Below are 112,754 nucleotides of genomic sequence, written 5' to 3'. Positions count from 1 at the left end.
ATGGTGACCAGAGGGTTGATGAAGTAGCCGAGCGAGGCCTCGACGACGTGACCGGAGTTCACCGACCAGATGTACAGGCCCCAGTTCACGGTGATGACGGCCGCGGCCACGGCGACGAGGCCGAGCTTGCGCGGCTGCCGCAGCAGCTCGCCGGCCCAGGCCCAGCGCCGGATGACGACGAGCGCGACGGCGACGACGACGAGGGACCAGACCATCCGGTGGGCGAGGATCTCGGCCGCGCCGGCGGGCTTCAGCAGCGGCCAGAAGAGAGGGACCAGGCCCCACATCCCGTACGCGGCGAAGCCGTTCAGCAGACCTATGTGCCGCTCGCCCTTCGACGTCCCGGTCACGGGCCCCTCCTTCTCACGTCGAGCTCGCCTGCAAGAAGGTAACGCCGAGCGCCCCCGCCTGTCATGCCCGTATCGACATACGGTCATGACAGGCGGGGATGGTGCGTCCGAGGCCCTGAGGGGGAGTACGGCCCCGGGCGCGGGCCCGGGTGTTCGCGCGCTTCACGCGCGGGCGTTTCAGCCCTTGAGCGCGACCGCTATGGCGTCGGCGATCGGGGTCGTCGGGCGCCCGGCCAGGCGGGACAGGTCGCCGGTGGAGACGACCAGCTCGCCCTTCTCGACGGAGGCGTCCACGCCCGCGAGGATCGCGGCCAGCGGCTCGGGCAGGCCGGCGCCGGTCAGGATGCCGGTGAAGGCCTCGACGGAGACCGGGTTGTAGGCGATCTCCTTGCCGGTCTGCTTGCTGAGCTCGGCCGCGTACTCGGCGAAGCTCCAGGCCTCGTCGCCGCCCAGCTCGTACGTCTTGTTCTCGTGCCCCTCGCCGGTCAGTACGGCGACGGCGGCCGCGGCGTAGTCGGCGCGCGAGGCGGAGGAGACCCGGCCCTCGCCGGCGGCCTGGGTGACGGCGTTGTACTGCAGCACGGGGGCGAGGTTCTCGGTGTAGTTCTCGTGGTACCAGCCGTTGCGCAGCAGCACGTACGGCAGGCCGGAGGCGAGCAGCGCCTCCTCGGTGCCCCGGTGCTCGTCGGCCAGGGCGGCGGTGAGGCTGCCGAGGGCGCTGGTGTAGGCGAGGAGCGCCACGCCGGCCGCCTTGGCGGCGTTGATGACGACCTTGTGCTGGCCGACACGGTCGTTGCCGATCTCGCTGCCGGAGATGAGCAGCACCTTGTCGCCGGCCGAGAACAGGCCGTCGAAGGAGGCGGGGGCGCTGTAGTCGGCGAGGGCGATCTTCACGCCGCGGTCCGCGAGGTCGGCGGCCTTCTCCGCGTTGCGGACGACCGCGGTGATCTGGTCGGCCGGAACCTTCTCCAGCAGCTGCTCCACGACGTGACGGCCGAGCTGGCCGGTGGCTCCGGTGACGACGATGCTCATGATCAGAACTCCTAGTGGGGTGCGTCTGACCACTAACCGTAGGGGATGCGCTAACTGTGCGAAAGTACCCACTTTGAGGTAAGGTACTGGTATGGCAGTAAGTGACTGGGGCAGTGACAGCGAAGAAATGTGCCCGCACCGCTTGGTTCTGGAGCACGTCACCAGCCGCTGGGGCGTCCTCGTGCAGATCCAGCTCCTGGAGCGTCCGCACCGTTTCAGCGAGCTGCGCCGGGCGATCGGCAGGGTCAGCGAGAAGATGCTCACACAGACGCTCCAGACCCTGGAGCGGGACGGTCTGGTTCATCGCGACGCCAAGCCCGTGATCCCGCCGCGCGTGGACTACTCCCTCACCGAGCTGGGCCGCGAGTCCGCAGAGCAGGTGCGCGCGCTGGCGATGTGGACGCACAAGCGCATGGACGACGTGGAGAGCGCGCGCCGGGCGTACGACGAGGCCCGGGCGTCGCAGGCCCGGGCCTCGTAATCACTGCCTCGTAATCACTGGGGATCACTTGGGGATCATTGGGGCTGGTCAGCCCACGACCGTCCAGGTGTCGCCGCCCGCCAGCAGCGCCGCCAGGTCACCCTTGCCGTTCTGCTCGATGGCCGTGTCGAGCTGGTCGGCCATCTGAGTGTCGTAGACGGGGCGTTCCACGGATCGCAGGACACCGATGGGGGTGTGGTGCAGGGTGTCCGGGTCGGCCAGCCGGGAGAGGGCGAAGGCGGTGGTCGGGGAGGTCGCGTGGGCGTCGTGGACCAGGATCCGGTCCTCGTTCTCGGGTGTCACCGTGACGACTGTCAGGTCGCCGGTCTGCTGGTCCCGTACGACACCGCGCGTGCCGTCTGCCCCGAAGCGGATCGGCTGTCCGTGTTCGAGGCGGATCACCGCCTCTTCGGCTTGCTGCTTGTCTTTCAGGGCCTCGAAGGCGCCGTCGTTGAAGATGTTGCAGTTCTGGTAGATCTCGATCAGGGCCGTGCCCGGGTGGGCGGCGGCCTGCCGCAGGACCTCGGTGAGGTGCTTGCGGTCGGAGTCGATGGTCCGCGCCACGAACGACGCCTCCGCGCCGATCGCCAGCGACACCGGGTTGAAGGGCGCGTCCAGCGAGCCCATCGGCGTCGACTTGGTGATCTTGCCGACCTCGGAGGTCGGGGAGTACTGGCCCTTGGTGAGGCCGTAGATCCGGTTGTTGAAGAGCAGGATCTTCAGGTTCACATTGCGGCGCAGGGCGTGGATGAGGTGGTTGCCGCCGATGGAGAGGGCATCGCCGTCGCCCGTCACCACCCACACGCTCAGGTCCCGCCTGCTGGAGGCCAGGCCGGTCGCGATCGCGGGGGCGCGGCCGTGGATGGAGTGCATGCCGTACGTGTTCATGTAGTACGGGAAGCGGGAGGAGCAGCCGATGCCGGAGACGAAGACGATGTTCTCCTTGGCCAGGCCGAGCTCGGGCATGAAGCCCTGGACCGCGGCGAGGATCGCGTAGTCACCGCAGCCGGGGCACCAGCGCACTTCCTGGTCGGACTTGAAGTCCTTCATGGACTGCCTGGCCTCGGCCTTGGGAACGAGCGAAAGCGCCTCGATCGTGCCCGTGCCTTCCGTGGACGTCTCAGCCATCGATGGCCTCCTTCAGAGCCGTGGCGAGCTGCTGGGCCTTGAACGGCATTCCGTTGACCTGGTTGTACGAGTGGGCGTCCACCAGGTACTTCGCCCTGACAAGCGTGGCGAGCTGGCCGAGGTTCATCTCGGGAATCACCACTTTGTCGTAACGCTTCAGGACCGCGCCGAGATTCCTTGGGAAGGGGTTGAGGTGGCGCAGGTGGGCCTGTGCGATGGACTCGCCGGCCGTGCGCAGCCGCCGTACTGCCGCGGTGATGGGTCCGTAGGTCGAGCCCCAGCCCAGGACCAGGGTCCGTGCATGGTCCGGGTCGTCGACCTCGACGTCGGGGACGTCGATGCCGTCGATCTTGGCCTGGCGGGTGCGGACCATGAAGTCGTGGTTGGCGGGGTCGTAGGAGATGTTGCCGGTGCCGTCCTGCTTCTCGATGCCACCGATGCGGTGCTCCAGGCCCGGCGTGCCCGGGATCGCCCAGGGACGGGCGAGGCTCTGCGGGTCGCGCTTGTACGGCCAGAAGACCTCCGTCCCGTCGTCCAGGGTGTGGTTGGGCCCCTGGGCGAACTGGACGGTGAGGTCGGGCAGCTCCTCCAGCTCCGGGATGCGCCAGGGCTCGGAGCCGTTGGCCAGGTAGCCGTCGCTCAGCAGCATCACCGGCGTGCGATAGGTCAGGGCGATGCGGGCGGCTTCCAGGGCGGCGTCGAAGCAGTCGGCCGGGGTGCGGGGGGCCACGATGGGGACCGGCGCCTCGCCGTTGCGGCCGAACATCGCCTGGAGCAGGTCCGCCTGCTCGGTCTTGGTCGGCAGGCCGGTGGACGGGCCGCCGCGCTGGATGTCGATCACCAGCAGCGGCAGTTCGAGAGAGACGGCGAGACCGATCGTCTCGCTCTTGAGTGCCAGGCCGGGGCCGCTGGTCGTGGTGACGGCGAGGGAGCCGCCGAAGGCGGCGCCCAGTGCGGCGCCGATGCCGGCGATCTCGTCCTCGGCCTGGAAGGTCCGTACGCCGAAGTTCTTGTGCTTGCTCAGCTCGTGCAGGATGTCCGAGGCCGGAGTGATCGGGTACGAACCCAGGAACAGCGGCAGGTCCGCCTGGCGGGATGCGGCGACCAGGCCGTACGACAGGGCCAGGTTCCCGGAGATGTTTCTGTACGTGCCGACCGGGAACGCCGTCGCGGCCGGGGCCACCTCGTAGGAGACGGCGAAGTCCTCGGTGGTCTCCCCGAAGTTCCAGCCCGCGCGGAAGGCGGCGATATTGGCGGCCGCGATGTCGGGCTTCTTCGCGAACTTCGAGGTCAGGAACTTCTCCGTGCCCTCCGTGGGCCGGTGGTACATCCATGACAAAAGGCCCAGCGCGAACATGTTCTTGCTGCGCTCGGCCTCTTTGCGGGTGAGGTCGAATTCCTTGAGGGCCTCGACGGTCAGGGTGGTCAGCGGGACCGGGTGGAGTTGGTAACCGTCGAGGGAGCCGTCCTCCAGCGGCGAGGCCGCATACCCCACTTTCTGCATCGCCCGCTTGGTGAACTCGTCCGTGTTGACGATGATCTCCGCGCCGCGCGGCAGGTCGGCGACGTTGGCCTTGAGCGCGGCGGGGTTCATCGCGACCAGGACGTTGGGCGCGTCGCCGGGGGTGAGGATGTCGTGGTCGGCGAAGTGCAGCTGGAAGGAGGAGACGCCCGGCAGGGTGCCGGCGGGGGCACGGATCTCGGCCGGGAAGTTCGGCAGCGTCGACAGGTCGTTGCCGAAGGACGCCGTCTCGGAGGTGAAGCGGTCACCGGTGAGCTGCATACCGTCACCCGAGTCACCCGCGAAACGAATGATCACCCGGTCGAGGCGGCGGACGTCCTTCGCCCCTGCCGCTTTGCGCTGCTCTCCCACGACGGTACCGTCGGCCTGCTCCGCTGGGCTACTGACCTGGCTGGTCACTGAACTGGACCTCCCTCGAGGCGGCTGTCTGGGAGCGGCCTTACCGCAGCCCCTCCCAATATCAACCCTACGACCGTAAGGGTCGCCTTCCCGCGGCCATTCGCATGATGGACACGGTTTTGAGACGGTTCGACGCCCTGACTTGTCACGATTTACTCGCCCCCCGGCGCTTTCCTTGAAGACGCTCCCTTTGTTTCTGCGGTTCTCGCGCTCGTGGTCCTTCTGCGCGGTCCTTCTATGTGGTTCTTCCATGTGGTCATCTGACAGAATTGTCAGATGGCTAGGAGTTCAGATAGGTGAGGACGGCGAGGACGCGCCGGTGGTCTCCGTCGCTCGGGGACAGCCCCAGCTTGAGGAAGATGTTGCTGACGTGCTTCTCGACGGCGCCGTCACTGACCACCAGCTGCCGCGCGATCGCCGAATTGGTCCGCCCTTCGGCCATCAGCCCCAGGACCTCGCGCTCCCTGGGGGTGAGTCCCGCGAGCACGTCCTGCTTGCGGCTGCGCCCCAGCAGCTGCGCGACGACCTCCGGGTCGAGGGCCGTACCCCCCTCGGCCACCCGCACCACCGCGTCCACGAACTCACGGACCTCGGCTACCCGGTCCTTGAGCAGATAGCCGACTCCGTGACTGGAACCGGCCAGCAGCTCGGTGGCATACCGCTCCTCCACGTACTGCGACAGCACGAGCACACCCAGCCCCGGATGCGCCTTGCGCAGCTGTACGGCCGCCCGGACCCCCTCGTCTGTGTGCGTCGGCGGCATCCGCACGTCCGCGACGACGACATCGGGCAGCTCCCCCTGAGCGTCCAACTCGGTGATGGTCTTGATCAACGCGTCCCCGTCACCGACACCGGCGACGACCTCGTGCCCACGGTCGGTCAGCAGCCGGGTCAGTCCCTCCCTCAGCAGCACCGAATCCTCGGCGATGACCACCCGCACCTTGTCCTCCACGATCTACGGCCCCCCACAACCCCGACTCCACGCCCACCCGGACGACAGGTCCAGCATTCCAGCAATGGGGGACGGGCGCGGGTGGGCGCGGGAATCGGGGGGAAGTCAGGGGGTTGGGGGGTGGGGTGTTTGGATGGGGTTCCGGTTGTCGGGCGGGCGGGGCGGGGTCCGTGAGGGCGGCGGGGGCTTACGAGGGTTGTGGGCGCTCACGGGGGTTGTGGTCGGCTTTTCGGCCGACCGAGTCAGGCGGTGGGTGGGCATAGGCCGGGGGTCCAAGGGAGCGGAGCCCCCTGGTGGGATCGAAAGTGCGGAGCCCCTGGTGATGGGACGGTTGGGGGTGTTTTGAAAGTCCTGTGCGGTGCCCGCGGTGTTCGGTGCGTGCCCTCGGCGTGCCAGACGAAGGCCCTCGATGGGGGTCCCCCCGCTCGAGCGAAGCCGAGAGTGGGGGAGGAGCTACTTGGGTCTTTGGCCGGTGCGGCGAGGGTGCGTGCCGGGCGCCGTGGGTGCTGTGCGGGACTTCCAAAACACCCCCTAGGGGCGGCAGGGGCGGGAAACCGCTCAGCCCAGCCCCCCTCGGCCCACCCCCCGATCCCCCCGCCACGGCAACTCCGCAGTCACCCGAGTAGGCCCACCCACCGGCGAATCCACCACCAGAATCCCGTCCACCGCGTCCAGACGCTCCGCCAGCCCCGCCAGCCCGGACCCCGCGGAGACATCCGCACCCCCCACCCCGTTGTCCACGACCTGCAGCATCAGCCGGTCGTCCACCCGCCACACATCCACCGCCGCCCACGTCGCCCGCGCATGCTTGCTGATGTTCTGCAGCAACTCCGACACGGTGAAGTACGCGATCCCCTCGATCGCCGGCACCGGCCGAGCCGCCAGATCCACCTCCACCTGCACCGGCACCGTGCACCGCGACGCCACCGCCGACAGAGCCGCATCCAGCCCCCGGTCCGTCAGCACCGCCGGATGTATCCCGCGCGCCAGATCCCGCAGCTCCTGCAACGCCGTCTTCACCTCGCCGTGCGCCTCGTCCACCATCCGCGCGGCCGCCCGCGGATCCTCCGTCAGCTTCTCCTTCGCCAGCCCCAGGTCCATGGCCAGCGCCACCAGCCGCGCCTGCGCCCCGTCGTGCAGATCCCGCTCGATCCGCCGCAGGTCGGCCGCCGCGGTGTCGACGACGACCCCCCGGTCCGACTCCAGCTCCACCACCCGCGCCGACAGCCGTGACGGCCCGAGCAGCCCGTGCACCATCAGCCGGTCCACCATCGTCAGCGCCCGCACGATCCACGGCGTGGCCAGCGTGAACAGCACCCCCACCAGCGCCGTCACCGTGATCTCGAAGGGGTTGTCGAGGTAGATGTGGTGACCCTCGTCGCCGTACAGCTGGATCCCGTCCTGCCCGCCGTACATCGGGAGGACCCAGAACCACAGCGGATACGTCATCAGCGTCCACCCGAACGCCCAGAAGTTCACGGCGACGACGAACGAGAGCACCGACCACGGCAGGTACAGCAGCGCGTACAGCAGCGTCCGCCACGACGTGCCGCTCTTGAGGACGGCCCCCATCCAGGCCATCGCGCCCTGCTTCTTCATCCGCAGCGGCTCCGGGGCGCCCACCTCCAGCCCCAGCAGCCCGCGTGCCCGGGCCCGCTCCAGCGCCCCGAACCCACGGCAGCCCGCCAGCCCCGCCGCCAGCACCGGAATCCCGAGGAAGGTCACCAGCAGACCCGCGCCGAGCGCGACCATCGTGACGGCGTACGTGAACAGCAGGACGCCGATCGGCAGCCCCAGCAGCACATACGCCAGCTCGAGCCAGCTGCGCGCCTCGAACGGCGCCCGCAACCCAGCCGGCAGACGACGCCACCGCCCGCCGTCACCCGCGCCCGCCCCGCGGGAACCCGGAACGCCGTAGGACCCCAGGTCCCGCCCGTACTCCGTTTCGTACGCCGTTTCGTACTCCGTGGCCATCGCCGTCGTCCTTCTCCTCGTCCTACGGCTGTGCTGTGCCCTGCGGCTGTGCTGCGTTCCGCGACCGTTTTGTGCTCTGGGACGTGCCGCGCCGTACGGCTGTGCTGTCGTACCTCAACCCTGCTCGGTCGCAGGTCCGCGGACCATGGAGTCCGTCGGCGTCTTGGACGGGGGGTTTTCCCTACCTCTTGCCCGAGCTCTTGCCCTGCTCGTCGGTCCGGTCCCGCCACGGCAGCTCCGCCGTGACCACGGTCGGGCCGCCCGGCGGCGAGTCGATGACGAACAGGCCGTCGACGGCGCCCAGCCGGTCGGCGAGGCCCCGCATGCCCGTACCGGCATCCAGACGCGCGCCACCGCGTCCGTCGTCCCGCACCTGGATGAGCAGCCGGTCGTCCGACCGCCACACGTCGACCGAGGCGGACCTCGCCCCGCTGTGCTTGCTGACGTTCTGCAGCAGCTCGGAGACGGTGAAGTAGGCGATGCCCTCAATGGCCGCCACCGGTCTGGAGTCCAGGTCGGCCGTCACCTTCACCGGCACCGTGCAGCGCGAGGCGACCGAGGAGAGGGCGGCGTCCAGACCACGGTCGGTGAGGACCGCCGGGTGGATGCCCCGGGCGAGATCCCGCAGCTCCTGGAGTGCCAGCTTCACCTCGCCGTGCGCCTCCTCGACCATCGCCGCCGCGACCTTCTCGTCGACCTGGCCCTCCAGCAGCTTCTCCTTGGCCAGGCCCAGCCCCATGGCCAGGCTGACCAGCCGGGCCTGCGCACCGTCATGCAGATCGCGCTCGATCCGCCGCAGGTCGGCGGCGGCCGTGTCGACCACCACCCCCCGGTCCGACTCCAGCTCGGCGATGCGCCGCTCCAACTCGTCGGAGGGCGACAACAGCCCGCGCACCATCGCCCGGTCGGCGTTGGCCAGGCCCCGCGCTATGAACGGCAGCACCGGCCACAGCACGAACAACGAGGTCAGCGTGATGGCGAAGGTGAGGACGCCCCAGGGCAGCCGGATGAACTCGTACAGCATCGTGCGCCAGCCCACCGGGTCCTTCAGGCCCATCCACAGCTGTGGGAAGAACCCGCCCCTGCCGCGCAGCGGCAGCGGACTCGGCTCGTCTACCCGCACCCCCAGCAGGCCCCTGGCCCGCGACCGCTCCAGCTTGCCCAACTGCCGTGCGCCCACCAGCCCCGCCGCGAGAAGCGGGAACCCGATCACCGTCACGGTCAGGAAGGCGCCGGTGGACAGCACCGTCACGACGTAGATGAATCCGAGCAGCGACACCGGAAAGTTCGCCAGCAGGTGGGCGATCTCCTTCCAGGTGTGCCGGTCGTAGGCGAAACGGGCCGGTGGCAGGCGGTCGCTGTCCGCTCTGCCGGCATCTCCGGCGCGGCCCGTGGGCGCGAGGCGTTCGGTCATACGGCTTAGCGTGCCGCGCGGTGCGCCGCCGCGCCATGAGGTCGGCCGCCAGGATCCACTGGGGAAAACCCCACCCTCACAACCTGCGGTAAACCTCAGGGCGTGACGGGCTGCTTACCCTTTCTTTAGCAGGGCCTAGACTCCCGTGCGTAACAGATCGTCGTACGACACCGTTCGCGAGCCGCATGGGTTCATGAGGCTCACGAGTTCACGAGGCCGAGGTCAGGGAGCGAGGGACGGACGTGCCGGAACCGACCGTCGTCGATTCGACCGTCGTCAAGTCGACCGTCGTCGATTCGACCGTCGTTGCGGCGGACTATTTCCAGTCGTATTCGGTCGTCGGGCTGCTCGCCGTCGTAGGCGTCCTGTTCGTCGCCGTCGCCTTCGGAGCCGGGCGCCTGCTGCGGCCCGTGGTCCCCACCCCCGAGAAGCTCCTGACGTACGAGTGCGGTGTCGACCCCGTCGGCGAGGGGTGGGCGCACACCCAGGTCCGCTACTACGTCTACGCGTTCCTGTACGTGATCTTCGCCGTCGACTCGATCTTCCTGTTCCCCTGGGCGACGGTCTTCGCCGCCCCCGGCTACGGCGCGACCACCCTCGTGGAGATGTTCATCTTCCTCGGCTTCCTGGCCGTAGGATTGCTCTACGCGTACAAGAAGGGCGTCCTGGCATGGACGTGACCCCGGATGCTGTGATCCGCGATCCCGCGAACCACGAGCCCGCGACGCACGAGCCTGTGTACCTGCCGGAGCCGAAGCGGCTGGGCGCGCTCGCCCGCCTCGCCCCCGAGCCGATGAAGGTCGTCCTGAACTGGGGCCGCCGCTACTCGCTCTGGGTCTTCAACTTCGGCCTCGCCTGCTGCGCGATCGAGTTCATCGCCGCGTCGATGGCCCGCCACGACTTCATCCGCCTCGGCGTCATCCCGTTCGCGCCCGGGCCGCGCCAGGCCGACCTGATGGTGGTCTCCGGCACGGTCACGGACAAGATGGCGCCGGCCGTGAAGCGCCTGTACGAGCAGATGCCCGAGCCGAAGTACGTGATCTCGTTCGGGGCCTGCTCCAACTGCGGTGGCCCCTACTGGGACTCGTACTCCGTGACCAAGGGTGTCGACCAGATCATCCCCGTGGACGTGTACGTTCCCGGCTGCCCGCCGCGGCCCGAGGCGCTGCTCCAGGGAATCCTGAAACTCCAGGAGAAGATCGCGCGAGAGTCGCTGGGGGAGCGGTACGGATCCGTCGCCCGGCCGTCGACCGCCGCGCTGCAGAGCGGCTTGGTGCAGCCGCCGACCGCCGGCGCGGGGGAGGGCCGATGACCGGCGTCGGCTGGCTGCCCGCCCCCGCCGAAGACCTGTTCGGTACGGAGGCCACGGCCGAGGAGTCGTACGAGGTCCTGACGGTGGACGTGCCGCCGGCCTCCTGGATCGCGGCGCTGGAGACCGCCCGCGACCGGCTGAGCTGCACGTACTTCGACTGGCTGAGCGCGGTCGACGAACCGGGCACGGGCTTCCGCGTCACTGCCCACGTCGCGGCGCTGTCCCCGGTACGACGCCTGCTCCTTCGTACGACAGTTCCGCACGAGGCCCCCTCCCTGCCCAGCGCGATCGGCGTGTTCGCGGGCGCGGCCTGGCACGAACGCGAGACCCACGAAATGTTCGGCGTCGTCTTCCAGGGCCACCCGGCCCTGGACCACCTCCTCCTCCCGGAGGGCTTCGAAGGCCACCCCCTCCGCAAGGATTTCGTCCTCGCGGCCCGCGTCGCCAAGGCCTGGCCCGGCGCCAAGGAACCGGGCGAATCCGAACACGGTGGCCCCAAGCGCCGCCAGATGCTCCCCCCCGGCGTCCCCGACCCGAACGAATGGGGCCCGCTGAAGGGCCAGCTGCCCCCGGCCCCCGCCCGCCCGGCCCGCGGCACGGCCCGCGCGGCGGGCGAACGTCCGGCCCGCGCCGCAGGCGAACGTCCAGTACGCCGCACCCGTACGGCTTCCGAGGGCTCGGCGAGCCAGACGCCGACGTCCCCGACCGCTGACGCCCCGGCGACACCACGCCGCGCGCGTACTGCGGCGGAGGGCTCGGTGAGTCAGGCGGAGACGTCCACGGCTCCGGGCAGTCCGGTGGGTCCGCGCCGTGCGCGTACTGCGGCGGAGGGCTCGGCGAGCCAGGGGGCGGGATCTGAGACTCCGGCCGGTTCGTCGGGTGGGGCGGCCGACGGCGCGGGGTCGCCGACCGGTACTGCGGAGTCCACCCCACGCAGCCCGGACGCCCCGTGGCATCACGCCCGCCCGGCCTTTGACGGGCCCGAAGCCGAACAGCGTGCGGCAGTCGAGTCGGCCTCCGAGGCCGAGCCCACGCCTGGAGCCGAGGCGGCGCCTGGAGCCGAGGCGGCGCCTGGAGCCGAGCCGGCACCCGAGGCCAAGCCCACACCCGGAGCCGAGCCATCGCCCGGAGCCGAGGCTGAGCCGGTGCCCGGAGCCGAGCCGACATCAGGAACCGGGAACGGGCCGCGCTCCGAAACTCAGTCGGCACCCGGGCCTGGGACCGAGCCGCGTTCCGGAACTCAGCCGGCATCCGACACCAAGGCCGAACCGCCGACCGAAGCCGAGGCCGCGCCCACACACGAAGACCAGGCCGCGCGGGGCGCTGAAGTCCAGGCCGCGCAGGGCCCCGAAGCCCAGACCGACCGGGCCACCGAAGCCGAGGCCCAGGCTGATCCGGCGGACGAACCCCGCACCGTACCGGCGGACGAAGCCCCCACCGAGTCGCCGGCCGAAACCGAGCAGTCCCCCGCGCCCACCACGCCCCCCACCCCGAATCCCGAAGACCCCGCAGGAGGCCCGCAGTGAACGACGCTCTCGACGTCGCCCTGCGACTCCTGATCGTCTTCGTCGTCTTCCTCACCTTCCCCTTGATCGTCGGCCAGACCGAACACAAGGTCATGGCCCACATGCAGGGCCGCCTCGGCCCGATGTACGCCGGTGGCTTCCACGGCTGGGCCCAACTCATCGCCGACGGCGTTAAGTTCGCGCAAAAGGAGGACGTCGTTCCGGCCGGCGCGGACCGCCGTATCTTCCAGCTCGCGCCCGCCGTGGCCCTCCTCCCGTACCTCCTGGTCCTCCTGGCCATCCCCATCGGCCCCGGCGAGGGCGCCGTCGGTGAGGTCATCGACGCGGGTGTCTTCTTCGTCCTGGCCGTCATGGGCGTAGGCGTCCTCGGTTCCCTCATGGCCGGCTGGGCCTCCGCCAACAAGTTCTCCCTCCTCGGTGGCCTCCGCACCGCCGCGCAACTCCTCGCCTACGAACTCCCGATGCTCCTCACCGCCGCCTCGGTGGCGATGGCGGCCGGAACGGTGTCGATCCCCGGCATCCTCGACGCCTTCGAGTGGTGGTGGCTGCCCTGGCAGATCGTCGGCGCGATCGTCTTCTTCGTGGCGGGCCTGGCCGAGCTCCAGCGGCCCCCCTTCGACATGCCCGTCGCCGACTCGGAGATCATCTTCGGTGCCTACACCGAGTACACCGGCCTCCGCTTCGCCCTGTTCCTCCTCGCCGAGTACGCCGGGATCATCGTCCTGTGCGGCCTGACCACCGTCCTCTTCCTGGGCGGCTGGCACGGCCCGTGGGGCGCCGACGGCCTCGGCTGGGTCTGGACCCTGTTGAAGACGGCCGTGCTCGCCTTCATCGTGATCTGGCTCCGCGTCACCTATCCCCGCTTGCGTGAGGACCAGCTCCAGAAGCTCGCCTGGACCCTCCTCGTCCCTCTTTCCCTCGCCCAGATCGCCCTCACCGGCATCGTCAAGGTGGTGATCCAGTAACCATGGCCCCCATCCCCGGCTCCGGCCTCGCCAAGGGTCTGGCCGTCACCCTGCGCACGATGACGAAGAAGACCGTCACCGGTCAGTACCCGGACGCCCAGCCCGACCTCCCGCCCCGCACCCGCGGCGTCATCGGCCTCTTCGAGGAGAACTGCACGGTCTGCATGCTGTGCGCCCGTGAGTGCCCGGACTGGTGCATCTACATCGACTCCCACAAGGAGACGGTCCCGGCGGCGACCCCCGGCGGCCGCGAACGCAGCCGCAATGTCCTCGACCGCTTCGCCATCGACTTCGCCCTGTGCATGTACTGCGGTATCTGCATCGAGGTCTGTCCTTTCGACGCCCTGTTCTGGTCCCCGGAGTTCGAGTACGCCGAGACCGACATCCGCGACCTCACCCACGAACGCGACAAGCTCCGCGAGTGGATGTGGACCGTCCCGGCCCCGCCCGCCCTCGACCCGGGCGCGGAGGAACCGAAGGAGATCGCCGCCGCCCGCAAAACCGCCGAGAAACTGGCGGCGGCACAGGACGAACCGAACGAACCCCAGGAAGGAGAGTCGTGACCCTCGCTCAGGCACAGCACGGCTTCCTCTCCCCGACCGGAGTCGAGATCGCCTTCCTCCTCGTCGGCTTGGTCACCTTCGGCGCCGCGATCGTCACCGTCACCACCAAGCAGCTGGTGCACGCCGCCCTGTGGCTGGTGGTGACCCTCGGCGGCCTCGCCGTCGAGTACCTCCTGCTCACCGCCGAGTTCATCGCCTGGGTGCAGGTCCTCATCTACGTCGGTTCCGTCGTCGTCCTCCTCCTGTTCGGTCTGATGCTCACCAAGGCCCCCATCGGCCGCTCCCCGGACGCCGACTCCGGCAACCGCTGGGCCGCGCTCACCGTGGCCGTCGCCGCCGCGGGCGCCCTGGTCTGGGTCGTCGTCGACGCCTTCCGCACCACGTGGATCGACCTGGACGGGGCGGCCGCCGGCTCCACCGAGGCCACCGGAGCCAGCCTCTTCCAGAACTGGGTCCTCCCCTTCGAGGCCCTCTCCGTCCTCCTCCTCGCCGCCCTCGTCGGCGCGATCGTCCTGTCCCGCAAGGCGAAGGCCGACAAGCCGGGCCGGGCCGACGAGCCGGGTCGGGCCGACGAGCCGGGTCGGGCCGACGAGCCGGGCCGGGCCGACGAGCCGGGCCGGGCCGACGAGCCGGGCCGGGCCGACGAGGCGGGCCGGGCCGACAAGGGTGGTGTCCGCTGATGCACCTCGCCTATCCCGCCGTACTCTCCGCCCTCCTCTTCTGCACGGGCCTCTACGGTGTCCTCGCCCGCCGCAACGCGATCCTGGTCCTGATGTCGGTCGAGCTGATGCTCAACGCCGTCAACCTCAACCTCGTCGCCTTCGACGTCTGGCTCAGCAAGACCGCCGAGGAGACCCTGCACTCCGGCCAGGCCCTCACCCTGTTCACCATCGCCATCGCCGCCGCCGAGATCGGCATCGGCCTGGCGATCGTCCTCGCCGTCCACCGCAACCGCGGCACCGCGGACATCGACAAGCTCCGCGACACCGCCGAGGGCCACGAGAGCCACCCGGCCGACGGCTCCGACAGCGACGCCCTCACGGCCGAACAGGCCGACCGGGCCGGGAAGGCTGAGGCCACCGCGTGACCACGACCACCCTCGCCGTCCTCGTACCTCTCCTTCCCTTCCTGGGCGCTGCCGCAGGTCTGCTCCTGGGCCGCACGGCCCCCGGCTTCGTCCGCCCGCTCGCCGTCCTGCCGACGCTCGCCTCCCTCGTGCTCGCCGCGCTGGTCGCCGTGCGCCAGGGCGGCGACCAGGCGGTGAACGCCGCCACCGAACTCACGCCCACCGGCTCCATCCCGATCGAACTCGCCCTGCACATCGACGGCTTCGCCGCCCTCACCGCCGTCCTGGTCGGCGTCGTCGCCACCTGCGTGCAGATCTACTCCACGGGCTACCTGCGCGACGACCCGCGCTACCCCTCGTACGCCGCTCTCGTCTCCCTCTTCACCTCCGCGATGCTTCTCGTCGTCTACTCCGGCGACCTGATGGTGCTGCTGGTCGGCTGGGAGATCATGGGCATCTGCTCGTACTTCCTGGTCGGCCACTACTGGGAGACCCCGGAGGCCCGCGCCGCCTCTCTCAAGGCCTTCCTGGTGACCAAGCTGGGTGACGTCCCCTTCCTGATCGGCCTGTTCGCGCTGGCCACCGACGCCGGTTCCTTCCGCATCACGACGGTTCTCGATGCGGTCGCGACCGGCGGACTCGACCACCCGACACTGATCGCCCTGCTGCTCCTGGCCGGCGTGGCGGGCAAGTCGGCGCAGTTCCCGCTGCACACCTGGCTCCCCGACGCGATGGCGGGCCCCACCCCCGTCTCCGCGCTGATCCACGCCGCGACGATGGTCGCCGCCGGTGTCTACTTCATCGCCCGTCTCCTCCCGGTCTTCGAGGCCTCCCAGGCCGTGATGATCGTCCTCGCCGTCATGGCCGCCGTCACGATGGCCGGCTCGGCGCTCGCCGCGCTCGCCCAGGACGACATCAAGCGGGTCCTCGCCTACTCGACGATCGGCCAGCTCGGCTACATGACCGGCGCCCTCGCCGTCGGCGACCGCGGTGCCGCCGTCTTCCACCTCCTCTCGCACGGCGCCTTCAAGGCCCTGCTGTTCCTAGCCGCAGGCGTGATCATCCACGCCGCCGGCACCAACTCGCTGGCCGCCATGTCCCGCATGAAGGACCTGCGTGACCGCGTCCCCAGCGCCTACTGGACGATGACCGTGGCGCTCCTCGCGCTCGCCGCGATCCCGCCCTTCAGCGGCTTCTTCTCCAAGGAGTCCGTCCTCGGCGCCGCCGAGCACGTCGCCACCGGCCACACCGAGCACGCTCCCGGCGCCGCGGGCTGGACGGTCCTCGTCGCCGGCCTCCTCACCGCTCTGCTCACCGCCGCGTACGCGACTCGCCTGTGGCTACTGGCCTTCCGCGGCCGGGGAACCGAGGCCCCGGACCACGGCAGGCAGCCGCGGACGATGACCGTCGTGCTGTGGGTGCTCGCCGTCCCGTCCCTCGCCGTCGGCGGACTCGCCTACCGGGTGCTGCCTGACTGGTTCGACGGCCGTGACCTGACGCCGACCCTCGCCACTTCCGTCCTCGGCACGGGCGTGGCCCTGGTCGGCGGCATCGTCACCTACGCGGCCTGGCGCCACACCACCGCGCTCGCGGCCCGAGTCCCGCTGGGTGCGGTCGCGGCCCATCCCGAGGGGGACGCCGGTCAGGTGGAGGCCGAGGCCATCGCCAGCCACGCACCCGCCTACGGAGGCGTGGCCTACGCACCCGACCCCGCCGACCCGGGCCGGCTCCTGCTAGGCCCGCTGCACCGTCACGCGGCCGTCGGCTTCCACCTCGACACCGTGTACGCGGCCCTCTTCGTCCGCCCGGTCCAGGCCGGAGCCACCCTCGTCCGGTTCCTCGACCGTGAGGTCGTCGAGACCTACGTACGCGGCGCGGGCGCCCTCCCCCGGCTGCTCGGTGCCGCCGTACGACGTGCCCAGACCGGCAATCTGCAGACTTATGTGAGCGCGCTGCTCGCCGGCACCGTCGTCCTGGTGGTCGCCGCCGTCCTCGTCGCCACGGGAGCGTGAGCAGGCGTGATCGATATCAACGAGTCAGTGATGCAGTTCCTTCTGGCAATCGTCGTGGTCGGCCCGCTCCTCGGTGCCGCCGCCGCTCTCCTGCCGGCCCCGCCCGGACTGAAGGGGAAGTCGCCCGAGCAGGCCGTGCTGCGGCACGGCGTCACGGTCACCGGCGCGATTCTTATCGCCGCGATCGTCCTCGCGCTGGGCTTCGACCACGACCACCCGTCGAAGATGCAGGCCACGACCGACATCAGCTGGATCCCCGCCCTCGACGTGCGGATCCACCTCGGCATCGACGGCATCTCCCTCCCCCTTCTGGTCCTGACCGCGCTGCTGACCTTCCTCTGCGCGCTCTACTCCTACTTCAAAATGCCCGCGGGCCCGACCCCGAAGGCCTTCGTCGCTCTGCTGCTCGTCCTCGAGTCCGGCACCCTCGCGACCTTCGCCGTCCTCGACCTGCTTCTCTTCTTCCTCGCCTTCGAGATGGTCCTCATCCCGATGTACTTCCTCATCGCCCGCTGGGGCGGTGAGCAACGGACCCAGGCAGCTTGGCGATTCATCCTCTACACGCTGCTCGGCTCCGTGGTCATGCTGCTCGGCCTGCTCCTGATCGGAATCAAGGCGGGCACATTCGACATGGTGGCACTCGCCACTGACAACGGCCGGTCGCTGACCACATCCGTGCAGGTCATCGCCGTTCTGGCGATCGGAATCGGGCTCGCGGTCAAGACGCCGATGTGGCCGTTGCACAGCTGGCTGCCCGACGCCCACACCGCCGCGCCGACCGTCGGCTCGGTTCTGCTGGCCGGCGTACTGCTGAAGATGGGTACGTACGGTTTCGTCCGGATTTTGCTGCCGGTCGCGCCTGACGGCTTCCGGACCTTCGCGCCCTACCTCGCCGCCTTCGCCGTCGTCGGGATCATCTACGGATCCCTGGCCTGCCTGGCCCTGGCCAAGCAGGGCGCGAAGGGCGATCTCAAGCGCCTCATCGCCTACTCCTCCGTCGGCCACATGGGCTTCGTCCTGCTCGGCATCGCGACCATGACCCCGACCGGCGTGAACGGCGCCCTGTTCGCCAACATCGCCCACGGCCTCATCACCGGCCTCCTGTTCTTCCTGGTCGGCGCGCTGAAGGACCGTACGGGCAGCACCGACCTCGACACCCTCGCCAAGGAGACCGGCGCCGCGCTCTACGGCAAGGCCCCGCGCCTCGGCGGCCTGCTCGCCTTCGGCGCGGTCGCCTCGCTCGGCCTGCCGGGCCTCGCCGGATTCTGGGGCGAGATGCTGGCGCTGTTCGGCGCGTTCAGGCCCGCCGACGACCTCAGCCGCCCCGCCTTCCTCACCTTCATGGCGATCGGCGCGTTCGGCAGCCTGCTGACGGCCGCGTACCTGCTCATCGTGGTCCGCCGCGTCTGCATGGGCGCCGTACCGGACAAGGGCCCGAAGCTGGCCGACGTCCACACGTACGAGTTCGCGGCCTGGACCCCGCTCGTCGTCCTCACCGTCGCCGCCGGCCTCTGGCCGAAGGCCCTCCTCGGCCTGACCGACCCGGCCGTGCAGCAGCTCCTCGCAGGAGGCACCCGATGAGCTCCCTGGCCCAGCCGCCGGCCGCGAACCTCGTCCAGTCCGTCGACTGGCTCGCCATCGCGCCGCCCACCATCGCCGCGGTCGTCGGACTCGTCGTCCTCATCGCCGACCTGTTCGTCGGCGAGCACAAGAAGGCGCTGCTGGGCTGGCTCTCGGTCGCGGGACTGGCCGCCTCCACACTCATGCTGCTGCCCCTCCTGGACGGCGACCGCAGCACCTTCTGTCTGACCGGCGCACCCGACGTGTGCAGCTACACCGCCGACCGCTTCACCCTCGTCCTCCAACTCCTGGTCCTCGGCGGAGCCCTCCTAGCGGCCCTCCTGTCCGTCACCGCCCTGAAGGACGCCAACAAGGGACTCCCCGAAGGGGAGTTCTGGTTCCTGCTGCTCTCCTCCGCGGCCGGCGCCGCCCTCCTGCCGGCCTCCCGCGACCTCGCGACCCTGATCGTCGCCCTGGAAGTGGCCTCCCTGCCCGCCTTCGCCCTCGTCGGCCTGAGGCACGGCGACCGCAAGTCCTCCGAAGCCGCCCTGAAGTTCTTCCTGTCCTCCGTCACCGCGACCGCGGTCAGCCTCATGGGCATCAGCTTCGTGTACGCCTCCACCGGCACCCTCTACCTCACCCAGGTCGCCGACCGGATCCAGAGCGTCGACGGCCAGCTCCACACGCTCGCCCAGACCGGCGTGGTCCTCACCCTTGTGGGATTCGCCTTCAAGACGGCCGCCGTCCCCTTCCACTTCTGGGTCCCGGACACCTACGTAGGGGCGCCCCTCCCGGTCGCCGCCTACCTATCGGTCGTCGGCAAGGCGGTCGGCTTCTCCGGCCTGATCCTCGTCACGGTCGTCGCCCTCCCGTCGTACGCCGACGTCTGGGGCCCGGCCCTCGCCGCGCTGGCCGCCCTCACCATGACCGTCGGCAACGTCGGCGCCCTCCGGCAGCAGGCCACGCGCGCGTACAGCGCGGTACGACTGCTCGCCTGGTCCTCCGTCGGCCAGGCCGGCTATCTCCTCGTCCCGATAGCCGCCGCCGCGTACTCCGACCACGCCGAGCGGTCCATCGGCTCCACCGTCGCCTACGCCCTCATGTACGCCGCCGTGAACCTCGGCGCCTTCGCGGTCGCCGCACTGGTGGGCCGTACCAAGTCCCTCAACCGGGTCTCCGACTACCGCGGCCTGTACGCGTCGAACCCCCTCGCCGCCCTCCTCCTTGCCTTCTTCCTGCTGTGCCTCGCCGGACTGCCGCCCGGTATCGTCGGCCTCTTCGCCAAGGTCACGGTCTTCTCCGCGGCCGTCGACGCGGGCCTCGGCTGGCTCGCCGTGGTCATGGCCGTCAACGTCGTCATCGCGCTCTTCTACTACCTCCAGTGGACGACCCTGCTGTTCCGCGCCCCCGAGGGCGCGCCCGTGAAGCACCTCGTCCCCGCCCCCGTGACCGCCACGATGGCCCTGACCGGCGTCCTCGGCATCGCCCTGTCCGGAGCACCCCAGCTGATCCTGCGCTTCACCGACACCGGGCTCTTCTGAGCGCCTACCGCCGCTGTCACTCGTACGGCGCACGCCCGGCACCGCACGCACAAGGGAACTAGTGGCCCTCGCCTGGCGTTGACCAGTACGGGAGGGTCCACTGGACGTGACACCACGCACCAGTGGAATCGGACATCGGAGATCAGCAAGCAAAGGGTTCCCCTGCTGCACGACTTGGAGGGCGTACCGTGCACCGCCGGCACAACGGGCTCAGGACCGCAGTACTCCTCGGGGGACTGTCCGCACTCATCATCGTCATCGGCAGCTTCTTCGGCCGCATGGGGCTCGTCGTCGCGGTCCTGATCGCCCTGGGAACGAACGCGTATGCGTACTGGAACAGCGACAAACTGGCTCTACGCGCGATGCGGGCCCGCCCGGTCAGCGAGTTCGAGGCCCCGGCCCTCTACCGCATGGTCCGCGAACTCTCCACTCAGGCCCGCCAGCCCATGCCGCGCCTGTACATCTCCCCGACCGAGGCACCCAACGCCTTCGCGACCGGCCGCAACCCGCGCAACGCCGCCGTGTGCTGCACCGACGGGATCCTGCGCCTCCTGGACGAGCGGGAACTGCGCGGTGTCATCGGCCACGAGCTCAGCCACGTCTACAACCGCGACATCCTGATCTCCTCGGTCGCCGGCGCCCTCGCCTCCGTGATCATGTTCCTGGTCAACTTCGCCTGGCTGATCCCGATCGGCCGCTCGGACGACGACGACGGCCCCGGACTCCTCGGCATGCTGCTGATCATGATCCTGGGCCCGCTCGCGGCCACCCTCATCCAGCTGGCCATCAGCCGCTCCAGGGAGTACGAGGCCGACGCGTCCGGATCCCAGCTCACCGGCGACCCCCTCGCCCTCGCCAGCGCGCTGCGCAAGCTGGAACTCGGCACCAAGCAGCTTCCCCTGCCACCGGAGCCCCGTATCGAGACCGCGAGCCACATGATGATCGCGAACCCCTTCCGCCCTGGCCAGGGACTCTCCAGGATGTTCTCGACACACCCGCCGATGGCGGAGCGCATCGCCCGGCTCGAGAAGATGGCAGGTCCCCCACAGTGAAAACCATCCTGAACGTCATATGGCTCGTGCTGAGCGGCTTCTGGCTGTTCCTCGGCTACCTGGCCGCGGGCGTGCTGCTCTGCATCACCATCATCGGCATTCCCTTCGGCATCGCGGCCTTCCGTATCGGCGTATACGCCCTGTGGCCCTTCGGGTACACGACGGTCGAGCGCCGAGACGCCGGCGCGCCCTCCTGCATCGGCAACGTCCTCTGGCTGGTCCTCGCCGGCTGGTGGCTGGCCCTCGCCCACATCGTCACCGGCATCGCCCTGTGCATCACGATCATCGGCATCCCGTTCGGCATCGCCAACTTCAAGCTGATCCCGGTGTCGCTGCTCCCACTGGGACGCGACATCGTGCGCACGGACCAGCCGTTCGCGGCACGCTGACAGGCGGGCCAGGGGGTGGGGAGGCCGAAGTACGTCCTGCTGTCGTACGACCAAGAGGCCGAATTCGAGGGCCAGGAGAATTACGAGGAGACGTGGGCGCTGTGTCAGGACGCGGCCGACCTGTTCGCCGACCCTCCGCCTCCCGTCCGCGGGACGTACGAACTGCTCGGCTGCGCTCCCGAGGGCGAGCTGCGGACAGCCCTCGCCCGCGCGCGTACCGACGGTCCGGCACCGCTCGGCTCCCTCACCCTGGAGATCCTTACCAAGTCCGGTACGGCGGTGGGGGAGTGGCACCTGGAGGACGTACGCGTCCTGGGTGACCGCGCCTGCGCCCGTGATCTGACGCTCCGGGACGTCACGGTCGAGGGACGAGAGTCCGACGACAACCCGTACGACTATCCGCAGTGCCCTCCGCTGTCCCAGGGCTACCGCCTGTCGGGCACGGACGGCGACCCGTGCGGCACCTGTCGCGACCTGGCTCAGGTGCGAGAGGTCGGGGACGAGCCCTTGGAGCCCCCACTGCGACTGCTGGGCTGTTCGCCGCGAGGAGCCCTGCGCGCCGCGCTGGATGCCGGCGAGGAGGACCTCGGTCATGCGAAGGTCCTGCGCATCGACTCGTCCGGCCTGCCCGTGCAGGCCGCCGCCGAGGGCGAGCTGCGGGCCTGGATCCCGTCCGCCCACGGTCCGGGCCTGGTCGACCTCACCCTCGACCTGTGGTCAGACCGGCCCCCTCTCGCGGCCCGTGAGGTGTGGGAGCTGTGGGGGGACGGGCGGCCTGCGAAGCCCAACCGGTGGGCGAGGTGCGGTCCGGAAGGTCGTGAGTTCTGGCTGCGCACGGCCTTGGCCAACCACGAGTACGGATCACCGGACAAAGTCTCCGGAATCACGTATCACCTCGATGGCCGTCACATCACCGACAACCCCGGCTTCTTCTGCGCCCTGGGCGAGGCGGTGAACGGACCCGGCGGGTACTTCGGCTGGGGCCTCGACGCCCTCAACGACTGCCTCCGAGGCCACTGGGGCGCCGCCCCGCCCTTCACCCTCGTGTGGCATGACGCCCACGTCGCCCGCACCTGCCTCGGCGTCACCCCGCACGTCGACCACCGCTCCTCGACCTTCGACGAACTGCTCACCTTCCTGACGGGGAAGGGCGTCGAGGTCCGCCTCGCCTGACCACAGGTTTTCCACAGGTCGGCGGTTGTCCACAGCCCCGCCCGATTGTCAGTGGCGCCGCGCATGATGGAGGCATGACTCAGAGCGATCAGCCGATGGCAATGGGTGATGTGCGTACGCGTCGCGACACCTTCCCGACTCCACCTCGACTACTACCGCGCCGTCGCCCACCGCCGCACGCCGTACGCGATCGCACCGACGGCGAGCATACCCGCCCCCACGACCACCGAGACCGTCGGCAGCGCGAACGCCAGCACCACGCACCCGAGCAGCCCCACCGCCGGCACCACCCGCGCCGCCGGAGCCGAACCGAGCGTCCAGGCCGACGCGTTGGCCACCGCGTAGTACGCCAGCACACCGAAGGAGGAGAACCCGATCGCGCCTCGTACGTCCATCGTGGCGGCCAGAACCGCGACCACCACGCCCACGGCCAGCTCGGCCCGGTGCGGCACATGGAAGCGCGGATGTACGGCGGCCAGCGCGCCGGGCAGATGCCGGTCCCGGGCCATGGCCAGCGTCGTCCGCGAGACGCCCAGGATCAGGGCGAGCAGCGAACCCAGCGCGGCCACCGCGGCTCCCACCCGCACGACCGGCACGAGCCCCGGCACCCCGGCCGCGCGCACCGCATCGGCCAGCGGCGCGTCCGCCCGTCCGAGACCGCCCTCCCCCAGCACGGAAAGTACAGCCACCGCCACACACGCATACACCGCCAGCGTGATGCCCAGAGCCAGCGGGATCGCACGGGGAATGGTGCGCGCCGGATCCCGTACCTCCTCGCCGAGGGTCGCGATCCGCGCGTACCCGGCGAACGCGAAGAACAGCAGGCCGGCCGCCTGAAGTACCCCGCCCGCACCGCCCGACGCCCCGATGTCCAGCCGCCCGGCATCGGAGGCGTCGGACCCCAGAGACACGACCACCACGGAAGCGAGGACCGCCAGGACCACCGCCACGATCGCCCGGGTCAGCCAGGCCGACTTCTGGACGCCGCCGTAGTTCACCGCGGTCAGCGCCACCACGGCCCCGACCGCCACGGCGTGCGCCTGCCCCGGCCAGACGTACGCCCCCACAGTGAGCGCCATCGCCGCACAGGAGGCCGTCTTCCCCACCACGAACGACCAGCCCGCGAGATAACCCCAGAACGCACCGAGCCGCTCGCGCCCGTACACATACGTGCCACCGGACGCCGGGTACAGGGCGGCCAGCCGCGCGGAGGAGGTGGCATTGCAGTAGGCGACGACGGCGGCGACCGCGAGTCCGAGCAGCAGCCCGGACCCGGCCGCACGCGCCGCGGGGCCCAGCGCGGCGAAGATCCCGGCACCGATCATCGAGCCCAGTCCGATGACGACCGCGTCCCCGATCCCCAGGGTGCGCCGCAGCTCGGCGCCAGAACGTGTCATGCGCCGCACCCTACTGATCGCTGCAACCGCCGGGTGCAGCGGTGACGTCCTCTTCATCAACACGGCACGAACACTCGCGCGGCAAGCAGTACGCGCGTGGCTCACGCGGCAGACGCATGCGGCACGCGCACCGCGCACGACCCGCGAGAACCGCCCGACGCGACGAAGATCACAGCGCCGGGACAGTGCGGGCACAGCACGGAAGGGCAGGTTCACGGCATGGGCATCATTGGTTGGATCATCCTGGGGCTGCTGGCCGGAGCCATCGCCAAGTTCCTGCTACCGGGCCGTGACCCGGGCGGCTTCATCGGCACGACCCTCATCGGCATCTCGGGCGCGTTCATCGGCGGCTGGATATCGGCCCGCTGGCTGGACCACCCGATCACCAAGGACTTCTACGACGGCGCCACCTGGGCGGCGGCGATCGGCGGCTCGCTGGTCCTCCTGATCGCCTACCGCCTCCTGTTCGGCAACTCGCGCGACTGAGCACAGCCCCGGACCGCGGCCGGCAGAGGAGAAGGGTGGGCACCGGCGGTGCCCACCCTTCCTCGTACACGAGTGCCGCGATGCTCCGCCGCCATGCGCTCGGAGTACTCGGACTACCGGCAGCTCACGAACTACCGGTAGTTCACGAACTGGATCGCGAAGTCGAAGTCCTTGCCCTTCAGCAGGGAGATGACGGCCTGCAGGTCGTCGCGGCTCTTCGAACTGACCCGCAGTTCGTCCCCCTGCACCTGGGCCTTCACGCCTTTCGGGCCTTCGTCGCGGATGATCTTCGCCACCTTCTTGGCGTTGTCCTGGGAGATGCCCTCCTGGATCGAGGCGAAGATCTTGTAGTCCTTGCCGGACAGCTGGGGCTCGCCCGCGTCCAGCGCCTTCAGCGAGATCCCGCGCTTGATCAGCTTGGACTGGAAGACGTCGAGGACAGCCTTCACCCGGTCCTCGGAGTTCGCCTCCATCAGGATCTGGTCACCGGACCACGAGATCGAGGCGCCCACGCCCTTGAAGTCATAGCGCTGCGAGACCTCCTTGGCGGCCTGGTTGAGGGCGTTGTCGACCTCCTGCCGCTCGACCTTCGAGACGATGTCGAAACTGGAGTCGGCCATGTCCTGTGGCTCCTTGTATCGGGTGCGTGTCGGGTGCGTACGAGTGCGTATCGGCGTACGTGGGGGTGGCCGCCGAGCCCGGCGTCGTCCCGGGCCGCATCCGGACAAGCCTAGCCATCCCCCGGCCTCCGAGCGCAGATCAATCGGGTGGCGAAGCACCCCTCCGTATCGGGTATTGTTTACGTCGTTGCCACGGAGCACCGCCAAAAAGCGGTTCGAAGGGCAGCAACCCCGGCGGTGTGCCCGAGCGGCCAAAGGGAGCAGACTGTAAATCTGCCGGCTCAGCCTTCCCAGGTTCGAATCCTGGCGCCGCCACACGATGACGAAGGGCCCGTGACCTGCCATTTTGGCAGGTCACGGGCCCTTCGTCATGCACCCCTGTGATCAGCTGGCTGTCTCACTCTGTCTCGCGTTCGAACGCCCTATCTCGTTGTGTGTGGACGGGGCGTGGACGGGATTTTCGGCCCGTCACCCGCCCTGTCCCAGTCGAGCAGAGATCTTGGCGTTCGCGGCGTCGTCGCCGTCCTTGAGGAACTTGGCGTACACCCGGAAGAGCACCGCCACGCTGTGGCCAGCGCGCTCCGCCACGAGCTGAGGTTCCACGCCAGAGCTGAGCCACGTGGACACCGCAGCATGACGAAGATCATACGGACGCTTGGCCAACACCGACTCGAACTCAGTCGGGGTCAAGGCCCGTGTGCGAGCTTCGGCCCAGACTTCCCCATAGCCGGTGTCCTGGATCAGCCCACCGCGCATCGTCTGGAACAGACGGCCGTCGGAAGCCGTGCCGTAAGCCATGAGGTGCCACCGCAGCAGGGCAACCAGTTCGGGAGGTATCGGCACGTGTCGGACGGCCTTCCGTGGACGGTGCTTCAGCCCCCGCTTGTCGTGTGCCTCGCCGCTGTCTGTCCAGGCTGAGCCAGAGCGGGGGCGAGTCTCCCTGAGACGGAGCAGGCCCCACCCGAGCCGGGGCAGGTCGCAGTCCTGGCGTCGTAGCCCAATGACTTCCGCCGGCCGCGCGGCCGCGTAGTACATGCAGCCGAAGAACGCCACGAGACGGCGACCACGCGAACTCTGGTCCCGCACGGCAACGAGCAGCTTGGCCGCTTGCCCGGGGTTCGGCACACAGGCAGGGTCCACCTCCTCTACTACCTGCTCCGGTGCCTTCCACTTGATGCGGGTGAGCGGGTTGTCAGTGAGAAGTTCGGCCTCCACCGCGTACTCAAGGGAGTTGTAGAAGATCGCACGCTTTCGGCTGATCGTTCCCGGCGCTGCGGTCTTGCCGTCCAGCTTCTTGGAGAGGGCGCTGAGAGCGGCCCGTACGAGCAGGCGGTCAGAGAGCGCTGACGTGGGCAGCGACTTGCGCTCGAACCAGTTCAGGACCTTGACCACGTCGGCGGGGATCTCCTCATCCCAGCGGTTCTTGTTGAACGCCCAGCTGTAGAGGGCACGCCGGACCAGTCTGGCGTCTGGCATGCCCTTGGTGTCCTTCACGAAGGTGGGCGTCACGGTCGCCATGGCTTCGGCCAATGTGCGACGTGTGGAGCCGGGGGAGTCGTCCCACTTCATCTTGATGTAGTTGCGAGCGTGCTCGTACCACGAGATGTCCCGCTCTTTAATGACCATGGACTTGGGCAGTCCGCTGTCCACGTCGAACGGCTCTCCCTCGCGGGCCGCCGTAATGAGTTGGGCCCGGCGACTCTCCGCCAGGCCCGAGGTCAGGAACGACTCCGAGTGTGGGCGGGTGCCCACCTTCCAGCGGAGCTGGTAGGGCTTCCGATAGTCGCGCTTGCGGATAGCCCAGATCTTGACTGTGTAGCTCCACTCGGTCACGCGGCATCCAGTTCCTCTTTGAAGGCGTCCAGGACACTTCGGCGTACACAGATGCGGCCGCTCGGGGTGCGCCGCGCGTCCGGGGTGAAGCCCCGGTCGCGCCAGCGGTACCAGGTGGCGCGGGTGATGCCGATCTCTTCCAGCACGTCGGGCAGCGGAACCAGCTCATCCTTGGGCGCGCGGCGTCGGCGGGTAGGCGTACTCATGCGGAGATCTCCTTGGGGTGAGGAGAGGGTGATCCGGGGTGTAGTTGGCGGCACAATGCTGTGGGTCGCGGCCCATCGCGGCCCAAGCCTGTGACCTGCGGTTTTACGGCGACTCTGTGCGGCCCATCGCGGCCCAACCCGCATAGGGGTTGGGCCGCGAGGGCTGTGGTGAGGCAGAGAGAAAGTCGCAGGTCAGGTGTGGTGGGTCGCGATGGGCCGCGACCCGGCGGATTGCGGACTCAACCGTTGAGGGTGATCCCGTGGTAGGTGGCGATCCGCTCGCCCGACGGCGCGCGGGGCCGGGTCCGGTTGAGCTGGGGAACGACGGACAGCAGGTTGCGGCCGAACACCTGCTTAGTGCCGGGGCGGACGTTGTTGTCTTCGGCCCACTCCCGCCAGACCGTCCATAGCGCGTCCACGGGCACGCTGCATGCGGGTCCGGTGGTGCAACGTTCGCGGACGAACGCGCTGGTGGGTGAGGCGGTGTCCTGCATGGTGGTGACCGCCTCCCGGCTGGACGCCGGTTGGGTGATCCGGCCGGCGCGCTGGAGGCGGGCGAGTCCGTCAAGGGCCCAGTTGAGGATGCCGGGCATCTCGGCAACGAGCCGGTCCAAGAGGGTGGAGTCTTCCTTGCCGAGCCAGGACACCGTCATGTTCAGCACGATGAACCGGCGAGCGATGACGCCGGATGCGTCACCGAAGTGCGGCAGCTCGTTGGACAGCAGCATCAGCCGCGTGGGCAGCTTGCCCGTCCACTGCTCGCGGTACTTGCGGTCGATGTCGATGGTGTCTTCACCGGAGATGGTCAGCAGCCGTTCGACGACCTGACTGTTGTCGCTGCCGGACAGGCGGGCGTCGGAGATGACCGCGAGTGGCTTGCCGATCAGGGTGGCAAGGCCAAAGTTCGTGCCCATGCCCGCGAGGGTCGGTCCGGCCAGGTTCCTCTTGCCGACCAGTTCCTTCAGCACGCGGGCGATGGTGCCCTTACCCGAGCGGGACGGGCCGACCATGAGCAGGATCTTCTGTTGGTCGGTCCGGCCGGACAGGACGTAGCCGAACCATTCCTGAAGTGCGGCGATGGCGTCGGGGGCGTCGGGCCAGATCTTCGCCAGGAACCGTTCCCACTCAGGTGCCGTGGCGTTCGAGTCGTAGGCGAAGGGGACCGAGACCAGATTGAAGAAGTTGGGCCCGTGCGGCAGCAGCGCGCGGTCCCGGATCCTCAGTAGCCCGTTCTCACACGCCACGATCGGCTCCCCGTCCGCTTCTTCGGCGCTGGTGCCGTTGATCCAGGCAGGGGCGTCGGTGTCGGTGGGCAGCAGGGTGATGGAGCCGAGAGCATCGAGCAGGTTGCTGATCTTCGGCTTCGTGGGTGCCCAATCGCGTTCCTCGGTTTGTCCATCCTTGCCGGGCGCCTGGTAGACGGCGTGTTCCAGGCGCTCGTACATGGCTTTGCGCACCTGCGCTTCGTCCAGCTCCCGCCAGTGCGTTCCGGTCCAGCGCATCCACGAGCCGCGCCAACGGCGGTAGGCAAGCCGCCCGTCCTGGGTCTGCCAGTCCGGCAGGATCCGGCGGGCAACGGCCATGGGGTGGGACGGCGGGGGCAGTTCCTCGCGCTCCTCGCTGTGGGTGTCCGTCATGCTGCGGTCCTCCCTTCCTGCGAAGCACGGAGCGGACAGCGGTCGCGGTGGTCGGCGTGATCGGCGATCAGGGCCAGGACATGGCGCGCGCCGAATGCACGGCGGTCCCTGCCGCACAGGCACGTCGACGTGGCCGTGGGGGTAGCGCCGTACGGAGCGCGGATGTGCAGCCACGCCACGGGGTAACGGCCGTCTCCGGCCTGCGGGTCAGGACGAAGAGCAGCATGGACGCCCTTGCGGGCGGCGCCTTTCGGCTCGCCCACGGCCGCCAGAGCCGCGGCTGGTTCGGCGGCGCGCGGGTCGGGCGAGGTGCTGGGAATGCTCTTAGTGGGGGGATGCGGGCGGGGGGTCATGCCGCACGCCCCTTCCCGCGGTTGTTGGCGATGGACCAGCCCAGCCCACGGCTGATCACGTCGTCGTAGTAGTGCTGCGACTGTGTGGCGTTGGCCGCTGCCGCCCTACTAAGAGCATCCTCAACCTCTGTGCGGTGGAGGTCGCCAGAGGCGATCAGCCGTCCCAGAGCGCGGGCGGCCCGCAGCAAGGTCGTGTTGCGGGTGCCGTCGGTGGCGGTGGCGACGTTGTTCACCTCGTTGCGCAGTGCGGCGGCGGCGTATGCCGGGGCATGGGTGCTGACGGGCACGGAGCGGGCGTGTGTGGGCTTGGGGGCGGGTTGCAGGATGGTTTGCAGCCAGCCGGGCAGAGGGGCCGCCACAGAGCCGCACAGGGCTTCGTACCGTCCGGTGGGGATGGTGCTGCCCGCCGCGACGACGTAGCCGCCCCACGCGCGGGTGTCGACCAACTCCCCGATGGTTCCTGCCGTGTTGGACAGCCGGATGCCGTCCGGGGCGGTGAAGTACAGGTGCTCACCACCGCTCGCGGTCCGGGTGCGGTAGGTGTCGGGGACGGCGTGCCCGGCGCGCTCGCAGAGCGCCTTGAAGGTCGTCGCGCCGCTAGGCGCGTCCGAAGTGCCCTTGTCCTTGGGCATGTCGAGGTCGATGACGACCAGCCCGGAGGGGCCGGTGGCGATACCGATGTTGAACGGCGTGTGGGACCAGGCGGCGCGGATGCGGTCGGGGTCGGTGGTGGCGCGCTGTTCCCACTTCTGGTGCCCAGTCGTGCAGGGGCCGGTGTGGGGGCAGGCGGTCTCGCCGTGCAGGGCGGGCCGCTTGGTGCCGGGGCGCAGGGGGAAGACGTGCCATCCGCGTTCGGCGGCGTCCAGTGCCGCATGGAGCAGCGCGGAACGGGGGTCATGGGTCATGCTGGTTGTCTCCAGTTCCTTGAAGGGCGCTGGTTGGCAAGGGCGGCCCCGGGTCTTTGGCGAGATGTGGGGGCCGCCCTTGGCGTAGCTACAGGTCGTGGCCGAAGCGGTCGGTGAGCATCGCGCGGAGCGTGTCGAGCTGCTCGGCGAACTTGGCGCGCTCGCCAGGGAACATGTCGAGCACGATGCGGCGGGCCTCCGTGTCGTCCTCGCAGAGGACGGCGTACAAGGCGGCGGTCTCGGCGAACTTGCTGACGGCGGGCGTGGGCATATCGGCTCCTTCTCAGCTGTGGAAGTGGTTGCGCTTGAACGTGGCCTTTCGGATGTTCACGGTGGTGCCGCCCTGGTGGCCGCTCGCGCTGAAGATCTGCACGGCGATCCATCCGCCGAAGATGACGGCGGCCAGGATGATGAGCTGGGTGATGAACGCGGTGAGCGCGGCGATGAACGAGGTGAGCAGCAGCAGCCCGCCGCACACGGCGAGGAAGCCGACGCCCCCGAGGGCGACGTTCACGGCCGTGCGCGAGACGGCCGGTTTGACCGCGACCGGTTCCGGGCGAGCGGGCTCGATGGCGTAGCCGGTGACGACGCGGCCGTCGGGCAGGACGATGCTCGCTACCGCCGGAACGCTGTTCGGCTGTACCGGTACGACCGGCGCCGGGTGGGTGACGGCGGGCGGGAGCGGGGTGGGCTGGTGGACCTCCACGGCCCGCTGTACGGGGGCTTGGTGCGGGTGGTCGGGGTACATGCGGAATCCCTTCCGAACGTTGGTCAGGGAGGCGGAGACACCCCCTTGAGGGGGCGTTGTGGAGGGGGTTTCAGGGGTCTGACCTGCGTGCCTCCCTGACTCCCTGAACGATCATTTGTGCAGGTCAGAGCCAGGGAGGCGGGGCAGGGAGTTCTCCCTGCCTCCCTGACCCGTCGGCGGCGCGCTCCCTGTCATCCGTCGGCGGAAGCGGAACCCTCGTGGTTGCGGTCGGCGAGGGCGCGGGCAACCCGGTCACGGGCGACGACCATCACGCCGTCGGACTTGTAGGGCTCGGCTCCGGCGTCGTCCAGGACGCGCTTGAGGTCGATGAACGACCAGCCGCCGTAGGCGTCCGCGTTCCGCGTCGCGAGCCGCGCCAGCACGTCCTTCGTCCGCACGCGGGGCGCGTCGCCGACGACGGCGGCGATGTCGGCGAGCGGATCGTGTTCCTCGCCCCGCTCGATGGCGTGCAGCGTCGTGACGCCGTCGCGCAGGGCCTTGGCCCGGTCGGTGATGGCCTCGGCGGCGTCGTCGTCGATGTAGTGCGTGCGAACCGTGATGGACGACTGTCCGGCCGGGATGGTGATGCCGTCGGAGGCGACGACCAGGGTTCCCCGGTCCAGACCCGGACGCAGCAGGTTCGGAGCGGCGCCCCCGTCGACGGCCTTGTCTCCCAGGGCCATGCGGGCCTGCGACTCGGTGCCCAGGGCGAGGGATGCGCGGGTGTGGGCGCCCTCGCGGACCAGCTTGGGAAGGTTCTCGTTGGTCGGGTCCTGGGTGCCCTGCCACATCAGCACGTTCACGGCCCGCCCCTGGTTGTGGATCTTCCGGACGGCCATGAAGTACCGGGAGTTGGCCTTGGAACCGCCATAGGGGCGCTTGTCCTCATCCTTGGCCGGGCACATGAACGCCACCTGCGCTTCGTCGACCAGCACGATCAGCGGCGGGAACACGGTGCCGGGCGGCGCCTGGATACGGCGGTTCATCTCGTCCACCGCGCCCTCAACCATCTCGGTCACCTGGATCACGTGCTCATCCGTCGGCCCCTGGATCAGGGTCGTGGCCAGCCCATCAAACATGGCCCAGTCGCCCACGCCCTTGAGGTCACCCATGAGGAACTGCACCGACTTGTCCAGCGACAGCCACAGGGCCAAAGAGCGCAGGGCCACGGTCTTGCCCTGGTTCGACAGACCCGTGATGAGCAGGTGGCGCTGGTACAGGCTCAGCGCGGCAGCGTCCCCGCGCAGGTCCTGACCCCAGGGGGCCCTGCCCTTGGTGTAGTCGGCGGTCATCGTGTCGTCGGTGACCAGCGGGGACGGGCCGATCGGCTCGTCCAGGGCACCCGAGTCCGCGATCCACAGCCGCACCGTCCGCGCGGCGGTCGGGATGGTGATGAACACCTCGTGCTCGTGCCGGGTCAGGTTCTCGGCGAGCTTGCGGCGCTTGTTCTGGACCTCGTTGGTGGACACCCCGGAGGGAAGGGTCACGTCGACCTCGACACCGCATCCGGCGATGGTGATCGGTCCGAGCATGGAGGCGCCGGCGTCGCCCATCTCCTTGATGGCTCGCGCCAGGGCGGGGACTCCGAGGTCGCGCAGGGCCTTGACCACGATGGACGGCGTGATCGGCTCACCCTCGCCGTTGCGGACGTTCGCCGGGAGTGCCCAGTCCGGGGCGGCCTGCTGCTTGCGGCCGACGGACCACAGGGCGAGCAGGGCGAGGAACGGGCCGATCGTGAGCGCCGGGCCCCACACGATTTGCACGATCCGGATCAGCAGGGCGATGAAGTCGATGGTCGCCGACAGCGGGGTGATGACATCGCCGACGTGGCCCGTATTGATGGCCATCACGACCCCGAGCGCGACCAGGACACCGACGCTCATCCCGGCGCCTACGGCCACGCCCTTGGCGGCCTCCACGGGCGAGTGCAAGAGGTCCATGCGGCGGTGATGGCGGGCGGCGCGGAAGCGCTGCAACCGCTCCTCCCACTCCTCTGCCGCTTCCAGGTTCCCCGCCGCTTCGGCCGCCCGGATCATCCGCTCATAGCGGGACCCGGTACGGCCGTCCCAGGTCCGGCGGGCCACGATCCGCCCGCCGTTGACCGTGTAGAGGCCGTGGCGGGCGGCCGCGCGAACCACGGTCTTGGTGCTGTCGTGGGTGACAGCGTGCTTGACCGCGCACCCGGAGCGCACCCACAGCGGCGGGTTCGGAGCGGGTGAGGGGTCGGGGACCACGGTCAGCACCGTGGGGGCCGTCTCGGTCGCCGGAGCGTCGGTGGACTTGTGGAGGCTTACGACGTTGTCAGTCATGCTGAAGGTCTCCTGACTGGCCCCGCGGTTGCGGGGCGGGAGTTGAGGGAGAGCCGGGGTGGCCGTGTCCGTGGCAGGGGCGGCCACCCCGGGTGTTGCGGCTGGTCAGAACCAGCGGGAAGACTTCCGTTCGGCCTTGGCGCGCGCGGCCTCGGTGATCAGGCGCTGACGCTCGCCGTGCAGGGCGGTCAGCTCCGCGTTCAGCCGCATCTCGGCGGCGGAGCCGATGGAGTCCATCCGGTCCTCGGCGCCGGTCGTGCTGCGGCCCCGGTGGACGCTGCGGGCGCCACTGGCCATCGCACGGGTCATCGCGAGCCGTTCACGGCTGGTCAGCGGCCACCACTCGCCCCGTCGCACGGCTTCCAGCTTCTTCGTGGTCTGCCTGATCGCGCGGTCCAGACGGCGGATGTCGGGGTTGCCCATCTCAGGTGCTCCCTTCGGATGCGTGCGGGTCGGGGTAGGCGCAGGTCACGCACATGCCGAGCGAGGGCGGGATGACGTATCCGGCATCCGTGCGGCACTCGGGGCAGGTGCGGCGGGCGCGCATCATCGCTTCGTGCGCGCGCCACATGCCGGGCGTCATTGGGCGCACCGGTTTGGCGAGGTCGATTCGGTAGAGGTAGGCGACCAGCGGCCCACGGCGGCGGCGCGGCCGTTCGAGTTGAGCGGCCACGTCCTGACCGCCGGGGCGCAGGTCGCGCGCCCGCAGTTGGCGGCGGGTGGCGTATCCGTCCGGGGCCAGGCGCCACCGGAACACCGGCAGCGTGGCCATCACGCCACGCGCTTCCACGAGGCCCGCAACCGGACCTCAGAAGCGGAGTGACCGGCCGCACGGAAGCGAGCGGCCATCTCCCGGTAGGACAGGGCCGGTACGTGGCTGTGCCGGATCTCGTCGACCAGCGCGTCCAGTGCCTCATCGGTGAGTGCGGGCCCGGCTTCCAGCGACAGCGCGGCAACCGGCTCGATGGGACCCCACACGGGGAGCTCCCAGCGGGGTGTGACGCCGGGCGTGACGCGATTCGTCACGCTGGTCAGCGCGCGTCCGGTGTCCTCGCCGCCCCGTGCCGTCTCCAGCGTCGACCACGCTCCGGCGAGGGTGGCGGCGGTCTTGGCCTGGACGCGTGCGACGCGGGCCCCGGCTTCCGTCACGGCCGTCAGCCGTGTCTCCTCGGTCGCGGCTTCGGCCCTCAGCCGGGCACGGGCAACGGCCGCCTCGTCGCGGGCCTCTTGCTGGATACCCCGGATCGCCCCGAGCGCCGTCGCAGTGAGCGCGGTGCGCTCCCACAGCCCGTGCACGAGCCACAGAGCCTTAGCAGCCAGGGGCAGCCATGCCACCGCCAGCCATGCACCGGCGGACTCCTCGGTCAGCGCGTGCGCGACCAGGACGCCGGTTGCGACCAGGCCGAAGAACCAGCCCACACCGGTCACCGTCCGGTTGTGGTCGCCCTGCGCGGCCAGACGGCGTTCGTATGCGAGGGTGGCCAGCCAACCGCCGTCGATCCCGAGGCCGACGACCACGGCGACGGGCCACGGCACGGCCGTGCCCAGCCACATCACGACCACGGCCAGGGTGAGGACCATGGACACGGCCGTCATCGCGACGGCGGGCAGAACGGTCTTGGCGTTCATGCCGTGCCTCCCGTCCGGTCGGCTGCCGTCTGCGGGGCGGTCGCGTAGGCGATGAGCCCCACTTCCGCTCCACCGAACCGGCATTCAGCGCGCAGCACCTGCGTGCGGCCGTCGGCCTGTACGTGGAAGGTGACCGTGTCCGGGGCGATGCCGAGTGCGGCACGCCATGCCTCGAACGCGGCGAAGCTGTCTCCCGTGCGGGCAACGTCGTGCAGCGACAGCTCCAGCCGCTCGACGAAGACGGTCGACAGGTGTACGTGGGGCGCGGGCAGGTGCGGGAAGTCGAGAGCGAGCAGCCGCAGTGCCCGCAGCGGTACGGCCAGTTCGTCCAGCGTCAGGGCGTCCGTCATGCCGCACCCCCCGCCGTGAGCAGGGCGGCGAGGATGAGCAGCGCCCCGCCGGCGCAGGTCAGGTCGACCGCGCGGCGCAGGCAGGTGAACTTGGCCACGGCCAGCCGGGAGAGTCCGGCGATATCGGCGGCCAGGTCCCCGGAGACAGCCTCGTTGATCTCCTGCGGGGTGAGTGTGGCCCACAGCGGGAAGCCGTGCCGGCCGCTCAGGTTCGGCCGCACTGAGCGCAGCAGCAGACCGGCCGCAGCGACCAGCAGGGCCAGACCGAGGCCGCCCGCGATGTAGGCGGGCAGGCTCAGCGGCAGGTCACGGGCGACCGTCCACGATCCGGCGAGGACCGCGCCGACGAACGCCAGCAGCAACGCCGTCTTGGTGTCGGTCCGGGTGATCTCCGCCTTGACCTCGGCGTGCGCGGCGGTCAGGTTCCGGTCGGTGGCGCTCATGCGGCGCCCCCCGGCAGGCTCGTGTCCGCCGTGCGGTTGACCATGTCCCGCCGGGCGGCGAGCACCCGGCGGCGGGCCCGGCGAATGCGACGGGCGTCCAGCTCGGTCGGCGTGCGGTCAAGGGTCATGATCTGCGCGTCCAACAGGTCGACCTCCGCCAGAATGGCGGGCATCTCCTGCCCGATCGCGTCCAGCTCTGCATCGGTCGGTTCGATCCAGTCAGCGAACGCGGTAACAGCGTCCTGAACAGTGACGATGTGGCTCATTGGGTCGTGGTTCCTTTCGCAGGGGAACGGCCCGAACAGCGGCCCCGGGCCTAGCCACCCGGGGCCGCGCGCCGTTGAAGTCGGAACATCCGGCTCCCTGCTACCCCGCCCGTACGCTCCGCGCGGTGCGCGGAACGGTCGGGCGGAGGAGGCAACCGGCCGCAGCGCTACTCGCTGCGATGCCAGGAAGGGGGCGGACCGAAGAACCGCACTGACACCGCCGGCCGGTCCGTCACGGCGGTGCCCAACAAGGTCGTTGACGCATCGGAACTCCTGTCGGTCGAAGGGAACGGGACGGTGCTGCAAGGGGGACCTGTGTCCCCACCCTCCGGCCGTTGCTCGCGGTCACCGGGCCACCTCGCCAGTCGGGCCGAAGCCCTGTCCCCTGGCCTTTAGCGGGATTGCAGCGTCCCCGCCCTCTGCTTTGCGCACAGCGAATCGGAAGCGATCCGTAATCTGGTGCGCACCAGAAGAGTCGCATCTGGTGCGCACCAGAGTCAAGGCTCTTCGCCGGTTCGAGTGGCGATTGCCCGCCTCGGTGCATCTCCAGAAGACCGGTTGAGAGGGGGGACCCGGTAGCCAACAGGACTTAACTCCCGTCCTGTTAACCCCTGTTGACCTGCGGCTATGTAAGGCATGCTGGGAAGGTCAGTGTGTGGACCTATCGCCGGACGGTGGCCTGTGAGCACAGGACTTCGGAGTGCGCGAACGGCGCGCGGCTGGTCTCAGGAGCGACTGGTTCGCGAGATCGAGCAGTACGCCCGACGGCACGTCACCGACGTTGCTTCAACCGCGAGTTTGCGGGTGTACGTGTCCGAGTGGGAGAACGGCAAGCGCACGATCTCGGACCGCTACGCGGCAATCCTGCGGCAGCTTCTCGGCGTCACGGACGCAGAGTTGCGGGGCGGCCCGCTCGCGGTTGCTCCGTCGATGGCCGACGGGTACGACGAACTGTTGAACAGGATCGATTCAGCCAGCAGCGTCAGCGAATCCATGGTGAAGACGTTCAATGACCAGACCGAGCTACTGCGCACCATGGACCGGCAGTTGGGCGCTTCGGGTCTTGTGGACCAGATGACAGGGCATCTCGCACGCCTCGAAGACGCGCTGAACTTCGCGGTGTTGCCGGGTACGCGCCGCCCTGTGGCGCTTGCCCTGGCGGGGGCGTCGACCCTTGCCGCGTGGCAGGCAATCGACTCGGGAGCGGTCGAACGTGCCTGGCGGCATTACGAACTTGCGAAGCGGGCAGCGCGCGACGCTGAGGCTCCGATGTACCTCGCGCACGCGATGGCAGAGCAGGCGTACGTACTGTGCGAGGCTGGCCGGCCGTCTCTCGGCGTCGACCTGGTTCGCGATGCGCAACGCATCCTTGGCCAGGCCGGATCTCCGCGTCTCCGAGCATGGCTATACGCCGCTGAAGCTGAGTTGTGCGCCCATGCCGGAATGCCTGATGGCTGCCGACGGGCGCTCGATGCGGCCATGGCGACCATTCCACCCGGCTCCGATGACCGAGACCCGGACATGCTGAGCATCTTCCTCAACGGAGCCCACCTGGCTCGATGGCGCGGCAACGTCCTTGCTCTGCTGGGCGACGACGAGGCGGTGACCAGCCTGTACGAAGCCCTGGACGTGATGGACCCATCCTTTGTCCGAGCGCAGGCGGGACTTCACGCTGACCTCGTACAGGCTCACTTGGCGCGAGCCGAGTACGACGATGCGAACACCCACCTCAGGCAGGCGCGGCTGTTGGCGAGCCGCACCGGTTCGGTGCGGCAGCGCCGCCGTGTCGACCTGCTCAGTGCGCGGCTGTAAGCCCCGGCTTGCCGCGGCTCGCCAGGATGTGGAGCAGGGCCACGAGGGTGCCGGAGCCCATCAGCTCACCGCGAGCCATCAGCCCGGGAATGTCGGCCAGCGGCACCCACTCGATGTGTCCTGCCTCTTCCAGGTCCGTTGGCGAACCAACCTGTTCGGCTCCGTGGCCCACGAAGATCTCGTGAGGCGAGTCGACCATGCCGACCATGGGCTGATAGGTGACGACGTGTTCCAGCGACTTCGGGCGCCAACCCGTCTCCTCCACAACCTCCCGAAGCGCCGTGTCCGCCGGGTCCTCTCCTTCATCCACGATGCCACCGGGCAGCTCCCAGCCGAATTGCTGCGGGACGAAGCGGTACCGCCACATCATGAGTACGCGGTCTTGATCGTCCAGCACTGCCGTGATGGCGACGTGGTGCAGCCGCACCACGTGATGCTCGAACCGCTCGACACCAGGCGGCTCGACGTCCCAGAGCTGGAGCTTGACCCATTGGTTGTCGTAGAGGTCGCGTTCACCGTGGATGCGCCACGGCTCCAAACCCTCGGGAGTCCTCACGCTCACCGGGCGCGGTACGCGGTAGGAACTCCGCCCCCGGACCTCCAGCGCCCCCTCGGACACGAGTCGGGCAAGCACCTGCCGAAGGGCTGTCCGGCCAATGCCGAGTTCCTCGGTCAGGGTGCGTTCCGAAGGGAACTTGTCACCAGGGGCGTACTCACCTGAGGCGAGCCGTTCGCGAAGCGTCTCGTACACCTTGGTTGTCTTCGGGCCCATCCGCGGAGCACTCTCCGTTCTGCCGTGGTGCGTACCAGCGTAGCGGGCGATGGTACGCAGCAGGTGATGCCCCCACAGCGTGGTCAGCATGCACCCGAGCGTCCTTACCTTTTGATTCGGCCGCGGATAGCCAGTATTGCCAGACCAAGCAATATCGGTTCGACAGTTCTTGCCGCCATTTCAATATAGGATCCGGAGGTTGTCAAGGTTTGATTGGAAGATCTGAAGACTACCGAATTCATAACAACTCTCATGCCTTTTTCGAGTCGTGTAGACGTGATTCGATCAGTCAATGACCCTTGTGGCCCGGCTGGAATAGGCGTGCGTGTGGAGAATGTAATTTTTTCGTTCTGAACGGTTCCGCTTGAAACGGGTGCCAAGCCTGTTGCAGGAAGCCCCCAAAGAATCAGGGAGAACAAAGTTAGGACCATGGCGATGAAAAGCCAAGTAAGAGCCCTGGCAGCCCTGAGACCGTAGCCAGAAAGGATCCAGTACGCGGTCAGGATGCCTCTTTCAGCCCGTGGGCGTTGCCGGTCATTGCGCCGCATTTCCATTTCGCCGTAATAGAAGTCCGCTGCGTCTGGCTCATTTTTTCCGTCCTCAAACGACTTACGCAGCTGTCGGTAAACTGCTGATATCGCACCCGGGGTCGATTGCGATATCCCAGCGGGAGCCGGTGTCCATCCTCCCGGGTTTGTGTGCCTCGCGGCCCGCCAGTGGTTTTCCTCTGCGAGCACGCGGCGCGGAGTCCACACAATTGGGATCATGCTAGAACGACGAATGCCGGACGGAACTTCAGCGAATCTGCATGTTCCCTCTAGGCGAAGTTGATCCAGGTGAATGGATCCTGTGAAGATGCACTCAGAGAGGTCAATATTGGAAATCAGGAGATGCGCCACGTCGACGCCTTGGAGGGAAACAATTCGAACTTCATCCGTTACTGTACCCAGGATGCTCTCGTTTAGGTACGTACCGTCTGGTGATGCGAAGCGTTGCTCGGCATGGGTGACCGTTACAGGGCCTTCGAAGACTACATCCGTGAAATCAACAGATGCGCATCTCACCCTAAGCGCGGCCGTACTGCGCCAATGAGTTCTACGAAAGAAGGACTTTTTCGCTGAGAACTCCAACGTGGCTGGGCTGTGGAATTCTGCACCAGTGAGTACCAGCTCATCACATACAAGAGGCCCCAGTCGCCTTGTGCGTTCAAAGATTGCCCCGGCGAAATTCACGTCCTTTCGGAAGGTCGTTAGCCCGAAATGTGCGACAGTAGAGAATCTGACGTTATGGAATACGGCTTTCCGGTGGAAGGAAGCCGAAGGAAATCGGGCATCGTTGGCAAAATGAGCTGATGGGAAATACGCCTCACCATCGAAGATAGTAGAGTCGAACCTTGCTGTGCCCGTAAAATTAGCTGAACCGAAGGCGGCGGCACGAGTAAATTTGGCCGACGAGAAGTCTGCCTCTTCTTCGAATGTTGCTGTACCAAAATTCGCGCCTTTTGAGAACCTGGTTCGCTGGAATAGTGCGTTCCATTCGAAACGTGACCCTGAGAAGTTGGCTCGGTCATCGAAACTGGCGGAAATGAATCGCGTATTCCTCTTGAAAGTACATTTGGAGAAATTGCAAACCTCCAGAAAGGATGATTTATCAAAGCTGGCCTCGCTCTCGAATGTCGCCGAGATGAAGCGTGCCTTTTTGGCGAATTCTGCTTCTAGGAAGCTGGATGGCCCCATGAATGAGGCGGCTGAGAGATCGGCATCTCCAAGGAGTTTTGCCTTGGTGAAACTGCATGGTCCGAAAAATACCGCTCGTGCAAATCGAGCTTCGCCTTCGAATTGAGTTGAATAGAAAACCCCTGCGTCATTGAACGTCGTTGCCTCGAACATTGCAGCGAGCGAGAACGTGGCTTCAGAAAAATTGACTTCAGAGTTAAATCGTGAACCTTCGAATGTGGCGTCTTTGTGGAAAGTTGCCGAATGGAAGCGAGTCACCCCATTGAATGTGCAATTGTCAAAATTTGCGGGACTCTGGAAAATTGCCCAACCGAAGTTGCACTCACCCAGTCGAATGTTGCCGTCACTTGATTCACGCAAGGCATCCAGCAAGCGGGTCAATAGGTCCTGTGTGAATTCGGTGCCCCGGTGATCAACGGAGCTTCCGGGAGTCAGTTGAGAAAAATAGGAGTCTTGCTGGTCGCCGGTTAGGTGTGCCAAGCATTGGTTGAATGGCTCAATGACCCGGCCCGAGCAGTTGTTACGGTGGCTTGCGGGCAGCGAGAATTCTCTTCCGTGGTCACACATGGGCCAGCGCTGTCGGCGGGGTCTACGAGGGGTTGACATACCGGTTGTGACACCACAGCGGGGGCCTCTGGTTGCGGCCACGTGGACGGTGTGTGGACGGCTCTTGGGCCCAGACTGTCCCGAGTAATGAAACATGCAGGTCACTGCCAGGGAAGCCGTACGTTACTCGGGGGACTGTAAATCTGCCGGCTCAGCCTTCCCAGGTTCGAATCCTGGCGCCGCCACTCTGTGAGATACCCCCTCCGATCTGCGGAAACGCAGGGCGAAGGGGGTTTCTTCATGTGTGCGGCCGCGAACTACTCGCCGACGTGAGCCAGTTCGATGTCGTGGTCGTCCAGGCCGCTGCCGGAGACGGTCACCGTGGCCGCCTGGGGCGGGTAGCCGGTCGCGATGACCGTGTACGCGCCGCCGTCCAGGTCGGAGAAGGCGTACGCGCCGTCGAGGTCGGTCGTGGTCGTGGCGACCACGTTGCCCGCGGCGTCCACCAGCGTCACCAGCGCGTCTCCCAGCGGGCTGCCCGCTCCGCGGACCGTGCCCCGCATATGGGCGCCGGGCCGCAGTTCGACCTCGCTGCGCGTGATCCCGGTGCCCGGGATCACGACGGGCAGGGCCAGCGGCCGGTGCTTGGGGGAGTTGACCGCCAGGGTCACCGTCCCCGGCACCAGGTCGGTGATGGTGAACTCGCCCAGGACGTCCGTGCCTCCGGTGGCCAGCACGTCCCCGCGGACGTCGGTCACGATGACCACGGCCTCCGCGACCGGAGCCCCGCTGTCGGCGGACAGCACCACACCGGCCAGGCCGCTGGTGCCGCTCAGCAGGACGTCGTACGACACCGGCGCATCTCCGGCGACGACGATCGTCGAGGCCTGTGGCTGGTAGCCGTCGGCGGAGGCGATCAGGACGTACGAACCGGCAGCGGGCGCGTCCACGCCGTATGTGCCGTCGCCGCCCGAGACCGACCGGCCCAGTTGCCTCCCGCCCAGGGAGATCAACGTCACCGCGGCGCCGGCCACCGCGGCGCGCTCGGCGCCCAGGACGTGCCCGCTCACCGGGATCCCGCCGGCGACGGAGCCGCCCTCAACGCCGCCGTCGTCCTTGACCGGCGAGGTGAGAGCGGGTGCGAGCCGACGCGTCGGCTCCGGCTCCGCAGCGACGGCGTCCGCATGCGCGGTCGCGACCGTCGGGCCCTCCGCACCCACACCGACCGCACCCACCGCACCCACACCGACCGCACCCCCGCCAACTGCACCCACCGGCAACGGCTCCCCGGCCACATCCCCCGCCGAAGGCCAGTACCGCCACGACGACACCGGGCCGTGGTGCCGCCTCTGTGTCGTCGACGGGTCGGGGAAGAGCATGGGACATGGGTCGAGCCTCCGTGTGGGCGTGGGTGACAGCGCGACACCCCCAGTCTGTCAGTTGATTGACTTAAGCAAGTATGGTCGGATTCTGTGACCGCCCCATGAAGAGCCGGAGGTGAGGGGAGCCATGCGCCCGCCGGGGCACACTGACCTCATGTCCACGCGCCGCAGACACTGCCCCGAATGCCGTCGCGAGATCGCCGTCGTCGCCGGCCGCTTCGCGCGGCACGACCCGCCCGGCGCACGCGAGAGCGGGCAACTCGTCTCGTGCCCCGGATCCCGGACACTGGCGGAACTCGGGGCGGCCCAGCCGTCGTTGGACGGGTACGTCGTCCCCGAATTCCCCGGACAGTTGCCGCTGTTCTAGGCCGCCCCAGCCAGCCCCTAAGGCCTTACGTCCATCCGCGTCACCAACCCGTCCCCGCCGAACCGGTACACGTGCTCGACGGTCTCCTCCCCCCACCGCTCGCCCGACGCGTCCCGCATCCCGGTCCGTACGGTCGCCACCACCGCCTCGCCGTCCCCGTCGAGCCGCAGCCCCTCCAGACGTACGAGGGGATGCCCGGCCGCGAACTGCCGTGCCCAGTACGCGCGTACCGCCTCGCGGCCGTGCGCCCGGACCCCGTCCAGCATGTTCGGCCAGTCCACCTCCGGGGACAGGCAGTGCGGGACGAAGGCGTCCCGCTCGTCGGTGGAGAAGACCTCGTACATCCGCCGCAGCAGCGCCTCCCGCGCGGCCGGGACCCCCTCGGCGCCCATCCTCAGTTCCCCGCCACCGACTTGACCGCCACCGACACCGGCGTCTTCCCGGCGACCAGCTCCAGGGTCAGGCCGGCCGTCGCCGGAGTGTCCAGCAACTCCGCGAGTACGGCGGCCACGTCGTCGCGCGGAATCGGGCCGCGGCCCGTGTGTGCCTCCAGGCGTACGAGGCCGGTGCCGGCGTCGTCCGTCAGCGCGCCGGGGCGCAGGATCGTCCAGTCCAGGGCGTCCAGGCCGGTCACGTACGCGTCGGCCTCGCCCTTGGCGCGCAGGTAGACGTCGAAGACCTCGCTGCCCTCGTGCGCCGGATCAGCACCCATCGACGACACGACCACGAAGCGCCGTACGCCCGCCTGGACCGCCGCGTCCGCGAACAGCACCGCCGCACCCTTGTCCACCGTGTCCTTGCGGGCCACCCCGCTGCCCGGGCCCGCGCCCGCCGCGAAGACCGCCGCGTCGGCGCCCCGCAGCCGCGCCGCGACCTCCTCGACCGAGGCCGACTCCAGGTCCAGCAGAACCGGTTCGGCGCCGGCCTCCCGCAGATCCTCGCCCTGTTCGGCGCGGCGGATGATCCCCGCGACCTCGTCCCCGCGCGCGGCGAGCAGCCGCTCCAGCCGCAGCGCGATCTGACCATGACCACCAGCGATGACAATGCGCATGCCTTCGACCGTACGCCCGGACGGCCGCATCCGCCGCACGACTTCGGCCACGCCCCAGGGACACATGCGCTCACAGACGTTGGGGGCGTACGCGGGGCGCCCGAGCCCCAGATAGATGCGCGCCCTCGGCGTACGCGTGCAACAAGCCGCGCGCGCCCCATCCGCCCCTACGACACCTCTCCCCGCCCCTGCCGAGGCAACCCCGACTCCGCCGTAGCGGCCGAGTTGCAGTACTCCCGCACCGCACTCGTCCGCGCCACCACGCGCCCCCGGTGCACCACGATCCGGCTGTACGCCAGCGACAGCGCCCCCGCCAGCCGGTCGCCGCGCACCGCCAGCAACTCGGCCGGGAATCCCGCCTCCACCCGCACCTCCGGCAGGCCCAGCACCGCCCGCGCCGACGTGCTCACGGCGTCGTACGCGTCCTCGGGGCGCAGCCCGTGGCGGGACGCCAGCAGATAGGCCGCCTCCAGCGGATCGCCGCGCCCCACCGGGTTCGACACGTCACGCAGGGCGCCGCTGCCCGCGGTCACCCGCACCCCGGCCGCGCGCAGCAGTCGTACCGGCGCCGTGCCCCGGCGCTCGACGCCCCCGCAGCCGCCCTGCGGCAGGCATACCACCGCCACTCCGGCTGCCGCGAGCTGGTCGGCGGTGCGGCCGGCCGTCTCGGCGGGCAGCCGGCTCAGGCCGCCGCACGGGGCGAGCGTCACCCCGGGGCGCAGCCCGCCCGCCATCGCGGCGAGACGGGACAGACGCGCCGGGTCGGTGGCGTCGGTGTGCAGGTCGACGGGGCAGCCGTGCTCGGAGGCGACCTCCAGGACCGCCTGGACGTAGCCCGTCGGATCGGGGTCGAGATCCGGACAACCGCCCACCACGGAGGCGCCCATCTTCACCGCGTCCCGCAGCATCGCGAGACTGTCGGCCCCGGCCACCCCGGTCAGCACCCTCGGCATCGCCACCGTCGCCAGCTCGGTGAGCCCGCGCAGCGCCCGCCGCGCCTGCAGTACGGCGGCCAGCGCGCCGAGCCCCTGGACGTCCCCCACGCGCACGTGTGCCCGCAGCGCGGTCGCCCCGTGCCCCACTTGCAGCAGAGCGGCCTCGGTGGCCCGGCGCTGGACGTCCTGGACGTCGTACGAAACCGGTCCCTCACCCTCGCCCGACAGCGCGGTGTCGGCGTGGGCGTGCGGCTCGGCCGGAGCCGGCAGGAGCAGATAGCCGCTGAGGTCCACGCGCGCACCGCACGCGCGCGTGCTGTCCGCCGCGAGGCTCCCGGCCGTCCCGACCGCCTCGATGCGCCCGCCGCCCAGCCGTACGTCCACGGTCCGGCCGTCGGTGAGCCGCGCCCCGCACAGCAGCAGCGAGGCCGGGTCGGCCGGGCCCGACGAGGACGGGGACGAGGAGTGGGACGGCGGCGGCTGACTGTCGGGCATCGCGTTCCAGGGGCTCGGGGGCTGCGTGAGGGGACGGAAGATCACGCAGAGTGAGTCCGAGCCTAGGGTGACGACACGCTCGCGACGCGGAGGAGCGCAATAGTCGTACCGGTGTGGTCCGTCCTGCCGGAGAGGCCTCCGTGGCTCATGGGAGGACCGGGCCGCAAGGCCCGGTGGAGGCCGCGAAACGGATTTGGGTGAACGGCGGCCGAGCGTGTAATGTCTTCATCGCTCGCCCCAATAGCTCAGTCGGCAGAGCGTCTCCATGGTAAGGAGAAGGTCTACGGTTCGATTCCGTATTGGGGCTCTGGTGTGAGAGGTTCCCGTCGCGAGGCGGGACCGATCGCATCACAGCGGTGTAGCTCAGTCGGTAGAGCAAGCGGCTCATAATCGCTGTGTCACCGGTTCAAGTCCGGTCACCGCTACTCACAGTAGCCGATTGTGGGGTCGGTCCTTCGATCGGCTACTCTTTCCTGCGTTAATGTCCCATCCGTTCGTCAAGGAGCACTCACGTGGCTGCCACCGACGTCCGCCCGAAGATCACGCTGGCCTGCGTGGAGTGCAAGGAGCGGAACTACATCACCAAGAAGAACCGGCGTAACAACCCGGACCGTCTTGAGATGAAGAAGCACTGCCCGCGTTGCAACGCGCACACCGCGCACCGCGAGACGCGATAAAACAGGCTCGTACATGAGGCCGCCCCCGCAGTCGGGGGGCGGCCTCACGTCGTTTCATACCCGGTTACCGACCGGTTCCGGTCGACTACAGGTCAACCTCAGCACACATCCAGGAGGTACCGAGCCATGGCGCTCGATCAGTCCTTCGTAGGGCGGACCTATCCGCCCACCGACCCCTACGAGGTGGGCCGGGAGAAGATCCGTGAGTTCGCGGAAGCGGTGGGGGACCCCAACCCGGCGTACACGGACCCGGAGGCCGCCAAGGCGTACGGCCACCCGGATGTGATCGCCCCGCCGACGTTCGTCTTCTCGATCACCTTCAAGGCGGCCGGACAGGTCGTCGAGGACCCGCAGCTCGGCCTGGACTACAGCCGCGTGGTGCACGGCGACCAGAAGTTCGCCTACGTCCGCCCGGTGCGCGCCGGCGACCGGCTCACCGTCACCACGACCATCGAGGCCATCAAGTCCATGGCGGGCAACGACATCCTGGACGTCCGGGGCGAGGTGCACGACGAGGCCGGCGAGCACGTCGTGACCGCCTGGACGAAGCTGGTCGCCCGTGCGGCCGAGGAGGCCTGACATGACCGCGAAGATCTCCTACGACGACGTCGAGGTCGGCACCGAGCTGCCCGGGCAGTCCTTTCCCGTGACCCGCGCCACCCTCGTCCGGTACGCGGGCGCCTCCGGGGACTTCAACCCGATCCACTGGAACGAGAAGTTCGCCAAGGAGGTCGGGCTGCCGGACGTCATCGCGCACGGCATGTTCACCATGGCCGAGGCGATCCGTCTCGTCACCGACTGGACCGGCGACCCGGGCGCGGTCGTCGAATACGGCGTCCGCTTCACCAGGCCCGTCGTCGTCCCCAACGACGACCAGGGCGCCACGATCGATGTCACCGGCAAGGTCGCGGCCAAACTGGACGACAACAAGGTCCGCGTGGACCTCACGGCGACCAGCGCCGGGCAGAAGGTGCTGGGGATGTCGCGGGCCGTCGTACGGCTGGCCTGAGTGCCGCACACGGGGAACGGCCCGGCCGGACTGCCGGGCCGTTCGTCCGTGACGGGGCTGTCAGTGCCGTCTCGTAGTCTTGGGCGCGTGCTGGAACTCCACGACGCCCCCCTCGCCCCCCTGACCACCTTCCGGCTGGGCGGACCGGCGACCCGGCTGGTCCACGCGACGACCGACGCCGAGGTCATCGCCGTCGTCCGCGAGGCCGACGACAGCGGGACACCGCTGCTGCTCATCGGCGGCGGCTCGAACCTGGTCATCGGCGACGAGGGCTTCGCGGGCACCGCGCTCGTCATCGCCACCAAGGGCTTCACCCTCGACGGCACCCGGCTGGAGCTGGCCGCCGGCGAGGTGTGGACCGACGCAGTCGCCCGGACCGTCGAGGCGGGTCTCGCCGGCGTCGAGTGCCTCGCCGGCCTCCCGGGCTCGGCGGGCGCGACCCCCATCCAGAACGTGGGGGCGTACGGCCAGGAGGTCTCGTCGACGATCACCGAGGTCGTCGCCTACGACCGCCGGGCGCGCGAAACGGTCACACTGACGAACGCGGAATGCGCCTTCACCTACCGCCACAGCCGCTTCAAGGCCGACCCCGAGCGGTACGTCGTCCTGCGCGTCCGCTTCGAGCTGGAGGACGCGGGCGGCCTGTCCGGACCGCTCAAGTACGCCGAGACGGCCCGGGCGCTGGGCGTGGAACCGGGCGACCGCGTGCCGCTCGCCGACGCCAGCGAGACCGTCCTGAAGCTGCGCTCCGGGAAGGGCATGGTCCTGGACCCCGAGGACCACGACACCTGGTCGGCCGGGTCCTTCTTCACCAACCCGATCCTCACCGACGAGGAGTTCGCCGCGTTCCACGCGCGCGTGCGGGAGCGGCTGGGCGACGGTGTGCAGCCGCCGGCGTACGCGGCGGGGGAGGGGCACACCAAGACCTCCGCCGCCTGGCTGATCGACAAGGCGGGCTTCACCAAGGGCTACGGCACCGGACCGGCCCGGATCTCCACCAAGCACACCCTCGCCCTCACCAACCGGGGCGGCGCGAGAACCGAGGACCTGCTCGCACTGGCCCGCGAGGTCGTCGCCGGCGTCCGCGACGCCTTCGGGATCACGCTGGTCAACGAGCCGGTGACGGTCGGCGTCAGCCTGTAGACACCGGCCGGCTCAGGAAGAGCCGACGAGCCAGTCGTCCACGCCGGCCAGCAGCTTCCGCTTCATCTCCTCCGGCGCCGCCGAGGCCCGTACCGACTGGCGGGCCAGTTCCGCCAGTTCCGCGTCCGTGAAGTCATGGTGGTGGCGGGCGATCTCGTACTGGGCCGCCAGCCGGGAGCCGAACAGGAGCGGGTCGTCCGCGCCCAGGGCCATCGGGACGCCCGACTCGAAGAGGGTCCGCAGGGGCACGTCCTCCGGCTTCTCGTACACGCCCAGGGCCACGTTCGACGCCGGGCACACCTCGCAGGTCACGCCCCGGTCGGCCAGGCGCTTCAGCAGCCGCGGATCCTCGGCCGCCCGCACGCCGTGTCCGATCCGGTGCGCGTCCAGGTCGTCCAGGCAGTCCCGGACCGACGACGGGCCGGTCAGCTCGCCTCCGTGCGGCGCCGACAGCAGGCCTCCCTCGCGGGCGATCGCGAAGGCCCGGTCGAAGTCCCGCGCCATGCCCCGGCGTTCGTCGTTCGACAGACCGAAACCGACCACGCCCCGGTCCGCGTACCGCACCGCCAGCCGGGCCAGCGTCCGCGCGTCCAGCGGGTGCTTCATACGGTTCGCGGCCACCAGGACACGCATCCCCAGGCCGGTCTCCCGCACCGCCGAGTCCACCGCGTCCAGGATGACCTCCATGGCCGGGATCAGACCGCCCAGCCGCGGGGCGTACGAGGTCGGGTCCACCTGGATCTCCAGCCAGCCCGAGCCGTCCCTCAGATCCTCCTCCGCCGCCTCCCGGACCAGCCGCTGGATGTCCTCCGGCTCCCTGAGGCACGACCGCGCCGCGTCGTACAGCCGCTGGAAGCGGAACCAGCCCCGCTCGTCCGTCGCCCGCAGTCTCGGCGGCTCCCCGCTGGTCAACGCATCGGTCAGCGCCTCGGGCAGCCGTACGCCGTACTTGTCGGCCAGCTCCAGCAGGGTGGTGGGCCGCATCGACCCGGTGAAGTGCAGGTGCAGATGGGCTTTCGGCAGCTCAGAGACATCACGTACACGCTCCATTCCAGGATCCTGCCGTACGTTGCTGCCGTCCCGGTAGCGCTTTCCCCTTAAGTGGTCTTGCTCGCACGAAGAAACGGGCCGCCCCTCGGGGCGGCCCGTGACCCTACTCACCGTGAGTACCTTCAGTCCCTGGCCTCCGCCAGCAGCTTCTGGATCCGGCTCACACCCTCGACGAGGTCCTCGTCACCCAGGGCGTACGACAGCCGCAGGTAGCCCGGCGTGCCGAAGGCCTCGCCCGGGACGACCGCGACCTCGGCCTCCTCCAGGATCAGCGCGGCCAGCTCGACCGTGTCCTGCGGGCGCTTGCCGCGGATCTCCTTGCCCAGCAGGCCCTTCACCGAGGGGTAGGCGTAGAAGGCGCCTTCGGGCTCGGGGCAGAGAACGCCGTCGATCTCGTTCAGCATCCGCACGATCGTCTTGCGACGCCGGTCGAAAGCCTCGCGCATCTTCGCGACCGCGTCCAGGTTGCCGGAGACGGCGGCGAGGGCGGCGGCCTGGGCCACGTTCGAGACGTTCGACGTGGCGTGCGACTGCAGGTTCGTGGCCGCCTTGACGACGTCCTTCGGGCCGATGATCCAGCCCACGCGCCAGCCCGTCATGGCGTACGTCTTCGCCACGCCGTTGACGACGATGCACTTGTCGCGCAGCTCGGGCAGGAGGGCCGGCAGGGAGACGGACGCCGCGTCGCCGTAGACCAGGTGCTCGTAGATCTCGTCGGTCAGCACCCAGAGGCCGTGCTCGACGGCCCAGCGGCCGATCGCCTCGGTCTCGGCCTCGCTGTAGACCGCGCCCGTCGGGTTGGACGGCGACACGAAGAGGACGACCTTCGTCCGGTCCGTACGGGCCGCCTCCAGCTGCTCGACCGAGACGCGGTAGCCGGTCGTCTCGTCGGCGACCACCTCGACCGGGACGCCGCCCGCGAGGCGGATCGACTCGGGGTAGGTCGTCCAGTACGGGGCCGGGACGATGACCTCGTCGCCCGGGTCCAGGATCGCGGCGAAGGCCTCGTAGATCGCCTGCTTGCCGCCGTTGGTGACCAGGATCTGGGAGACGTCCGGCTCGTAGCCGGAGTCACGCAGGGTCTTCGCGGCGAGCGCGGCCTTCAGCTCGGGCAGGCCGCCGGCCGGCGTGTAGCGGTGGTACTTCGGGTTCTTGCAGGCCTCGATGGCGGCCTCGACGATGTAGTCCGGGGTCGGGAAGTCGGGCTCGCCGGCGCCGAAGCCGATCACCGGACGCCCGGCGGCCTTGAGGGCCTTGGCCTTGGCGTCCACGGCGAGGGTGGCGGACTCGGAGATCGCGCCGACTCGGGCGGAGACCCGGCGCTCGGTGGGTGGGATTGCAGCGCTCATGGGGCCCATCGTTTCAGACCGGAAACTCACCCGGCACGCGGGTTTCACAGACTGAACATGTGCGGGCAAACCCCAGAACACCCGTCCGGAACCCGCTCGCGGCCAGGGCGATCTTCGGCCGATCTTCCGCCGCTGCGCCGCCGTTCTTCCCTCCGCGAAGCCCCTACGGGCTACTTTCTGTTCGACGACCGGCCCCGGAACACGTACACTCTCACCTCGTTGGCCTTCAACAGCTCGCGCTCAACCGGTGCACACCGAGCACCCGGTTGGATGCGGTACGTTGGGGGGCACACAAAGGGTCGTAGCTCAATTGGTAGAGCACTGGTCTCCAAAACCAGCGGTTGGGGGTTCAAGTCCCTCCGGCCCTGCTACACACTCCTCAGCCAGGATGTGTGTGTGCGCATGTACGTACAGCAATGCACCGCCGTGCGGCTCAGACCGGGCGCGGCACGGCCACGACCCGGAATCAGGTGAGGACGAGTGACGGACGCCGTGGGCTCCATCGACATGCCTGATGCCCAGGACGAGGCGCCGGAGTCCAAGAAGAAGACCCGTAAGGGTGGCAAGCGCGCCAAGAAGGGCCCGCTGAAGCGCCTCGCGCTCTTCTACCGCCAGATCGTCGCGGAGCTCCGCAAGGTCGTCTGGCCCACGCGCAACCAGCTGACGACATACACGACCGTGGTGATCATCTTCGTCATCATCATGATCGGCCTGGTGACCGTGATTGACTATGGACTCGACCACGCCGCCAAGTACGTCTTCGGCTGAGCAAAGAGCGAAGGGCGCCGCGGGTTACCGGCGCTCCTTTCGCATGTTCCACCCCTATGTATCCAGGAAGAAGCAGCCACCGTGTCTGACCAGAACCTGAACGACGCCGTTGAGCCACGCGGGCAGGACGTCGAGTCCGTGGAAGACGAGCTCGACATCGTCGAAGGTGCGGACGAGGACCTGGACGAGGTCGAGGCTGCCGACGCCGAGGCGAGCGAGCCCGCCGAGGAAGCCGCCGTACACGTCGAGGACGAGGCAGAGGCCGACGAGGAAGAAGAGGCCGAGCCCGTCGACCCCGTCGCCGCCCTGCGCGAGGAGCTGCGGACCCTGCCCGGCGAGTGGTACGTCATCCACACCTACGCCGGTTACGAGAACCGCGTGAAGACCAACCTCGAGCAGCGCGCCGTCTCGCTGAACGTCGAGGACTACATCTTCCAGGCCGAGGTGCCGCAGGAAGAGGTCGTCCAGATCAAGAACGGCGACCGCAAGACCATCCGCCAGAACAAGCTCCCCGGCTACGTGCTGGTGCGCATGGACCTGACGAACGAGTCCTGGGGCGTCGTCCGCAACACCCCCGGCGTCACCGGCTTCGTGGGCAACGCCTACGACCCCTACCCCCTGACCCTGGACGAGATCGTCAAGATGCTCGCCCCGGAGGCCGAGGAGAAGGCCGCCCGCGAGGCCGCCGAGGCCGAGGGCAAGCCGGCTCCGCAGCGCAAGGTCGAGGTCCAGGTGCTGGACTTCGAGGTGGGCGACTCGGTCACCGTCACCGACGGCCCGTTCGCCACGCTGCAGGCCACCATCAACGAGATCAACGCCGACTCGAAGAAGGTCAAGGGTCTCGTGGAGATCTTCGGCCGTGAGACGCCGGTCGAGCTCTCCTTCGACCAGATCCAGAAGAACTAGTTCTTCCTGGACGTACCGCTTCCGACCAGGTCAGACGGGCTGTCAAAAGCTCGTCTGACCTGCTCGGTTTTTAGCCGCGCATCTATACCCGTTATCGTTGTGCGGTATGCCTTCAGCCGGGACGCGACCCGGGTGGGGGTAGACCCGAATCGAAAGGACCCGGAGAGCAATGCCTCCCAAGAAGAAGAAGGTCACGGGGCTCATCAAGCTCCAGATCCAGGCCGGCGCCGCCAACCCGGCCCCGCCGGTCGGCCCGGCGCTGGGTCAGCACGGCGTCAACATCATGGAGTTCTGCAAGGCCTACAACGCCGCGACCGAGTCGCAGCGCGGTTGGGTCATCCCGGTGGAGATCACGGTCTACGAGGACCGCTCCTTCACCTTCATCACCAAGACGCCGCCGGCCGCCAAGATGATCCTCAAGGCCGCGGGCGTGGAGAAGGGCTCCGGCGAGCCGCACAAGACCAAGGTCGCCAAGATCACCCAGGCGCAGGTCCGCGAGATCGCCACCACCAAGATGCCCGACCTCAACGCCAACGACCTGGACGCCGCCGCGAAGATCATCGCCGGTACCGCGCGTTCCATGGGCATCACGGTCGAGGGCTGAACCCCACCTTCGTAGATCCATGCGGCTCGCGAGGCCGCACGTGGCAGGGCCTGCTCGGCCCGTACCACGACTCCTTATCGAACACACAGGAGCAGTTGTGAGCAAGCGCAGCAAGGCTCTCCGCGCTGCGGACGCCAAGATCGACCGGGAGAAGCTGTACGCCCCGCTCGAGGCCGTCCGTCTCGCCAAGGAGACCTCCACGACCAAGTTCGACGGCACCGTCGAGGTCGCCTTCCGTCTGGGTGTCGACCCGCGCAAGGCCGACCAGATGGTCCGTGGCACCGTGAACCTCCCGCACGGCACCGGTAAGACCGCCCGGGTCCTGGTCTTCGCGACCGGTGACCGTGCCGAGGCCGCTCGTGCCGCGGGCGCCGACATCATCGGCGCCGACGAGCTGATCGACGAGGTGTCGAAGGGCCGTCTGGACTTCGACGCCGTTGTCGCCACCCCGGACCTCATGGGCAAGGTCGGCCGCCTCGGCCGCGTCCTCGGCCCGCGTGGTCTGATGCCGAACCCGAAGACCGGCACCGTGACCCCGGACGTGGCCAAGGCCGTGACCGAGATCAAGGGCGGCAAGATCGAGTTCCGCGTCGACAAGCACTCGAACCTGCACTTCATCATCGGCAAGTCGTCCTTCGACGACACCAAGCTGGTGGAGAACTACGGCGCGGCGCTGGAGGAGATCCTCCGTCTGAAGCCGTCCGCCGCCAAGGGTCGCTACATCAAGAAGGCCGCGATCAGCACCACGATCGGCCCCGGCATTCCCGTCGACCCGAACCGCACCCGCAACCTCCTCGTCGAGGAGGACCCGGCAGCTGTCTGACCGGGCCGAGCCTGCCGGCTCGCCCAGTCGGCGACGGGCCCCGCACCTTCCGAGGTGCGGGGCCCGTTCCCGTGTGTGGGTTCCGTTCCCGTGGGTGCCGTGGCCTGGGTTAGCGTGCGGACAGGGCAATGGCACAGGGGGACGTATGAAGTGCACGGGCGGGCGCCGCGTCGCCCTCGCGGCCGCGGTGGCGGCCACGCTGGCGGGGTGTACCTCCTGTACTTCCTCCGGCTCCTCCCAGGAGCCCGACGGGGACCGCGGGGCGAGCCCCGTCTCCCGTACGGCCCTGCGTTCCGCCGAGCGGTCCACCGACCGCGCCGAATCGGCCCGGGTACGGTCCACGACGGTCATGGGCACCGAGCTGTCCATCGAGGCCGACGGTGCCCTCGGCTGGGGCGACGGCCTCACCGGCGCCCTGACGATCACGTACACCGGCGGCACCACGGCCGAGGCGATGCGCCGACTCGGCATCACCTCGATGCAGGCCCGCTATCTGTCCGACGCCTACTACGCGCGGATGGGCGACGCGTTCGCCGAGAAGGCCGGCGGCAAGCACTGGATCAAGTACGCGTACGACGATCTCGAGGCCCTCGGCGGGGGCGGCGCCAACCTCGCGGACCAGCTGCGCAACACCACGCCGAACCAGTCGGTGAAGCTGCTGCTGGACTCCGAGGACGTGCGGAAGGTCGGCGAGGAGACGGTGGACGGACAGGCCACCACGCACTACTCCGGCACGGTGGCGGTGGCGGATGTCGCCGACGCGGAGCTGAGGAAACAGCTCCAGCACGCCGGCGTCACCACCGAGACCGTCGACATCTGGGTCAACGACCAGGACCTGCTGGTCAAGAAGGTCGAGAAGGGCCGGACGGCGAACGGCGAGCTGACCCAGACGGCCCACTACAGCGACTACGGCGTGAAGGTCTCCGCCGAGCGGCCCCCGGCCGGTGACACCGAGGACTTCAGGGAGCTGCTGGAGAAGCAGGGCGGGTCGACCTCCTGAGGTCACTGAGGCGAGGGAGACTTTTTGAGCCGCTTGAGGCGTAGTGAGGCCCAGGGAATTCAGGGGTCTACTCCTGACTCCTGGGATACGCTCGCAGCATCGCTGTGAACAATCCGTGTGTTCCTTGGGGGGAAACTATGGGGACTTCTTCCTTACGTCGTTCCATGTGCCGTAGAGCGACGGGTGCCGGGCTCGCCGTGCTGCTCCTCGCCGCCGGCGCGGCTGCGTGTGGGAAGGGCGAGGACTCGCCGAAGATGACGCCGGTGGCGGCCGTCGCCAAGGCGGCCAAGAACGCGGAGGACATCAAGTCCTTCCGGTATCGGTTGACCGGCAAGGTGCCGGAGCAGGGTCGCGTCAAGGCCGAGGCCGCGATGAGCATGAAGCCCACCGTGGCCATGAGCATGAAGATGACGGCGCTCGACCAGGGCGCGGACGGCACCGCGGAGATCCGGCTCGTCGACAAGGCCATGTACATCGGCGGGGGTGCCGCGGCCGCCAAGGAGATGGACGGCAAGAGCTGGCTCAAGTTCGACCTGTCCGAGCTGGGCGCCGAGGGGCTCGATGATCCGTCACTGGGGGCGGGCCAGGCCGACAAGAACCCGGCCGATCAGTCCACCTTCCTCACCGGCTCCAAAGATGTGGAGGACGTCGGCACCGAGACCGTCGACGGAGTGAAGACCACCCACTACAAGGGGACGGTCACCATGAAGGAGCTCCAGGAGTCCCTGAAGGGCGAGGACGACGCCACCCGGGATCGGCGCTTCGACCAGTTCACGAAGCTGGGCGTCGACGCGGTCACGATGGACATGTGGGTCGACGGCGACCACCAGACCAAGCAGTTCCGCATGCGGGGCGACGGCGACAAGGGTCCGCTCGACATGACCATCACGTTCCTCGACGTCAACGAGCCGGTGACGGTCGCGGCCCCGCCCGCCAAGGACACGATGGACCTCGCCGAGATGATGGACGAAGCGCAGAGCTGAGCGTCGTACGACCGGATTTGCTTGACAGCGATCCGGTCGCGTACCCTCCTACAGAAGCCAAAGACCGCTGGTCGTTGCCGTGTGCTCGTAAGAGGGCGCGGTGGCCGAAGGATCCGCTGAATGCTGCGGACGACCCGCGCAGGTGACTGTGGAAGTGCTCCCGTCGGTTCGCTGCTCGCGCTGCGAATGCCGGTCGAGCTACGCCCCGTGCGCCTGCGCCGGGGCGTTTCGTTTGTCCCAGCCCCTTCCGAGCGGTCGTCATCACCCGGAAGGAGGCTGAGGCTCATGGCGAGGCCTGACAAGGTCGATGCTGTCGTGGAGATGCGAGACAAGTTCCGCAACTCCAACGGCGCCGTCGTTACCGCGTACACCGGTCTCACCGTCGCGCAGCTCCAACAGCTGCGTCGTTCACTCGGTGAGAACGCTCACTACCGCGTGGCTAAGAACACGCTGACCAAGATTGCGGCCAATGAGGCCGGGATCACCGCGATCGACGACCTCTTCACGGGTTCGTCGGCCGTCGCCTTCGTGACCGGTGACCCGGTCGTGGCGGCGAAGGGTCTTCGTGACTTCGCCAAGGACAACCCCAACCTCGTCATCAAGGGCGGTGTCCTTGACGGTAAGGCGCTGTCCGCCGACGACATCAAGAAGCTTGCGGACCTCGAGTCCCGCGAGGTTCTGCTCTCCAAGCTGGCCGGTGCCATGAAGGGCAAGCAGTCCCAGGCTGCCGCTGTCTTCCAGGCGCTGCCGTCGAAGCTGGTCCGCACTGTGGACGCTCTTCGCGCCAAGCAGGACGAGCAGGGCGGTGCCGAGTAATTCGGCTCGCGAAATGACCGCCGCCTCACGGCAGCTCGCCTGAGGCAGCGGTCGTAGCGGGCCGAACGTACGCCCGCCAGACATGTACATCCGGCACCTGCCGAATTAGTGGAAGGATCGCCCATCATGGCGAAGCTCAGCCAGGAAGACCTGCTCGCGCAGTTCGAGGAGATGACCCTCATCGAGCTCTCCGAGTTCGTGAAGGCGTTCGAGGAGAAGTTCGACGTCACCGCCGCCGCCCCGGCCGCCGTCGCCGTCCAGGGCGGCCCGGCCGCCCCGGTCGAGGCCGAGGCCGAGCAGGACGAGTTCGACGTCGTCCTCACCGGCGCCGGTGACAAGAAGATCCAGGTCATCAAGGTCGTGCGTGAGCTGACCTCCCTGGGCCTGAAGGAGGCCAAGGACCTCGTGGACGGCGCCCCGAAGCCCGTTCTCGAGAAGGTCGCCAAGGACGCCGCCGAGAAGGCCGCCGAGGCCCTCAAGGGCGCCGGCGCCTCCGTCGAGGTCAAGTAACACCTTCGGGTCGTACTACAGGCCCGGTGGGGTCGTACTACAGACCCTGTAACGCTCAAGCGCTGAAGAGCGATCATCCATCCGGGTGGTCGCTCTTCGGCGTTCCGGGGGTCCGGCGGTGGCTGCCTTGCACCGAGGTACGTGCGGAGTATGGTGATCTTCGTCGTGTCTCCGGGTGTCCCCGGTGCAGGCCGCAAGTGACGAGCGCAGCAACCTGTTCGGGCAAGGGGGCCTTGACGAACCGCACGCAGCGCGCAATTCTCAGGACGCGTCGTCACAAGGATCCGAATCCGAGGCATGGATCGACGACGAAGAGGGCAGTATCAACGTGCGTTGAGGGCGTGGGCTTGCCGAAGGTGTTGAGAACAACGAGGGTCTCAAAAACCCGCACTGGACATCAGTGTGCCAAGTGGCTACACTGACCCTTTGCGCTGCCTGTTAGCTGCCTCCTGCCCGTCACCAGGGGCATGCCCTCGCTTGGACACCGACGATCAGATACCCCCGACCTGGCCAAACAGCCGAAAATGGGGAGTCTGTCTCTGTGTGCGGGAGAGGGACCGGTACGCGCGTAGTGAGTCCGAGCCCTCGGAAGGACCCCCTCTTGGCCGCCTCGCGCACTGCCTCGACCGCGAATACGAACAACGGCGCCAGCACCGCCCCGCTGCGCATCTCCTTTGCAAAGATCAAGGAGCCCCTCGAGGTTCCGAACCTGCTCGCGCTGCAGACCGAGAGCTTCGACTGGCTGCTCGGCAACACCGCCTGGCAGAGTCGGGTCGAGGCGGCTCTGGAGTCCGGTCAGGACGTCCCCACCAAGTCCGGTCTGGAGGAGATCTTCGAGGAGATCTCTCCGATCGAGGATTTCTCCGGGTCGATGTCGCTGACGTTCCGCGACCACCGTTTCGAGCCGCCGAAGAACAGCATCGACGAGTGCAAGGAGCGCGACTTCACGTACGCCGCTCCGCTCTTCGTCACGGCTGAGTTCACCAACAACGAGACCGGCGAGATCAAGTCCCAGACCGTCTTCATGGGCGACTTCCCGCTCATGACGAACAAGGGCACCTTCGTCATCAACGGCACCGAGCGTGTCGTGGTGTCGCAGCTGGTCCGTTCGCCGGGTGTCTACTTCGATTCCTCCATCGACAAGACGTCCGACAAGGACATCTTCTCCGCCAAGATCATCCCGTCCCGGGGTGCCTGGCTGGAAATGGAGATCGACAAGCGCGACATGGTCGGTGTGCGCATCGACCGCAAGCGCAAGCAGTCCGTCACCGTCCTGCTCAAGGCTCTCGGCTGGACCACCGAGCAGATCCTGGAGGAGTTCGGCGAGTACGAGTCCATGCGCGCCACCCTGGAGAAGGACCACACCCAGGGCCAGGACGACGCACTGCTGGACATCTACCGCAAGCTGCGTCCGGGTGAGCCCCCGACCCGTGAGGCCGCGCAGACGCTGCTCGAGAACCTCTACTTCAACCCCAAGCGCTACGACCTCGCCAAGGTCGGCCGCTACAAGGTCAACAAGAAGCTGGGTGCGGACGCTCCGCTGGACGCGGGCATCCTGACCGTCGAGGACATCATCTCGACGATCAAGTACCTGGTGAAGCTGCACGCGGGCGAGACCGAGACGGTCGGCGACAGCGGTCAGACGATCGTCGTCGAGACCGACGACATCGACCACTTCGGCAACCGCCGTCTGCGCAGCGTCGGCGAGCTCATCCAGAACCAGGTCCGTACGGGTCTGGCGCGTATGGAGCGTGTCGTCCGCGAGCGGATGACGACTCAGGACGTCGAGGCGATCACGCCGCAGACCCTGATCAACATCCGGCCGGTCGTCGCCTCCATCAAGGAGTTCTTCGGCACCAGCCAGCTGTCGCAGTTCATGGACCAGAACAACCCGCTGTCGGGTCTCACCCACAAGCGCCGTCTGTCGGCTCTTGGTCCGGGTGGTCTCTCCCGAGAGCGGGCCGGCTTCGAGGTCCGTGACGTGCACCCGTCGCACTACGGCCGTATGTGCCCGATCGAGACCCCTGAAGGCCCGAACATCGGTCTGATCGGCTCGCTCGCCTCCTACGGCCGCGTCAACGCGTTCGGTTTCGTGGAGACGCCGTACCGCAAGGTCACCGGCGGTGTCGTCACCGACGAGGTCGACTACCTCACGGCCGACGAAGAGGACCGGTTCGTCATCGCGCAGGCCAACGCCACGCTCAACGACGACATGCGGTTCGCCGAGAACCGCGTCCTGGTCCGCCGCCGTGGCGGCGAGGTCGACTACGTCGCCGGTGACGACGTGGACTACATGGACGTCTCGCCGCGCCAGATGGTGTCGGTCGCGACCGCCATGATCCCGTTCCTCGAGCACGACGACGCCAACCGTGCCCTCATGGGCGCGAACATGATGCGCCAGGCCGTTCCGCTCATCAAGGCGGAGTCCCCGCTCGTCGGCACCGGCATGGAGTACCGCTCCGCCGTCGACGCCGGCGACGTCGTCAAGGCCGAGAAGGCCGGTGTGGTCCAGGAGGTCTCCGCGGACTACATCACCACCGCCAACGACGACGGTACGTACATCACGTACCGCCTGGCCAAGTTCGCCCGTTCCAACCAGGGCACCTCGGTCAACCAGAAGGTCATCGTCCAGGAGGGTGACCGGATCGTCGAGGGCCAGGTCCTCGCCGACGGCCCGGCCACCCAGAACGGCGAGATGGCGCTCGGCAAGAACCTGCTCGTGGCGTTCATGCCGTGGGAGGGTCACAACTACGAGGACGCGATCATCCTGTCGCAGCGCCTCGTGCAGGACGACGTCCTCTCCTCGATCCACATCGAGGAGCACGAGGTCGACGCCCGTGACACCAAGCTGGGCCCCGAGGAGATCACCCGGGACATCCCGAACGTCTCCGAGGAGGTCCTCGCCGACCTCGACGAGCGCGGCATCATCCGTATCGGTGCCGAGGTCATCGCCGGTGACATCCTCGTCGGCAAGGTCACGCCCAAGGGTGAGACCGAGCTGACGCCCGAGGAGCGTCTGCTGCGCGCGATCTTCGGTGAGAAGGCCCGTGAGGTCCGTGACACCTCGCTGAAGGTGCCGCACGGCGAGACCGGCAAGGTCATCGGCGTGCGCGTCTTCGACCGCGAGGAGGGCGACGAGCTTCCCCCCGGTGTGAACCAGCTGGTGCGCGTGTACGTGGCGCAGAAGCGCAAGATCACCGACGGTGACAAGCTGGCCGGCCGGCACGGCAACAAGGGTGTCATCTCGAAGATCCTGCCGATCGAGGACATGCCGTTCCTGGAGGACGGCACCCCGGTCGACATCATCCTCAACCCGCTGGGTGTGCCGTCCCGAATGAACCCGGGACAGGTTCTGGAGATCCACCTCGGCTGGCTCGCCAGCCGCGGCTGGGACGTCTCCGGGCTCGGCGATGAGTGGGCTCAGCGCCTGCAGGCCATCGAGGCCGACCGGGTCGACCCGGGCACCAACGTCGCCACCCCCGTCTTCGACGGTGCGCGTGAGGACGAGCTGGCGGGTCTGCTGCAGCACACCATCCCGAACCGCGACGGCGAGCGCATGGTGCTCCCCTCCGGCAAGGCGCGCCTGTTCGACGGCCGCTCCGGCGAGCCGTTCCCGGAGCCGATCTCGGTCGGCTTCATGTACATCCTGAAGCTGCACCACCTGGTCGACGACAAGCTGCACGCCCGTTCGACCGGCCCGTACTCGATGATCACCCAGCAGCCGCTGGGTGGTAAGGCCCAGTTCGGTGGCCAGCGGTTCGGCGAGATGGAGGTGTGGGCGCTGGAGGCTTATGGCGCCGCTTACGCCCTCCAGGAGCTGCTGACCATCAAGTCCGACGACGTCACCGGCCGCGTGAAGGTCTACGAAGCCATCGTCAAGGGCGAGAACATCCCCGAGCCCGGCATCCCCGAGTCCTTCAAGGTGCTCATCAAGGAGATGCAGTCCCTGTGCCTCAACGTGGAGGTGCTGTCCTCGGACGGCATGTCCATCGAGATGCGCGACACCGACGAGGACGTCTTCCGCGCTGCGGAGGAGCTTGGCATCGACCTGTCCCGGCGTGAGCCGAGCAGCGTCGAAGAGGTCTGACGGGAGTTCGGAGGCCTTCGTCATGAAGGCCTCCGGCCCCAGGACCCCCGTATCAGACCCCATGACTTACAACCCTGAGAGGGATTGACGCATAGTGCTCGACGTCAACTTCTTCGACGAGCTCCGGATCGGTCTGGCAACCGCTGACGACATCCGTCAGTGGAGCCACGGCGAGGTCAAGAAGCCCGAGACCATCAACTACCGCACCCTCAAGCCCGAAAAGGACGGACTCTTCTGCGAGAAGATCTTCGGTCCGACCCGGGACTGGGAGTGCTACTGCGGCAAGTACAAGCGTGTCCGCTTCAAGGGCATCATCTGCGAGCGCTGCGGCGTCGAGGTCACGCGCGCCAAGGTGCGCCGTGAGCGGATGGGCCACATTGAGCTGGCCGCGCCCGTCACGCACATCTGGTACTTCAAGGGCGTTCCGTCGCGGCTGGGCTACCTGCTCGACCTCGCCCCGAAGGACCTGGAGAAGGTCATCTACTTCGCCGCGTACATGATCACGTACGTGGACGAGGAGCGCCGTACCCGCGACCTGCCCTCCCTGGAGGCGCACGTCTCCGTCGAGCGGCAGCAGATCGAGAACCGCCGGGACGCCGACCTCGAGGCCCGCGCCAAGAAGCTGGAGACCGACCTCGCCGAGCTGGAGGCCGAGGGCGCCAAGGCCGACGTACGCCGGAAGGTCCGTGAGGGCGCCGAGCGTGAGATGAAGCAGCTGCGTGACCGTGCGCAGCGCGAGATCGACCGGCTCGACGAGGTGTGGACCCGGTTCAAGAACCTCAAGGTCCAGGACCTCGAGGGCGACGAGCTGCTCTACCGCGAGCTGCGGGACCGCTTCGGTACCTACTTCGACGGTTCGATGGGTGCCGCGGCGCTGCAGAAGCGCCTGGAGTCCTTCGACCTGGATGAAGAGGCCGAGCGCCTCCGCGAGATCATCCGTACCGGCAAGGGCCAGAAGAAGACCCGTGCCCTGAAGCGGCTCAAGGTCGTCTCGGCGTTCCTGAGCACCACCAACAGCCCCAAGGGCATGGTGCTCGACTGCGTGCCGGTCATCCCGCCGGACCTGCGTCCGATGGTGCAGCTGGACGGTGGCCGCTTCGCGACCTCCGACCTGAACGACCTGTACCGCCGTGTGATCAACCGCAACAACCGCCTGAAGCGGCTCCTCGACCTCGGCGCGCCCGAGATCATCGTCAACAACGAGAAGCGCATGCTTCAGGAGGCCGTCGACGCGCTCTTCGACAACGGCCGTCGTGGTCGCCCGGTGACGGGCCCCGGCAACCGTCCGCTGAAGTCGCTGTCCGACATGCTCAAGGGCAAGCAGGGTCGCTTCCGTCAGAACCTGCTCGGTAAGCGTGTGGACTACTCCGCGCGTTCCGTGATCGTCGTCGGTCCGCAGCTGAAGCTGCACCAGTGCGGTCTGCCCAAGGCGATGGCGCTGGAGCTCTTCAAGCCGTTCGTGATGAAGCGCCTGGTCGACCTGAACCACGCGCAGAACATCAAGAGCGCGAAGCGAATGGTCGAGCGCGGCCGCACGGTCGTGTACGACGTACTGGAAGAGGTCATCGCGGAGCACCCGGTTCTGCTGAACCGTGCGCCCACGCTGCACCGACTCGGCATCCAGGCCTTCGAGCCGCAGCTGGTCGAGGGCAAGGCCATCCAGATCCACCCGCTCGTCTGCACCGCGTTCAACGCGGACTTCGACGGTGACCAGATGGCCGTGCACCTGCCGCTGTCCGCGGAGGCGCAGGCCGAGGCCCGCATCCTGATGCTGTCCTCGAACAACATCCTCAAGCCCGCAGACGGCCGTCCGGTGACGATGCCGACCCAGGACATGGTCCTCGGTCTGTTCTTCCTCACCACCGACGGTGAGATGCGGGACGTCAAGGGTGAGGAACGCTCCTTCTCGTCCGTCGCCGAGGCGATCATGGCGTTCGACGCGGGCGAGCTCTCGCTCCAGTCGAAGATCGACATCCGCTTCCCGGTGGGCACCATCCCGCCGCGCGGCTGGATGCCGCCGGCGCAGGAGGAGGGCGAGCCGGAGTGGCAGCAGGGTGACTCGTTCCGGCTGCGGACGACCCTGGGCCGTGCGCTGTTCAACGAGCTGCTGCCCGAGGACTACCCGTTCGTCGACTACGAGGTCGGCAAGAAGCAGCTCTCCGAGATCGTCAACGACCTCGCCGAGCGCTACCCGAAGGTCATCGTGGCGGCGACGCTCGACAACCTGAAGGCGGCCGGCTTCTACTGGGCGACCCGTTCCGGCGTCACCGTGGCCATCTCCGACGTCGTCGTTCCCGAGGCGAAGAAGGCGATCGTCCGCGGGTACGAGGCGCAGGACGAGAAGGTCCAGAAGCAGTACGAGCGCGGTCTGATCACCAAGGACGAGCGCACGCAGGAGCTCATCGCGATCTGGACCAAGGCGACCAACGAGGTCGCCGAGGCGATGAACGAGAACTTCCCGAAGACCAACCCGATCTTCATGATGGTGAACTCGGGTGCACGAGGCAACATGATGCAGATGCGTCAGATCGCCGGTATGCGTGGTCTGGTGTCGAACGCGAAGAACGAGACGATCCCGCGTCCGATCAAGGCGTCGTTCCGTGAGGGTCTGTCCGTGCTGGAGTACTTCATCTCCACGCACGGTGCCCGTAAGGGTCTGGCGGACACCGCTCTGCGTACCGCCGACTCGGGTTACCTGACCCGTCGTCTGGTGGACGTCTCGCAGGACGTGATCATCCGCGAGGAGGACTGCGGCACCGACCGTGGCCTCAAGCTGGCCATCGCCGAGCGTGGCGCCGACGGCGTCCTGCGCAAGGCGGACAACGCCGAGACCAGCGTGTACGCGCGCTGCCTCGCCGAGGACATCGTCGTCGACGGCAAGGTGCTCGCCCCGGCGGGCGTCGACCTCGGTGACGTCCTCATCGATCAGCTGGTCGCCGCGGGCGTCGAGACGGTCAAGACCCGCTCGGTCCTGACCTGCGAGTCCGCCGTCGGCACCTGCGCGATGTGCTACGGCCGCTCGCTGGCCACCGGCAAGCTGGTCGACATCGGTGAGGCGGTCGGCATCATCGCCGCCCAGTCCATCGGTGAGCCCGGTACTCAGCTGACGATGCGTACCTTCCACACCGGTGGTGTGGCCGGTGACGACATCACCCAGGGTCTGCCGCGTGTCGTCGAGCTCTTCGAGGCCCGTACCCCGAAGGGTGTCGCCCCGATCTCCGAGGCCTCTGGCCGCGTGCGGATCGAGGAGACCGAGAAGACCAAGAAGCTGGTCATCACGCCGGACGACGGCAGCGACGAGACGGCGTTCCCGATCTCGAAGCGCGCCCGACTCCTGGTCAGCGAGGGCGAGCATGTCGAGGTGGGCCAGAAGCTCACCGTGGGTGCCACCAACCCGCACGACGTGCTGCGCATCCTGGGTCAGCGTGCCGTCCAGGTCCACCTGGTCGGCGAGGTCCAGAAGGTCTATAACTCGCAGGGTGTGTCGATCCACGACAAGCACATCGAGATCATCATCCGGCAGATGCTGCGCCGCGTGACGATCATCGAGTCCGGCGACGCCGAGCTGCTGCCCGGCGAGCTGGTCGAGCGCTCGAAGTTCGAGACCGAGAACCGTCGTGTGGTCCAGGAGGGCGGTCACCCGGCCTCCGGTCGTCCGCAGCTCATGGGCATCACCAAGGCCTCGCTGGCCACGGAGTCCTGGCTGTCGGCGGCGTCCTTCCAGGAGACGACCAGGGTCCTCACGGACGCGGCGATCAACGCCAAGTCCGACTCCCTGATCGGCCTCAAGGAGAACGTCATCATCGGTAAGCTCATCCCGGCCGGTACGGGCCTGTCCCGCTACCGCAACATCCGGGTCGAGCCGACCGAGGAGGCCAAGGCCGCGATGTACTCGGCCGTCGGCTACGACGACATCGACTACTCGCCGTTCGGCACGGGCTCCGGCCAGGCCGTTCCGCTGGAGGACTACGACTACGGTCCGTACAACCAGTAAGCGAGCGTACGCTTGAGTTGAAGGGCGGTCACCTTTCGGGGTGGCCGCCCTTCGGCCTGTCCGGCGACGCGGTCTGTGCCGGAATTGCCGGTTCGGCGCATCATGGAGGGACTCGGGGGTTCGGGGAGGTGCTCCGTGTCGAATCCGTCGTGGCAACCCTGGGAGCCGGGGCAGGGTGGGCCTCAGCCGGGGCGTGATGCTCCGCAGTCGGGGCGTGATGTTCCGCAGTCGGGGCGTGATGCTCCGCAGTCGGGGCAGGGTGCTCCGCGCCCCTGGCATGGCGCGGGTGGTGCGCCGCAGCCCTGGCAGGACGCGGGTGGCCCTCAGCGTCAGCCGCAGCCCTGGCAGGACGCGGGTGCTCTCCAGCCCCAGCCTCAGCTCTGGCAGGTGCACAGTGCGCCGTCCATGCTCGCCTCGCACGCCGACCGCGAGCGGGCCGTGGATGTGCTCAGGGCCGGCTTCGGTGAGGGGCGGCTGGAGAAGGGGGAGTTCGACAGGCGGGTGGAGCGGGCCTACAAGGCCCGTACGGTGGGGGAGCTGGCTCTGCTGGTCGCCGACCTGCCCGCGGGCCCCGTACCGCAGCCTGCGCCCGTCGTGGCCGTACCGCGGACGTTCCTGCCCGTGCCGCGGCCGCGGACGAACGGGAAGGCGGTCGGGTCCGCCGTGTGCGGGCTGTTGTGTCTGCCGACCTTCGGGCTCACCGGCATTCCGGCGGTGATCCTCGGGCATGCGGCGCGGTCGGAGATCCGGAACACGGGAGAGGGCGGTGACGGGCTGGCCCTGACCGGGCTCGTGCTCGGGTGGCTGTCCACCGCCGGCTGGGCGCTCATGCTGACGCTGGCGTTCATGGTGGGGCTCGCGTCGGGGTGACGGGAGCTGTGTGTCGTAGATCATTGAGAGGTCGGTCACACACGCCGTGGCGTGGATTTGAAGATCGCGGACCGTCTCGGGGCTTGACATGTTCCGTCCGGTGATGCGAACGCGGGCCATTTGTTTTGACCGCAGCGATTGAGCTAGGTACGCTCAGACCTTGTGCCTGGGGTGTGCCCTGGCTCTCGTGCGTGCCATCACACCGCATAGGGGGCCGAGAACGGCCACCGTAATCTGCGCCTCTTTCTGCCTGGCGGCGGGAGTCAGCGGGTTCGACACACCCGACCGCGTGGGTCGGCGACGTTCCAGGTTAGCTTCACCATTCGGCACACAGAAACCGGAGAAGTAGTGCCTACGATCCAGCAGCTGGTCCGCAAGGGCCGGCAGGACAAGGTCGAGAAGAACAAGACGCCCGCACTCGAGGGTTCCCCTCAGCGTCGTGGCGTCTGCACGCGTGTGTTCACGACCACCCCGAAGAAGCCGAACTCGGCCCTGCGTAAGGTCGCGCGTGTGCGTCTGACCAGCGGGATCGAGGTCACCGCTTACATTCCGGGTGAGGGACACAACCTGCAGGAGCACTCCATCGTGCTCGTGCGTGGCGGCCGTGTGAAGGACCTGCCCGGTGTTCGTTACAAGATCATCCGTGGTTCGCTCGACACCCAGGGTGTCAAGAACCGCAAGCAGGCCCGCAGCCGCTACGGCGCCAAGAAGGAGAAGTAAGAATGCCTCGTAAGGGCCCCGCCCCGAAGCGCCCGGTCATCATCGACCCGGTCTACGGTTCTCCTCTGGTCACCTCCCTCATCAACAAGGTGCTGCTGAACGGCAAGCGCTCCACCGCCGAGCGCATCGTGTACGGCGCCATGGAGGGCCTGCGCGAGAAGACCAGCAACGACCCGGTCATCACGCTCAAGCGCGCTCTCGAGAACATCAAGCCGACCCTCGAGGTCAAGTCCCGCCGCGTCGGTGGCGCCACCTACCAGGTGCCGGTCGAGGTCAAGCCCGGCCGCGCCAACACCCTGGCGCTGCGCTGGCTGGTCGGTTACTCCCGCGCCCGTCGCGAGAAGACCATGACCGAGCGTCTGCTCAACGAGCTCCTCGACGCGTCCAACGGCCTCGGTGCCGCTGTGAAGAAGCGCGAGGACACCCACAAGATGGCCGAGTCCAACAAGGCCTTCGCGCACTACCGCTGGTAGTCGCTACCCACATCGAGACCGAGAGAAGACCGAAGCCTTATGGCTACCACTTCACTTGACCTGGCCAGGGTCCGCAACATCGGGATCATGGCCCACATCGACGCGGGCAAGACGACCACCACCGAGCGGATCCTGTTCTACACCGGCGTTTCGTACAAGATCGGTGAGGTCCACGACGGCGCCGCCACCATGGACTGGATGGAGCAGGAGCAGGAGCGTGGCATCACGATCACCTCTGCTGCCACCACCTGCCACTGGCCGCTGGACGACGTCGACCACACCATCAACATCATCGACACCCCGGGGCACGTCGACTTCACCGTCGAGGTGGAGCGCTCCCTGCGCGTGCTCGACGGTGCCGTGACGGTGTTCGACGGCGTTGCCGGCGTCGAGCCCCAGTCCGAGACGGTGTGGCGTCAGGCGGACCGCTACGGCGTTCCGCGTATCTGCTTCGTCAACAAGCTGGACCGTACCGGCGCCGAGTTCCACCGCTGCGTGGACATGATCTCGGACCGCCTGGGCGCCCAGCCGCTCGTCATGCAGCTGCCGATCGGTGCCGAGGCCGACTTCAAGGGCGTCGTGGACCTGGTCCGCATGAAGGCGCTCGTGTGGTCCGCCGAGGCGGCCAAGGGCGAGATGTACGACACCGTCGACATCCCGGCCACGCACACCGAGGCCGCCGAGGAGTGGCGCGGCAAGCTGCTCGAGGCCGTCGCGGAGAACGACGAAGAGATCATGGAGCTGTACCTGGAGGGCGAGGAGCCCACCGAGGAGCAGCTGTACGCCGCGATCCGTCGCATCACCATCGCGTCCGGCAAGTCCAGCGACACCACGGTCACCCCGGTGTTCTGCGGCACCGCGTTCAAGAACAAGGGCGTCCAGCCCCTGCTCGACGCGGTCGTGCGCTACCTCCCCACCCCGCTTGACGTCGAGGCCATCGAGGGCCGCGCCGTCAACGACCCGGAGGAGGTCATCAAGCGCAAGCCGTCCGACGAGGAGCCGCTGTCCGCGCTCGCGTTCAAGATCATGAGCGACCCGCACCTCGGCAAGCTCACCTTCGTCCGGATCTACTCCGGTCGCCTGGAGTCCGGCACCGCCGTGCTGAACTCCGTCAAGGGCAAGAAGGAGCGCATCGGCAAGATCTACCGCATGCACGCGAACAAGCGTGAGGAGATCGCCTCGGTGGGCGCCGGCGACATCGTCGCCGTCATGGGCCTGAAGCAGACCACCACCGGTGAGACGCTGAGCGACGACAAGAACCCGGTCATCCTGGAGTCCATGGACTTCCCGGCGCCGGTCATCCAGGTCGCCATCGAGCCCAAGTCGAAGGGCGACCAGGAGAAGCTGGGCGTCGCGATCCAGCGCCTGGCCGAGGAGGACCCGTCCTTCCAGGTCCACTCGGACGAGGAGACCGGCCAGACCATCATCGGTGGCATGGGCGAGCTGCACCTCGAGGTGCTGGTCGACCGTATGCGCCGTGAGTTCAAGGTCGAGGCCAACGTCGGCAAGCCGCAGGTCGCCTACCGCGAGACGATCCGCAAGGCCGTCGAGCGCGTCGACTACACGCACAAGAAGCAGACTGGTGGTACCGGCCAGTTCGCCAAGGTGCAGATCGCGATCGAGCCGCTCGAGGGTGGCGACACGTCGTACGAGTTCGTGAACAAGGTGACCGGTGGTCGTATCCCGAAGGAGTACATCCCTTCGGTCGACGCCGGTGCGCAGGAGGCCATGCAGTTCGGCATCCTCGCCGGTTACGAGATGACCGGTGTCCGCGTCACGCTGCTCGACGGTGCCTACCACGAGGTCGACTCCTCCGAGCTCGCGTTCAAGATCGCCGGCTCGCAGGCCTTCAAGGAGGCCGCGCGCAAGGCCAGCCCCGTGCTGCTCGAGCCGATGATGGCCGTCGAGGTCACCACGCCCGAGGACTACATGGGTGACGTCATCGGCGACATCAACTCCCGCCGTGGCCAGATCCAGGCCATGGAGGAGCGGGCCGGTGCCCGCGTCGTGAAGGGCCTCGTGCCCCTCTCGGAGATGTTCGGCTACGTCGGAGACCTCCGCAGCAAGACGTCGGGTCGCGCAAGCTACTCGATGCAGTTCGACTCCTACGCCGAGGTTCCGCGGAACGTCGCCGAGGAGATCATCGCGAAGGCCAAGGGCGAGTAACGCAGCGCGTCTGCACGCCGTAGGCTTGACTCCGGAGCCTCGTGGGGCATTCCACCGCAATCATGGTGAGAATGCCCCGGGGCCCGGGCTTTCCAGCAAAGATCACCTGGCGCCGATGAAGTAAGGCGTACCAGAACCACTCCACAGGAGGACCCCAGTGGCGAAGGCGAAGTTCGAGCGGACTAAGCCGCACGTCAACATCGGCACCATCGGTCACATCGACCACGGTAAGACCACCCTCACGGCGGCTATTACCAAGGTGCTGCACGAGGCGTACCCGGACCTGAACGAGGCCACCCCGTTCGACAACATCGACAAGGCGCCCGAGGAGCGCCAGCGCGGCATCACCATCTCCATCGCGCACGTCGAGTACCAGACCGAGGCGCGTCACTACGCCCACGTCGACTGCCCGGGTCACGCGGACTACATCAAGAACATGATCACCGGTGCCGCGCAGATGGACGGCGCGATCCTGGTGGTGGCCGCCACCGACGGCCCGATGCCGCAGACCAAGGAGCACGTGCTCCTGGCCCGCCAGGTCGGCGTGCCGTACATCGTCGTCGCCCTGAACAAGGCCGACATGGTGGACGACGAGGAGATCATGGAGCTCGTCGAGCTCGAGGTCCGTGAGCTCCTCTCCGAGTACGAGTTCCCGGGCGACGACCTCCCGGTCGTGAAGGTCTCCGCTCTGAAGGCGCTCGAGGGCGACAAGGAGTGGACGCAGTCCGTCCTGGACCTGATGAACGCCGTCGACACCGCCATTCCGGAGCCGGCGCGTGACGTCGACAAGCCGTTCCTCATGCCGATCGAGGACGTCTTCACGATCACCGGTCGCGGTACGGTCGTCACCGGCCGTATCGAGCGCGGCATCCTCAAGGTGAACGAGGAAGTCGAGATCATCGGTATCAAGGAAGAGAAGACCAAGACCACGGTTACGGGCATCGAGATGTTCCGTAAGCTGCTGGACGAGGGTCAGGCCGGTGAGAACGTCGGTCTGCTTCTCCGCGGTATCAAGCGCGAGGACGTCGAGCGCGGCCAGGTCATCATCAAGCCGAACACGGTGACCCCGCACACCGAGTTCGAGGCCCAGGCCTACATCCTGTCCAAGGACGAGGGTGGCCGCCACACGCCGTTCTTCAACAACTACCGCCCGCAGTTCTACTTCCGTACGACGGACGTGACCGGCGTCGTGACCCTCCCCGAGGGCACCGAGATGGTCATGCCGGGTGACAACACCGAGATGAAGGTGGAGCTCATCCAGCCCATCGCCATGGAAGAGGGCCTGAAGTTCGCCATCCGTGAGGGTGGCCGGACCGTGGGCGCCGGCCAGGTCACCAAGATCAACAAGTGAGCTTGTCGATCTGACCTGGTAGCTCCGACTGCGAGCTCCTGAAGGGGCCCGTACGACTTCGGTCGTGCGGGTCCCTTCGTCATGTCCGGGCGCCCTCTTCCCCGTCAAATGAAGTGTTGGCAAACACTGGGAGGCGTCTCGGCGAGAGTTGCGGCAAATTCCCCACCTGCGCGCGCGGAATGTTCTTGTCTGTTCGCTGTGGGGTGGTTGGGGCGGCCGTAGCGTGAGCTGTCCGGTGGCCGCCCCGGCCCGGGATCACTTCATGAGGACGGACAGGTGCCGATGTACGGCGCGGACAGCAGGACGTCGATACCACGACAGGTCGTCGGCGGACTGCAGCAGCCGCTTCCCCCGCTCACCGTGCCCGACGACATGCCGACGCGGCCCCTTCGGACGATCCGGACGGTGAAGCACGCGGCCGTGCCCGAGCGGGTGGGCCGCCGGCTGTACGCCATCGACGGCATCCGCCTGCTCGCCGCCCTGATGGTGGCCGTACACCACTTCGCCGGCACGAACCGCGTCAACCAGCCGGACAACGCGATCTGGGACCGGCCGGTGTCCGACATCATGCCCACGGTGTTCAGGTTCGCCGCCTACGGCTGGATCGGCGTCGAGATCTTCTTCGTGATCAGCGGCTTCGTGATCTGCATGTCGTGCTGGGGCCGTACCCCGCGGCAGTTCTTCGTCTCGCGGGTGATCCGGCTCTACCCGGCCTACTGGTTCGCCATCGCCTTCACCACGGCCGTCCTGGTGGCGATCCCGGGCGTGTGGGACCGCCTGCGGCTGCGCGAGATCCTGCTCAACCTCACGATGCTGCAGTCCGGTTCGGGCGTGACCAACGTCGACGGCGTGTACTGGACCCTCTGGTCCGAGCTGCGCTTCTACCTGCTCTTCCTGCTCGTCGTCGCCACGGGGCTGACGTACCGCAAGGTCGTGGTGTTCTGCTGTGTGTGGGGCGCGGCCGCGATGCTCGCGCCCGTGGCCGACTTCCATCTGTTGGAGCTGATCGCCAACCCGGACGGCGCTTGGTACTTCATCGCGGGCCTCGCCCTCTACCTGATGCACCGCTTCGGCCAGGATCTGCTGCTGTGGGGCATCCTCGGCATGGCCTGGCTGATGGGGCAGCTGGAGCTGGGGCGCCGGATCGACGAGGTCGAGCATGTGTCCGGGTGGCGGGGCAGCGTGGTGATCTTCACCGTGTTCCTGCTGGTGATGGTGGCCGTCGCGCTGGGCGCCACGGACCGCATCCGCTGGAAGTGGCTGGTGACGGCCGGCGCCCTGACGTATCCGCTCTATCTGACGCACTACGTGGCCGGTACGACGCTGATCAACAGGTTGCGGGACACGATGGACGCCCGGCTGCTGGTCGTGGTCGTGATCGTCGGCTTCATGGTGCTGAGCTGGCTGGTTCACCGGTTTGTGGAGCGGCCGGTGGCGGGGCTCATGAAGCGGGGGCTGGATACGTCGTTCGCGCGGTTGCGGAACGCGGGGTAGGGGGCGTGAGGGCGGGGGGTGCGGTGCGATGGCCGTCGTGGCGCACTCGACGGTGTTCACCCTTCGGGCTCTCCTGCGGGGCGTTCAGGGGGTGGGCTCTTCGGTGCCCTTCTCCCTGTACCGGGGGAGGTCGGTCGTCGAGATCGTCCAGTCGCCGATGGTGACGTCTTCCCCGTACACGAAGTCCTTGCGGGTGGCATAGCGCGGGCCGTCGGGCGTGGAGTGGATGTCCGTGAGGACGGCACCGGTGCCGGTGCGGGGGTCGAAGACCGCGTAGATGGGGATGCCGAGCAGGGGGTAGTCGCGCATCTTGCCCACCCAGTCGTTCTCGGGGTTGGAGCGTGAGACCACCTCAATGGCGGCGATGAGGGTACGGGGATCGATGGAGCCCTCGACGTTCAAGTCGTCCCACGCGATCACCATGACATCGGGGTGACGCATGATCCCCTCTGGCTCGTCCTCCACATCGGGCGTGCCATTGTGGGCCAGTAGCTCGTCCGGCATGACCTTCTCCAGCCGGCGGCTGACGTGCGCGGCTGTCACCTCGTGGGGCCCTCCCGGCGACATCATGTCGTGAACGATTCCTTCCTTGGTGATCTCGAATTTGCCGGGGAGGGTGTCGTCCATCGACTGAACGAAGTCCCGCATGGTCCGGTACAGGTGAGAGGCGCCATGCTGCGCGTCGTCCGGGGCGATGGTCATGGCGCTCGCTCCTCGTCGTCTGTGCCCGCGGGCAAGGATCGTCACATCCATGCTAGGCGGCCTCCGGGAGGCTGGATCGGCAGTCGTGGCAGTGGCCGGGTGCGGGGGCGCGGAAGGCGCGGTCGCAGCCGTCGCAGTTCTGGAGCGGGTGCCGGGCGGCTGGCGGTGGGGCGGGTGCGCGGAATGGGGGTGGGGGTGGTAGCTGGGCGGTGAGGCGGTGGGCGAGGAGGGCGGCGGGGCGTCGTGGGCCTTCGGGTGGGAGGTCGGTGGTGAGGGCTTGTCGTACGGCGGTGGGGGTGAGGTCGCGTTCGAGCCAGGCGGCGACGCCGGGGGCGAGGTGGGTGGTGTCGCAGGTGGAGAGGAGGAGGTGGGGGTCGTGGCGGTGGAGGTCGGCGAGGAGGTCGGTCGCGGTCTGGAGGAGTGTGGGGGACGGGCAGGCTGGCTGCGGTACGGCGGGGAGGGGTTTGCGGGGTGTGCGCTGCTTCGGCTTCTTCGGTGGTGCCGGGCTGTGCGCATCGGCTGCCTGCCGGTGGTGGCCGGGCTGGTTGCAGGAGATGGTGCGGGTGATGATGCGGCCGCCGGGGGTGCGTTCGCGGATGCGGCGGAGGTAGCCGTGGGCTTCCAGTTCGCGTAGGGCGGCGGCGATGCGGGTGGTGCCCTCGGGGAAGCGGGCGGCGAGGGTTTTGATGTCCACGCGGGCGCCCTTGGGCAGCGACTGGATGTGGAGGGCCAGCCCGATCGCGACGAGCGAGAGCTCGGGGTGCTGGGCGAGGTGGTTGCCGACCAGGGTGAAGCGGGTGGTGTGGCGGGTGTGGTCGTGGTCGAGGCCGCCGCCGGGGCGGGGATGCGGGTGCCGCCGGTTCGGGTGGTTGTTGGCGGCAGGGCGGGACTGGGCGTGCGGGGGCACGCTAGGGTTCTGCGTATCCATCAGGAAGGGGCTTTCTTCCTCGGTGGTCAGGCCCTCGCACTGGGATTGCCGTCCCGGCGGGGGCCGTCGCATGTCTGCGGTTGTGTTGCGCTGAGCGTAGGACAGGCAACCGGCCAGGAATCCAGTCGAGTTGGTCATGTTCACTCGCGTGGGTGAGCGGCGCGCTGGGCGGCGGGAGGGTGGGGTGGGGCTTGGTGGGGGTCCTTTTCACCGTCGTGGTTCTTGGGGAAGAGCGCCCCTTGCACCGGAGCACGCGTTTCTGTGCTCCGGTGGTGTGAGGTTCAGCTGCGCCCAGACCGTCTTGCGCGGGCGCGGCCCCTGGGTGACGCCCCAGCGGTCGGCGAGGGCCTCGACGAGGACGAGCCCCCGGCCAGACTCGGCGTCGGCGGTGCGGACTTGGGCGTGGGGCAGGCGGTCGCCGCAGGTGTCGGTCACCTCGATGCGCAGGGTGCCGCCGACGACGTAGAGGGTGAGCCGGAAGTCCCGGCCGGGGACGCGGCTGTGGGTGGCCGCGTTGGCGGCGAGTTCGGCGATGACTTGGCGTGCGGGGTCCAACGGGAGTTCCCAGGAGCGGAGTTGTTCGGTGGCGAGGAGGCGGGCGAGGCGGGCGCCGCGTGGTGTGGGGACAGCTGCACGCTGAAGTTGCGGATGGGGTGGGCGAGTCGGGCCTCGGGGGCGGCGATTTCGTGGATCACGTCACTCAGCGTGGCGGTGCATGCTTACTGTGAAAAGTGACTCAGCGGGTGCGTACGGTGACTGTCCGGAGCTTGTCCGGTCGTGTCCAGGCTGTCGAGACCGGCCGTACGGGTAGGGCGCTGCTGCGCCAGAGCGGTACGACGGAGGGGCAAGGCATGACGGTCGAGGCGGACGCGGGGCGGCTCAAGAGTGAGGCGGACGAGCCGGGTTGGGAGGTGGACCCGGACGACGAGTGGGGAGTCGCGGTCATCGCCACCGTCGGACGGCAGCTGAAGCTGCGGCGGGAGGCGGTGGGGATGCGGGCCGCCGACTTCGGGAAGGCGGTCGGGTACGGGGAGGACCTCGTCTACAAGATCGAGGGCGGGAAGCGGATTCCCCGGCAGGAGTACCTGGACAAGGCCGACAAGGTGTTGAAGGCGGGTGGCCTCATCGCGGCGACGTGGGAGGACGTGAAGAAGGTCCGGTACCCGAAGAAGGTGCGGGAGCTGGGGAAGCTGGAGGCCAAGGCGGTCGAGATCGGCGTGTACGAGTGCAACATCATCGCCGGGCTGTTGCAGACCCCGGAGCACGCGCGGTCCGTGATCGAGGCAGCGCAGCCTCCGTACTCGCCGGACGACGTGGAATGTATGGTGGCCGCTCGCTTGGCCCGGCGGTCGGTCTTCGAACGCGACCCGGCTCCCTCTATCAGTTTCGTCCTGGAAGAGGCGCCGCTACGACGCCCTCTCGGAGGCACAATGGCGTGGCGACAGCAGCTCGAACGTCTGCTTGAAGTGGGTCGGATGCGTAACGTCACCCTTCAGGTGATGCCTATGCACTGCGAGGTTCACTCCGGCCTGGACGGCAGGATCGAGCTGCTGAAGTTCGAGGACGGCACGGCGGTTGGACGCTCCGACGGCGCCTTCAACGGCCGCCCCGTCTCCGACCTGCGGCAGCTTCGTATCCTTGAGCTGCGGTATAGCACCATTCGGGCGCAGGCCCTCCCACCATGGGAGTCGCTGGCCTTCATCGAGAAACTGCTGGGAGAGACATGATGCACAAGGCCTCCGCCGGGGACGCCTCCGAATTGGCGTGGTTCAAGAGCAGCTACAGCGGCGGCAACGATGGCGAGTCCTGCGTCGAACTCGCCACCACCCCCGGCACCGTCCACGTCCGTGACTCCAAGCAGATTGAGGGCCCTCGGCTCGCGCTCACGCCGAGGTCTTGGGCGGACTTCGTGTCCGGTGTTTGCCGCTGACCGTAGGGGACGCCTGCTTCTTCGGCAGTCTCGTGCTGGCACTGCCCGCCTCTATGGCCGGTGAGCTTCAGAAGAGGGCGTCCCGCAGCGTCACTTGCGCACACCGGGCGATAAGTCCGCCCGAGGGCTGCTACTTCAACTGCCCGCCCGGATCCGGATGAGGACCAGCGCGCGCACGAGGGTCGTGTCGAGCTTGGCGAGGGACGACGTCGAGCCGTCCAGAAGGACGACCTGACCCTTGTTGTTGTGCGCGTAGATCAGGTTGCCCGTCGCTTCATGACCGCCGATCTCGCGGCGGGCCCAGACCACGCCTCGCGTGTCTGGGCCTGGCTCCCGGACGGCCTTGATGACGTCGTCCCAGTGACCCACGGATACGTGCTCGAAGTCGGGGAAGTACCGGCGGTGCAGCCGGCTCCACCAGCCGGGGGCCTCGTGGGCCGAGCGCCAGGGCAATGCGACCGATGGCCATCCGTTGATCGCGGAGTGCAAGGCGGTGACGCAGACGCGCGCGTTGATCCTTCGGGCCTGGTGGACAACCCGGTGGGCAGCCTCGTGAGGCGGGGCCGGCTCCAGGTCGGCGAGCGGTGCACTCGGCGCCGGATGGAACGGGGAACCGTCGTGTTTGGGCACCACGACGGAGGCCGCGAGCATCGGCGTGAGCGGATATCCGGGCTGAGGCGAGGGTCGGCAGGCCATCAGCCAGGCCGTGTCCGTCTCGCGTACAGGATGCGGTGTGGCTAGCGTGACGAGCCCGCCGTAGAGTTCGTCGAGCCATGCGGCCGCAAGTTGCGCGGGGTCCGGTGATCCGCTCACTGGTGATTTCCTTGCAGGTCCGTCAGAGGGATCTTTACCGACGGAGAGCTGTTGGGATTCACTGTGAGCGTCACGTGAGCAGGTAGTTGTGTGATTAGTTGCCGAAGAGGAAGCCTGCGTAGTAGAGGTACTGACATCTGGAGCATGTTCGGGACTCGTATAGATCGCGACGGAATTATCCGGCATGACGCCAGAGGGCCGATCCGCGCCTTCTTCAATGTCCGATGCCATATATGCGATGGATTCGAGTAGGGCGTTTCGAACATCGGTGTCGGGGCCGTAATGGGTGGCGGCCAGCTGGATCGCAGCGTCTACCGGGTCGGTGGGAGACCTGAAACCGCGGGCACGAGGTGACGGGCGGTAGTTCGGATTGTGTGTGAATTCCTCTGTGAGGCGACCGCTCGAATCGACCTTCCATGCACCGATGACCCCGTACGGGGGAACCTTCCCGGCCGGGTCGAAATGCGGATCGATCGCGTACACCCAGCCGCCAGGGCTCTCGGCAGCCTGTGCGCGCACTGCGTCGGTGACGGGAGGTACCGCTACTCGAGGTTCATCCATCTCCGTGCCCCCTGCGCCGCTCATGCGCGCGCTGCTGTTCTGCCACGCTTGCGAGCCGTGCCCGATCCGCCAGTGGTACGTCGTCAAAGATATCCACAGTCATCGGAGAGCCGGTGCCGGGCCAACGGTATGCCCGTCGGCCGCCTCCCATCTCGAGAGCCATGCGGCTGGGATAGACGTCCACGCATGCCCCCTCGACGGCAGGTTTCAGGCTGTGGTCTTCCAAGACTTCCCGCACGCTCGAAAGCGCTGTGAAAAAATTCCAGGAGGTGGCGGACCACGAGAGTGAGCCGCTGGTGATGTGAACGGTGTAGTCGTCCTGCGAAAGCTCGGCTACGAGCTGTCCGGGTTTTTCGCCTGACTGCGAGACGAGGGAGATCTCTTTATCGTAAAGGACCTCTTTCTCAACGGACACGTTCCGCCTCGGGTCTATAGTTGGGGTTAGGGATGAATTCGCCATATTCGTCTCACCGATTTTCAGGCCTGTGTTGATGCCGTCCTTGATGCCCTCACCGATGTCACCAAGACGCCCATTACTGCTCACTCCCACCCTGCTGCTGAGCAGCCTGGGCGCGAGCCTCGGGTGAGGGCCCGAAGGTGTCGTCGAGCATCTGGTCGTACTCAGCGTCGGAGACCCCGAAATTCGCGTGCAGGTTCTCGGGGTTCAGGCCCAGGGGCCCGACGGTGCGGGAGGTCATCAGGTCGCGTCCGGCGTCCTTCCAGCCCTGGCTGCTGTTGGTCATGGCCTGGTCGAAGGACTCCTTGCTGTAGTCGACGTCACCGCCATAGACGCCGGAGGTGGCGATATCGCCCCAGCCCATCCCGGTGACCTCGGTCGGAGGCGTACGGATTGCCGATGGCAGCGTTGGTGACGACCTTGAGGTGCCTTCGACGTACTGGTCGGTCTCGTAGTAGGTGCCGGCCGACAGGTCGGCCTTGACAGCGAACGCGTTGCCCTCGTTGATCAGCGAGCGCACACCCCACTCTCACCGCTCACAGAACGACGAGAACGTCTCGGTAAGTCCGTACTGAGACATGGCGCTAAGTATCACGACTGAACACAGCGAGGAGCGACCCGCCCCCGGCGCGCTTTCCGCGTCTGAACCGTCGCCCACACGCAACGTTCACACACCCGACGTGTCCTGGGATCGCCGGCCCCAGTTCGGCTCATGCCGGGACTAGAGCAGATTCCGGGTCGTACGCGGCAGGAAGCCGCTCCACCTGAGTACGAGCGCTCATGTGCAGGCCTTTGAGCTGCGATTGGCTGAGGTCGGTCTCCGATCTCGTGCCGACCTGGCCTGCCCACCGGTGCTGGCTGGGATCAACTGCTCCTGGAGCCGGAGCGGTTGGAGGCTGTCACTGCTGGTAGCTACAGTGACTAGTGGGTCATTGCTGCTGATGGCGTACGGGGGAGGACCTGGTGTTTCCGAGCGATGGTGGCGTGGCGGCGGGGGCGTCCTGGGTCTCCGGCTTGTTCGACGCGGCGCGGGGCGCTGCCGCGGACGTGGCTACCGAGCTGTCCTCTTTCACGAAGTTCCAGAAGCGTGTTGATGACCTGATCCGCGATCTGAAGGGTTCGCAGGCGGGGCCGGAGAAGATCGGCCAGGAACAGCTCGTACGCCATCAGCTCGGTGGCGGGGACGCGGAGTGGGCGGAGGCGGCCGGGCTGTTCAGCGCGTACGAGACGGTGATCACCGAGTTGGAGACGCTGTCGAAGTTGTTGTCCGACTCGATGGAGGGCATGAACATCGCCGTGCTGGCCTCGCACAAGGGCTACCAGAACATCGACCTGGACATCCGCGACCGTATGGCGGCGATCAGCGCGGAAACGACGAAGCACTACGGCGGTAGCTACGACCCCGGCCTGCCGAAGCAGAGCGACGGGACTGCCGACGGTGGCGGGACGACGCCGGCCGACGACGCGGGCGGCACCATCTGATGCGACTGACGAGCGTGGGGGAGTCCTGATGCCCAGCAAGGGGAGCGGCGGCGGTACGTCGTTCGAGGACATGAGCCACGAGCAGATGCTCCAGTGGCTGGACCAGGCGAAGGCCGGGACGGTGCAGGCCGCCGCCGACCGGCTGACCGCGGCGGCCAAGGAGATCCGGAAGATCGCCGAGGAACTCAAGGTTCGCCCGCAGTACGTGGAGTGGAAGGGCGAGGGCGCGGACGCGTTCCGCACCTGGAGCGGGGACCTGGCCAACGCGACCCTGCGCCTGGGTGACTTCAGCGAGGAAGCCGGCGAGTGGCTGGGGCGGACCTCCGGGGCGATCGCCACGGCTCAGGCGTCCATTCCGCGTGACACGAAGGGCGCGCAGGCGAATCTGGACGCGGCGAACGCCGCGCGCAATGATCCGGACGCGGCGGCTGTGAGCGACAAGTCGCGGAGCGAGCTGGAGGCCTTGGCGGCGGACCGGGAGAGGGTCCGGCTGGAGGCGGCTGCGCAGATGCGGAAGCTGGGGCAGACGTATGCGTGGTCTGCCGTGCAGATGGAGGGGTTGGAGCGGCCTAAGTTTCCGCCGCCGCCAGCTGCGATCAAGCCGCCGGAGGATGTCAGGTCGGAGGACCTAGCGCGGCCGGGGACTGGGAGTTCCAGCGGGGCGAGCGGAGGCGGTACCGGCAGTGTCGGAACCGTAGGAGTGACGCCTCAGCGGCTCGAGACAGGGCCCTCCGCCAGCCGGGTGCCGTCCGAGGACGTGCGGCCGTCGGTGACCGAGCCTGTAACACGGGTCAATATCGACTCGGTGTCCGTACTTCCCGAAGTGCACCAGCCGTCCCCGGGGCCGTCGGGAGGAGGCCAGGTAACCGGTCGTCCGGACACCGGTGCGCCGCCGCTCACGAGCGGCACGACCCCGCCGCTTTCCAGCGGTGCTTCGCGTATGCCCCCCTCAGTCACGAGCGGGCAGGGCAGGACGGCTTTCGGCGGACGTATGCCTGCCCAGCCCGGGCAGGCGGTTCCCGGCTCGGCACCCGGCCGCGGAGTCACGGAAGCCGGTCCGATTCAGGGCCGGAACATCCCAGGTCCCGGTATGGCTTCCGGCAATACCGCTCCGGGTCAAGGCGCGGCATCCGGCCGCGGTGTTCCGGCCAATTCAGGAATTGTCGGCGGGCGCCCCACTACGACGCCTGTCACCGGCAGGCCGACTGGCCGACTGCCTGGCGGAACAGTTGTCGGTGGCGAGCCTGCAAGCAACAGCGGTTCGATCGGCCGCGTGCCGACAGGACCGGTAGGGCAGCCGGTTGCTCACCCTGCCAGTCCTGCCTCCGGTCGTTTCGCGCCCACGCCGTCCCACGGCGGCATCGTCGGCGGCACCCCGCAGCAGACGGGCCGCGCCCCGGCTCGCCCCGGTGCGCCGGTGCCGTCCGCACCGACGCGGGGAGGGATCTCCGGTGGTACGCCCAGCGAGGGCAGCACTCGGAGAAGCGTTCGCGGCGGTCCAGCTGGGCCGACAAGTGGTGTCCGGCAGGGAAACCAAAGACAGCAGTCCGGTCACCGCAACGAACCGCCGACCGCCGACTGAACCCAGGGATATGAGAAGGACGTACATGCCCATCAGCAGCACTTGGCACAGGGGATTTCGGGCTGTGGCCTCAGCGGCCATCGGCCTATTGCTGGTGGGCGGTACGGCACTTCAGGCGCACGCCGACTCCGCCCGTTCTCAGCAGTGGCACCTGGATGCCATGCGCGCCGAGGAGATGTGGCGGACGAGCACCGGCAAGGGGGTCACCGTTGCCGTGATCGACACCGGAGTCGAGCCTGACAACCCCGACTTGAAAGGGCGGGTGCTCGACGGGAAAGACTTCGCGCCATCGAGCCGCGCCGGCGACGAGCACACGGACTATGACGGCCACGGCACAGGGATGGCTGGACTCATCGCTGGTACCGGAGCGTACGGAGGCGGAAAGGGCGCGTTCGGCCTTGCACCGGGCGCAAAGATTCTTCCCATCCGTGTGCCTGCGGAGACCGAGGACGCCATGGGCTTCGCGAGGCCCGCGTATTTCAGCAAGGCAATCCGTTATGCGGCAGATGCCGATGCCAAGGTCATCAACATCTCCATGGCTTCGGTTGTCAGTACCTCGGAGCTCACTGCTGCGGTGAAGTATGCCCTTGATCAAGGATCATTGGTCTTCGCGGCGGTGGGCAATGACGTCGACAAAGGCAACCCCGTCTTGTATCCGGCCGCCACGCCCGGTGCCGTCGGGGTTGCGGCGGTGGGCAAGAACCTCCGCCGTGCTTCCTTCTCCGAATACGGCCCGCAGGTGGACATCGCGGCTCCGGGCGCAGACATGGTCCACGCCTGCGGTGGCAAGACGGGCCTCTGCAAGACCAGCGGCACCAGCGCCGCCACCGCCCTCGCCTCCGCCAGCGCCGCCCTGATCTGGTCCAAGCACCCGACGTGGACCAACAACCAGGTCCTGCGCGTCATGCTCAACACCATCGGTGCCCCTACGGATGGCGCAAAGCGCAACGACTCCATCGGCTACGGCATCGTCCGGCCTCGGATCGCGCTTCAGAATCCGGGCGACCCGGGTGCCGCCGACGAGTACCCGCTCCCGGACCTCGCAGCCGCGGCTGAGGCATCGACCTCCCCGTCCGCAAGCGCCCCAGCCAGGGCGGACGCAACGTCTCAGGAGACGGACGACAATCCTGCGGCCACAACCTCATCCTCCACGGGCAGCAGCAGTGCCCTCTGGATCGGACTGGGAATCGGCTTGGCCGTGCTGATCGGTGGCGCCGTGGCGGCCCTCCTGGTCGCCCGCAGACGTCGGCCGGCCGCCGCGCTGAGCCCGCTGCCTCCCACTCCTATGACTCAATCGCCTTATGGCAGCACGGCGTCCACCCCGCCTGCCGGCGGACCGTTCAGAGGCGGGCCGCCCAACCCAGGAGACCACGCCTGACCCGAAGCACCGGCGAACCGCTCCAGGCGCGCGGCGTCCCTCGCCGGGGTTGTGGACGTAAGGTCCGAAACCGTGAAGGCGTGGTGCGCACGCGCACTGTGTGACTCCAGCCATACGGCGTCATGCTAGGAATGTTCGATGGCGTAATGGGGAGTCGCAGGACGCTCGACTGATCGCAATCACATACGGGGGAAGGGGCGCGCCAGATGGCGTGGGAAGAGTGGGACCAACTAAAGGCCGACGCCGTGCAAAGGCAGTCGACGCAGATGCAGCTGAATCAGCTTCCTGCCGACGGGGGCGGCAGTGGTGGGGGCGGCGATCTCATTGTCCGCGATGACGAATTGGGCAAGCTCGGCAACATGGCGTACGACCTGCTGGAGAGGTTCCGCGTGGATGCGGACCTGGCGCGGCCGAGCACCTTCACAGCGTCCATCGACCTCTTCAACGACGGCCTGGACATGGGCTCCGCACTCACCGAGCTGCACGATGCCTGGAGCACCCAGCAGCAGACGCTGTACGAGGCCTGCGCCCACATCTCCAACCATCTGGACTTCACCCGTGCCCAGCACGCAAAGGACGAGGCGCACGTCGTGACCGGTATGCGGAACGCGGCAGGCGACCTGATGACGGTCTCGCGCATCAACGAGTACCTCAAGTAGCGGCAACGGGGCTGACGCAGATGGCGACGGACACACTGACCGCGCAGGAACTCACGGATCTGCGCCTGGGCACACTGAACACCGCGGTATCCGACTGGAAGACCATGGTCGGCCGACTGGAACGGCTGGCCACCGGCGGCGACGGCGAGGTCAGCGCGACAGACCTGGAGAAGAGGGCCAACGCCGCGAACTGGAAGGGCGTCAACGCCACGGTGTCGCGGGAGTTCGTCACGAAGACCGCCGCGCAGTTCGCGGACGCGGCCGCCGAGGCCAAAAGCGTGCTGGCGGTTCTGCGCGACGCGCACAGCGCCTTCACGAAGCACAAGCAAGACCTGCGTGCGGCCACCGATGAACTGGCGAAGAGCAATATCTACGTCAACGGGAACGGGAAAGTCGCAGCCTCGGTACCCTCCGGCGCGGCTGCCGGTAACGCCGACATCCACAAGCCCACGGACGAGGAACTGGACGCCGCCCAGAGCAGGATCACCAAGATCCTCTGGGAGGCGACCGAGACCGATCGCATCGCGGCCCGTGCGCTGCGCCAACTCGCCAAGAACAAGTACGACTTCACCGACCAAGGCCCGAGCAGCCTGAAGGACGCCGATCGCGACCAGGGCAAGGCAGATGCCGACTACTGGCGCAAGGAGGTTGCCAAGGGGAACGTCGACGAGTGGAGCGAGGAGAAACTCGCCCGCTTCAACGAAACCCTCAAGAACCAGCGCGACAACCCCGGCTTCACGGAGGCCTTCGCCACCGGCCTGGGAGCGGACGGCACTCTCCAGTTCTGGCGCGACCTCGCCGCCCCGCCCGGAGGCGCGGTCGAGGGCGACCGGGCCAAGCTGATGGGGCACGTGCAGGACAACCTGAGCATGGCCCTCGCCAACGCCTCCCACAGCGACAGCCCGCAGATGGCGGACTGGAAGAAGGACGTGATCGCGTCCGGCACCAAGATCTTCCCCGTCGACCCCGCCATGCCCATGGGCCCGAACGGCTTCCAGGTGATGAGCAGCCTGATGGGCAAGGGCAAGTTCGACGACGACTTCCTGCACGACTACGGCGACGCCGTGCTGAAGTACGAGCGCGAGTACCCGGGCGAGCCTGGCGTGGCCTGGCGGGACACCACGAACCTCAGCTACCCGCCGACCGACGAGCCCAACGACCCCGTCGCCGGCTTCATGGAGGGGCTCAGCCACAACCCCGAGGCATCCCTCGAGTTCTTCAACGACTCGACGACGGCTGGTGGGAAGACGCTCGACAACTGGGACTATCTGGTGGCCAAGGGCGACGACGCGCGCGAGTGGCCGCTGGGCGAGGACGGAAAGGCGCTCGGGCATGACGCGCTCGGGCACGCGCTCGAGTCGGCGACGATCGGGGTGCCGTACGAGTCCGACGCCACACCGCCGAAGCATTCGGCCGGCGGTGCGGAACTCTTCAACAGGATCGTCGGAGAGTTCGGGAAAAACCCCGACCGGCTCGACGACTCCCCAATGAGCGACAGTTTCGGCCACATCTCCGCCGAGTACATGCGCGACATCCAGGACGGGATGAACAGCGGCAGCGATATCAAGACGTACGGCAGCAACGCGAATCTGGCCGGACTGAACGAGGACGGCACTCTCAAGAACTTCATCGGAGCGGTAGGCAAAGACCCGGACGGATACGGAGCCATCCTCAACGCCCAGCAGGCCGTCACCACCGAGCTGATCAACGGAACGTTCGAGAACCGGGAACAATTCCACGAGCTGTCGCCCGAGGTGAACAACCAGGTCCGCCCGGGCGCGGAGATCGCGGGAATCCTGGCCGAGTCCCGAACCCAGGCCGTGTACGACGACAAGATCGCCTCCGATGCCGAGTTCAACGAAGGACTCGCCACCGCGGACAAGTGGGTGGGGCGCGCCATAGATATGGGACTCAGCAGGTTCCCCGTCGCAGGAGACGCGGCAGGCATGATCATTGGCGACATTCAGGCGTCGGTCGTCGAGCACTACACCCGTGACTCCAGCGGCGAAGCCGCCGAGGAACGGGACAAGTTCCTTGAACAGCAGCGGTCCCGGTCCGCGGACGCTGTCTATGACGCGACGTACACCGCGGCGAGGGAGGCGGGCATCGACCCCACAAACGCCGACAGCCAGGCCAACTCGGCTAGTGGTGAAGTACGGGACAGCTATGGGCAGGGACGACAGCGGGCGGGAAGCTAGTGCACAAGAGTCGGAAGATCTTCATCGCGGGCGGCATCGTGGTCCTCGCCCTCGCGGCGCTCGCGGCCTGGCGGCTGTGGCCCGCAGACACCGAGCCTGCGGTCGCGGTGCCGGAGCGAGTGTGCGGTGGCAAGCTGCCCGGGACGCTTGCCGCCGAGGTGCTGCCCAGTCGTGGAGCCGCATTCGAAGAGGAGACGGAGAACGGGTTCGAACCGCCTCAGCCGGGCGGCCCCGAGTGCCGGTTCTCCGCCGGAGGCAGAGGCGTCACTGTCTGGTACATGCGGCTCGTCGATGCCGGCTCCGGGCTCGTGGGCCAATGGACTAGGAAGTTCGAACTCCGGGCCGGGCAGAGCGGTTTCGACCCCTTGACTCTCGGCGGTGCGAGTGGCTATTCCGGCAGCCACAGTGCCGGGATCACCTTCAGCTGCCCATCAGCGGATGACAAGGGGGTGCTCGTGATCAGTGTTGAGGGACGGGGCTTCCCTGAGAAGGAAGATGCCGGTATCCGCGAAGGGTTCGCCGCGCTGGCAGGTGAGACGCTCAGGGTGGCCGCACAGGACATCGTGAAGTGCGAGGCTGCCGGGCAGCTGCCGGGCGATCCTCCCGTGATCGACCATTGAGACTGAGCGAACAGCGAGTGCCGCACACGGGAGTGCGCGGCCGTCGGCGGACACTCATCGTCGGTCTGGGCATAGTGGTGCCGGGCGTTCTGGTGGCCCTCGGGTCCTGGTGGTGGCCTCTTCAGCAATCCGCCGTGACCGTGCCCGCAAAGGTCTGCCACGGATCCCTGCCCGCCGACGCCGTTAAGTCCCTCATGCCAGAGCGAGGCGCGAAGTTCCAGGAGAGGAACGCCTACAACTTCGCCACTGCCGGACACAGTCAGGACGCCATGCGGGACTGGGGGCTTGGGCAGTGCCTGTTGACCGGGGGCGGGGTGACCGTGGAGGTCGAGTACCGACTCCTGCAGGGAGGCGAGTACACACGCGACGACGTTGAGCGCGACGCCCACCAGTCCGGCAGCACGCCGCTCACGTTCGGGGACGCGACAGGGTATCTGGACGGCCCAGGAACTCACCTGTTCGTCGACTGCCCGGGCCGTGCGGGCGGTGACGAGCTTCTGGAGATCTCGGTCGTTGTGGGCGGCAAAGGCACGGATGTGAAGGACCGCACCGTACGCGCGAGTGCGGCCGCCCTCGCCGCCGATACCGCCCGACACGCTGCCCAGGACATCCGGCATTGCGCTGGCGCCGAGAGGTTGCCGGGGAGCGCGCCGAGTATGGGGTGAGGCGTACTTGGGGGGATGGGGCGGCGGCTCGGGACATGCGTGGATGGTGAGAATGCGAAAGGCTGCCGTCGGCTCTCTGCGTACTGCTGGTGAGGACGGGGAGCTGCACGTCCGACGACGGGGACGGTAAGGAGACAACTGCTGCCGCTGGAGCTGGGGTTCAGCTCGTGGCACAAGGCCGGCGTCTTCGAGGAGCGGCACCGCATCCTGCTCGCCGAGCTGCATGCGTTCCCGTTGCACTGCGATGATCCTTGGCCATGGATGTCCGGCACAGGTACCCAGTCGAAGGCATAGCTGATCATGGTGAAGACCGGCTCGTAGACTCTGTCCGCGCGGAGACCGGCATCAGCTCAGCTTCGACCGGCGGACAGATGGCGACCATGCCGCGCGCGACGTTAGGCGGGCTAGGTGCCCGGGATCTGGTCGTGTAGCAGCGGCCAGACGGCGGACGCGTCGGCGAGATAGCGCACAGGCCGGACCGCTTCCGCTCTTCGAAGGCGTCGAAGTCGACGAACTGGTCCGCGCTCTCCTAAAGCCAGCGCAGTGCCCGTGCACGATCGTCGGCGCTGCCGCTATGGCCAGCGCGCGCGGTTGATGCACACCTTGCTTTTCAGCCAGCGGGCGTCCCGTACCGGACTGTTGTCGGGGGTACGGGACCCGTTCTTGGCGGCGGCGCGCGTCAGGCGGCGTCTTCGATGATGTCGAGCGGCGGTAGGTGCCGGACGATCTCCATCGTCGCGAGGCTGACCGTCACGATGCGCTTTAGCAGGTTGACGACATAGTGCGGGTCGTCGGACCAGTCGTTGGGGTCGTTGACGATGCCGGACTTCGGGTCGGTCTTCACCTGGTACCGGTCGATGATCCACTCGATCGCAGAACGGGCGCCGAGCTGGTACTCGTAGGCCTCCTCCGGGATGTTCTCCAGCGTGACGTGGTTGTTGTAGACGATTCGCGTCCGATCCTGGACGCCCTTCGTCTTCGGGATCTTCATCTTGGCCACCCGGAAGAGCTCGTCCTGGGACATGTCCGGGCGGGTGTTGCTGAGCGCTGTAACGATGCCACCGAAGGGCTTGGCGGACTCGTAGTTGATGTGCAGCTCGGACAGTTGTCGGCCGGCCTCGGTGAACGCCAGGAAGCCGCGCACCTTCGGGATGCGCGGCAGCGACTTCTTGAGGTCGGCGGCGTAGGCCTCGCGGTATGCGGGGGAGTGCAGTAGCCCGTAGACGTAGAAGAAGATGTCGTCCTTGGTGAGGGTGGGCGCCGTGTCGGCGTACGTTTTGCGGTAGGCGGCGAGCGTGGCGTCGGTGACGTTGTCCACGCGCTCGTAGGCGGCGCCCTCGTCGTCGCCGAACTCGAAGCCTCCTTCTACGGTGAGCTCGCGGTAGGTGTAGCGGGGATAGAACTGACCATTGCTGGAACCCCAGTACGCCAAGTCAGGGAGGTGTTTTACGGCATGGGCGGAGAATGGCTTGTCGGACCCCAGCCCTGTGATGTAAAAGCCGAAATTCTCGTGCTGCGGTGTTGGGAACAACCGACCCATCTGATACACCATGTCATTCAGCCGTGCGTCAAAGACGATGTGCTGCTGGACAAATGGGCGATAGGAAGCGATGAACTGGCGCTCGCGGTCGAACGTGTACCGCACGCCCTTCGCCACGTTCGTCTTGTCAGCCCGGTTCCAGCTGAACTTCTTTGCGTCGTAGTCGATGAACCTTTCGGTGTCGGCCGCGCTCGGTGAACCGAGAGACGCCGCCTTCGCATGCTTGGCGAACCCTTCCACCTGCTCGTTGTAGAAGTCCACCATCGACTCGACGTTCTCCCTGAGCCGTTGCTCGGAGAAGTTGTAGACCCATGGGTCCCGCCCGCTCTTGAGGCCGCTGGAGTACAGGGCGAACACCCCACTCGCCCGCGCGGCCTTGTCTTTCTCTCCGATCGGCTGGAACGTCCCGAACCTCTCGTCCCGCTGGTTGATCCAGTCCCCGTCCGCGTTCGGCGTGATTCGCTGCCACTCCACCGAGTCCAGGCTTTGCCCGCTGATGATGCCGAGCTTGTCCTCACGGCTGAGGTAGTCGCCGATGTCCCGGTAGAACAGCCCGCGTGGCGCGTCCATACGGCCGCCCTTGACCAGGACGACCACGGCCACCGTATTGCGGCTGCCGGAACCGAAGATCTTGCCGCCTTCCTTTCGGGACAGCTCCCCGGCCGTGCGCTGGTTGCCCCGCAGGTTGTAGCAGTAGACCGCGTCGAACTCGTCCGTCAGGCACTTGCGGACGCCATCGGCTGTGTTTCCGTCTATGTACCCGCCGTTGGAGACGAATGCCACGACGCCTTCGTCCTTGATGCGGTCCGAAGCCCAGCGAAAGGCGCGCAGATACGAGTCGTACAGCGAGTTCTTGTTCTTCGCTGTCGACCTGGCCGCGTAGGTCGCCTGGACCCGGCCGTCAAGCGCTTCGTACTTGAGGTTCTGGTTGTCGTCGTTCTGGCTGTCCTGGCCCACCGAATACGGCGGATTCCCCAGCACGACCCGGATGTCCTGCCCTATCTGCTTCCGCGCCCGCTCGCTGTTCCCCGACAACACGTCCCCGAACAGCCGCCCTTCCTCGGACTCCGCAAGCTGGAACGTGTCTGTCAGCACGATGCCCTCGAACGGTACGTACGCGTCCCCGGCGTCAGCCCCCGCCTCCGCGTACAGATCATGAAACGCCGCCTCGATGTTGACCGCCGCGATGTAGTACGCCAGCAACACGATCTCGTTGGCGTGCAGCTCCCGCGCGTACTTGCGCAGCAGGTCCGCCGGCTTGATCAGGCCGGATTGGAGAAGCCGTACCACGAACGTGCCCGTGCCCGTGAACGGATCGAGTACGTGCACGTCCTCGTCGGACAACGACCGACCGAAGTGCCGCTCCAGCGCCTGATCGGCCGACCGCAGGATGAAGTCGACGACCTCGGTCGGCGTATAGACGATGCCGAGGGCGTTCGCGGTCTTGGGCAGCGCCGTCTTGAAGAACTTCTCGTACAGCTCCGTGATGACCCGCTGGCGGCCCTCGTGGTCGGTGATGCCCTCGGCCCGTACCCGTACGGACTCGTAGAACCCCTGAAGGGTCTTCGCCTCCGCCGAGATGGTGTCGTCGTCCAGGACGTCCAGCATCCGCTGCATCGCCTGGGAGACAGGGTTGTGGTCGGCGAACGCGTAGTCCTGGAACAGCGCGTCGAAGACCGGCTTGGTGATCAGGTGCTGGGCGAGCATGTCGATTGCGTTGGAGTCGGTGACGCCAGGGTTTATGTTCGAACGAAGTTCCTCGACGAACTCGCTGAAAGCCGCAGCCTTGTGGGGAACCGTCAGGCCCGCCTTGATACGGGCGACATGCCGCTCCGCGATCAGTGCGATGTCCTTGGCCCACTGCTCCCAATAGGTGCGCTCACCAACCTTGTCGACGATCCTCGCGTAGATGGCCGTGCGCCACGCCTCGTCGAACTCCAAGCGGTCCTGGATGTACTGGGCGGACTGCTGCTCCTTGTCCTTCTTCGCTTGCGCGCTCTCCTGCGTGCTGCTGCCATCCTGGTCGCCGACCGACTCGTCCCCGGCACCGATCGCGCCGATACCGATGGTGTTCGGGGCCTTCTTGTTGAGCTCGATCTGGTTGACGGACGCGTTGAAACGGTCGTCGTGAGCGCGCAGCGCCTGGAGGACCTGCCAGACGGTCTTGAACCGGCGGTTGTCCGCCAGGGCCTCCTCCGGGGACATCCCGGCGGGGACGGCGACGGGCAAGATGATGTAGCCGTAGCGCTTGCCCGGTGCCAGGCGCATCACGCGGCCGACGGACTGCACGACGTCGACGACGGAGTTGCGCGGCTGGAGGAAGAGGACCGCGTCCAGGTTCGGGACGTCTACGCCCTCGGACAGACAGCGGGCGTTGGACAGGATGCGGGCGTTGTTCGGGCCCGGGTCCTGCTTCAGCCAGTCCAGCAGGTCGTTGCGGCGCAGTGTGTTGAACGTGCCGTCGACGTGCTCGACCTCGCAGGTCAGCAGGTCGCCGTCCGCATCCTCGTATGAGGAGACGATCTCGTTGAAGTGGTCTGAGATGGCCTGGGAGTCCTTGATGGAGCGGGCGAATGCGACCGCCCGGCGCATCGGTTCCTCCCCGGGTTCGAAGTGAGTGCCGTCGCCGAAGGTGCCGGTGCGCTTCGCCAGGCCGTTCCAACAGCCGATGATCTTGGCGGCGTCGTCGAGGTTCAGTTCGGGGCCGCCAGCCGCCAGGCCCTTCTGGTAGGACTTGGCAACCACGTCTTGGTCGACGGTGAGGATGAGTACCCGGTAGTCGGTGAGCAGCCCCTGTTCGACGGCCTTCCCGAAACCGAGGCGGTGGAACTCTGGGCCGTACAGGCTCTCATCGTCCATCGACGCCAGCACGGCAGAGGCGTCTTTGGCGTCCGCCTTGGTGTCCTCGTTGTAGATACGTGGGGTCGCTGTCATGTAGAGGCGACGGGCTGCGCGGATCACGTCGTTGTCGTGGACGCGAACAAAGTTCGACTCGTCGTGACCGGCCAGAGTCACACCCGTGGTGCGATGCGCCTCATCGCACAGGACCAGATCGAAGGTGTCGAGCCCCATCTCCTGCGCCTTGGCGATCGTGCCGATCGACTGGTACGTGGAGAAGACCACCGTCAGACCAGCGGGCGGCTCGGCCCCGTCGCCCTCGATCTGGGAGAGCAGACGGGCCGGATCCGTGGTGGCAGGCAGCGCCAGGTCATGCGTGGCCATGTCCAGGTCGTCGGCGTCGACCCGCCCACGGGAGACCTTGGCATCGGAGCAGACCGCAAACGTGCGCAGCGGGGTCCCGGTCTCGTACCTCCATTCCCGCAGGGTCTGTGACAAGAGCGCAATGGACGGGACGAGGAAGAGGACCCGGGTGTGCTTGCCCTGCCCACTCGCGGCCCGCTCGGCCGCCAGCCTCTCCACGATCTTCAGGCCCGTGAACGTCTTACCGGTGCCACAGGCCATGATCAGCTTGCCGCGTTCGTGCTCCTCGAAGCCATGGAACACCGCGTCGATGGCCTCGCGCTGGTGGGGGCGAGGAGACTTCTTGCCTCGCAGGGACAGCTCCACCCGCTTCGCGTCGCCGCTCGCGGGCAGTCGCCACTCCACCGGGCTTGCGGCGATGTCCGACAGTCCGAGACGCTGCACAGGGATCTGCTGGTCGTCCAGAGCCGCCTCAGCGTTCGGCCCCCACCTGTCCGTGGTCGAAATGATCAGACGGTGAGCGAAGCCGCCCTTTCCGGAGGCGGTGAAGAAGGAGTCGATGTCGGCCTTCTGGACTGTGTGATCAGGTTCGTAGAACTTGCACTGGATCGCCCAGAGAGCGCCGGTGTCGCGCTCCTGCGCCACCAAATCGATCCCGACATCCCGCTGGTCTTTGGCTGCCCCAGGCCATTCGCCGTACATCCACACCCGGCTGAACTGCTCGCTCCACAGCGGGTCCGTACTGAGAAAGCGCACCATGAGCCGCTCGAAGGCGGTACCGAGTTCGCGATTCGTCGTCGACTTCTCGCGAATGACCCGAAGGACGTCGTGCACGGTGGTGGACACGGAGGCTCGCTCTCTGCTCAGCGCGCTATGACGGGAGACAGCACCTTGAATGGAGGTGCCCAAGAACAGTAGACCGGGCCACTGACACAAGGGGTCACAAGCCGCTCGGCAACCCCGCGCGGGCCGTGGAAGCCGCCTTGGCACTCGGCACCGTCATCAGGCTCGGACCTCACTGTGTGAGGCGGTGCCCATGCTCCGCGGGGCGGGAATCGTCCCGTCGGCGACCAGCTCCGCGACGGCGTCACCGTGGTTGCGGACCAGGTAGTCCATCGCGTGCTCAGTAGTGGACTGGTACTCCAGATGTTCGCCGTAGAAGCGAAGCCGGGCCTCGCAGTCCTCCAGAAGCTCGCCCCAGGTGCGTACCCAGAGCCTGTAGGTCGGCTGGTTGAGGGCGCAGCCCGGCGGATTCTGGGGCTGGTGTGCCAGTTCCCGGAGAGTGTCGGTCATGTCGTTGCCGATGAGCCAGAAGTCCCAGGTCGTGCGGGTGTCCCGGAATCTGTCGTCCTTCCGCACCGCCTGCGCGTAGCTGCTGAGCTGCTCGAACTCGGCGGACCCCAGGACGAGCCGAGGGCGCTTGAGTTCGACTACCAGGTGGTGCCGTTCGTCACGTCGGTGCCGGGACGCCCGTGACAGCATGAGGTCGACGATGCCGCGGCGCCCATCGGGGCGCAGCACGGGTGAGCCCGTGGGCTCCTCGCGACCGAGGACGTGGCAGTGCTGTCGCAGGACTTCGTTGAGGCTGCGATCGCTCACATGCAGGCCGTACTCCTCGCCGAAGATCCAGCACTCGTTCTCCAGGATCCGGTGGAGCTCGGTGCGTTCCTTCATGCGATCCCTGGCTTCGGGGTCGAAGACGAGGTGTTCCAGGGCCGCGAGGAAGTCGAGCCGGTTCGTCGCCGCCGTCGACGCCTTGACTAGAGCGGACAGGGGGGTGCGGTCGAGAAGCCGGTTGAGCTGTTCACGTTCCTGCTTGGAGAGGCTGAACAGTTCCTCGGTGATGCGCAGCACGTCCGAGGGCTCGTGCGCGAGCACGGACCGGAGGAAGGCGAAGGTGGTCCTGCGCGTACCGGTGGACTTGGGAAGGTGCCGGAAGATGGTCGTGGCCACCGCGTCGAACGTCTCGCGTTCGGTGCGTTCCCGCGCATCGATGGGCTGTCCCGCGTACGGGTAGATGCCTTCCCGCCGCCACTCCGCGACTTGTTCCCGCCGCCGTTCGTCCGCACGGGCCCGGAAATGAGCTCTCAGTTGGTCGCGGGCCGCCGCGAGGACGCCGGCTGGAGGGCCGTCCGGCATCCACTCGGTGAGGGCGAGATCCTCGGCGTCGACGTCGTCAAAACCGTCCCAGGTGAGATGCGCCGTGAACTCGAAGCCGGGAGCCTGGATCCCCGGCTTGAGGTGAGCCCTGGACATGCCCTGGCCGTCACACAGGAACAGCGCACGGGTGACAGGCCTGCGCCACTCCACGACCTTCAGACGCGCGGGTTCGCCGCTCCAGCCGGAAGGTGACGGCAGAACGTAGTCGCGTGCGTGGAGCTGCTCCGCTGCCGGGTCGAGATCTTGGCCGTCGTACTCGATGCGGACGTCCGGGTACTTCTCCAGGTATGTGGCGAAAGCCGTGGTGAGCGACGACCTGGCGCGCTCGTCGGCGAGCAGGTCCAGCTGCTCGTCACCGCCGAACGCCTCGAAGAGCGTGCCAGTGGGATCGTCGGTGGGCTCTGGATCGCCGATGTCGAACTCGTCCATGGAACGTCGGTCGGCCTCGATCACCAGTTGTCGCCGACCGCCCAACGCGTCGTAGACGCTGGTCCAGCGCACCAGGGTGCCGAGCGCGAAGGCACGTACCCGGCCCCGCCCGTTCTTCCCGTGCAGCGCGCGCTTCTTCACGGGACTCCCCTGCGCGCGCTTCTTCCAGGAGGCTCCGATGGGAGGGAAGTACTCCTCGCAGTGCTCTACCGACATCCCATTGCCGTCGTCCTGGACCCGGACCCTGTCCACACCGCCCAGGTCGTTGCGCTCCAGGGTGACGACCACGCGTTCGGCATCGGCATCCACAGCGTTCCAGACCAGTTCCTCGACAGCGCCCACGGGATCCCGCAACCGAGCCAGCTCAGCGACGTGCTCACGGCTGGTTTCGAGCCGCACTTTGACCATGGCAGGGAACCTCCTGACCTGTGTGTCCCTGATCAAGACGGCAAACTAGTCGGTCTTGAGTGAGTGAAGGACGAAATTGCAGGGAATCGCCTGAGTGGGACAGCCGACGCGGCCCTGTGCAGCAGCCGTGTTTGACCTACGTCACGCCCGGGGTATTCTCTCCGGCTCGATTGGCCAGGCCCCTGCCCCATATGGCAGACTGTCCGAGTTGCTCGGTCGAGTGTTGATGCTGCGCGCCTCCCGCCGGGAGGACCGGAAGCGAGTCCCACAGTACTCGTCGTCCTAACTGCCACACGGCAGCACTGGGGCGGACGTACGGGAATCTTCCGGGAAGTGTCGGTGCGGCACCGGCCAGGCACCCGGTGGCCTTTCGGTCTCGGCTTGCGGTTCCGGAAGGGCCGTGTTCATTCCCTGGAGGGATGTTCGAAGTAGGGCATCTGTGTCAGTGGAAGTACGACACGCCCGACCGCGTGGGTCGGAGAAAACGAAGAGAACACCGGGTTCCAGAGCGTTACGAGAGACAGGACTACTGAGTAGCCATGGCGGGACAGAAGATCCGCATCCGGCTCAAGGCCTACGACCACGAGGTCATCGACAGCTCGGCGAAGAAGATCGTCGAGACGGTGACGCGTACTGGTGCGTCGGTCGCGGGCCCGGTGCCGCTGCCCACTGAGAAGAACGTGTACTGCGTCATCAAGTCGCCGCACAAGTACAAGGACTCGCGCGAGCACTTCGAGATGCGCACGCACAAGCGCCTGATCGACATCCTCGACCCGACCCCCAAGACCGTTGACTCTCTGATGCGACTCGACCTCCCGGCCGGTGTCGACATCGAGATCAAGCTCTGAGGCCGGTGATCTGAAGATGACCAAGCAGATCAAGGGCATCCTGGGCGAGAAGCTCGGCATGACGCAGGTGTGGGACGAGAACAACCGTGTCGTTCCCGTCACCGTCGTCAAGGCCGGCCCGAACGTCGTGACCCAGGTCCGTACGAACGACTCCGACGGCTACGAGTCGGTCCAGATCGCCTTCGGCGAGATCGACCCGCGCAAGGTGAACAAGCCCCTCAAGGGCCACTTCGCCAAGGCCGACGTCACTCCCCGCCGCCACCTCGTCGAGATCCGTACCGCTGACGCCAGCGCGTACACCCTCGGCCAGGAGATCACCGCCGAGGTGTTCGAGGCCGGCATCAAGGTCGACGTGACCGGCAAGAGCAAGGGCAAGGGCTTCGCCGGTGTCATGAAGCGTCACAACTTCAAGGGCCTCGGCGCCGGTCACGGCACCCAGCGCAAGCACCGCTCTCCCGGCTCCATCGGTGGCTGCGCCACCCCGGGCCGTGTGTTCAAGGGCCTCCGCATGGCGGGTCGTATGGGCAACGAGCGGGTCACCACCCAGAACCTGACCGTCCACGCCGTTGACGCGGAGAAGGGTCTGCTGCTCATCAAGGGCGCGGTTCCCGGTCCGAACGGCGGCCTCGTCCTGGTCCGCACCGCGGCCAAGGGGGCCTGAGGTAATGAGCACTGTTGACATCCTTTCGCCGGCGGGCGACAAGGCCGGTACCGTCGAGCTCCCCGCGGAGATCTTCGACGTGGAGAAGGTCAGCATTCCGCTGATCCACCAGGTCGTCGTCGCACAGCTGGCCGCTGCCCGCCAGGGCACCCACAAGACCAAGACCCGCGGTGAAGTCCGCGGCGGTGGCAAGAAGCCGTACCGCCAGAAGGGCACCGGCCGCGCCCGTCAGGGTTCGACCCGCGCCCCGCAGTTCGCCGGCGGTGGCGTCGTCCACGGCCCCGTGCCGCGTGACTACTCGCAGCGGACCCCGAAGAAGATGAAGGCCGCGGCCCTGCGCCACGCCCTCACCGACCGGGCCCGCCACAACCGCATCCACGTCGTCTCCGGCGTGATCGAGGGCGAGACCCCCTCCACGAAGGCCGCCAAGTCGCTGTTCGGCAAGATCTCGGAGCGCAAGAACCTGCTCCTGGTCGTCGACCGCGCCGACGAGGCCGCGTGGCTGTCCGCCCGCAACCTGCCCCAGGTCCACATCCTGGAGCCGGGCCAGCTGAACACGTACGACGTTCTCGTCTCGGACGACGTGGTCTTCACCCAGGCCGCGTTCGAGTCCTTCGTGTCTGGCCCCAAGGCCGCTGACACCGAAGGGAGCGAGGCCTGATGGCTACGCGTCACCCGAGCATCGCCTCGAAGGCCGCCAAGGCGGCCAAGGCCGCGCGCGTCGCCAAGGCGCGCCGCCACGAGGCCGAGGGCAAGAACACCGTCGAGACGCCGCTGAGCAAGTCCTTCACGGACCCCCGTGACGTGCTGCTCAAGCCGGTCGTCTCCGAGAAGAGCTACGCGCTTCTCGACGAGGGCAAGTACACGTTCGTCGTCGACCCGCGTGCCAACAAGACCCAGATCAAGCAGGCCGTCCAGGCGGTCTTCTCGGTCAAGGTCACCGGGGTCAACACGATCAACCGCCAGGGCAAGCGCAAGCGGACCCGCACGGGCTTCGGCAAGCGTGCCGACAGCAAGCGCGCGATCGTGACCCTTGCCGAGGGCGACCGTATCGACATCTTCGGCGGTCCGACCGCCTAAGGGTGGTCCGGATCGTCCGATATCGGACGAGGACTGAGAAATGGGAATCCGCAAGTACAAGCCGACGACGCCGGGCCGCCGTGGCTCCTCCGTCGCCGACTTCGTCGAGGTCACGCGGTCCACGCCGGAGAAGTCGCTGGTCCGCCCGCTGCACAGCAAGGGCGGCCGTAACAATTCCGGTCGTGTGACCGTCCGCCACCAGGGCGGTGGCCACAAGCGCGCCTACCGAGTGATCGACTTCCGTCGTCACGACAAGGACGGCGTGCCGGCGAAGGTCGCGCACATCGAGTACGACCCCAACCGCACCGCGCGCATCGCGCTGCTGCACTACGCCGACGGCGAGAAGCGCTACATCCTCGCCCCGCGCAACCTGCAGCAGGGTGACCGCGTGGAGAACGGTCCCGGGGCCGACATCAAGCCGGGCAACAACCTCGCGCTGCGCAACATCCCGGTCGGTACCACGATCCACGCGATCGAGCTCCGCCCGGGCGGCGGTGCCAAGTTCGCCCGCTCCGCCGGTGCCTCCGTGCAGCTGCTCGCGAAGGAGGGCCAGATGGCCCACCTCCGCATGCCCTCCGGTGAGATCCGCCTGGTCGACGTGCGCTGCCGCGCCACCGTCGGCGAGGTCGGCAACGCCGAGCAGAGCAACATCAACTGGGGTAAGGCCGGCCGCAAGCGCTGGCTGGGCGTTCGCCCGACCGTTCGCGGTGTGGCGATGAACCCGGTTGACCACCCGCACGGTGGTGGTGAGGGCAAGACCTCCGGTGGTCGCCACCCGGTCTCACCGTGGGGTCAGAAGGAAGGTCGTACTCGAGCTCCCAAGAAGGCGAGCAACAAGTACATCGTCCGCCGCCGCAAGACGAACAAGAAGCGCTAGGAGCGGGTTTAGATGCCGCGCAGTCTCAAGAAGGGGCCCTTCGTCGACGACCACCTGATCAAGAAGGTGGACGCCCAGAACGAAGCCGGTTCCAAGAACGTCATCAAGACCTGGTCCCGCCGCTCGATGATCGTCCCGGCCATGCTCGGCCACACGATCGCGGTGCACAACGGCAAGACCCACATCCCGGTGTTTGTCACCGAGTCGATGGTCGGCCACAAGCTCGGCGAGTTCTCGCCGACGCGCACCTTCCGGGGCCACGTCAAGGAAGACCGGAAGTCGAAGCGCCGCTAGCAGCGGGGTGGAATGACCATGACAGACACTGGAAGGACAACCATGGAAGCCAGGGCCCAGGCGCGGTACATCCGCGTCACGCCCATGAAGGCCCGCCGCGTGGTGGACCTTATCCGTGGCATGGACGCCACGGAGGCTCAGGCGGTCCTGCGTTTCGCCCCGCAGGCCGCGAGCGTGCCGGTCGGCAAGGTGCTGGACAGCGCCATTGCCAACGCCGCGCACAACTACGACCACACCGATGTCGACAGCCTCTACATTGCCGAGGCCTACGTCGACGAGGGCCCGACCCTGAAGCGGTTCCGTCCGCGTGCCCAGGGCCGTGCCTACCGGATCCGCAAGCGGACCAGCCACATCACCGTGGTCGTCAGCAGCAAGGAAGGAACCCGGTAATGGGCCAGAAGGTTAACCCGCATGGGTTCCGGCTCGGTGTCACGACCGACTTCAAGTCGCGTTGGTACGCCGACAAGCTGTACAAGGACTACGTCAAGGAAGACGTCGCCATCCGTCGGATGATGACGTCCGGCATGGAGCGCGCCGGCATCTCCAAGGTCGAGATCGAGCGCACCCGTGACCGTGTGCGTGTGGACATCCACACCGCGCGTCCGGGCATCGTCATCGGCCGCCGTGGCGCCGAGGCCGACCGCATCCGCGGTGACCTCGAGAAGCTCACGGGCAAGCAGGTCCAGCTGAACATCCTCGAGGTGAAGAACCCCGAGACCGACGCTCAGCTGGTTGCCCAGGCCGTCGCCGAGCAGCTCTCCTCCCGCGTCTCCTTCCGTCGGGCCATGCGTAAGAGCATGCAGTCCGCCATGAAGGCCGGCGCCAAGGGCATCAAGATCCAGTGCGGTGGCCGCCTCGGCGGCGCCGAGATGTCCCGCTCGGAGTTCTACCGCGAGGGCCGCGTGCCCCTGCACACGCTCCGCGCGAACGTGGACTACGGCTTCTTCGAGGCCAAGACGACCTTCGGCCGCATCGGCGTGAAGGTCTGGATCTACAAGGGCGACGTCAAGAACATCGCCGAGGTCCGCGCCGAGAACGCTGCCGCCCGTGCGGGTAACCGCCCGGCCCGCGGTGGCGGTGCCGACCGCCCGGCCCGTGGTGGCCGTGGTGGCGAGCGGCGCGGTCGCAAGCCGCAGCAGGCTGCCGGCGCCGAGGCCCCCAAGGCCGAGGCTCCCGCGTCCGCTCCGGCTGAGAGCACCGGAACGGAGGCCTGACCGACATGCTGATCCCCCGTAGGGTCAAGCACCGCAAGCAGCACCACCCCAAGCGCAGTGGTATGGCCAAGGGTGGTACTGAGGTCGCGTTCGGCGAGTACGGCATCCAGGCGCTGACCCCGGCGTACGTGACGAACCGTCAGATCGAGGCCGCGCGTATCGCCATGACCCGCCACATCAAGCGTGGCGGCAAGGTCTGGATCAACATCTACCCGGACCGTCCGCTCACCAAGAAGCCCGCCGAGACCCGCATGGGTTCCGGTAAGGGTTCTCCGGAGTGGTGGATCGCGAACGTCAAGCCCGGACGCGTGATGTTCGAGCTGTCGTACCCCAACGAGAAGATCGCCCGTGAGGCGCTGACTCGTGCGGCCCACAAGCTGCCGATGAAGTGCCGGATCGTCAAGCGCGAGGCAGGTGAAGCGTGATGTCGGCCGGTACCAAGGCGTCCGAGCTGCGCGAGCTGGGCAACGAGGAGCTTCTTGCGAAGCTCCGCGAGGCCAAGGAAGAGCTGTTCAACCTCCGCTTCCAGGCGGCGACCGGTCAGCTCGAGAACCACGGTCGGCTGAAGGCCGTCCGCAAGGACATCGCGCGGATCTACACCCTGATGCGTGAGCGCGAGCTGGGCATCGAGACGGTGGAGAGCGCCTGATGAGCGAGAACAACGTGACTGAAGAGACCAAGACGGACCGCGGTTTCCGCAAGACCCGTGAGGGTCTGGTCGTCAGCGACAAGATGGACAAGACCGTCGTCGTCGCCGTCGAGGACCGCGTCAAGCACGCGCTGTACGGCAAGGTCATCCGCCGTACGAACAAGCTCAAGGCGCACGACGAGCAGAACGCCGCGGGCGTCGGCGACCGCGTCCTCCTCATGGAGACCCGGCCGCTGTCCGCGACGAAGCGCTGGCGCGTCGTCGAGATCCTCGAGAAGGCGAAGTAATCAAGCGGGGGTTCGCCCCCGCTGACCCCCGCCGCCCCGGGCCCTTCGGCCCAGGGCGGTGCACGCCCCCGGCGGCGAGGGGTTTCCGCCTGTTGAGGCTTAAGTAATTCCTGCGGGAGTAACTCGCAGGGCGGTTCCGCCAGGCTCTCCGGCCCAACCCCCGGAGGGAACCGGCAGACAAACAGGAGATAGACGTGATCCAGCAGGAGTCGCGACTGCGCGTCGCCGACAACACGGGGGCGAAGGAGATCCTTTGCATCCGTGTGCTCGGTGGCTCCGGTCGCCGCTACGCGGGCATCGGTGACGTCATCGTCGCCACCGTCAAGGACGCGATCCCCGGTGGCAACGTGAAGAAGGGTGACGTCGTCAAGGCGGTCATCGTTCGCACCGTCAAGGAGCGCCGCCGTCCGGACGGCTCGTACATCCGCTTCGACGAGAACGCCGCCGTCATTCTGAAGAACGACGGCGACCCTCGCGGCACCCGTATCTTCGGCCCCGTCGGCCGTGAGCTGCGCGAGAAGAAGTTCATGAAGATCATCTCGCTCGCGCCGGAGGTGCTGTAAGCATGAAGATCAAGAAGGGCGACCTGGTCCAGGTCATCACCGGCAAGGACAAGGGCAAGCAGGGCAAGGTCATTGCCGCTTTCCCGCGCGAGGAGCGCGTCCTGGTCGAGGGTGTCAACCGGGTCAAGAAGCACACCAAGGCCGGTCCCACGGCTCGCGGTTCGCAGGCCGGCGGCATCATCACCACCGAGGCCCCCATCCACGTGAGCAACGTTCAGCTCGTGGTGGAGAAGGACGGCAACAAGGTCGTGACCCGCGTCGGTTACCGCTTCGACGAAGAGGGCAACAAGATCCGCGTTGCCAAGCGGACGGGTGAGGACATCTGATGACGACCACCACCACTCCGCGTCTGAAGACGAAGTACCGCGAGGAGATCGCGGGCAAGCTGCGTGAGCAGTTCTCCTACGAGAACGTCATGCAGGTTCCCGGCCTCGTCAAGATCGTGGTCAACATGGGTGTGGGCGACGCCGCCCGCGACTCCAAGCTGATCGAGGGCGCCATCCGCGACCTCACCACGATCACCGGTCAGAAGCCGGCCGTCACCAAGGCCCGCAAGTCCATCGCGCAGTTCAAGCTGCGTGAGGGTCAGCCGATCGGTGCCCACGTCACGCTCCGTGGCGACCGCATGTGGGAGTTCCTGGACCGCACCCTGTCGCTCGCGCTGCCGCGCATCCGCGACTTCCGCGGCCTGTCCCCCAAGCAGTTCGACGGCCGTGGCAACTACACCTTCGGTCTCACGGAGCAGGTCATGTTCCACGAGATCGACCAGGACAAGATCGACCGCGTCCGGGGTATGGACATCACCGTGGTCACCACGGCGACCAACGACGAAGAGGGCCGTGCCCTTCTGCGTCACCTCGGCTTCCCCTTCAAGGAGGCGTAAGCGAGATGGCGAAGAAGGCTCTCATTGCCAAGGCTGCTCGTAAGCCCAAGTTCGGTGTGCGTGCGTACACCCGCTGCCAGCGCTGCGGTCGTCCGCACTCCGTCTACCGCAAGTTCGGCCTGTGCCGCGTGTGCCTTCGTGAGATGGCTCACCGTGGCGAGCTGCCGGGCGTGACCAAGAGCTCCTGGTAATCCCCCCAATCAGGGATTCCAGAGGCTCTCGGTAAGTAAAGGGCTCGGTCAGGTGCCCACCCTTCCATGGCTTAGGCTTGGGGGGTTGGGCGCCTGACGCCCATACGACTTACTACGCCGTAGGTCCACCGCGCCGCACCCGTCCCGTCTCGGATCGGGGAGAGGGATGGCGCACCAGGAAACCCCGGCGAGAGAGGCCGAAGGCCAATTCATGACCATGACTGATCCGATCGCAGACATGCTTACGCGTCTGCGGAACGCGAACTCGGCGTACCACGACACCGTGGCGATGCCGCACTCGAAGATCAAGTCTCACATCGCGGAGATCCTCCAGCAGGAGGGCTTCATCACGGGCTGGAAGGTCGAGGACGCCGAGGTCGGCAAGAACCTCGTCCTGGAGCTGAAGTTCGGCCCCAACCGTGAGCGCTCCATCGCGGGCATCAAGCGGATCTCCAAGCCCGGTCTCCGGGTGTACGCGAAGTCCACCAACCTGCCGAAGGTGCTCGGCGGCCTGGGCGTGGCGATCATCTCCACGTCGCACGGGCTCCTCACCGACAAGCAGGCCGGCAAGAAGGGCGTGGGTGGGGAAGTCCTCGCCTACGTCTGGTAGCGGAAGGGAACGGAGGAAACAGCTATGTCGCGCATTGGCAAGCTCCCCATCACGGTTCCCGCCGGCGTGGACGTCACCATCGACGGCCGTACGGTCTCGGTCAAGGGCCCCAAGGGCTCGCTGACCCACACCGTCGCCGCGCCGATCGAGATCGTCAAGGCCGAGGACGGCGTCCTGAACGTCACCCGGCCCAACGACGAGCGTCAGAACAAGGCCCTGCACGGCCTGTCCCGCACGCTGGTGGCGAACATGATCACCGGCGTGACCCAGGGTTACGTGAAGAAGCTCGAGATCAGCGGTGTCGGTTACCGCGTGCAGGCCAAGGGTTCGAACCTTGAGTTCGCGCTCGGCTACAGCCACCCGATCACCGTCGAGGCGCCCGAGGGAATCACCTTCAAGGTGGAGACCCCGACCCGCTTCCAGGTCGAGGGCATCGACAAGCAGAAGGTCGGCGAGGTTGCGGCCAACATCCGCAAGCTGCGCAAGCCCGACCCGTACAAGGCCAAGGGCGTCAAGTACGAGGGCGAAGTCATCCGCCGCAAGGTCGGAAAGGCGGGTAAGTAAGCCATGGCATACGGACAGAAGATCCTCAAGGGCGACGCCTACAAGCGCGCCGCGATCAAGCGCCGTCACATCCGGATCCGCAAGCGGATCAACGGTACGGCGGAGCGTCCCCGTCTGGTCGTTACCCGCTCGAACCGCCACATCGTGGCCCAGGTGATCGACGACCTCAAGGGTCACACCCTTGCGTCCGCGTCCACCCTGGACACCTCGATCCGCGGTGCCGAGGGCGACAAGTCGGCGCAGGCCAAGCAGGTCGGCGCCCTGGTCGCCGAGCGCGCCAAGGCCGCCGGCGTCGAGGCTGTCGTATTCGACCGTGGTGGCAACCAGTACGCCGGGCGCATCGCTGCCCTGGCGGACGCCGCCCGCGAAGCCGGCCTGAAGTTCTGAGTCGGTTCCGGAGCTAGCGGAAACAGAGAGAGGTAATTCCAATGGCTGGACCCCAGCGCCGCGGTGGCGGTGCCGGTGGCGGCGAGCGGCGGGACCGGAAGGGCCGTGACGGCGGCGCAGCTGCCGCCGAGAAGACCGCTTACGTTGAGCGCGTTGTCGCGATCAACCGTGTCGCCAAGGTTGTGAAGGGTGGTCGTCGCTTCAGCTTCACCGCGCTGGTCGTGGTGGGCGACGGTGACGGCACCGTGGGTGTCGGATACGGCAAGGCCAAGGAGGTGCCGGCCGCCATCGCCAAGGGCGTTGAGGAGGCCAAGAAGCACTTCTTCAAGGTCCCCCGGATCCAGGGCACCATCCCGCACCCGATCACGGGTGAGAAGGCTGCCGGCGTCGTGCTGCTCAAGCCCGCGTCCCCGGGTACCGGTGTTATCGCCGGTGGTCCGGTGCGCGCCGTGCTCGAGTGCGCCGGTATTCACGACGTGCTGTCGAAGTCGCTCGGCTCGTCCAACGCGATCAACATCGTGCACGCGACCGTGGAGGCCCTGAAGGGTCTGCAGCGTCCCGAGGAGATCGCGGCTCGCCGTGGTCTGCCGCTCGAGGACGTCGCTCCCGCGGCTCTGCTGCGTGCGCGTGCCGGGGCTGGTGCTGCGTAATGGCTCAGCTCAAGATCACGCAGACGAAGTCGTACATCGGCAGCAAGCAGAACCACCGTGACACCCTGCGGTCGCTTGGTCTCAAGGGGATCAACACCGTGGTCGTCAAGGAGGACCGCCCCGAGTTCCGCGGCATGGTGCACACCGTCCGCCACCTCGTGACGGTCGAGGAGGTCGACTGATCATGGCGGAGCAGAACCCGCTCAAGATCCACAACCTCCGTCCCGCCCCGGGCGCCAAGACCGCCAAGACCCGTGTCGGTCGTGGTGAGGCGTCGAAGGGTAAGACGGCCGGTCGTGGTACCAAGGGCACCAAGGCCCGCTACCAGGTTCCGGAGCGCTTCGAGGGTGGCCAGATGCCGCTGCACATGCGCCTCCCGAAGCTGAAGGGCTTCAAGAACCCGTTCAAGACCGAGTACCAGGTCGTGAACCTCGACAAGCTGGCCGCGCTCTACCCCGAGGGTGGCGAGGTCACCGTCGAGTCGCTGGTGGCCAAGGGTGCCGTTCGCAAGAACAGCCTCGTCAAGGTCCTCGGCCAGGGCGAGATCTCCGTGGCGCTGCAGGTGACGGTCGATGCCGTCTCCGGCTCCGCCAAGGAGAAGATCACCGCTGCCGGCGGTACTGTCACCGAGCTCGTCTGAAAACCACAGGCGTGTCGATGACTTGAATGATCCCACCGGGGATGCCCCACAAATGGGGTATCCCCGGTTGGTCGTTCCAAGGGTGGCAGTCTCGCGGGTAAGGTGGCCTGCACTGCCAACTTTCACAGGGGGCTCTTAACGGGGCACTCGAAGCGGCAGTTGACCGTTACGTATTCGTCGAACCTCAAGACCGTCACCCTTGACGCAGTAGCGCGGGGGTCGCAGGAGGCACCGTGCTCACCGCGTTCGCCCGGGCGTTCAAGACGCCCGACCTGCGCAAGAAGCTGCTCTTCACGCTCGGCATCATCGTGGTCTACCGAGTAGGCACGCATGTACCGATCCCGGGCGTCGACTACCGGAACGTTCAGACCTGTGTCGATGCGGCCCAGGCGAACCAGGGCGTGTTCGGCCTGATCAACATGTTGAGCGGCGGCGCGCTGCTCCAGATCACGGTGTTCGCGCTGGGCATCATGCCGTACATCACGGCGAGCATCATCCTGCAGCTGCTGACCGTGGTGATCCCGCGCCTCGAAGCCCTCAAGAAGGAGGGCCAGGCCGGTACGGCGAAGATCACGCAGTACACCCGTTACCTGACGGTGGCCCTGGCCATCCTCCAGGGCACCGGCCTCGTGGCCACCGCCCGCAGCGGCGCGCTGTTCCAGGGCTGCCCGGTCGCCAGTGAGATCGTGCCCGACCAGTCGATCTTCGTCACCATCACGATGGTCATCAGCATGACGGCCGGTACGGCCGTCGTCATGTGGCTCGGTGAGCTCATCACCGACCGCGGCATCGGCAACGGCATGTCGATCCTGATGTTCATCTCGATCGCCGCCACTTTCCCGTCCGCGCTGTGGGCCATCAAGTCGCAGGGCAACCTCGCGGACGGCTGGATCGAGTTCGGCATCGTGATCGCCGTCGGCCTCGTCATGATCGGCCTGGTGGTCTTCGTCGAGCAGGCTCAGCGCCGTATTCCGGTCCAGTACGCGAAGCGCATGATCGGCCGCCGGTCCTACGGCGGCACGTCGACGTACATTCCGCTGAAGGTCAACCAGGCGGGCATCATCCCTGTGATCTTTGCCTCGTCGCTGCTCTACATCCCGGCATTGATCGCGCAGTTCACCGGTGGAAGTTCCGGCTGGAAGACCTGGATCGAACAGAACCTCGCGAGGCCGGACGCTACGCCGCACATCATCCTCTACTTCTTCCTGATCATCTTCTTTGCCTTCTTCTACGTGGCGATCTCGTTCAACCCCGAGGAAGTCGCCGACAACATGAAGAAGTATGGTGGCTTCATCCCGGGCATCCGGGCTGGCCGGCCAACCGCTGAGTATCTGAGCTACGTACTCAATCGGATCACCTGGCCGGGTTCGCTGTATCTGGGTCTGATCGCTCTCGTCCCGACAATGGCGTTGGCTGGTTTCGATGCGAACCAGAACTTCCCGTTCGGCGGGACCAGCATCCTGATCATCGTGGGTGTCGGCCTCGAAACGGTGAAGCAGATCGAGAGCCAGCTTCAGCAGCGCAATTACGAAGGGTTCCTCCGCTGATGCGAATCGTCCTCGTCGGACCGCCGGGTGCGGGCAAGGGCACGCAGGCCGCGTACCTCGCCAACAACCTGTCGATCCCGCACATCTCCACGGGCGACCTGTTCCGCGCGAACATCAGCCAGCAGACGGAGCTCGGCAAACTGGCGAAGTCCTACATGGACGCGGGAAACCTGGTGCCGGACGAGGTCACGATCGCCATGGCCAAGGACCGCATGGAGAAGCCGGACGCTGAGAACGGCTTTCTCCTCGACGGCTTCCCGCGCAATGTCTCGCAGGCCGAGGCGCTGGACGAGATGCTGCAGTCCGAGAGCATGAAGCTGGACGCGGTGCTGGACCTGGAGGTCCCCGAGGAAGAGGTCGTCAAGCGGATCGCCGGCCGCCGCATCTGCCGTAACGACTCGGCGCACGTGTTCCACGTGTCGTACAAGCCAGCGGCGAAGGAAGGCGTCTGTGACGTCTGCGGCGGGGAGCTGTACCAGCGGGACGACGACTCCGAAGAGACCGTGCGCAAGCGGCTGGAGGTCTACCACACGCAGACCGAGCCGATCATCGACTACTACAAGGCGCAGGGGCTGGTCGTGACCATCTCCGCGCTGGGCAAGGTGGAAGAGGTCACGCGGCGGGCCATGGAGGCTCTGCCCCAGCTGGAGGATTGAGCAGGCCTCCGCAGCACCCCCGCACGGCCCAGATCGCAGCGGCCACATCGCACGCTCTCTGAGAGCCTGTGAAGAAGCCCCCTCGTCCACCCGGACGACGGGGGCTTCTTCACAGGCTCTTCCCGTGTGTTGTCGCGTTCAACGTGACGCCTCCGCCGCTTCGGCGCACGTCTGTGCGTACGCGTATCCTGGAGTGCCGCGATACCAGGGCCAGGAGGCGCAACCTTTCATGGTGGAGATCAAGACCCCCGAGCAGATCGCCAAGATGCGTGAGGCGGGGCTGGTCGTCGCCGCCATTCACGCGGCGACGCGTGAGGCCGCGGTGCCCGGGGCCACGACCAAGGATCTGGACCAGGTGGCGCGCAAGGTGCTCGCGGAGCACGACGCCAAGCCGAACTTCCTGGGCTACGGCGGCTTCCCCGCGACCATCTGCACCTCGGTGAACGAGGTCGTCGTGCACGGAATCCCGTCCGACGAGGTCGTCCTCAGGGACGGGGACATCATCTCCATCGACTGCGGCGCGATCATCGACGGCTGGCACGGCGACGCGGCCTACACGGCCTTCGTCGGCTCCGGTCACGCCCCGGAGCTGGTCGAGCTCTCCCGGGTCACCGAGGAGTCGATGTGGGCCGGTATCGCGGCCATGAAGCAGGGCAACCGGCTGGTCGATGTCTCCCGGGCCATCGAGACGTACATCCGCCGCCAGCCGAAGCCCGGCGGCGGTCGCTACGGCATCATCGAGGACTACGGCGGCCACGGCATCGGCACCGAGATGCACATGGACCCGCACCTGCTGAACTACGTAGACCGCCGCCGCGGCAAGGGTCCCAAGCTGGTCCCCGGCTTCTGCCTCGCCATCGAGCCGATGGTCTCCCTGGGTACCCCGAAGACCGAGGTCCTCTCGGATGACTGGACGGTCATCACGACGGACGGCACGTGGTCCTCGCACTGGGAGCACTCGGTCGCGCTGACGGAGGAGGGACCGCTGGTGCTGACGGCGCCGGACGGGGGCAGGGCGAAGCTGGCGGAGCACGGGGTTGTGGCCGCGCCGGATCCTCTCGCTTAATGATCTCCAGCGTGGGGCAGACTCTCTCGATTCGTCTTTCCGAGAGGCCTGACGTAGACTGACTCGTCGGCTCTCGTGCACCCGCATGTCCGCATGTCCCCGCAGGGGATGTGCAAGTGGGACACACGAGTCGATCAAGGTAGTCGATTCGAAGGGCGAAGCGTGGCCAAGAAGCAAGGTGCCATCGAGATCGAAGGCACTGTCGTCGAGTCTCTCCCGAACGCCATGTTCAAGGTGGAGCTCCAGAACGGCCACCAGGTCCTGGCACACATCAGCGGCAAGATGCGTATGCACTACATCCGCATCCTCCCTGACGACCGGGTCGTGGTGGAGCTGTCTCCGTACGACCTGACGCGTGGCCGGATCGTCTACCGGTACAAGTAGATCTTGCCCACGTCCCGCGCGAGCGGGGCCGCCGGCAACTGACCCGGAGAACCTCACCCCATGAAGGTCAAGCCGAGCGTCAAGAAGATCTGCGACAAGTGCAGGGTGATCCGCCGTCACGGCCGGGTCATGGTCATCTGCGAGAACCCGCGCCACAAGCAGCGCCAGGGCTGACGCACGACCCACCCTCTGCTATTCGCAGAACTTCGCGCGACGCGAGCTGAATATGTTCATACGCAGGACCCGGGCGCGCTCAGGCGCCTGATACCCCCGGTTCGGAGGCCGGGGACCCATTCGTACCTCGTACGGCGGCTGGGAGTCGGTTCTGTGGAAGACCTCCGAAGATCAACTGGAGCCATTGAATGGCACGCGTTTCCGGTGTTGACATCCCGCGCGAAAAGCGCGTGGAAGTCGCGCTCACCTACGTGTTCGGCATCGGCCGGACCCTCTCGCAGCAGACGCTGGCTGAGACCGGCGTGGACCCGAACACCCGTGTTCGCGACCTCTCCGAGGAGCAGCTCGTCGCGATCCGCGAGTACGTCGACAACAACATCAAGACCGAGGGTGACCTCCGTCGCGAGATCCAGGCCGACATCCGCCGCAAGGTCGAGATCGGCTGCTACCAGGGTCTGCGTCACCGCCGCGGTCTGCCCGTCCGCGGTCAGCGCACCAGCACCAACGCCCGCACCCGCAAGGGCCCGCGTCGCGCCATCGCCGGTAAGAAGAAGCCGGGCAAGAAGTAGTCCTCAGCGGACTTCGCCGTCCAGCGGTCTTCGCTGTAGGACCGACCACCTCCCGTAGGAGTTATAGATGCCCCCCAAGGGTCGTCAGGGCGCTGCCAAGAAGGTGCGCCGCAAGGAAAAGAAGAACGTCGCTCACGGGCACGCGCACATCAAGAGCACGTTCAACAACACCATCGTCTCGATCACCGACCCCTCGGGCAACGTGATCTCCTGGGCCTCCGCCGGCCACGTCGGCTTCAAGGGCTCGCGCAAGTCCACCCCCTTCGCCGCGCAGATGGCCGCCGAGTCGGCCGCCCGCCGCGCGCAGGAGCACGGCATGCGCAAGGTCGACGTCTTCGTGAAGGGCCCGGGTTCGGGTCGTGAGACGGCCATCCGTTCGCTTCAGGCGACCGGTCTCGAGGTCGGCTCCATCCAGGACGTCACCCCGACCCCGCACAACGGCTGCCGTCCGCCCAAGCGCCGCCGCGTCTGAGGCTCGGTTGTCTTGAGGGTTCGGGCGGTACGGCTCTTCGGAGCGGTGCCGCCCGTACCCTTGCAGTACCCGCACTTTTCACGGGTGCGGTTTCCGTCGGACGTCAAATAGCGGGCGTCCACGAAAGAAGGATCTGATCCACACATGCTGATCGCTCAGCGTCCCTCGTTGACCGAAGAGGTCGTCGACGAATTCCGCTCCCGGTTCGTGATCGAGCCGCTGGAGCCGGGCTTCGGCTACACCCTCGGCAACTCCCTGCGTCGGACCCTCCTGTCGTCGATCCCCGGTGCGGCTGTCACCAGCATCCGGATCGACGGTGTCCTGCACGAGTTCACCACCGTGCCGGGCGTCAAGGAGGACGTCACCGACCTGATCCTCAACATCAAGCAGCTGGTCGTCTCCTCGGAGCACGACGAGCCGGTCGTGATGTACCTGCGCAAGCAGGGCCCGGGTCTCGTCACCGCCGCCGACATCGCGCCCCCGGCCGGTGTCGAGGTGCACAACCCCGACCTCGTCCTCGCCACGCTCAACGGCAAGGGCAAGCTGGAGATGGAGCTGACGGTCGAGCGTGGCCGTGGGTACGTCTCCGCCGTGCAGAACAAGCAGGTCGGTCAGGAGATCGGTCGTATCCCGGTCGACTCGATCTACTCGCCGGTTCTGAAGGTCACGTACAAGGTCGAGGCGACCCGTGTCGAGCAGCGCACCGACTTCGACAAGCTGATCGTCGACGTCGAGACCAAGCAGGCGATGCGTCCGCGCGACGCGATGGCGTCTGCCGGTAAGACCCTGGTCGAGCTGTTCGGGCTGGCCCGTGAGCTCAACATCGACGCCGAGGGCATCGACATGGGTCCGTCCCCGACGGACGCCGCCCTGGCCGCCGATCTGGCGCTGCCGATCGAGGAGCTGGAGCTCACCGTTCGGTCGTACAACTGCCTCAAGCGTGAGGGCATCCACTCCGTGGGTGAGCTCGTGGCTCGTTCCGAGGCGGACCTGCTGGACATCCGTAACTTCGGTGCGAAGTCCATCGACGAGGTCAAGGCGAAGCTGGCGGGTATGGGCCTGGCGCTCAAGGACAGCCCGCCTGGATTCGACCCCACGGCTGCGGCGGACGCGTTCGGCGCGGACGACGACGCGGATGCGGGTTTCGTGGAGACCGAGCAGTACTGATCGGTACCACTTCCGGGGGTCTCGCAGAGGCCCCCGGATCTCCGACAGGCGACCGCCTGCTCGGATACTGACCCCGGTACCTGATACGGCCGGGGCAGACACCTAGGAGAAACATCATGCCGAAGCCCGCCAAGGGTGCCCGTCTGGGCGGCGGCGCCGCGCACGAGAAGCTGCTGCTCGCGAACCTCGCGAAGGCGCTGTTCGAGCACGGCCGTATCACCACCACCGAGGCGAAGGCCCGCCGCCTGCGGCCGTACGCCGAGCGTCTGGTCACCAAGGCGAAGAAGGGCGACCTTCACAACCGCCGTCAGGTGCTCCAGGTGATCACGGACAAGAGCGTCGTCCACACGCTCTTCACCGAGATCGGCCCGCGCTACGAGAACCGCCCGGGTGGCTACACCCGCATCACCAAGATCGGTAACCGCCGTGGCGACAACGCGCCCATGGCCGTCATCGAGCTGGTCGAGGCGCTGACGGTCGCGCAGCAGGCGACCGGTGAGGCCGAGGCCGCCACCAAGCGTGCGGTCAAGGAAGCCGACGAGGCGAAGGCCGACGAGGCGAAGGCCGAGGAGACCAAGGTCGACGTGACCAAGGCCGACGAGGCTGAGGCCGAGGCTCCGGCCGAGGAGTCGAAGGACGCCTGAGGCTGACGCCCTGCGTTGAGCGGGTCCGCCCCTGCGGGGCGGGCCCGCTTCTGCGTTGCTGAGAGGATCTAGGGGTGAGTGACGAAGTACAGCCCGGGTTCGTGCGGGTGCGGTTGGACCTCTCGTACGACGGGACCGAGTTCTCCGGGTGGGCCAAGCAGGCCGGGGGGCGGCGGACCGTACAGGGGGAGATCGAGGACGCTCTGCGTACGGTCACGCGGTCCAGGGAGACCTACGAGCTGACCGTGGCCGGGCGTACCGACGCCGGTGTGCACGCCCGGGGGCAGGTCGCCCATGTGGATCTGCCGCGCGAGGTCTGGGCCGAGCACCACGGGAAGCTGCTCAAGCGGCTCGCCGGGCGCCTGCCCAGGGACGTACGGGTGTGGGCCCTCAGGGAGGCGCCCAGTGGCTTCAACGCCCGTTTCTCGGCCGTCTGGCGGCGTTATGCCTACCGCGTCACCGACAACCCCGGGGGAGTGGACCCGCTGCTGCGGAATCACGTCCTCTGGCACGACTGGCCCCTGGACGTCGACGCCATGAACGAGGCGGCTCAAAGGCTCCTGGGCGAGCACGACTTCGCCGCCTACTGCAAGCGGCGGGAGGGCGCGACCACCATTCGTACGCTCCAGGAGCTGAGTCTCCGTAAGGGCGCCGACGGGATCATCACCGCCACCGTCCAGGCCGACGCCTTCTGCCACAACATGGTGCGCTCGCTCATCGGGGCGCTGCTGTTCGTGGGGGACGGGCATCGCGGGCCGGACTGGCCGGGCAAGGTGCTCGCGGCCGGCGTACGGGATTCGGCCGTGCATGTCGTACGGCCGCACGGGCTGACGCTGGAGGAGGTCGGGTACCCGGCGGACGAGTTGCTGGCCGCGCGGAACAAGGAGGCGCGGAACAAGCGGTCGCTGCCCGGGGCCGGTCGAGCAGCCGGGTGCTGCTGAACCGGCCCCCGGCCGCGTGCTACTCGTTCGCCGCTGCCGAGGCCTGTGCCTCGCCCCGGCGGCGGATCTGGCGGAAGGCGAACTCGGCCAGGTCGTCGCCGGTGGTGAAGACGGCGGTGTCCTTCGTCGTCACGTCCTTGCCGTTGGTGAGGCCGGCGATGGTGAAGTAGGCGTAGCGGCCGTAGGAGTTGGTCGTCGTGCGGCAGACCGCGGAGTTGCAGAAGGCCTTGACGCCGTCCCCGGACAGCGCCGCGACGATGCTCTTGTCGTCGGCGCTCGTCTTGGCCTTGGTGGCCTGCGCCGCGGTGTCGAAGACCGCCACGCCCACCGTGACCGCGATGCCGTCCTTGGTGTAGGTGACGCGCATCAGACGGGTGCAGTCGTTGTCGGTGAGGACCTTCGGGAGAGTGCCCTTCGCGCCCGCCGCGCAGCTCTTCGTGTCGGCCGTCGGGCCCTTCTTGTACACCGTCGAGCCCATGGTCAGCTGCGTGCCCGGGAAGAGGATGCCCGGGGCGAGCGGGGCCTTGTCCTTGCTCTTGCTGGAGACGAAGTCCTTCGGGTCCAGCGGGGGCGGGGCGCTGGTCGGCGCGAAGGACGGCGCCCCGGTCGCGGTGGGGCTCGGGATGTCCCCGCCTGCGGGCACGGAGGACGGTTTGTTCGACGCCTCGTCGCTGCTGTTCGCCGACACCACGGCCATCGCCACGGCCGTACCGATCGCGACCGTGGCGAGTGCGCCGCCGCCGATGAACAGCAGCCGGCGGCGCTTGTTGCGCGTCTCGGACGCCTCGGCGAGCGCGGCCCAGTCCGGGGTGTCCCCGGCCCCGCTGGACCACGGCTGCTGGGAATGCGGTTTCCAGGGATCCCACTGGGACTGGGGTCCCCCCTGCTGCCCAAAGCTCATGGGGCGCATCTTAGACGGGGCAAGGGGTGTGCCGGTCCGCCTCAAGAAGCTCTGGAACCCCTAGCGTTCGGTCGATGAGTGAGCGCAAAAGCGACATCTCCGGGTGGTTGGTACGAAGGGCGAGCCGGCATCTGTGGGTGGTGCTGGGGGGCGTTCTGGGGGCGACGGCGGCACGCGCAGCACGGCTGACCTCGGACGGAGGGATGGACAACGGGGTCGTCATGTGGGCCGCGCGCACCTGGCCGGCCGGTGGCTCGCCGTATGACGATCCGCACTTCCTCCATCTCGCCGCTCTGTGTCTGGCCGGCCTGGCGGCCGACTTCGCGGCCTTCGCGCATCTGGCTCTGCTCGCCGACTGGACGGCCACGGCGGCCCTGGCGCCGCTGCTCGCCCTGCTGCCGGCGAGCCGGGGCCGGTGGGTGGCGGCGGGCGCGGTCGTCGGCGCGGCGGTCGCGCTGAAGCCCCTGCTCGCGCCCCTCGCGCTGCTGTTCCTGTTCGCGCGTCGGTGGCGGGCGCCGGCGGCGCTGGTCCTGGTGCCGGTGGCCGCGTCCGCCGCTTCCGGGCTCCTGATGCCCGACCCGGCCGGGTTCTTCACCCGCACCCTGCCGTTCCCGCTGTACGGCGACGAGGGCTTCGTACG

At 67.7% G+C, this 112,754-nt stretch carries 115 protein-coding genes, 4 tRNA genes and 3 pseudogenes (1 of these 122 running past the window's edge); 82 read left to right on the top strand and 40 right to left on the bottom strand.

Annotated features, from left to right (window positions below; translation table 11 throughout):
- Positions 1-287: the start of an EamA family transporter RarD gene (gene rarD / locus CLM62_RS50615; RefSeq protein ID WP_373559097.1), read on the bottom strand. The gene continues 664 nt to the left of window position 1, outside the view; 287 of the gene's 951 nt are visible here — the first part of the coding sequence; its start codon is at positions 285-287; the stop codon falls past the left edge of the window.
- A 240-nt stretch (positions 288-527) separates the two neighbouring features.
- Entirely contained in the window at positions 528-1,382 is an 855-nt protein-coding gene (locus tag CLM62_RS02205) for an SDR family oxidoreductase (protein WP_095748163.1), read from the bottom strand.
- A 91-nt stretch (positions 1,383-1,473) separates the two neighbouring features.
- On the opposite strand from CLM62_RS02205, the gene CLM62_RS02200 reads away from it, so the two are divergent.
- Positions 1,474-1,863, top strand: a complete 390-nt coding sequence (locus CLM62_RS02200; RefSeq protein WP_095748162.1) for a helix-turn-helix domain-containing protein — start codon at positions 1,474-1,476, stop codon at positions 1,861-1,863.
- Positions 1,864-1,911: 48 nt separating this feature from the next.
- Here the strand turns inward: CLM62_RS02200 and CLM62_RS02195 are convergent, their stop codons facing one another.
- From CLM62_RS02195 to CLM62_RS02170, 5 genes are all read right to left on the bottom strand, one after another.
- Positions 1,912-2,991, bottom strand: a complete 1,080-nt coding sequence (locus CLM62_RS02195; protein WP_095748161.1) for a 2-oxoacid:ferredoxin oxidoreductase subunit beta — start codon at positions 2,989-2,991, stop codon at positions 1,912-1,914.
- Positions 2,984-4,912 carry a 2-oxoacid:acceptor oxidoreductase subunit alpha gene (locus tag CLM62_RS02190; RefSeq protein ID WP_095748160.1) on the bottom strand — a complete coding sequence of 643 codons (1,929 nt, stop codon included), beginning with the start codon at positions 4,910-4,912 and terminating at the stop codon, positions 2,984-2,986. The genes CLM62_RS02195 and CLM62_RS02190 overlap by 8 nt, the downstream gene beginning before the upstream one ends.
- Before the next feature lie 280 nt (positions 4,913-5,192).
- On the bottom strand, positions 5,193-5,852 hold the full coding sequence (locus CLM62_RS02185; RefSeq protein ID WP_306457878.1) for a response regulator transcription factor: 660 nt from the start codon (positions 5,850-5,852) through the stop codon (positions 5,193-5,195).
- A gap of 570 nt (positions 5,853-6,422) precedes the next feature.
- Positions 6,423-7,838, bottom strand: a complete 1,416-nt coding sequence (locus CLM62_RS02175; protein ID WP_095748158.1) for a sensor histidine kinase — start codon at positions 7,836-7,838, stop codon at positions 6,423-6,425.
- A 181-nt stretch (positions 7,839-8,019) separates the two neighbouring features.
- Positions 8,020-9,252 carry a sensor domain-containing protein gene (locus CLM62_RS02170; protein ID WP_095748157.1) on the bottom strand — a complete coding sequence of 411 codons (1,233 nt, stop codon included), beginning with the start codon at positions 9,250-9,252 and terminating at the stop codon, positions 8,020-8,022.
- Positions 9,253-9,494: 242 nt separating this feature from the next.
- Here CLM62_RS02170 and CLM62_RS02165 point away from each other — a divergent pair, with 242 nt between their 5' ends.
- The 13 genes from CLM62_RS02165 (at position 9,495) to CLM62_RS02105 (ending at position 22,411) form a co-directional block, all read left to right on the top strand.
- The gene (locus CLM62_RS02165) at positions 9,495-9,932 is read left to right on the top strand and encodes an NADH-quinone oxidoreductase subunit A (protein WP_095748156.1); all 438 of its coding nucleotides are present in this window, start codon (positions 9,495-9,497) and stop codon (positions 9,930-9,932) included.
- Positions 9,923-10,564, top strand: a complete 642-nt coding sequence (locus tag CLM62_RS02160; protein WP_095748155.1) for an NADH-quinone oxidoreductase subunit B — start codon at positions 9,923-9,925, stop codon at positions 10,562-10,564. Before CLM62_RS02165 ends, CLM62_RS02160 begins: the two co-directional genes overlap by 10 nt.
- Positions 10,561-12,090 carry an NADH-quinone oxidoreductase subunit C gene (locus CLM62_RS02155; protein ID WP_095748154.1) on the top strand — a complete coding sequence of 510 codons (1,530 nt, stop codon included), beginning with the start codon at positions 10,561-10,563 and terminating at the stop codon, positions 12,088-12,090. The genes CLM62_RS02160 and CLM62_RS02155 overlap by 4 nt, the downstream gene beginning before the upstream one ends.
- Entirely contained in the window at positions 12,087-13,055 is a 969-nt protein-coding gene (locus tag CLM62_RS02150; RefSeq protein WP_095748153.1) for a complex I subunit 1 family protein, read from the top strand. Before CLM62_RS02155 ends, CLM62_RS02150 begins: the two co-directional genes overlap by 4 nt.
- Before the next feature lie 2 nt (positions 13,056-13,057).
- Positions 13,058-13,618 (top strand): NADH-quinone oxidoreductase subunit I, encoded by a 561-nt coding sequence (locus CLM62_RS02145; protein ID WP_095748152.1) that lies wholly within the window; start codon positions 13,058-13,060, stop codon positions 13,616-13,618.
- Positions 13,615-14,298, top strand: a complete 684-nt coding sequence (locus tag CLM62_RS02140) for an NADH-quinone oxidoreductase subunit J (RefSeq protein ID WP_095748151.1) — start codon at positions 13,615-13,617, stop codon at positions 14,296-14,298. The genes CLM62_RS02145 and CLM62_RS02140 overlap by 4 nt, the downstream gene beginning before the upstream one ends.
- A complete protein-coding gene (gene nuoK, locus CLM62_RS02135) occupies positions 14,298-14,705 on the top strand; it encodes an NADH-quinone oxidoreductase subunit NuoK (protein WP_095748150.1) in 408 nt (135 codons plus the stop codon). The genes CLM62_RS02140 and nuoK overlap by 1 nt, the downstream gene beginning before the upstream one ends.
- Positions 14,702-16,696, top strand: coding sequence for an NADH-quinone oxidoreductase subunit L (locus CLM62_RS02130; RefSeq protein WP_095748149.1), 1,995 nt, complete (start codon positions 14,702-14,704; stop codon positions 16,694-16,696). The genes nuoK and CLM62_RS02130 overlap by 4 nt, the downstream gene beginning before the upstream one ends.
- A 6-nt stretch (positions 16,697-16,702) precedes the next feature.
- On the top strand, positions 16,703-18,277 hold the full coding sequence (locus tag CLM62_RS02125; protein ID WP_095748148.1) for an NADH-quinone oxidoreductase subunit M: 1,575 nt from the start codon (positions 16,703-16,705) through the stop codon (positions 18,275-18,277).
- Positions 18,274-19,797, top strand: coding sequence for an NADH-quinone oxidoreductase subunit N (locus tag CLM62_RS02120; protein WP_095748147.1), 1,524 nt, complete (start codon positions 18,274-18,276; stop codon positions 19,795-19,797). The genes CLM62_RS02125 and CLM62_RS02120 overlap by 4 nt, the downstream gene beginning before the upstream one ends.
- Before the next feature lie 188 nt (positions 19,798-19,985).
- Entirely contained in the window at positions 19,986-20,849 is an 864-nt protein-coding gene (gene htpX, locus CLM62_RS02115; protein ID WP_095748146.1) for a zinc metalloprotease HtpX, read from the top strand.
- Complete coding sequence (locus CLM62_RS02110; RefSeq protein WP_095748145.1) at positions 20,846-21,238, top strand: YccF domain-containing protein; 393 nt, start codon at positions 20,846-20,848, stop codon at positions 21,236-21,238. Before htpX ends, CLM62_RS02110 begins: the two co-directional genes overlap by 4 nt.
- Positions 21,239-21,253: 15 nt before the next feature.
- A complete protein-coding gene (locus CLM62_RS02105; protein ID WP_095748144.1) occupies positions 21,254-22,411 on the top strand; it encodes a barstar family protein in 1,158 nt (385 codons plus the stop codon).
- A gap of 152 nt (positions 22,412-22,563) precedes the next feature.
- On the opposite strand, the gene CLM62_RS02100 is transcribed toward CLM62_RS02105, so the two are convergent.
- The gene (locus CLM62_RS02100) at positions 22,564-23,808 is read right to left on the bottom strand and encodes an APC family permease (protein ID WP_095748143.1); all 1,245 of its coding nucleotides are present in this window, start codon (positions 23,806-23,808) and stop codon (positions 22,564-22,566) included.
- 219 nt (positions 23,809-24,027) lie between these two features.
- Between CLM62_RS02100 and CLM62_RS02095 the strand changes: the two genes are divergently transcribed.
- The gene (locus tag CLM62_RS02095; protein ID WP_095748142.1) at positions 24,028-24,294 is read left to right on the top strand and encodes a GlsB/YeaQ/YmgE family stress response membrane protein; all 267 of its coding nucleotides are present in this window, start codon (positions 24,028-24,030) and stop codon (positions 24,292-24,294) included.
- A 131-nt stretch (positions 24,295-24,425) separates the two neighbouring features.
- On the opposite strand, the gene CLM62_RS02090 is transcribed toward CLM62_RS02095, so the two are convergent.
- Positions 24,426-24,914 carry a YajQ family cyclic di-GMP-binding protein gene (locus CLM62_RS02090; RefSeq protein WP_095748141.1) on the bottom strand — a complete coding sequence of 163 codons (489 nt, stop codon included), beginning with the start codon at positions 24,912-24,914 and terminating at the stop codon, positions 24,426-24,428.
- A 233-nt stretch (positions 24,915-25,147) separates the two neighbouring features.
- On the opposite strand from CLM62_RS02090, the gene CLM62_RS02085 reads away from it, so the two are divergent.
- A tRNA-Tyr gene (locus CLM62_RS02085) sits at positions 25,148-25,229 on the top strand.
- Between the two features lie 153 nt (positions 25,230-25,382).
- Here the strand turns inward: CLM62_RS02085 and CLM62_RS02080 are convergent.
- The 13 genes from CLM62_RS02080 to CLM62_RS02015 form a co-directional block, all read right to left on the bottom strand.
- A complete protein-coding gene (locus CLM62_RS02080; RefSeq protein WP_095748140.1) occupies positions 25,383-26,747 on the bottom strand; it encodes a tyrosine-type recombinase/integrase in 1,365 nt (454 codons plus the stop codon).
- Positions 26,744-26,953 (bottom strand): AlpA family transcriptional regulator, encoded by a 210-nt coding sequence (locus tag CLM62_RS02075; protein ID WP_095748139.1) that lies wholly within the window; start codon positions 26,951-26,953, stop codon positions 26,744-26,746. Before CLM62_RS02075 ends, CLM62_RS02080 begins: the two co-directional genes overlap by 4 nt.
- Before the next feature lie 239 nt (positions 26,954-27,192).
- Positions 27,193-28,590, bottom strand: coding sequence for a phage/plasmid primase, P4 family (locus CLM62_RS02070; protein WP_257003614.1), 1,398 nt, complete (start codon positions 28,588-28,590; stop codon positions 27,193-27,195).
- A 349-nt stretch (positions 28,591-28,939) separates the two neighbouring features.
- A complete protein-coding gene (locus CLM62_RS02060; protein ID WP_095748137.1) occupies positions 28,940-29,848 on the bottom strand; it encodes a bifunctional DNA primase/polymerase in 909 nt (302 codons plus the stop codon).
- 88 nt (positions 29,849-29,936) lie between these two features.
- Entirely contained in the window at positions 29,937-30,119 is a 183-nt protein-coding gene (locus CLM62_RS02055) for a hypothetical protein (RefSeq protein WP_095748136.1), read from the bottom strand.
- A gap of 12 nt (positions 30,120-30,131) precedes the next feature.
- Positions 30,132-30,596, bottom strand: a complete 465-nt coding sequence (locus CLM62_RS02050) for a hypothetical protein (protein WP_095748135.1) — start codon at positions 30,594-30,596, stop codon at positions 30,132-30,134.
- Positions 30,597-30,787: 191 nt separating this feature from the next.
- Positions 30,788-32,905, bottom strand: a complete 2,118-nt coding sequence (locus CLM62_RS02045) for an FtsK/SpoIIIE domain-containing protein (protein ID WP_095748134.1) — start codon at positions 32,903-32,905, stop codon at positions 30,788-30,790.
- 105 nt (positions 32,906-33,010) lie between these two features.
- Positions 33,011-33,328 (bottom strand): hypothetical protein, encoded by a 318-nt coding sequence (locus CLM62_RS02040; protein ID WP_095748133.1) that lies wholly within the window; start codon positions 33,326-33,328, stop codon positions 33,011-33,013.
- A 1-nt stretch (position 33,329) separates the two neighbouring features.
- On the bottom strand, positions 33,330-33,677 hold the full coding sequence (locus CLM62_RS02035) for an RRQRL motif-containing zinc-binding protein (protein ID WP_095748132.1): 348 nt from the start codon (positions 33,675-33,677) through the stop codon (positions 33,330-33,332).
- Entirely contained in the window at positions 33,677-34,534 is an 858-nt protein-coding gene (locus CLM62_RS02030; RefSeq protein ID WP_095748131.1) for a protein spdB, read from the bottom strand. The genes CLM62_RS02035 and CLM62_RS02030 overlap by 1 nt, the downstream gene beginning before the upstream one ends.
- Positions 34,531-34,884 carry a hypothetical protein gene (locus tag CLM62_RS02025; RefSeq protein ID WP_095748130.1) on the bottom strand — a complete coding sequence of 118 codons (354 nt, stop codon included), beginning with the start codon at positions 34,882-34,884 and terminating at the stop codon, positions 34,531-34,533. Before CLM62_RS02025 ends, CLM62_RS02030 begins: the two co-directional genes overlap by 4 nt.
- Positions 34,881-35,327, bottom strand: a complete 447-nt coding sequence (locus CLM62_RS02020) for a Pycsar system effector family protein (RefSeq protein WP_095748129.1) — start codon at positions 35,325-35,327, stop codon at positions 34,881-34,883. The genes CLM62_RS02025 and CLM62_RS02020 overlap by 4 nt, the downstream gene beginning before the upstream one ends.
- Positions 35,324-35,593, bottom strand: coding sequence for a DUF6284 family protein (locus tag CLM62_RS02015; RefSeq protein WP_095748128.1), 270 nt, complete (start codon positions 35,591-35,593; stop codon positions 35,324-35,326). The genes CLM62_RS02020 and CLM62_RS02015 overlap by 4 nt, the downstream gene beginning before the upstream one ends.
- A gap of 804 nt (positions 35,594-36,397) precedes the next feature.
- Between CLM62_RS02015 and CLM62_RS02010 the strand changes: the two genes are divergently transcribed.
- Positions 36,398-37,405 (top strand): regulator, encoded by a 1,008-nt coding sequence (locus tag CLM62_RS02010; protein WP_095748127.1) that lies wholly within the window; start codon positions 36,398-36,400, stop codon positions 37,403-37,405.
- Here CLM62_RS02010 and CLM62_RS02005 read toward each other — a convergent pair.
- The 3 genes and pseudogenes from CLM62_RS02005 to CLM62_RS01995 form a co-directional block, all read right to left on the bottom strand.
- Positions 37,389-38,177 carry an NUDIX domain-containing protein gene (locus CLM62_RS02005; protein ID WP_095748198.1) on the bottom strand — a complete coding sequence of 263 codons (789 nt, stop codon included), beginning with the start codon at positions 38,175-38,177 and terminating at the stop codon, positions 37,389-37,391. The two genes, CLM62_RS02010 and CLM62_RS02005, sit on opposite strands and share 17 nt — an antisense overlap.
- A gap of 104 nt (positions 38,178-38,281) precedes the next feature.
- On the bottom strand, positions 38,282-40,294 hold the full coding sequence (locus CLM62_RS02000; RefSeq protein WP_179381896.1) for a pentapeptide repeat-containing protein: 2,013 nt from the start codon (positions 40,292-40,294) through the stop codon (positions 38,282-38,284).
- Positions 40,295-40,776: 482 nt separating this feature from the next.
- A pseudogene (locus tag CLM62_RS01995) lies at positions 40,777-41,544 on the bottom strand (collagen binding domain-containing protein); the annotation flags it as partial.
- Between the two features lie 451 nt (positions 41,545-41,995).
- Between CLM62_RS01995 and CLM62_RS01990 the strand changes: the two are divergent.
- A complete protein-coding gene (locus CLM62_RS01990; RefSeq protein ID WP_095748196.1) occupies positions 41,996-42,208 on the top strand; it encodes a hypothetical protein in 213 nt (70 codons plus the stop codon).
- Between the two features lie 17 nt (positions 42,209-42,225).
- Here the strand turns inward: CLM62_RS01990 and CLM62_RS01985 are convergent, their stop codons facing one another.
- From CLM62_RS01985 to CLM62_RS01975, 3 genes are all read right to left on the bottom strand, one after another.
- A complete protein-coding gene (locus CLM62_RS01985) occupies positions 42,226-42,600 on the bottom strand; it encodes a nuclear transport factor 2 family protein (RefSeq protein ID WP_257003612.1) in 375 nt (124 codons plus the stop codon).
- A gap of 2 nt (positions 42,601-42,602) precedes the next feature.
- Complete coding sequence (locus tag CLM62_RS01980) at positions 42,603-43,259, bottom strand: SDR family oxidoreductase (protein WP_095748194.1); 657 nt, start codon at positions 43,257-43,259, stop codon at positions 42,603-42,605.
- 167 nt (positions 43,260-43,426) lie between these two features.
- Positions 43,427-44,689, bottom strand: a complete 1,263-nt coding sequence (locus CLM62_RS01975) for an amidohydrolase family protein (RefSeq protein ID WP_095748126.1) — start codon at positions 44,687-44,689, stop codon at positions 43,427-43,429.
- A gap of 234 nt (positions 44,690-44,923) precedes the next feature.
- Between CLM62_RS01975 and CLM62_RS01970 the strand changes: the two genes are divergently transcribed.
- From CLM62_RS01970 to CLM62_RS01945, 6 genes are all read left to right on the top strand, one after another.
- A tRNA-Thr gene (locus CLM62_RS01970) sits at positions 44,924-44,996 on the top strand.
- Between the two features lie 45 nt (positions 44,997-45,041).
- A tRNA-Met gene (locus tag CLM62_RS01965) sits at positions 45,042-45,114 on the top strand.
- 87 nt (positions 45,115-45,201) lie between these two features.
- Positions 45,202-45,366: a 50S ribosomal protein L33 gene (rpmG, locus tag CLM62_RS01960; RefSeq protein ID WP_003948671.1), complete on the top strand. Its 165-nt coding sequence runs from the start codon at positions 45,202-45,204 to the stop codon at positions 45,364-45,366.
- Positions 45,367-45,492: 126 nt separating this feature from the next.
- A complete protein-coding gene (locus CLM62_RS01955; protein WP_095748125.1) occupies positions 45,493-45,945 on the top strand; it encodes a MaoC family dehydratase N-terminal domain-containing protein in 453 nt (150 codons plus the stop codon).
- A 1-nt stretch (position 45,946) separates the two neighbouring features.
- A complete protein-coding gene (locus CLM62_RS01950; RefSeq protein ID WP_095748124.1) occupies positions 45,947-46,375 on the top strand; it encodes a MaoC family dehydratase in 429 nt (142 codons plus the stop codon).
- 87 nt (positions 46,376-46,462) lie between these two features.
- Positions 46,463-47,518, top strand: coding sequence for a UDP-N-acetylmuramate dehydrogenase (locus CLM62_RS01945; RefSeq protein ID WP_095748123.1), 1,056 nt, complete (start codon positions 46,463-46,465; stop codon positions 47,516-47,518).
- Between the two features lie 12 nt (positions 47,519-47,530).
- Here CLM62_RS01945 and CLM62_RS01940 read toward each other — a convergent pair whose 3' ends face one another.
- Both CLM62_RS01940 and CLM62_RS01935 read right to left on the bottom strand, forming a co-directional pair.
- Positions 47,531-48,568 carry an adenosine deaminase gene (locus tag CLM62_RS01940; RefSeq protein ID WP_095748122.1) on the bottom strand — a complete coding sequence of 346 codons (1,038 nt, stop codon included), beginning with the start codon at positions 48,566-48,568 and terminating at the stop codon, positions 47,531-47,533.
- 122 nt (positions 48,569-48,690) lie between these two features.
- Positions 48,691-49,917: a pyridoxal phosphate-dependent aminotransferase gene (locus CLM62_RS01935; RefSeq protein WP_095748121.1), complete on the bottom strand. Its 1,227-nt coding sequence runs from the start codon at positions 49,915-49,917 to the stop codon at positions 48,691-48,693.
- Positions 49,918-50,212: 295 nt separating this feature from the next.
- Between CLM62_RS01935 and CLM62_RS01930 the strand changes: the two genes are divergently transcribed.
- The 17 genes from CLM62_RS01930 (at position 50,213) to CLM62_RS01845 (ending at position 71,482) form a co-directional block, all read left to right on the top strand.
- Positions 50,213-50,285: transfer RNA gene (locus tag CLM62_RS01930), tRNA-Trp, on the top strand.
- Positions 50,286-50,397: 112 nt separating this feature from the next.
- Complete coding sequence (secE, locus tag CLM62_RS01925; protein ID WP_095748120.1) at positions 50,398-50,685, top strand: preprotein translocase subunit SecE; 288 nt, start codon at positions 50,398-50,400, stop codon at positions 50,683-50,685.
- Between the two features lie 81 nt (positions 50,686-50,766).
- A complete protein-coding gene (gene nusG / locus CLM62_RS01920; protein ID WP_095748119.1) occupies positions 50,767-51,591 on the top strand; it encodes a transcription termination/antitermination protein NusG in 825 nt (274 codons plus the stop codon).
- 169 nt (positions 51,592-51,760) lie between these two features.
- Positions 51,761-52,195 carry a 50S ribosomal protein L11 gene (rplK, locus tag CLM62_RS01915; RefSeq protein WP_095748118.1) on the top strand — a complete coding sequence of 145 codons (435 nt, stop codon included), beginning with the start codon at positions 51,761-51,763 and terminating at the stop codon, positions 52,193-52,195.
- Positions 52,196-52,292: 97 nt separating this feature from the next.
- Entirely contained in the window at positions 52,293-53,018 is a 726-nt protein-coding gene (rplA, locus tag CLM62_RS01910; RefSeq protein ID WP_095748117.1) for a 50S ribosomal protein L1, read from the top strand.
- Positions 53,019-53,163: 145 nt separating this feature from the next.
- Entirely contained in the window at positions 53,164-54,018 is an 855-nt protein-coding gene (locus tag CLM62_RS01905; protein ID WP_095748116.1) for an LppX_LprAFG lipoprotein, read from the top strand.
- 164 nt (positions 54,019-54,182) lie between these two features.
- Entirely contained in the window at positions 54,183-55,001 is an 819-nt protein-coding gene (locus CLM62_RS01900; protein WP_179381895.1) for a DUF1396 domain-containing protein, read from the top strand.
- 285 nt (positions 55,002-55,286) lie between these two features.
- On the top strand, positions 55,287-55,817 hold the full coding sequence (gene rplJ / locus CLM62_RS01895; protein ID WP_095748114.1) for a 50S ribosomal protein L10: 531 nt from the start codon (positions 55,287-55,289) through the stop codon (positions 55,815-55,817).
- 126 nt (positions 55,818-55,943) lie between these two features.
- Positions 55,944-56,327: a 50S ribosomal protein L7/L12 gene (gene rplL / locus CLM62_RS01890; RefSeq protein WP_095748113.1), complete on the top strand. Its 384-nt coding sequence runs from the start codon at positions 55,944-55,946 to the stop codon at positions 56,325-56,327.
- A gap of 601 nt (positions 56,328-56,928) precedes the next feature.
- Positions 56,929-60,414: a DNA-directed RNA polymerase subunit beta gene (rpoB, locus tag CLM62_RS01880; RefSeq protein WP_095748112.1), complete on the top strand. Its 3,486-nt coding sequence runs from the start codon at positions 56,929-56,931 to the stop codon at positions 60,412-60,414.
- Between the two features lie 94 nt (positions 60,415-60,508).
- Complete coding sequence (locus tag CLM62_RS01875) at positions 60,509-64,408, top strand: DNA-directed RNA polymerase subunit beta' (RefSeq protein ID WP_095748111.1); 3,900 nt, start codon at positions 60,509-60,511, stop codon at positions 64,406-64,408.
- 405 nt (positions 64,409-64,813) lie between these two features.
- The gene (locus CLM62_RS01870; RefSeq protein WP_095748110.1) at positions 64,814-65,278 is read left to right on the top strand and encodes a DUF1707 and DUF4190 domain-containing protein; all 465 of its coding nucleotides are present in this window, start codon (positions 64,814-64,816) and stop codon (positions 65,276-65,278) included.
- A 348-nt stretch (positions 65,279-65,626) separates the two neighbouring features.
- Entirely contained in the window at positions 65,627-65,998 is a 372-nt protein-coding gene (gene rpsL, locus CLM62_RS01865) for a 30S ribosomal protein S12 (protein ID WP_003948652.1), read from the top strand.
- Positions 65,999-66,000: 2 nt separating this feature from the next.
- Entirely contained in the window at positions 66,001-66,471 is a 471-nt protein-coding gene (rpsG, locus tag CLM62_RS01860) for a 30S ribosomal protein S7 (protein WP_007384059.1), read from the top strand.
- A gap of 39 nt (positions 66,472-66,510) precedes the next feature.
- The gene (fusA, locus tag CLM62_RS01855; protein ID WP_095748109.1) at positions 66,511-68,637 is read left to right on the top strand and encodes an elongation factor G; all 2,127 of its coding nucleotides are present in this window, start codon (positions 66,511-66,513) and stop codon (positions 68,635-68,637) included.
- A gap of 157 nt (positions 68,638-68,794) precedes the next feature.
- On the top strand, positions 68,795-69,988 hold the full coding sequence (gene tuf / locus CLM62_RS01850; RefSeq protein WP_095748108.1) for an elongation factor Tu: 1,194 nt from the start codon (positions 68,795-68,797) through the stop codon (positions 69,986-69,988).
- A 282-nt stretch (positions 69,989-70,270) separates the two neighbouring features.
- Positions 70,271-71,482: an acyltransferase gene (locus CLM62_RS01845; protein WP_095748192.1), complete on the top strand. Its 1,212-nt coding sequence runs from the start codon at positions 70,271-70,273 to the stop codon at positions 71,480-71,482.
- A gap of 84 nt (positions 71,483-71,566) precedes the next feature.
- On the opposite strand, the gene CLM62_RS01840 is transcribed toward CLM62_RS01845, so the two are convergent.
- The 3 genes and pseudogenes from CLM62_RS01840 to CLM62_RS01830 all read right to left on the bottom strand — a co-directional run bounded on the left by CLM62_RS01840 (position 71,567) and on the right by CLM62_RS01830 (position 73,807).
- Complete coding sequence (locus CLM62_RS01840; RefSeq protein WP_095748107.1) at positions 71,567-72,184, bottom strand: Uma2 family endonuclease; 618 nt, start codon at positions 72,182-72,184, stop codon at positions 71,567-71,569.
- A gap of 52 nt (positions 72,185-72,236) precedes the next feature.
- Complete coding sequence (locus CLM62_RS01835; protein ID WP_179381894.1) at positions 72,237-73,112, bottom strand: helix-turn-helix domain-containing protein; 876 nt, start codon at positions 73,110-73,112, stop codon at positions 72,237-72,239.
- 207 nt (positions 73,113-73,319) lie between these two features.
- Positions 73,320-73,807, bottom strand: a pseudogene (locus CLM62_RS01830) (ATP-binding protein).
- A 156-nt stretch (positions 73,808-73,963) separates the two neighbouring features.
- Here CLM62_RS01830 and CLM62_RS01825 point away from each other — a divergent pair.
- Together CLM62_RS01825 and CLM62_RS01820 are read left to right on the top strand one after the other, a co-directional pair.
- Positions 73,964-74,839, top strand: coding sequence for a helix-turn-helix transcriptional regulator (locus CLM62_RS01825; RefSeq protein ID WP_095748105.1), 876 nt, complete (start codon positions 73,964-73,966; stop codon positions 74,837-74,839).
- Positions 74,836-75,042 carry a DUF397 domain-containing protein gene (locus CLM62_RS01820; RefSeq protein WP_095748104.1) on the top strand — a complete coding sequence of 69 codons (207 nt, stop codon included), beginning with the start codon at positions 74,836-74,838 and terminating at the stop codon, positions 75,040-75,042. The genes CLM62_RS01825 and CLM62_RS01820 overlap by 4 nt, the downstream gene beginning before the upstream one ends.
- Before the next feature lie 135 nt (positions 75,043-75,177).
- On the opposite strand, the gene CLM62_RS50910 is transcribed toward CLM62_RS01820, so the two are convergent.
- The 4 genes and pseudogenes from CLM62_RS50910 to CLM62_RS01805 form a co-directional block, all read right to left on the bottom strand.
- Entirely contained in the window at positions 75,178-75,855 is a 678-nt protein-coding gene (locus tag CLM62_RS50910; RefSeq protein ID WP_095748103.1) for a toxin glutamine deamidase domain-containing protein, read from the bottom strand.
- Between the two features lie 180 nt (positions 75,856-76,035).
- Positions 76,036-76,416, bottom strand: a pseudogene (locus CLM62_RS50905) (type VII secretion system-associated protein); the annotation flags it as partial.
- Positions 76,409-76,960, bottom strand: a complete 552-nt coding sequence (locus CLM62_RS49190; RefSeq protein ID WP_143658895.1) for a hypothetical protein — start codon at positions 76,958-76,960, stop codon at positions 76,409-76,411. The pseudogene CLM62_RS50905 and the gene CLM62_RS49190, both read right to left, overlap by 8 nt.
- Positions 76,950-77,393, bottom strand: a complete 444-nt coding sequence (locus CLM62_RS01805; RefSeq protein ID WP_257003610.1) for a hypothetical protein — start codon at positions 77,391-77,393, stop codon at positions 76,950-76,952. The genes CLM62_RS49190 and CLM62_RS01805 overlap by 11 nt, the downstream gene beginning before the upstream one ends.
- Positions 77,394-77,836: 443 nt before the next feature.
- On the opposite strand from CLM62_RS01805, the gene CLM62_RS01800 reads away from it, so the two are divergent.
- The 7 genes from CLM62_RS01800 (at position 77,837) to CLM62_RS01770 (ending at position 85,457) form a co-directional block, all read left to right on the top strand.
- Positions 77,837-78,355, top strand: coding sequence for a hypothetical protein (locus CLM62_RS01800; RefSeq protein ID WP_306457877.1), 519 nt, complete (start codon positions 77,837-77,839; stop codon positions 78,353-78,355).
- Between the two features lie 28 nt (positions 78,356-78,383).
- Positions 78,384-79,937: a translation initiation factor IF-2 gene (locus tag CLM62_RS01795; protein ID WP_095748102.1), complete on the top strand. Its 1,554-nt coding sequence runs from the start codon at positions 78,384-78,386 to the stop codon at positions 79,935-79,937.
- Between the two features lie 25 nt (positions 79,938-79,962).
- A complete protein-coding gene (gene mycP, locus CLM62_RS01790) occupies positions 79,963-81,315 on the top strand; it encodes a type VII secretion-associated serine protease mycosin (protein WP_095748190.1) in 1,353 nt (450 codons plus the stop codon).
- 206 nt (positions 81,316-81,521) lie between these two features.
- Complete coding sequence (locus CLM62_RS01785) at positions 81,522-81,974, top strand: hypothetical protein (protein ID WP_095748101.1); 453 nt, start codon at positions 81,522-81,524, stop codon at positions 81,972-81,974.
- Positions 81,975-81,994: 20 nt separating this feature from the next.
- On the top strand, positions 81,995-84,172 hold the full coding sequence (locus tag CLM62_RS01780) for a hypothetical protein (RefSeq protein WP_095748100.1): 2,178 nt from the start codon (positions 81,995-81,997) through the stop codon (positions 84,170-84,172).
- Between the two features lie 38 nt (positions 84,173-84,210).
- Complete coding sequence (locus tag CLM62_RS01775) at positions 84,211-84,792, top strand: hypothetical protein (protein ID WP_143658893.1); 582 nt, start codon at positions 84,211-84,213, stop codon at positions 84,790-84,792.
- Between the two features lie 134 nt (positions 84,793-84,926).
- Positions 84,927-85,457: a hypothetical protein gene (locus CLM62_RS01770; RefSeq protein WP_143658892.1), complete on the top strand. Its 531-nt coding sequence runs from the start codon at positions 84,927-84,929 to the stop codon at positions 85,455-85,457.
- 679 nt (positions 85,458-86,136) lie between these two features.
- Here the strand turns inward: CLM62_RS01770 and CLM62_RS01765 are convergent.
- On the bottom strand, positions 86,137-91,044 hold the full coding sequence (locus CLM62_RS01765) for a DEAD/DEAH box helicase (protein WP_218835535.1): 4,908 nt from the start codon (positions 91,042-91,044) through the stop codon (positions 86,137-86,139).
- A gap of 156 nt (positions 91,045-91,200) precedes the next feature.
- Positions 91,201-93,195, bottom strand: coding sequence for an ATP-binding protein (locus CLM62_RS01760; protein WP_095748097.1), 1,995 nt, complete (start codon positions 93,193-93,195; stop codon positions 91,201-91,203).
- A 539-nt stretch (positions 93,196-93,734) separates the two neighbouring features.
- On the opposite strand from CLM62_RS01760, the gene rpsJ reads away from it, so the two are divergent.
- The 31 genes from rpsJ (at position 93,735) to truA (ending at position 111,213) form a co-directional block, all read left to right on the top strand.
- Complete coding sequence (gene rpsJ / locus CLM62_RS01755) at positions 93,735-94,043, top strand: 30S ribosomal protein S10 (RefSeq protein ID WP_003948644.1); 309 nt, start codon at positions 93,735-93,737, stop codon at positions 94,041-94,043.
- A gap of 16 nt (positions 94,044-94,059) precedes the next feature.
- Positions 94,060-94,704 (top strand): 50S ribosomal protein L3, encoded by a 645-nt coding sequence (gene rplC / locus CLM62_RS01750; protein WP_095748096.1) that lies wholly within the window; start codon positions 94,060-94,062, stop codon positions 94,702-94,704.
- Positions 94,705-94,708: 4 nt separating this feature from the next.
- Positions 94,709-95,365 carry a 50S ribosomal protein L4 gene (rplD, locus tag CLM62_RS01745; RefSeq protein ID WP_095748095.1) on the top strand — a complete coding sequence of 219 codons (657 nt, stop codon included), beginning with the start codon at positions 94,709-94,711 and terminating at the stop codon, positions 95,363-95,365.
- The gene (gene rplW, locus CLM62_RS01740; RefSeq protein ID WP_095748094.1) at positions 95,365-95,784 is read left to right on the top strand and encodes a 50S ribosomal protein L23; all 420 of its coding nucleotides are present in this window, start codon (positions 95,365-95,367) and stop codon (positions 95,782-95,784) included. The genes rplD and rplW overlap by 1 nt, the downstream gene beginning before the upstream one ends.
- 40 nt (positions 95,785-95,824) lie before the next feature.
- Positions 95,825-96,661, top strand: a complete 837-nt coding sequence (gene rplB, locus CLM62_RS01735) for a 50S ribosomal protein L2 (RefSeq protein WP_037887002.1) — start codon at positions 95,825-95,827, stop codon at positions 96,659-96,661.
- 12 nt (positions 96,662-96,673) lie between these two features.
- On the top strand, positions 96,674-96,955 hold the full coding sequence (gene rpsS, locus CLM62_RS01730; protein WP_095748093.1) for a 30S ribosomal protein S19: 282 nt from the start codon (positions 96,674-96,676) through the stop codon (positions 96,953-96,955).
- A gap of 42 nt (positions 96,956-96,997) precedes the next feature.
- A complete protein-coding gene (rplV, locus tag CLM62_RS01725) occupies positions 96,998-97,345 on the top strand; it encodes a 50S ribosomal protein L22 (protein ID WP_030936396.1) in 348 nt (115 codons plus the stop codon).
- Complete coding sequence (gene rpsC, locus CLM62_RS01720; protein ID WP_094215512.1) at positions 97,345-98,169, top strand: 30S ribosomal protein S3; 825 nt, start codon at positions 97,345-97,347, stop codon at positions 98,167-98,169. The genes rplV and rpsC overlap by 1 nt, the downstream gene beginning before the upstream one ends.
- Before the next feature lie 5 nt (positions 98,170-98,174).
- Positions 98,175-98,594, top strand: coding sequence for a 50S ribosomal protein L16 (gene rplP / locus CLM62_RS01715; protein ID WP_095748092.1), 420 nt, complete (start codon positions 98,175-98,177; stop codon positions 98,592-98,594).
- Positions 98,594-98,818: a 50S ribosomal protein L29 gene (rpmC, locus tag CLM62_RS01710; RefSeq protein ID WP_003974259.1), complete on the top strand. Its 225-nt coding sequence runs from the start codon at positions 98,594-98,596 to the stop codon at positions 98,816-98,818. Before rplP ends, rpmC begins: the two co-directional genes overlap by 1 nt.
- The gene (rpsQ, locus tag CLM62_RS01705) at positions 98,818-99,105 is read left to right on the top strand and encodes a 30S ribosomal protein S17 (protein WP_095748091.1); all 288 of its coding nucleotides are present in this window, start codon (positions 98,818-98,820) and stop codon (positions 99,103-99,105) included. The genes rpmC and rpsQ overlap by 1 nt, the downstream gene beginning before the upstream one ends.
- Positions 99,106-99,299: 194 nt before the next feature.
- Positions 99,300-99,668, top strand: coding sequence for a 50S ribosomal protein L14 (rplN, locus tag CLM62_RS01700; RefSeq protein ID WP_003998823.1), 369 nt, complete (start codon positions 99,300-99,302; stop codon positions 99,666-99,668).
- A gap of 2 nt (positions 99,669-99,670) precedes the next feature.
- Positions 99,671-99,994: a 50S ribosomal protein L24 gene (gene rplX / locus CLM62_RS01695; RefSeq protein WP_095748090.1), complete on the top strand. Its 324-nt coding sequence runs from the start codon at positions 99,671-99,673 to the stop codon at positions 99,992-99,994.
- The gene (gene rplE, locus CLM62_RS01690; RefSeq protein WP_006130773.1) at positions 99,994-100,551 is read left to right on the top strand and encodes a 50S ribosomal protein L5; all 558 of its coding nucleotides are present in this window, start codon (positions 99,994-99,996) and stop codon (positions 100,549-100,551) included. The genes rplX and rplE overlap by 1 nt, the downstream gene beginning before the upstream one ends.
- A 5-nt stretch (positions 100,552-100,556) precedes the next feature.
- Positions 100,557-100,742 (top strand): type Z 30S ribosomal protein S14, encoded by a 186-nt coding sequence (locus tag CLM62_RS01685; protein ID WP_003956452.1) that lies wholly within the window; start codon positions 100,557-100,559, stop codon positions 100,740-100,742.
- 211 nt (positions 100,743-100,953) lie between these two features.
- The gene (gene rpsH, locus CLM62_RS01675; RefSeq protein ID WP_015658459.1) at positions 100,954-101,352 is read left to right on the top strand and encodes a 30S ribosomal protein S8; all 399 of its coding nucleotides are present in this window, start codon (positions 100,954-100,956) and stop codon (positions 101,350-101,352) included.
- A gap of 24 nt (positions 101,353-101,376) precedes the next feature.
- Positions 101,377-101,916 carry a 50S ribosomal protein L6 gene (gene rplF, locus CLM62_RS01670; RefSeq protein WP_095748089.1) on the top strand — a complete coding sequence of 180 codons (540 nt, stop codon included), beginning with the start codon at positions 101,377-101,379 and terminating at the stop codon, positions 101,914-101,916.
- 3 nt (positions 101,917-101,919) lie between these two features.
- Positions 101,920-102,303, top strand: coding sequence for a 50S ribosomal protein L18 (rplR, locus tag CLM62_RS01665; RefSeq protein WP_095748088.1), 384 nt, complete (start codon positions 101,920-101,922; stop codon positions 102,301-102,303).
- A gap of 41 nt (positions 102,304-102,344) precedes the next feature.
- Positions 102,345-102,953, top strand: a complete 609-nt coding sequence (gene rpsE, locus CLM62_RS01660) for a 30S ribosomal protein S5 (RefSeq protein ID WP_030671799.1) — start codon at positions 102,345-102,347, stop codon at positions 102,951-102,953.
- Positions 102,953-103,135 carry a 50S ribosomal protein L30 gene (gene rpmD / locus CLM62_RS01655; RefSeq protein ID WP_095748087.1) on the top strand — a complete coding sequence of 61 codons (183 nt, stop codon included), beginning with the start codon at positions 102,953-102,955 and terminating at the stop codon, positions 103,133-103,135. The genes rpsE and rpmD overlap by 1 nt, the downstream gene beginning before the upstream one ends.
- Positions 103,136-103,137: 2 nt before the next feature.
- Entirely contained in the window at positions 103,138-103,593 is a 456-nt protein-coding gene (gene rplO / locus CLM62_RS01650) for a 50S ribosomal protein L15 (protein WP_095748086.1), read from the top strand.
- A 233-nt stretch (positions 103,594-103,826) separates the two neighbouring features.
- Entirely contained in the window at positions 103,827-105,140 is a 1,314-nt protein-coding gene (secY, locus tag CLM62_RS01645) for a preprotein translocase subunit SecY (protein WP_095748085.1), read from the top strand.
- A complete protein-coding gene (locus CLM62_RS01640) occupies positions 105,140-105,796 on the top strand; it encodes an adenylate kinase (RefSeq protein ID WP_095748084.1) in 657 nt (218 codons plus the stop codon). The genes secY and CLM62_RS01640 overlap by 1 nt, the downstream gene beginning before the upstream one ends.
- A 229-nt stretch (positions 105,797-106,025) precedes the next feature.
- Positions 106,026-106,862 (top strand): type I methionyl aminopeptidase, encoded by an 837-nt coding sequence (map, locus tag CLM62_RS01635; RefSeq protein WP_095748083.1) that lies wholly within the window; start codon positions 106,026-106,028, stop codon positions 106,860-106,862.
- A gap of 162 nt (positions 106,863-107,024) precedes the next feature.
- Positions 107,025-107,246 (top strand): translation initiation factor IF-1, encoded by a 222-nt coding sequence (gene infA, locus CLM62_RS01630; RefSeq protein WP_003948620.1) that lies wholly within the window; start codon positions 107,025-107,027, stop codon positions 107,244-107,246.
- Between the two features lie 60 nt (positions 107,247-107,306).
- Positions 107,307-107,420 (top strand): 50S ribosomal protein L36, encoded by a 114-nt coding sequence (rpmJ, locus tag CLM62_RS01625; RefSeq protein WP_003998809.1) that lies wholly within the window; start codon positions 107,307-107,309, stop codon positions 107,418-107,420.
- A gap of 188 nt (positions 107,421-107,608) precedes the next feature.
- A complete protein-coding gene (gene rpsM / locus CLM62_RS01620; protein WP_016434638.1) occupies positions 107,609-107,989 on the top strand; it encodes a 30S ribosomal protein S13 in 381 nt (126 codons plus the stop codon).
- Between the two features lie 67 nt (positions 107,990-108,056).
- On the top strand, positions 108,057-108,461 hold the full coding sequence (gene rpsK / locus CLM62_RS01615; protein WP_003956432.1) for a 30S ribosomal protein S11: 405 nt from the start codon (positions 108,057-108,059) through the stop codon (positions 108,459-108,461).
- Between the two features lie 144 nt (positions 108,462-108,605).
- Positions 108,606-109,628 (top strand): DNA-directed RNA polymerase subunit alpha, encoded by a 1,023-nt coding sequence (locus CLM62_RS01610; protein WP_003966937.1) that lies wholly within the window; start codon positions 108,606-108,608, stop codon positions 109,626-109,628.
- Between the two features lie 116 nt (positions 109,629-109,744).
- Complete coding sequence (rplQ, locus tag CLM62_RS01605) at positions 109,745-110,272, top strand: 50S ribosomal protein L17 (RefSeq protein WP_095748082.1); 528 nt, start codon at positions 109,745-109,747, stop codon at positions 110,270-110,272.
- Between the two features lie 74 nt (positions 110,273-110,346).
- Positions 110,347-111,213 (top strand): tRNA pseudouridine(38-40) synthase TruA, encoded by an 867-nt coding sequence (gene truA / locus CLM62_RS01600; RefSeq protein WP_095748081.1) that lies wholly within the window; start codon positions 110,347-110,349, stop codon positions 111,211-111,213.
- Between the two features lie 19 nt (positions 111,214-111,232).
- Here the strand turns inward: truA and CLM62_RS01595 are convergent, their stop codons facing one another.
- Complete coding sequence (locus CLM62_RS01595; protein WP_095748080.1) at positions 111,233-112,114, bottom strand: hypothetical protein; 882 nt, start codon at positions 112,112-112,114, stop codon at positions 111,233-111,235.
- A 74-nt stretch (positions 112,115-112,188) separates the two neighbouring features.
- On the opposite strand from CLM62_RS01595, the gene CLM62_RS01590 reads away from it, so the two are divergent.
- Positions 112,189-112,754: glycosyltransferase 87 family protein (locus CLM62_RS01590; protein ID WP_373559096.1), on the top strand; the 566-nt coding region annotated here is incomplete at its 3' end.

The sequence above is a fragment of the Streptomyces sp. SA15 genome, from assembly GCF_002291145.1.
Classification (GTDB): domain Bacteria; phylum Actinomycetota; class Actinomycetes; order Streptomycetales; family Streptomycetaceae; genus Streptomyces.
This window is presented reverse-complemented; position numbering and strand designations above follow the sequence as displayed.

Bases quoted from the DNA above. Each gene is read 5' to 3' on its own strand.
- CLM62_RS01835 (WP_179381894.1), bottom strand. From the start codon at position 73,112: ATGGATACGCAGAACCCTAGCGTGCCCCCGCACGCCCAGTCCCGCCCT.
- CLM62_RS01955 (WP_095748125.1), top strand. From the start codon at position 45,493: ATGGCGCTCGATCAGTCCTTCGTAGGGCGGACCTATCCGCCCACCGAC.
- CLM62_RS02205 (WP_095748163.1), bottom strand. From the start codon at position 1,382: ATGAGCATCGTCGTCACCGGAGCCACCGGCCAGCTCGGCCGTCACGTC.
- rpmC (WP_003974259.1), top strand. From the start codon at position 98,594: ATGTCGGCCGGTACCAAGGCGTCCGAGCTGCGCGAGCTGGGCAACGAG.
- rplX (WP_095748090.1), top strand. From the start codon at position 99,671: ATGAAGATCAAGAAGGGCGACCTGGTCCAGGTCATCACCGGCAAGGAC.
- rpsG (WP_007384059.1), top strand. From the start codon at position 66,001: ATGCCTCGTAAGGGCCCCGCCCCGAAGCGCCCGGTCATCATCGACCCG.
- CLM62_RS02155 (WP_095748154.1), top strand. From the start codon at position 10,561: ATGACCGGCGTCGGCTGGCTGCCCGCCCCCGCCGAAGACCTGTTCGGT.
- rplW (WP_095748094.1), top strand. From the start codon at position 95,365: ATGGCTACGCGTCACCCGAGCATCGCCTCGAAGGCCGCCAAGGCGGCC.
- mycP (WP_095748190.1), top strand. From the start codon at position 79,963: ATGCCCATCAGCAGCACTTGGCACAGGGGATTTCGGGCTGTGGCCTCA.
- CLM62_RS01870 (WP_095748110.1), top strand. From the start codon at position 64,814: ATGCTCGCCTCGCACGCCGACCGCGAGCGGGCCGTGGATGTGCTCAGG.
- fusA (WP_095748109.1), top strand. From the start codon at position 66,511: ATGGCTACCACTTCACTTGACCTGGCCAGGGTCCGCAACATCGGGATC.
- CLM62_RS02095 (WP_095748142.1), top strand. From the start codon at position 24,028: ATGGGCATCATTGGTTGGATCATCCTGGGGCTGCTGGCCGGAGCCATC.
- rplD (WP_095748095.1), top strand. From the start codon at position 94,709: ATGAGCACTGTTGACATCCTTTCGCCGGCGGGCGACAAGGCCGGTACC.
- CLM62_RS01825 (WP_095748105.1), top strand. From the start codon at position 73,964: ATGACGGTCGAGGCGGACGCGGGGCGGCTCAAGAGTGAGGCGGACGAG.
- rpmJ (WP_003998809.1), top strand. From the start codon at position 107,307: ATGAAGGTCAAGCCGAGCGTCAAGAAGATCTGCGACAAGTGCAGGGTG.
- CLM62_RS02015 (WP_095748128.1), bottom strand. From the start codon at position 35,593: ATGAGCCACATCGTCACTGTTCAGGACGCTGTTACCGCGTTCGCTGAC.
- CLM62_RS02200 (WP_095748162.1), top strand. From the start codon at position 1,474: ATGGCAGTAAGTGACTGGGGCAGTGACAGCGAAGAAATGTGCCCGCAC.
- rplB (WP_037887002.1), top strand. From the start codon at position 95,825: ATGGGAATCCGCAAGTACAAGCCGACGACGCCGGGCCGCCGTGGCTCC.
- CLM62_RS02120 (WP_095748147.1), top strand. From the start codon at position 18,274: ATGAGCTCCCTGGCCCAGCCGCCGGCCGCGAACCTCGTCCAGTCCGTC.
- CLM62_RS01780 (WP_095748100.1), top strand. From the start codon at position 81,995: ATGGCGACGGACACACTGACCGCGCAGGAACTCACGGATCTGCGCCTG.
- CLM62_RS02170 (WP_095748157.1), bottom strand. From the start codon at position 9,252: ATGACCGAACGCCTCGCGCCCACGGGCCGCGCCGGAGATGCCGGCAGA.
- CLM62_RS02160 (WP_095748155.1), top strand. From the start codon at position 9,923: ATGGACGTGACCCCGGATGCTGTGATCCGCGATCCCGCGAACCACGAG.
- rpsQ (WP_095748091.1), top strand. From the start codon at position 98,818: ATGAGCGAGAACAACGTGACTGAAGAGACCAAGACGGACCGCGGTTTC.
- CLM62_RS01760 (WP_095748097.1), bottom strand. From the start codon at position 93,195: ATGGTCAAAGTGCGGCTCGAAACCAGCCGTGAGCACGTCGCTGAGCTG.
- CLM62_RS02145 (WP_095748152.1), top strand. From the start codon at position 13,058: ATGGCCCCCATCCCCGGCTCCGGCCTCGCCAAGGGTCTGGCCGTCACC.
- rpsJ (WP_003948644.1), top strand. From the start codon at position 93,735: ATGGCGGGACAGAAGATCCGCATCCGGCTCAAGGCCTACGACCACGAG.
- nuoK (WP_095748150.1), top strand. From the start codon at position 14,298: ATGCACCTCGCCTATCCCGCCGTACTCTCCGCCCTCCTCTTCTGCACG.
- rplJ (WP_095748114.1), top strand. From the start codon at position 55,287: ATGGCGAGGCCTGACAAGGTCGATGCTGTCGTGGAGATGCGAGACAAG.
- rpsM (WP_016434638.1), top strand. From the start codon at position 107,609: ATGGCACGCGTTTCCGGTGTTGACATCCCGCGCGAAAAGCGCGTGGAA.
- rplP (WP_095748092.1), top strand. From the start codon at position 98,175: ATGCTGATCCCCCGTAGGGTCAAGCACCGCAAGCAGCACCACCCCAAG.
- CLM62_RS01795 (WP_095748102.1), top strand. From the start codon at position 78,384: ATGCCCAGCAAGGGGAGCGGCGGCGGTACGTCGTTCGAGGACATGAGC.
- rpsE (WP_030671799.1), top strand. From the start codon at position 102,345: ATGGCTGGACCCCAGCGCCGCGGTGGCGGTGCCGGTGGCGGCGAGCGG.
- CLM62_RS01785 (WP_095748101.1), top strand. From the start codon at position 81,522: ATGGCGTGGGAAGAGTGGGACCAACTAAAGGCCGACGCCGTGCAAAGG.
- CLM62_RS02050 (WP_095748135.1), bottom strand. From the start codon at position 30,596: ATGTACCCCGACCACCCGCACCAAGCCCCCGTACAGCGGGCCGTGGAG.
- CLM62_RS01980 (WP_095748194.1), bottom strand. From the start codon at position 43,259: ATGCGCATTGTCATCGCTGGTGGTCATGGTCAGATCGCGCTGCGGCTG.
- rplQ (WP_095748082.1), top strand. From the start codon at position 109,745: ATGCCGAAGCCCGCCAAGGGTGCCCGTCTGGGCGGCGGCGCCGCGCAC.
- CLM62_RS01935 (WP_095748121.1), bottom strand. From the start codon at position 49,917: ATGAGCGCTGCAATCCCACCCACCGAGCGCCGGGTCTCCGCCCGAGTC.
- rpmD (WP_095748087.1), top strand. From the start codon at position 102,953: ATGGCTCAGCTCAAGATCACGCAGACGAAGTCGTACATCGGCAGCAAG.
- CLM62_RS02075 (WP_095748139.1), bottom strand. From the start codon at position 26,953: ATGAGTACGCCTACCCGCCGACGCCGCGCGCCCAAGGATGAGCTGGTT.
- CLM62_RS01990 (WP_095748196.1), top strand. From the start codon at position 41,996: ATGTCCACGCGCCGCAGACACTGCCCCGAATGCCGTCGCGAGATCGCC.
- CLM62_RS02040 (WP_095748133.1), bottom strand. From the start codon at position 33,328: ATGGGCAACCCCGACATCCGCCGTCTGGACCGCGCGATCAGGCAGACC.
- rplF (WP_095748089.1), top strand. From the start codon at position 101,377: ATGTCGCGCATTGGCAAGCTCCCCATCACGGTTCCCGCCGGCGTGGAC.
- CLM62_RS01820 (WP_095748104.1), top strand. From the start codon at position 74,836: ATGATGCACAAGGCCTCCGCCGGGGACGCCTCCGAATTGGCGTGGTTC.
- CLM62_RS02060 (WP_095748137.1), bottom strand. From the start codon at position 29,848: ATGACCCATGACCCCCGTTCCGCGCTGCTCCATGCGGCACTGGACGCC.
- CLM62_RS01595 (WP_095748080.1), bottom strand. From the start codon at position 112,114: ATGAGCTTTGGGCAGCAGGGGGGACCCCAGTCCCAGTGGGATCCCTGG.
- rplV (WP_030936396.1), top strand. From the start codon at position 96,998: ATGGAAGCCAGGGCCCAGGCGCGGTACATCCGCGTCACGCCCATGAAG.
- CLM62_RS01905 (WP_095748116.1), top strand. From the start codon at position 53,164: ATGAAGTGCACGGGCGGGCGCCGCGTCGCCCTCGCGGCCGCGGTGGCG.
- CLM62_RS01985 (WP_257003612.1), bottom strand. From the start codon at position 42,600: ATGGGCGCCGAGGGGGTCCCGGCCGCGCGGGAGGCGCTGCTGCGGCGG.
- CLM62_RS02025 (WP_095748130.1), bottom strand. From the start codon at position 34,884: ATGACGGACGCCCTGACGCTGGACGAACTGGCCGTACCGCTGCGGGCA.
- CLM62_RS02175 (WP_095748158.1), bottom strand. From the start codon at position 7,838: ATGGCCACGGAGTACGAAACGGCGTACGAAACGGAGTACGGGCGGGAC.
- CLM62_RS02030 (WP_095748131.1), bottom strand. From the start codon at position 34,534: ATGAACGCCAAGACCGTTCTGCCCGCCGTCGCGATGACGGCCGTGTCC.
- rplK (WP_095748118.1), top strand. From the start codon at position 51,761: ATGCCTCCCAAGAAGAAGAAGGTCACGGGGCTCATCAAGCTCCAGATC.
- CLM62_RS02045 (WP_095748134.1), bottom strand. From the start codon at position 32,905: ATGACTGACAACGTCGTAAGCCTCCACAAGTCCACCGACGCTCCGGCG.
- CLM62_RS01685 (WP_003956452.1), top strand. From the start codon at position 100,557: ATGGCGAAGAAGGCTCTCATTGCCAAGGCTGCTCGTAAGCCCAAGTTC.
- rplO (WP_095748086.1), top strand. From the start codon at position 103,138: ATGGCGGAGCAGAACCCGCTCAAGATCCACAACCTCCGTCCCGCCCCG.
- CLM62_RS02090 (WP_095748141.1), bottom strand. From the start codon at position 24,914: ATGGCCGACTCCAGTTTCGACATCGTCTCGAAGGTCGAGCGGCAGGAG.
- CLM62_RS01610 (WP_003966937.1), top strand. From the start codon at position 108,606: ATGCTGATCGCTCAGCGTCCCTCGTTGACCGAAGAGGTCGTCGACGAA.
- rplL (WP_095748113.1), top strand. From the start codon at position 55,944: ATGGCGAAGCTCAGCCAGGAAGACCTGCTCGCGCAGTTCGAGGAGATG.
- CLM62_RS02055 (WP_095748136.1), bottom strand. From the start codon at position 30,119: ATGCCCACGCCCGCCGTCAGCAAGTTCGCCGAGACCGCCGCCTTGTAC.
- rpsH (WP_015658459.1), top strand. From the start codon at position 100,954: ATGACCATGACTGATCCGATCGCAGACATGCTTACGCGTCTGCGGAAC.
- CLM62_RS02195 (WP_095748161.1), bottom strand. From the start codon at position 2,991: ATGGCTGAGACGTCCACGGAAGGCACGGGCACGATCGAGGCGCTTTCG.
- CLM62_RS02020 (WP_095748129.1), bottom strand. From the start codon at position 35,327: ATGAGCGCCACCGACCGGAACCTGACCGCCGCGCACGCCGAGGTCAAG.
- rpsS (WP_095748093.1), top strand. From the start codon at position 96,674: ATGCCGCGCAGTCTCAAGAAGGGGCCCTTCGTCGACGACCACCTGATC.
- rpsC (WP_094215512.1), top strand. From the start codon at position 97,345: ATGGGCCAGAAGGTTAACCCGCATGGGTTCCGGCTCGGTGTCACGACC.
- CLM62_RS01975 (WP_095748126.1), bottom strand. From the start codon at position 44,689: ATGCCCGACAGTCAGCCGCCGCCGTCCCACTCCTCGTCCCCGTCCTCG.
- CLM62_RS01950 (WP_095748124.1), top strand. From the start codon at position 45,947: ATGACCGCGAAGATCTCCTACGACGACGTCGAGGTCGGCACCGAGCTG.
- rplE (WP_006130773.1), top strand. From the start codon at position 99,994: ATGACGACCACCACCACTCCGCGTCTGAAGACGAAGTACCGCGAGGAG.
- CLM62_RS02070 (WP_257003614.1), bottom strand. From the start codon at position 28,590: ATGACGGACACCCACAGCGAGGAGCGCGAGGAACTGCCCCCGCCGTCC.
- CLM62_RS01845 (WP_095748192.1), top strand. From the start codon at position 70,271: ATGTACGGCGCGGACAGCAGGACGTCGATACCACGACAGGTCGTCGGC.
- CLM62_RS01640 (WP_095748084.1), top strand. From the start codon at position 105,140: ATGCGAATCGTCCTCGTCGGACCGCCGGGTGCGGGCAAGGGCACGCAG.
- CLM62_RS02100 (WP_095748143.1), bottom strand. From the start codon at position 23,808: ATGACACGTTCTGGCGCCGAGCTGCGGCGCACCCTGGGGATCGGGGAC.
- rpsK (WP_003956432.1), top strand. From the start codon at position 108,057: ATGCCCCCCAAGGGTCGTCAGGGCGCTGCCAAGAAGGTGCGCCGCAAG.
- CLM62_RS01840 (WP_095748107.1), bottom strand. From the start codon at position 72,184: ATGACCATCGCCCCGGACGACGCGCAGCATGGCGCCTCTCACCTGTAC.
- CLM62_RS01940 (WP_095748122.1), bottom strand. From the start codon at position 48,568: ATGGAGCGTGTACGTGATGTCTCTGAGCTGCCGAAAGCCCATCTGCAC.
- CLM62_RS01900 (WP_179381895.1), top strand. From the start codon at position 54,183: ATGTGCCGTAGAGCGACGGGTGCCGGGCTCGCCGTGCTGCTCCTCGCC.
- CLM62_RS02035 (WP_095748132.1), bottom strand. From the start codon at position 33,677: ATGGCCACGCTGCCGGTGTTCCGGTGGCGCCTGGCCCCGGACGGATAC.
- map (WP_095748083.1), top strand. From the start codon at position 106,026: ATGGTGGAGATCAAGACCCCCGAGCAGATCGCCAAGATGCGTGAGGCG.
- rplC (WP_095748096.1), top strand. From the start codon at position 94,060: ATGACCAAGCAGATCAAGGGCATCCTGGGCGAGAAGCTCGGCATGACG.
- rplR (WP_095748088.1), top strand. From the start codon at position 101,920: ATGGCATACGGACAGAAGATCCTCAAGGGCGACGCCTACAAGCGCGCC.
- CLM62_RS02005 (WP_095748198.1), bottom strand. From the start codon at position 38,177: ATGGGCCCGAAGACAACCAAGGTGTACGAGACGCTTCGCGAACGGCTC.